A 115343-nucleotide genomic window follows, 5' to 3' on the forward strand; every position below is an offset into this window, starting at 1 on the left:
AAAAGATTCTTCGAGAAAATGATGAACTCGCCCGGGCTGTATCAGATCAGCAGGCCTTCATGCGTCAAGCAGGCTACAAACCGATTATCGAGTCCGGAAAAGAGCAGGCGAATCTGTTTTATGAATACGAAGATGAGCGTTTTTTAATTGAAAAAGATAACGGCCGATTTGTCATCAAAGAGCTTGATCTAGGATGGACGATGGATGAACTTCATACACATATGGAAGAACATCCAGAGCGTTTCAGCAACAATGTTGTAACGAGACCGTTAATGCAGGAATTTCTCATTCCGACTTTAGCATTTATTGCAGGGCCTGGAGAAATCAACTATTGGGGCGAGCTCAAACAGGCTTTTGCGGTGATGGGCTTCAAAATGCCTCCTGTCATGCCAAGGCTGAACATTACGATACTTGAGCGGCATATTGAGAAAAAACTGGCTGAACGGAATATCTCGTTACAAGACGCGATTGAGCACGGAACGGAGAATCAAAGAGAGACATACTTCGAGCGCCAGATTCCGGAAGAGTTTACGGCGGTGATGGATCAGGCGAAAAGCCAAATTGAAGCGATTCACAAAACGGTCCGGCAGGAGGCGTTAAAGGTTGATCAAAGCATGGAACCTTTACTCCTGAAAAATGCCGCTTTTATTCAGGATCAGCTTCAATTCTTAGAGCGCACGGTGACAAAGCGAATTGAAGAAAAAGAAGGCTACGTCTTGAAGGATTATGAAAGAATTCAAAATAGCATTAAGCCGCTTCTTGCGCCGCAAGAACGGATTTGGAATATCATGTATTATTTGAACAGGTACGGTCCAAAATTCTTCACGACATTCAAGAATCTGCCATTTTCTTTTCAAAATCAACATCAAGTTGTCAAACTTTGAAATAAAGTTTTAAAGAACCCTGAATAGTTCAGGGTTTTTTTTTATGGGTAAACAGTGTAAAATGAAGTTGTGGAGCGAAGTGGTGAATAGTGGTGAGTTAAGGAGAGAAAGTGGGGCAAGAGATCATGTTTATGGGGGAATATCAGCATACCATCGATGCGAAAGGCCGCATGATCGTACCCGCTAAATTCAGAGAAGGCCTAGGTGAGCAATTTGTGCTGACTAGAGGACTTGACCAATGTCTCTTCGGCTACCCTATGCACGAATGGAAACAAATTGAAGAAAAACTAAAAGCTCTTCCTCTCACAAAGAAAGATGCCCGCGCGTTTACCCGTTTCTTCTTTTCAGGGGCGACTGAATGCGAACTGGACAAGCAAGGCAGGGTAAATATCGCATCATCTCTATTGAATTACGCCAAACTGGAAAAAGAATGTGTTGTTATCGGGGTTTCTAATCGAATTGAATTGTGGAGTAAAGTAATTTGGGAACAATACACAGAAGAGCAAGAAGATTCATTTGCTGAAATTGCTGAAAACATGATTGGGTTTGATATATAATGATTCTTCGTGTATAACACTCTAAAAACAATTTCAATTCATCCTGATAAAAGGTGGGACCGACACAATATGTTTCAACACAAGACAGTACTTCTTCGTGAAACCGTAGACGGACTTAATATTAAACCAGACGGTACATATGTAGACTGCACACTCGGCGGAGCTGGGCATAGTACATACTTATTGCAGCAGTTATCCGAGAAGGGGCGTTTAATCGCTTTTGACCAAGATGATACGGCATTACAGCATGCTAAAGAAATGTTGTCCGATTATAAAGGACAGCTCATTCTGATTAAAAGCAATTTCAGGTATTTAAAAGAATGTTTGAATGAACAAGGCATTACAGAAGTAGACGGTATTTTATTTGATTTAGGGGTGTCCTCTCCGCAGCTGGATACACCGGAGCGCGGATTCAGTTACCATCATGACGCACCGTTGGACATGAGGATGGACCAGTCGGCTACGCTTTCGGCGAAAGAAGTCGTTAATGAGTGGCGCTATGAGGATCTCGTCCGTATTTTCTTTAAATACGGAGAAGAGAAGTTCAGTAAACAGATCGCCAGAAAAATTGAGGAGGCAAGAATGAAGTCTCCTATTCAAACTACGGGCCAACTGGTCGATCTAATAAAAGACGCGATTCCCGCTCCAGCGAGAAGGAGCGGCGGACATCCCGCTAAACGCGTGTTTCAGGCAATCAGAATTGCCGTAAACGATGAACTTAGGGTGTTTGAAGAAGCTTTGGAGCAGGCAATTGAGGTTTTGAAGCCAGGGGGCAGGGTATCGGTCATTACCTTCCACTCGTTAGAAGACAGAATTTGCAAAACCACTTTTAAAGAAAAGTCGTCGCTTCCGGAACTTCCTCCGGGGCTTCCTGTTATACCGGAAGAGTTTGAACCGGAGCTGAAGCTCATCACACGAAAACCGATTACGGCATCTCAAGAAGAGCTTGAAGAGAACAACCGGGCTCGTTCTGCCAAGCTTCGGATTGCTGAAAAAAGAAAATAACGAAACGCGAACGCAAAATTAAAAGGAGGTCATCAGCCTATGAGCAATTTAGCTTACCAACCAGAGAAACAGCAGCGGCATGCGATCAGTCCTGAGAAAAAAGTGATTGTCAAGAAAAGGGCTTCCATTACTCTCGGAGAAAAAGTGCTTCTTGTCCTCTTTGCTGCGGCGGTGCTCAGCGTATCGCTTTTGATCGTATCGAAGGCGTATGCGGCATATCAAACCAATATTGAGGTTCAAAAGCTTGAGGAGCAAATTTCATCCGAAAATAAGCAAATTGGTGACCTCGAAAAAAGCGTTGCTGATTTAAGCAAACCGCAGCGCATTATGGACATTGCGAAAAAGAACGGCTTGAATTTAAAAGATAAAAAAGTGAAAAACATACAGGAATGATTCAAATGCCAAAAAAGAATAAATTTATGAATAGAGGAGCAGCGATTCTAAGTATTTGTTTCGCTCTCTTTTTCTTTGTCATCCTAGGGAGAATGGCATATATTCAAATAACCGGAAAAGCGAATGGTGAAGTGCTTGCGACAAAAGCGACAGAGCAGCATGAAAAGAAACGGACCATCGAAGCGAGCCGCGGCTCGATTTTAGACCGAAAAGGAAAAGTCATTGCCGAGGACACAGCGACGTATAAATTGATTGCGATTCTCGATAAAAAAATGACCACCGATGTCAAGCATCCTCAGCATGTTGTGAACAAAGAAAAAACGGCAGAAGCATTGTCTAAAGTGATAAACTTGGACAAGGCCGACATCCTTGATATCTTAAATAAAGATGCAAAACAAGTCGAGTTTGGCTCAGCTGGCCGGGATATTACGTATTCACAAAAGCAAAAAATTGAAAAAATGAAACTCCCGGGCATTTCATTTTTGCGGGATACTAAACGCTACTATCCAAATGGTATTTTCGCATCCAATTTAATCGGCTATGCAGAGGTTGATCAAGACACAAATGAAATTTCCGGCGCGATGGGGTTAGAAAAAGTGCTGGATAAGTATTTGAAGGAGCGGGACGGATATGTGACATATGAAAGCGACAAATCCGGCTGGGAGCTCCCGAACAGCAAAAATAAAATTACAGCGCCAAAAAATGGTGACAATGTATATTTAACCATTGACCAGAAAATTCAAACCTTTTTGGAAGACAGCATGACAAAAGTGGCGCAAAAGTATAATCCGAAAAAAATCATGGCCGCAGTCGTCGATCCGAAAACGGGCAAAGTCCTTGCTATGGGACAGCGCCCAAGCTTTGATCCGAACAAGCGTGATGTGACAAACTACTATAATGATTTGATTTCATATGCGTATGAACCCGGATCCACGATGAAGATCTTCACACTCGCTGCTGCAATGCAGGAAAATGTGTTTAATGCGAACGAACAATATAAGTCAGGGACCTATAAAGTTGGCGGCGGAATAGTATATGACCATAACAGAGGTGTAGGTTGGGGCCCTATATCTTTCAAAGACGGAGTACTTAGATCCTCTAACGTAGCTTTTGCCAAATTAGCCAATGAAAAGTTGGGGTTTGATCGTTATAATGAATATTTGCATAAATTTGGTTTTTATCAAAAGACAGGAATCGATCTGCCGGGAGAAGCATCAAGTAAAATGAACTTTAAGTATGATTACGATAAAGCTTCAACTGCATACGGTCAAGCATCCGCAGTCACCCCGATTCAGCAGCTAGAAGCTGCGACTGCCGTCGCAAATGATGGCAAAATGATGAAGCCTTATGTCATTGATCATATTGTTGATCCTGATACGAAGAAAACTGTTTATCAAAATAAACCGGAATCTGCAGGAACACCGATCTCTGCCAGTACAGCTAAAAACGTGCGTAATATCCTAGGAGATGTCGTTTCATCAGACATTGGAACCGGACGCCCTTATAAAATTGAGGGATTTGACGTGGCTGGGAAAACAGGTACAGCACAAATTGCAGGAACAAATGGTTATTTAAAGGGGCGGGATAACTATATTTTTTCATTTATGGGAATGGCTCCTAAAGATAATCCGGAGCTGTTGATCTATGTTGCGGTACAACAACCGCAATTAGAGGATGATGAAACCGGTTCAGAACCAGTATCAGAAATCTTCAACCCGACAATGAAAAACAGCCTGCACTACCTAAACATAGAGCCAACTGAAAAATCTGACTCAGATAAGGAAGAAACAAAAGCGCAGACAATGCCTGATTTAACAGATCAAACGGTAGCTGCTGCTCAAAAGAAAGCAAAAGAGGAGAATCTCACACCAATTGTCATCGGCAGTGATGTCGCTGTAAAAGAACAGTATCCGAAAGCGGATGAGGAAGTTCTCACCAATCAAAAGGTCTTCCTGAAAACGGGCGGCAAAATCAAAATGCCTGATATGACAGGCTGGTCGAGAAGAGAGGTTCTGCAGTACGGCGAGCTCGCGGGAATTCATATTGAAGTAAGCGGACAAGGCTACGCTGTCAGCCAAAGTGTTAAGAAAGACAAAGAAATCAAAGACAAAACCGTAATCAAGGTTAAGTTTAAAAATCCTGATTAAAAAGAAAGCCTGCGTTATGCAGGCTTTCTTTTTTTATGCCTTCAGAGGAGCATCGTTCTACCTGTCCAATTTCAGGCATAAAATGAAACAAGCCTAAATAAGGAGTGAACGGTCTCTTGCGCGTCTCGAATGTAACGGTTAGAAAACGTTTATTATTTGTTTTGCTTTTTGGCGTGATCGTGTTTCTGATCATTGATACAAGGCTGGGGTATGTTCAGTTTGTGATGGGCGAAAAACTGACTTCGCTGGCGAAAGATTCATGGAGTCGGAATTTGCCGTTTGAGCCGGAGAGAGGCGAAATACTGGATCGAAATGGTGTGAAGCTCGCAACAAATAAAAGTGCGCCGACCGTATTCGTCGTGCCGCGCCAAGTTCAGAATCCGATGAAAACGAGCAAGCAGCTTGCGGCGGTGCTCAACATGTCAGAAGAAAAAGTATATAAACATGTGACTAAAAAAGCGTCAATCGAAAAGATCACTCCTGAAGGGAGAAAAATTTCAAATGAGAAGGCGAAAGAAATCAAAGCGCTTGATTTAAAAGGTGTGTATGTTGCGGAGGACAGTATCCGTCATTACCCGTTCGGCAGCTTTTTATCTCATGTGCTTGGATTTGCAGGAATTGACAACCAAGGACTCCTTGGATTGGAAGCCTATTACGACGATGATTTAAAAGGGGAAAAAGGTTCTGTTAAGTTTTATACAGATGCCAAGGGTAAAAAAATGCCTGATGAAGCAGATGACTATACGCCGCCTAAGGATGGGCTTGATATGAAGCTGACGGTTGATTCAAAGGTTCAGACGATAATGGAAAGAGAGCTTGATAACGCTGAGGCCAAATATCATCCGGACGGCATGATTGCCGTAGCCATGAATCCGAAAAACGGAGAAATTTTGGGAATGTCTAGCAGGCCTGACTTCGACCCTGCTGATTACCAATCTGTTGATCCGTCCGTCTACAATCGAAATCTGCCAGTATGGAGCACGTATGAACCGGGATCTACCTTTAAAATTATTACACTTGCAGCAGCCCTTGAAGAGCAAAAAGTAAATTTGAAACGGGATCAATTTTATGATAAAGGGCATGCGGAAGTGGACGGAGCGAGACTGCGGTGCTGGAAAAGAGGCGGGCACGGGCTGCAGACGTATCTGGAAGTTGTGCAGAACTCCTGCAACCCGGGGTTTGTTGAATTGGGCGAGCGCTTAGGAAAGGAAAAGCTTTTCAAATATATCAAAGACTTTGGTTTTGGACAAAAAACGGGGATTGATCTCCAAGGCGAGGGAACAGGCATCTTATTCCCGCTTGAGAGAGTGGGCCCGGTGGAGCAAGCAACTACGGCTTTCGGACAGGGAGTATCCGTCACGCCGATTCAGCAGGTTGCAGCAGTATCCGCCGCTGTAAACGGAGGAACGCTCTACACACCTTATATTGCAAAGGAATGGATCGATCCTGTTACGAAGAAAACGGTCAAAAAACAATCACCAATCGCAAAGAAACAAGTCATTTCTGAGGAAACATCCAAACAAATCCGCTATGCTCTAGAAAGCGTCGTCGCAGAAGGCACCGGCCGCAATGCATTTGTAGAAGGATATCGTGTCGGAGGTAAAACGGGAACTGCGCAAAAAGTTAAAGATGGAAAATACCTTGAAAACAACCATATTGTATCATTTATCGGTTTCGCGCCAGCTGATGATCCGAGTCTAGTCGTCTACGTTGCGGTGGATAACCCGAAAGGCACGATTCAGTTTGGCGGAACGGTTGCAGCGCCTATTGTCGGGAGTATTATGAGAGACAGCCTGCCGGAACTTGGTGTGAAGCCCCGGAAAAACCAAATCGAGAAAAAATACCAATGGAACGACACAAAAACAATAGAAGTTCCGAATGTTGTAGGGATGTCTGTCTCAGATCTTGAGTCACTATTGGTGAATCTCAATGTGGATGCTTCCGGGAAAGGGAGCAAAATCGTTAAACAATCGCCAGCTGCCGGAACGAAAGTAAAAGAAGGCTCAAAGATACGCGTGTATTTGACTGAAGAAGATGAAAAGGAGGCAGCCGATTGATTCGGGCTGCCTATTCTTTTATTGCAGAAAAAATGCTGATATCTTTCAAGATTAGCTGGATGTATCCTTTTATTTACGCTAAAATATGAACTGTATGCTTAAAATCATTACCACATCATTTGATGTGACTTCAATGATAAAAAGAACGAATTAGAATGTTGAGAGGTTTGATACGATGAAACTTACAAAGCTGCTTACATACTTAACAACCGAACCTTCTGTAAACGACTCACAAGACCCTGAAATAACTTCAATTGAGATGGACTCCAGAGAAGTAAAGAAAGGGAGTCTTTTTGTATGTGTAAAAGGGTATACGGTGGATGGCCACGATTTTGCGCAAAAAGCAGTAGAAAACGGCGCAGCGGCTATTGTGGCAGAAAGAGAGGTCGATGTGAATGTTCCTGTTATTATTGTCCGGCAGTCACTTCGCGCGCTCAGCGTTTTGTCTGATGCGTTTTACGGACAGCCGACGAAGAAGCTTCAGCTGATTGGCATAACAGGGACAAACGGCAAAACATCAACGACCCACATGGTTGATGAGATTCTGAAAAAAGCGGGAAAACGCACAGGCTTGATCGGTACAATGTACATGAAAATCGGAGACGAAACACTTCCTGTTAAAAACACGACTCCGGAAAGCGTCACGCTGCAGAAAACGTTTAAGAAAATGAATGACAAGCACGTTGACACTGCAATCATGGAGGTTTCTTCCCACGCTTTGTCTTTAGGACGCGTCCATGGCTGTGATTATGATATTGCCGTGTTTACGAATTTAACACAGGACCATCTGGACTATCATAAAACGATGGATGAGTACCGGCATGCAAAAAGCTTGCTCTTTTCCCAACTTGGCGGGGCTTTCAACCATGAACATCCAAAGCGTGCCGTCCTGAATGCTGACGATGAGGCGAGCGCTTATTTTGAAAAGGTAACAGCTGCGCATATCTCTACATACGGAATTAAAAACAATGCTGATGTGATGGCGAAGAACATCCGTATCACTGCACAGGGCACAAGCTTTGAACTCGTGACAAACAAAGGCACGAAGCACATCACGATGTCTCTCGTCGGACAATTTAATGTGTATAACGTGCTGGCCGCTGTTGCGACATGTATTGCAGCAGGCATACCGTTTGAAATCATCACTGAGGCTGTTGAAGAATTGCATGGTGTAAGAGGCCGTTTTGAATTGGTCAATCAGCAGCAGGAGTTTCCTGTCATTGTAGACTACGCGCACACACCGGACAGCCTTGAAAATGTGCTGGAGACATGCAGAGATATGACGGAAGGAAAGCTATTTGTCGTTGTCGGCTGCGGAGGAGACAGAGATAAGACGAAGCGCCCGAAAATGGCTAAAATTGCTGTGGAGCTGGCTGACGAGCCGATTTTCACGTCAGATAACCCGAGAAGCGAAGATCCTCGCGCGATTTTAAGAGATATGGAAGCCGGAGTAGAGAACGCATACTATCACAGTATTGCAAACCGCGAGCAGGCGATCTTTTTCGCAATTGCCAATGCCAAAAAAGGCGACGTTGTCCTCATTGCCGGAAAAGGACATGAAACCTATCAGCAGATCGGAAATGAAACTTTCGATTTTGATGATGCTGAAGTAGCGGCGAGAGCCATTGTTGAACTCAATAAGAATAAGACGAATTCATAGGAAAGAGATGTTACTGAATAATGGAGCTTGAAAAGATTTTTCATATGGAAAAAAATCATGAATATGATAACTACGTATGTCGTTTGAAAGAAACAGGAGGAGAAAAGGACAATGCTTGAGCAAGTCATTCTGTTTACAATTTTAATGGGGTTTTTAATTAGTGTTCTGCTCTCTCCGATTCTTATTCCGTTTTTAAGAAGATTAAAATTCGGCCAGAGTATTAGAGAAGAAGGACCGAAATCACATCAGAAAAAATCAGGGACACCGACAATGGGCGGGGTCATGATCATACTTTCTATCATAGTGACAACAATTGTTATGACACAGAAGTTTTCAGAAATAAGCCCCGAAATGGTGCTGCTTCTGTTTGTTACGCTAGGCTACGGTTTGCTTGGCTTTTTAGATGATTACATCAAGGTTGTCATGAAGCGCAATCTTGGGTTGACATCAAAGCAAAAGCTGATCGGACAAATTATTATTGCAGTTGTATTTTACGCTGTGTATCATTACTACAATTTTGCGACGGATATTCGCATTCCTGGAACTGACTTATCATTTGATCTTGGCTGGGCTTACTTTATCCTTGTGCTCTTTATGCTTGTCGGCGGATCAAACGCAGTTAACCTGACTGACGGCCTTGACGGGTTATTATCCGGTACTGCGGCGATTGCCTTTGGCGCCTTTGCCATTCTGGCATGGAATCAATCTCAATATGACGTAGCGATTTTCTCAGTTGCCGTTGTCGGTGCAGTTCTGGGCTTCCTTGTATTTAATGCTCATCCGGCCAAAGTTTTTATGGGAGATACGGGATCGCTTGCATTGGGAGGAGCCATCGTTACCATTGCCATTTTAACGAAATTAGAGATCCTGCTGGTTATCATCGGCGGTGTATTCGTTATCGAGACATTATCCGTTATTTTGCAGGTCATCAGCTTTAAAACGACAGGTAAACGAATCTTTAAAATGAGTCCGCTTCATCACCATTATGAGCTTGTCGGCTGGTCTGAATGGAGAGTAGTCGTGACGTTTTGGACTGCGGGACTTTTGCTTGCCGTTTTAGGAATTTACATCGAGGTGTGGTTATAAGTGGAAAATGATCAATTTTTACAGAAACAGCATTTTTTAATTCTTGGGCTTGCGAAAAGCGGATATGCGGCGGCCTCCATTCTTCATGAAAAAGGCATTTATGTTGCAGTCAATGATCAAAAGCCTTTTGAAGAAAATGAACCGGCACAAAAGCTTTCTGAAAAAGGAATCGAAGTTGTTTGCGGAGAGCATCCAGTTTCTCTGTTTGATCAGCATCAAATCACGATTCTGATCAAAAACCCGGGAATTCCTTATGAAAATATTATGGTTCAGGAAGCGGAGAAACGAGGCATTCCGGTTTGGACGGAAATTGAGCTCGCTTACTACCTGACCAGCGCCAAGTTTATCGGGATTACCGGATCGAACGGTAAAACGACCACGACAACGCTAATTTACGAAATGCTCAAAGCTGACTCGCAAAAAGCACTGATTGCCGGAAACATCGGCACAGTCGCAAGTGAGGTTGCCTATCATGCTGATGGAGATGAATGGATCGTTACTGAACTGTCTTCGTTTCAGCTGATGGGAACACACGCTTTCAGACCGGAAATCAGCCTGATTTTAAATGTATTTGACGCCCATCTGGATTATCACCATACGCGCGAAAACTATGAAAAAGCGAAACAGAAAGTGTACCTTCATCAGACTGCTTCAGATAAAGCTATTGTCAACCAGGATGATGAAACCGTCGTGCGTCTTGCTGAAGCCGGAAAAGCCGAAATCGTCCCATTTTCAGTCAGCAAAACGCTTGAACAGGGCGCATATGTAAAAGACAGTATGATTATGTTTAACGGCGAAGCCATTCTTCCTCTGGAAGAGGTTGTGCTGCCCGGTGCTCATAACCTGGAGAACATTTTAGCAGCTATTGCAGTTGCGAAAACGGCAGGAGCATCCAATGAGGCGGTTAAAAAGGTGCTGACAAGCTTTACTGGTGTGAAGCACCGCCTCCAATATGTCACAACTGTGAATGGCCGCAAATTTTATAACGACAGTAAAGCAACAAACATTCTGGCGACAAGCAAGGCGCTTTCAGCTTTTGATAAGCCGGTTATTCTGCTTGCGGGCGGACTGGATCGCGGAAATGGTTTTGATGACTTGAAACCTTATATGAAGCATGTCAAAGCAGTGCTTACATTTGGCCAGACGGCGCCAAAACTCGAGAAACTCGGCAATGAACTGGGAATACAACATGTCAAACGTGTCGATAATGTTGAACAAGCAGTATCTGCGGCGTTTGCGCTCTCAAATGAAGGAGATGTCATCCTGCTGTCACCCGCGTGTGCGAGCTGGGATCAATTCAAAACATTTGAAGAACGCGGTGACATGTTTATAGATGCCGTGCATATGCTTAAGTAAGGGCTTGTCTTGAAGTAAATCGGCAGCCCTAATGACTTTAAGCTTGGGGTGTCGATTGCTTTGACTACTAAAAAAACATCGCCTGATTTGTTATTGGTCATCATTACGTTATTATTATTAACAATCGGATTAATTATGGTGTACAGTGCGAGTGCGGTATGGGCGGATTATAAATTTGACGACTCATTCTTTTTCGCGAAACGGCAGCTTTTGTTTGCGGGAATCGGCGTCATTGCTATGTTTTTTATCATGAATGTTGATTATTGGACTTGGAGGACCTGGTCCAAATTGCTGATGGTTATCTGCTTTTTCCTTCTGGTGCTTGTTTTGATACCGGGCGTCGGAATGGTGCGGAACGGTTCAAGAAGCTGGATCGGAGTCGGAGCATTCAGCATACAGCCTTCAGAGTTTATGAAGCTTGCGATGATTGCATTCCTTGCTAAATTTCTCTCTGAAAAACAAAAAAACATCACATCGTTCAGACGGGGGTTCGTCCCCGCACTTGGCATCGTGTTTTCAGCATTTTTGATTATCATGTGCCAGCCTGACCTCGGAACGGGGACAGTAATGGTCGGAACTTGTATTGTCATGATTTTTGTAGCCGGCGCGCGGATCGCCCATTTCGTCTTTCTCGGGCTGATCGGCCTCAGCGGATTTGTCGGGCTCGTACTATCGGCTCCATATCGAATTAAACGGATTACCTCATACTTAAATCCATGGGAAGATCCGCTCGGAAGCGGATTTCAGATCATTCAATCGCTTTATGCAGTGGGGCCCGGCGGGTTGTTCGGAATGGGGCTCGGACAAAGCAGACAGAAGTTCTTTTATCTGCCTGAGCCGCAAACAGACTTTATTTTCGCCATCTTGTCAGAGGAGCTGGGTTTTATCGGGGGAACACTTATTTTGCTCCTCTTCAGCGTCCTGCTGTGGAGAGGAATCAGAATTGCGCTTGGTGCCCCTGATCTGTACGGAAGCTTTGTCGCAGTCGGCATTATTTCAATGATTGCCATTCAAGTCATGATAAATATCGGCGTAGTCACGGGCCTGATTCCTGTAACAGGCATCACGCTCCCGTTTTTGAGCTACGGAGGCTCTTCATTGACTCTAATGCTGATGGCAGTTGGTGTGCTGCTGAATGTAAGCCGCTATTCGAGGTATTAACGAATGTATGTCCAAGCTTCCTTTCTAACATGAAGCTTGGAAACAATTGATGCGATAACCCTGTCCAACAAAACAGGGTTATCGTTATGTTATAGAGAAACTTAGACTGGGGGAAAAGAAATGCGAATTGCAATAAGCGGAGGCGGTACAGGGGGACATATTTATCCTGCGCTTGCTTTTATTAAAGAAGTGCAAAGACGTCATCCTAATGTGGAATTTTTATATATTGGAACAGAAAACGGGCTGGAGAAAAAAATTGTTGAGCGGGAGAATATACCGTTTCGTTCAATTGAAATTACAGGATTTAAAAGAAAATTGTCATTTGAAAATGTCAAGACTGTGATGCGTTTTCTGAAGGGCGTCAAAAAGAGTAAATCGTATTTAGCGGAATTTAAGCCCGATGCCGTAATTGGAACGGGCGGTTATGTATGCGGGCCGGTTGTCTATGCCGCTGCGAAAATGGGAATTCCGACTATTGTCCATGAACAAAACAGCCTGCCGGGCATCACGAATAAGTTTCTTTCAAAATATGTTAATAAAGTAGCGATTTGTTTTGAAGAAGCGAAATCACATTTTCCTAGCGAGAAAGTTGTATTTACGGGAAACCCGAGAGCCTCTGAAGTCGTCTCAATAAAGACGGGACGATCAATGGCTGAATTTGGGCTTTCTGAAGAGAAAAAAACGGTCTTAATTTTCGGTGGAAGCCGAGGCGCTGCACCGATTAACCGCGCTGTCATTGACATGCAGGATGCGCTGAAAACAAGAGACTATCAAGTGCTGTATATCACCGGCGAAGTTCACTATGAAAAAGTAATGAATGAGCTGAAAAGCAAGGGTGCCGCTGATAATATGGTCACAAAGCCGTTTCTTCATCAAATGCCTGAGTATTTAAAGGCCATTGATGTCATTGTGGCCAGAGCCGGTGCGACAACGATTGCGGAAATTACTGCTCTCGGAATCCCAAGTGTTCTGATCCCGAGTCCATATGTGACAGCGAATCACCAAGAGGTCAATGCGAGATCTCTTGGCCAGCATGATGCGGCGATTGTACTGAAAGAAACAGAGCTCAGCGGGGAGAAGCTGATTGAAGCGCTAGACCGGATTGTACTGAATGAGCAAACGTTAAAGGAAATGAGCGAACGAACAAAGTCACTCGGTGTTCCTGACGCGGCTGCCCGTTTATACAGCGTACTCGAGGAATTAAAAAAATAGTAGAAAAGCAAATGGAATGCGGAGGTTTACGATGGAGAAAGTGATACAGGAATTAAAAGAACGCGAAGTCGGCAAGGTTCTTGCAAATGAACCGCTCGCGAATCATACAACGATGAAAATCGGCGGACCTGCGGATGTATTGGTCATTCCAAGTAGTGTAGATGCTGTTAAAGACATCATGGACGTGATTAAAAAATATGATGTGAAGTGGACAGTCATCGGCCGCGGATCAAATCTTCTTGTTTTAGATGAAGGAATTAGAGGCGTAGTAATCAAGCTGGGTGCGGGTCTTGACCACTTGGAGCTTGAAGGGGAGCAAGTAACAGTCGGAGGCGGTTATTCAGTGGTCCGCCTTGCTACATCATTGAGCAAAAAAGGCCTGTCCGGTTTGGAATTTGCTGCCGGCATTCCAGGATCAGTCGGCGGAGCGGTTTATATGAATGCCGGCGCTCACGGTTCTGATATGAGCGAGATCCTCGTCAAAGCGCATATTTTGTTTGAAGACGGAACGATTGAGTGGCTGACAAATAAGCAGATGGATTTCAGCTACAGGACATCTGTACTGCAAAAGAAACGCCCGGGCGTTTGCCTTGAAGCTGTTTTGCAGCTGGAGCAGAAGGATAAGGAATCAATCGTTCAGCAAATGCAAAGCAATAAAGACTATAGAAAAAATACACAGCCGTATTCAAGCCCTTGTGCGGGAAGCATATTCAGAAATCCGCTTCCGAATCATGCCGGGAACCTTGTAGAAAAAGCAGGCTTGAAAGGATATCAAATCGGCGGTGCAAAGATATCGGAGATGCACGGAAACTTCATCGTCAATGCGGGGGGAGCATCAGCAAAAGATGTGCTTGATCTCATTGACCATGTGAAAAAGACAATCCGTGAAAAATACGAGATTGATATGCACACAGAGGTTGAAATCATCGGTGGAAATCGCTGATTCAAGTTCTGACTGAAGCTGTTCATATGATATACTGTAAGCAAACGACAAACGGCATCATAGTATGCCGTTTGTTTTGGAATAGACAGACTTTTAACAGCTGTTTCATTTGAATGAGGTGAACAGGCAATGAACCCGGGTCAAGACCGAGAAAAAATCGTTAACATTGAAGAGCGGATCCCTAAAATTAAAGAGCAGAGGAAACAAAAGGCAAACCGCCGTCTCATTTCATTTATTATGCTCTTTTTTATTATGGTGCTGATCATTGTGTACCTGCAAACACCAATCAGTAAAGTATCAACAATCTCTGTTACAGGGAATGAAAATGTATCAAAAAAGGAAATTATCGACCTTTCCGATATTAACAGCGGAGATACTGAGTTTTGGAGTTTGGACAAGCAAAAAACAGAAAAGAAGATTCAGCAAAATAAATTAGTGAAAAAAGCGGAGATCAGCAAATCGCTTCCTAATAAAATCAACATTGCAATCGAAGAATATAAAGCGATTGCTTATTTAGAAAAAGACGATGTGTATTATGAAGTGCTTGAAAACGGCTCAGTTCTGCCAAACGAAGTAACGCCGGATGATGCCGGACCGATTTTAGTGAATTGGACAAACGCGAAGAAGCGGTCTCAAATGGCCAAGCAGCTTGATGCGTTGTCAAATTCGTTAAAACAGTCGATTTCAGAAATTTATTATACGCCTGTAAAAATGGATGAAAACCGTATTAAGTTGTACATGAACGACGGTTATGTTGTCACTGCATCTATTAAAACGTTTGCCGACCGAATGAAGACGTATCCTTCTATCATTTCTCAGCTAAGCAGCAATAAAAAAGGAATCATTCATTTAGAAGTTGCCACCTATTTTGAAGAGTTTGGGAAAAACGATAAAGCTGCTAAAAAGGAAGATGAAAATTGAGGGGCAAATCAGCAGTCCTTCTTTCCTTGATTATGCTTATCGCAGGCTTTTTGATTTCATTTTCTTTTCAAATGACAAAAGAAAACAACAAAAGCGCGGCTGAGACGGAAGAGTGGAAAAAAGAATATGCGCTGAGAGATGAACTTCTGAAACAAGAGAAAGAAAATAAGAAGCTTGAAAAAGAATTATATCAAAAGCAAAACAAAGTCCGCCAGGCGGAAAATAAGCTGAAGAAAGAGAAGACGGAATACTATAATGTCCTCGAAGATACAGAAAAATACAGGATGTATATTGGGGAAGTCGGTGTGCAGGGAGAAGGCGTTGAGGTGACATTGGAAGATGCGTCATACATACCGGAAGGGGAGAATGTGAATAGTTACATCGTTCACGAAAGCCATATCTTCCAAGTAGTAAACGAACTGTATATCTCAGGAGCGGCAGCTGTCGCCGTTAATGGACAGCGTTTGACGCATGATTCGTATATCAAATGCAATGGTCCTGTGGTAACGGTAGACGGGGTGCAGCATCCCGCTCCGTTTACGGTATCCGCTATTGGAGATCCGGATGTCCTGCTGCCCTCGTTAAATATCGCAGGAGGCCTAATTGATCAGCTGTCAATGGATCATATTTCTGTGTCGGCAGAAAAAGAGAAAAACGTACAAATGAAACCGATTCTGAAAACGAAGGAATGACTGAAAAAGCGGGTGAAATAGATTGAAAATAAAGCGTTCCTTCATAAGCATCAGTGTGCTTATGGTCATCTTCGGCCTGATGATATCTGTTCAGTTTAATTCGTTAAAGCACCCCAAAGTCCGGGATACAAGAGATATGTGGGATATTAGGGAAGAGCTGACATCAGAGCAGAAGAAGCAGGAAAAGCTGCTGGCTGAAATAAACAAATATGACAAACTGCTGAATAGCTATTCGCAAACGAAAGAAATGACAAAAGAAACCGCGCTAAATAATACCTTGCAATCCTTAAAAAAAACAGCCGGCATGACCGATATAACAGGTAGCGGAATTGTCATTACGATTTCCCCGCTTTTTTCTGAAAGCTTAACAGGAGAGCCGGTCGAAAATCCGCCTCCGGATTTGCTGAAAAAGCTGATTAATGAACTCAACTCCTACGGTGCAGAGCATATCTCGATTAACGAGCGAAGAGTTGTGAATCATACAGTCATCAGAGATATAAACGGCACTACAAAAATAGACGGATACGCCCTTGACGATTATCCTTTAACAGTAAAAGTGCTTGCCAAAGATCCGGACATGTTACACAGCAGAGTGAAGGGGTCAGGCCTTGAGGATCTTTTTGCATCTGAAAATTTAGCATTAAAAGCCGGTAAATCTGAAAGCAAACTAACATTAAAAGCATATGACAGACCACTGGACGTACAACAGCTGAAACTGCTTAAAGACTGAAAAGGAGGAGAATTGTCATGTGGCTGCCCGTGTTGGGACTGGTGCTCGGAATAGCGATTGGACTAATGACAAACTTAACGATACCGAGTGAATACTCAAACTATTTATCGCTTGCGGTGCTTGCCGCACTTGATACATTAATCGGCGGAATCAGGGCGCATTTACAAGGTACATATGATGAAATGGTATTTGTTTCCGGTTTCTTTTTTAATATTATATTGGCAATAAGTTTAGCTTTTCTGGGAGTCCATCTTGGTGTAGACTTGTATTTAGCAGGTATATTCGCATTTGGAGTCAGATTATTTCAGAATATAGCCGTTATCAGAAGAAATCTACTAACAAAGTGGACTCTTTCTAAAAAAAATAAAAAAAATGTGATATAAAAGAGGATATACATAGGATATAACGAATATTTTCAATAAACATAAAATGTGAAAAGCACATAAAAATATTCTGTTGTTATTTTTTGTTACACACTTGTAAAGCCACATTCATTGTATTGTTGTTCCGCAAATAATAGAATAGAAATGATCGAAATGTGAGGAGGTGCCATAGAATGAACAACAATGAACTTTACGTCAGTCTTGACATCGGTACGTCCAATACAAAAGTGATCGTCGGAGAAATGACAGATGATTCCCTTAATATTATCGGTGTGGGAAATGTACCGTCTGAAGGGTTGAAAAAAGGCTCAATCGTTGATATAGATGAGACCGTTCATTCTATAAGAAAAGCGTTTGACCAAGCTGAAAGAATGGTAGGTTTTCCGCTTAGAAAAGCTATTGTCGGCGTTAATGGAAATTATATCAATATTCAAGATACAAACGGTGTTGTAGCAGTTTCCAGTGAAAATAAAGAAATTCAGGTTGAAGATGTACGCCGTGTCATGGAGGCGGCACAGGTTGTTTCAGTACCGCACGAACAGCTGATTGTTGACGTCATTCCTAAACAGTTTATCGTAGATGGAAGAGATGAAATCACCGACCCGAAAAAAATGCTGGGTGTGCGTTTAGAAGTAGAGGGCACCTTGATCACCGGTTCAAAAACAATCTTACATAACTTACTCCGCTGCGTTGAAAGAGCTGGTATTGAAATAACTGATATTTGCCTTCAGCCGCTGGCAGCCGGTTCTGCTGCATTATCAAAGGACGAGAAAAACCTTGGTGTGGCTCTCATTGATATAGGGGGAGGGTCAACAACCATTGCCGTATTCCAGAACGGACATCTCACTTCTACCCGTGTCATTCCTCTCGGAGGCGAAAATATCACCAAAGATATCTCCATCGGATTGAGAACGTCAACAGAAGAAGCAGAACGCGTGAAAAAGCAATTTGGACATGCCTACTATGACGAAGCCTCGGAAGATGAAATATTTGAGGTAACCGTTATAGGCACCAATCAAAAACAAACATTTACACAGCAAGAAGCAGCGAATATCATTGAAGCGAGAGTAGAAGAAATTCTTGAAATTGTTTCAGAAGAGCTTCGCAGTATGGGAATTACCGATCTGCCGGGAGGCTTCGTGCTGACAGGAGGACAAGCAGCTATGCCGGGTGTCATGTCTTTGGCACAGGATGTGCTGCAAAACAATGTCAGAGTGGCAAGCCCGAATTATATCGGTGTAAGAGATCCTCAATATATGACGGGAGTGGGCCTGATCCAATTCGCCTGCCGGAATGCAAGAATCCAAGGCAGAAAAATAGGCTTTAAGATGCCTGAAGAAGCGATACAGGAAATCGCAGTCTCATCATCTGAGGAACAAGAGCAGCATCATCACCAAAATGAGGTGCAGCAGCGGCCAAAAGGAAAACAAAAAACACAAGCCGAACATAATAAACAGAGCAAAATGAAAAAACTATTAAGCATGTTTTGGGAATAGATAGATAGTCATTCGGCAGATTAGGAGGATTTAGCATGTTGGAGTTCGAAACAAACATAGACGGCTTAGCATCAATTAAAGTAATCGGAGTAGGAGGCGGCGGTAACAACGCCGTTAACCGAATGATTGAAAATGAAGTGCAAGGAGTAGAGTATATCGCGGTAAACACGGACGCTCAAGCTCTTAACCTGTCAAAAGCAGAAGTGAAAATGCAAATCGGCGCAAAGCTGACTAGAGGATTGGGAGCAGGTGCGAATCCAGAAGTCGGGAAAAAAGCCGCTGAAGAAAGCAAAGAGCAGATTGAAGAAGCACTTAAAGGTGCTGACATGGTATTCGTGACAGCTGGTATGGGCGGCGGAACAGGAACAGGTGCCGCACCGGTTATCGCACAAATCGCGAAAGACTTAGGCGCATTAACTGTCGGCGTTGTGACAAGACCGTTTACCTTCGAAGGACGCAAAAGACAGCTTCAGGCTGCAGGCGGAATCTCGGCAATGAAAGAAGCGGTGGATACACTGATCGTGATCCCGAACGACCGTATCCTTGAAATAGTTGATAAAAACACACCGATGCTTGAAGCATTCCGTGAAGCGGATAACGTACTTCGCCAAGGGGTTCAAGGTATTTCTGACTTGATTGCTACACCTGGTCTTATCAACCTTGACTTTGCTGATGTGAAAACAATCATGTCAAACAAAGGATCTGCTTTGATGGGTATCGGTATTGCTACTGGGGAAAATCGCGCGGCAGAGGCAGCAAAAAAAGCAATTTCCAGCCCGCTTCTTGAAGCGGCCATTGACGGTGCACAAGGCGTCCTCATGAACATCACTGGAGGAACAAACCTCAGCCTATATGAGGTTCAGGAAGCAGCAGACATTGTCGCTTCGGCGTCTGATCAAGACGTAAACATGATTTTCGGATCTGTTATTAATGAAAATCTAAAAGATGAGATTGTGGTGACAGTGATTGCAACCGGCTTTATCGAACAAGAGAAGGACGTGACGAAGCCTCAGCGTCCAAGCTTAAATCAAAGCATCAAAACACACAATCAAAGTGTTCCGAAGCGTGAGCAAAAACGTGAGGAGCCTCAGCAGCAGAACACAGTAAGCCGTCATACTTCACAGCCGGCTGATGATACGCTTGACATCCCGACATTCTTAAGAAACCGTAATAAACGCGGCTAATGTAAAGGACAAAATCGTTTTCGATTTTGTCCTTTTTTGTTTTTCTCTTCACACTTTCCTTCTTATAAGGTCTTTTTCCCTATTGTTTCCTTCTCTTAGTAATAAAACAGATAATTAGACCTATTTATTTTTGTGACATTTTTATCATTTTCATATATATGGAAATTGAATGACATGAAACGACAATATCTGTAATTCAGATTGTCTACAGTTAATATACAGCGATGTTCTGACAAACCATTCATTATTAAAAGGAGGGACGACACTTTTTTTAAAAAGCATGTTGAAAAAGGGGGATGAAAATGAAGAAAAAAACGAAAAACAGACTCATCAGCTCTGTTTTAAGTACAGTTGTCATCAGTTCACTGCTGTTTCCGGGAGCAGCCGGGGCAAGCAGTAAAGTCACCTCACCTTCTGTTAAAAAGGAGCTTCAATCTGCGGAATCCATTCAAAACAAGATTTCGAGTTCATTAAAGAAAAGCTTTAAAAAGAAAGAAAAAACGACTTTTCTGATTAAATTTAAAGATCAGGCTAACACAGAAAAAGCGGCAAAAGCTGCTGTTAAAAAAGCGAAATCGAAGAAGCTGTCTGCCGCTAAGACGGAATATCAAAAGCGTTCTGCTGTTGTGTCATCTTTAAAAGTCACAGCCGATGAATCCCAGCAAGATGTCCTAAAATACTTGAACACCCAGAAAGATAAAGGAAATGCAGACCAAATTCATTCTTATTATGTGGTGAACGGGATTGCTGTTCATGCCTCAAAAGAGGTTATGGAAAAAGTGGCGCAGTTTCCCGAAGTGGAAAAGGTGCTTTCTAATGAGAAACGGCAGCTTTTTAAGTCATCCTCCCCATTTAATATGAAAAAAGTACAGAAAGCTATTAAAGCAACTGACGGTGTGGAATGGAATGTAGACCAAATCGATGCCCCAAAAGCTTGGGCACTTGGATATGATGGAACTGGCACGGTTGTTGCGTCCATTGATACCGGGGTGGAATGGAATCATCCGGCATTAAAAGAGAAATATCGCGGATATAATCCGGAAAATCCTAATGAGCCTGAAAATGAAATGAACTGGTATGATGCCGTAGCAGGCGAGGCAAGCCCTTATGATGATTTGGCTCATGGAACCCATGTGACAGGCACGATGGTGGGCTCTGAACCTGATGGAACAAATCAAATCGGTGTAGCGCCTGGCGCAAAATGGATTGCTGTTAAAGCGTTCTCTGAAGATGGCGGTACTGATGCTGACATTTTGGAAGCTGGTGAATGGGTTTTAGCACCAAAGGACGCGGAAGGAAATCCCCACCCGGAAATGGCTCCTGATGTTGTCAATAACTCATGGGGAGGGGGCTCTGGACTTGATGAATGGTACAGAGACATGGTCAATGCCTGGCGTGCGGCCGATATTTTCCCTGAGTTTTCAGCGGGGAATACGGATCTCTTTATTCCCGGCGGGCCTGGTTCTATCGCAAATCCGGCAAACTATCCGGAATCGTTTGCAACTGGAGCGACTGATATCAATAAAAAGCTCGCTGACTTTTCTCTTCAAGGGCCATCTCCATATGATGAAATAAAGCCGGAAATATCTGCACCGGGCGTAAATATTCGTTCATCCGTTCCCGGTCAGACATATGAGGATGGATGGGACGGCACATCAATGGCAGGGCCGCATGTATCCGCTGTTGCTGCACTGCTAAAACAGGCGAATGCCTCACTTTCTGTTGATGAGATGGAGGATATATTAACCAGCACGGCTGAACCGCTCACGGATTCAACATTTCCTGATTCACCGAATAACGGATATGGCCATGGTCTGGTGAATGCTTTTGATGCTGTATCCGCTGTTACAGATGGTTTAGGGAAAGCAGAAGGTCAAGTTTCTGTAGAGGGGGATGACCAAGAGCCTCCTGTCTATCAGCATGAGAAAGTAACTGAAGCTTATGAAGGTGGCAGCCTGCCACTGACTTTGACAGCTGAAGACAATGTGAGTGTGACATCTGTAAAGCTGTCCTACAAGCTTGATCAAGGTGAATGGACGGAAATAACGGCTAAACGAATCAGCGGTGATCATCTAAAAGGAACGTATCAAGCAGAGATCCCAGACATAAAAGGAACTAAACTAAGCTATAAGTGGATAATTCACGATTTTGGCGGTCATCTCGTTTCATCTGACGTATACGATGTAACAGTGAAACCAAGCATCACGGCGGGATATAAGCAGGACTTTGAAACTGCACCCGGCGGCTGGGTTGCGAGCGGAACAAATAATAACTGGGAATGGGGAGTTCCGTCAACTGGTCCAAATACAGCAGCATCCGGAGAAAAAGTATATGGAACGAATTTGACAGGAAATTATGCCAACTCAGCAAACATGAACCTTGTTATGCCTCCTATTAAAGCACCTGATTCAGGAAGTCTGTTCCTTCAATTTAAAAGCTGGCACAATTTAGAGGATGATTTTGATTACGGCTACGTTTTTGTTCTTCCGGAAGGTGAAAAGAATTGGGAGCAGGCTGGTGTATATAACGGAAAGACATCAAGCTGGACGGATGAAGAAATTGATTTATCGGCTTATAAAGGCCAAAACATTCAAGTGATGTTTAACCTTCAATCTGATGAAAGCATTGCAAAAGAGGGCTGGTATATTGATGATGTAGTGCTTTCTGACAAATCAGCCGGAAAAACAGTCAAAAAGAATAAGCTGGGCGTCGAAAAGCCGTCTGGAAAACAAAAGAAAAAGTCAGTAAATCCGAAAAAGGCTAAGCCATCTGCAAACACAGCGGTAAAACATCAGAACAAGGCTATACAGCCTCAAGTTTTGCCGCTCAGGGCACAAGTCAGTGTAGTGGAAACAGGAAAATCAACATATTCAGATCAATCCACAGGGCAGTACACGCTGAAGCACAAAGCGGGAGACTATACGCTTATGGCAGAAGCATATGGTTATCAGTCGAAAACACAAAAAGTATCTTTAATGACGGATCAGACGACACAAGCTAATTTTACGTTAGAAGAGATGAAGAAGGGCACATTAAAAGGCACGGTCATCAATAAAACGACAGGAGAGCCGGTAAAAGGCGCTTCCGTTTATGTTGTAGAGGATGCTGCGGTGGAACCGGCTATGACAAACGACAAAGGTGAATATACGCTGGAGGCCTATGAAGGCGCTTATACGATTAAAGTCGCTGCACCGGGTTATTACAGTGATGAATTTTCCGTTGAGTTAAAAGGTGATGTTACAAAAGAAACTGCATTGAAGCCTTTCGTCGGTTATCCGGGTGAAATTGCATATGATGACGGAACGGCGGAGAATGCCAATTCCTATTTTGCGGCTGGTAACGGATGGGCGGTCAAAATGACGCTCGCTGACGGCAAGGACAAAGGCATGCTTACAGGAGGGCTGTTCAGATTCTGGGATACAGAGTTCCCTGATCCCGGCGGCACAGAGTTTAAGGTTGAGGTATACGATGCTACAGGAAAAGACGGAGCACCGGGCAAGAAAATTGCAGGGCCATTTAACGCGGAAGCTCTTCGCAATGGCGAGTGGACTAAGGTAGATCTCAGTTCAAAAGGGATTATGGTCGATAGAGACTTTTATCTCGTGTATATCCAGTCGAAACCTGATCCGTATTCACCTGGATTGGCAATGGATGAAACCGGCCAGAATTCCGGCCGCAACTGGCAGTATATAGATGGAAAATGGCAGCCAGGTGACAAAGCGGACGGCAACTATATGATTCGCGCATTAGTTGATTACGAAGCTGCTGTACCTGAGATTATTTCACCGACAGACAAGTCATACACAAATAAGGAGAACGTCACTGTAAAAGGAAACGCTTCACCTGGTACAACGGTACACATTTATAATGATGAGAAAGAAGCAGGAGAAACAAAAACTGCCGCGGACGGCACGTTCCAGACAGGCATCACACTCAGCAAGGGTGAAAATAAGCTGACGGCAACTGCATCAACAGATAACGGAACAACGGATGCCTCCATCCCGATCACGGTCACGCTTGATCAAGAAAAGCCTGAATTAACACTGGACAATCCAAAGGATGGCGAGAAAACAAATAAAGAAACGCTGACTGTCAAAGGGGCTGTATCCGATGACAATCTGAAAGACGTCAAGGTGAATGGCAAAAAAGCAACAATAACTGATGGTTCATACTCAGCCCGTATTCTTTTGGAGAATGGAAGCAATGAAATCAAGGTGATTGCTACAGACTTAGCAGGCAACAAAACAACGAAAAAGGCTGTCATTGATGTCAATTTTGACAAGCCTGTCATTTCCGGCTTAATTCCGGGAGAGGATAAAAACTTAAAAGCCGGTGAATCTGTGAAAATCGCTTTCTCAAGCGCTGAGGATTTAGATGCAACGTTTATCATTCGTATGCCGCTGACCAATGCAAGAGCGAGTGTGCAAAATGCCACCGAACTCCCGTTAAGAGAAATTTCTCCGGGAAGATATGAAGGCTATTGGACAGCCACTTCTTCTATTAAAGCAAAAGGAGCAAAAGTAGAAGTGATCGTCCGAGATGATTATGGAAATGAAACAAGAAAAACTGCGAATGGAAAACTTAATATCAACACAGAAAATTAAGTGGAAAAAAGCTGCCGTCATTGGCAGCTTTTTTTATATCCTCTCATTATACTTCCTCGACAAATTAAGCAGATTTCCCTGAAAAATTGTATTTTCCTCTCAACATTAATTGACAGACTTTCCCACAGAGCTTGCTTTATACTTATGAAGCAAGAAGGGGAACAGCGTGAGGCAAGAAAGAAAGGAGTCAGATGTGAAAATCTATTTAGATGTCATTTGGCTGTTAAACTTTTGTTTTGATGCACTTTTGCTTTTGCTCACGGCATTTATTTTAAAACGGCATGTAAAAAAAAGAAGACTGGTAGGCGGAGCGTTCATCGGTTCCAGTATTGTCCTTTTGATGTTTACTCCTTTTTCGCCGATTGTTGAACATCCGGCTGGGAAGCTAGCTTTTTCAGTTGTAATTGTGGTGGTGACATTTGGCTTTAAAAGATTTCGGTTTTTCTTTCAAAATTTGTTTTCCTTTTATTTTGCCACTTTTTTAATGGGGGGAGGAATTATCGGGGCCCATTCTTTGCTGCAGTCAAATTCTATTGTTCAAAACGGTGTTATGATTACCAATCAAACAGGGTTTGGAGACCCGATCAGCTGGTTGTTTATTGTTGGAGGCTTTCCAGTATTATGGTTTTTTTCTAAAAGAAGAATTGAAGATATTGAAACAAAAAACATTCAATATGATGAACGAGTCAGCGTGCAGGCAGATTTGGGCAGCCAAACACTTCATGTCAGAGGCCTGATTGATTCCGGTAATCAGCTGTACGATCCTCTTACAAAAACACCGGTAATGATCATTTACATTGATAAACTGGAGCCGATTTTCGGAACAGCCGAAACGATGATCATTCGAAACACAGACCCATTGGAAGCCATCGAACAGCTCGATGATTCCTTTCGCTTTTTAGATAAAATGAGGTTGATTCCATACAGGGGAGTTGGTCAGCAAAATCAATTTTTATTATGCGTTAAACCGGATCACGTAACGATTATGACAAAAGAAGAAATGATTTCTGCAGATAAATGTTTAATCGGCATCAGCACAACAAAGCTGTCGGCAGATGGAGAGTTTGACGCGATTATTCATCCGAAAATGCTTTCGGGCAAGGCTGTCAAACACGTTTCATAATGTTCGCAAATGTCCGTTACTTATCATACTCAAACGGCGTGACATTTAGAAGGGAGAGGAAGATGAAAAAACTGAAATTACGGTTGACGCACCTCTGGTATAAGCTGCTGATGAAACTTGGGCTGAAAAGTGATGAAGTCTATTACATAGGCGGGAGTGAAGCCCTGCCGCCTCCATTATCTAAAGATGAGGAGCAGGTTTTGTTAATGAAGCTCCCAAACGGCGATCAGGCGGCGCGCGCCATTCTAATTGAACGCAATTTGCGTCTGGTCGTATATATCGCCCGTAAATTTGAAAATACGGGAATTAATATAGAGGATTTAATCAGCATCGGTACCATCGGTCTAATCAAAGCTGTGAATACATTCAATCCAGAAAAGAAAATCAAGCTTGCTACCTATGCCTCTCGGTGTATAGAAAATGAAATCCTGATGTATTTAAGAAGAAATAACAAAATCCGTTCAGAGGTTTCCTTTGATGAACCGCTTAATATTGATTGGGACGGCAATGAGCTTTTGCTTTCTGATGTGCTCGGCACTGACGATGACATCATCACTAAAGACATAGAAGCTAACGTCGATAAAAAGCTTTTGAAAAAAGCGCTTGAACAGCTTAATGAGAGAGAAAAACAAATCATGGAGCTGCGGTTTGGGCTTGTCGGTGAAGAAGAAAAAACCCAAAAGGATGTAGCGGATATGATGGGGATTTCTCAGTCTTATATTTCGCGGCTTGAGAAAAGAATTATAAAAAGGTTGAGAAAAGAGTTCAACAAAATGGTGTAAAAAATTTTATGGTTAAAACCCCTTGATTTTACAGGGATTTCCTGATTTCGACGGTTTTTCGGTCTGAGTGCAGTGCATATTTTTCCCACCCAAGGAGATACTTAACGTTGTACAGCAGCTCCTGTAGGGAGGGAAAAAAGTGTCGAGAAATAAAGTCGAAATCTGCGGGGTGGATACCTCCAAATTACCAGTACTCAAGAATGAAGAGATGAGAAAGCTGTTTAGGCAGCTGCAGGATGAAGGCGATGATTCAGCAAGAGAAAAGCTTGTAAACGGGAACTTGCGTCTTGTCTTAAGTGTCATTCAACGATTTAATAACAGAGGGGAGTATGTTGATGACTTATTTCAAGTTGGCTGCATCGGACTAATGAAATCCATTGATAATTTTGACCTAAGCCACAATGTTAAGTTTTCAACATACGCTGTACCTATGATTATCGGAGAGATCCGCAGGTATTTACGCGATAATAACCCGATCCGTGTCTCAAGATCACTCCGGGACATCGCTTACAAGGCGCTTCAGGTAAGAGAGCGGTTAATCAGTGAGACAAGCAAGGAGCCGACTGCAGAAGACATCGCAAAAGTTCTTGAAGTACCGCATGAGGAAATTGTATTTGCGCTTGATGCCATCCAGGATCCGGTTTCTCTATTTGAACCGATCTATAACGACGGCGGAGACCCGATCTATGTGATGGACCAAATCAGTGATGAGCGTAACACAGATTCACAATGGATTGAAGAGCTGGCTTTAAAAGAGGGCATGAGAAGGCTGAACGATAGGGAAAAAATGATTTTGAGAAAGCGATTCTTCCAAGGGAAAACCCAAATGGAAGTCGCCGAGGAAATCGGAATTTCTCAAGCGCAGGTGTCCAGACTTGAAAAAGCGGCTATCAAACAAATGAATAAAAATATTCATCAATAATGAAAAGCCTTTAAAACGATGTTGTTTTAAAGGCTTTTCTATTGATTACGGATGGTTTACGTTTTGGAAAAAGTAAGGTATCCTAGTTCGTACAAAGTTTTATGAAAATTGGAACAATTATAAAAGGCAATAAAGAGGAGGACCACGATGATTTTGCAGCTTGACAATGTCTCACTAAAACGGAATGGGAAATGGATACTGAGAGATATTCATTGGAAGGTGGAAGAAAAGGAAAATTGGGTGCTTTACGGCCTAAATGGCGCCGGGAAGACAGCGCTGTTAAATATGCTTTGCTCATATTATTTTCCAACATCAGGCGAGATGCAGGTGCTCGGCCATGAATTTGGCAAAACAGAGCTTGGGGAAAAGCTCAGACGTAAAATTGGACTCGTCTCAGCAGCTCTTCAGCAAAAATTGTATCCGGCAGATTCAGCCTTTGAAATTGCTTTGAGCGGAGCTTACGCTTCGATTGGGTTATATGAAACGCCAAGTAAGGAAACCAGGGAAAAAGCGATAGGTTTGTTAGAGGACTTGGGAGCAATTGAATATGCCGATCGCCGCTATGAAACCCTTTCTCAAGGGGAAAAACAAAGAGCATTGATTGCTAGAGCACTAATGGCCGATCCGGAGCTGCTGATACTGGATGAACCAGTCACAGGACTGGATTTTATTGCCCGGGAAAAGCTGTTAGATACGATTACATACATTGCAAACAAAGAAAATGCACCATCTATCCTTTATGTGACTCATCATGCTGAAGAAATTTTGCCTGTCTTTGATAAAGCCCTTTTATTAAAACAGGGAGAGGTCTTTGGATCCGGAGAAATAAAGGAAATGCTTACTGATCAAATACTTTCCGCTTTTTTTGATACGCCAATCCATGTATTATGGAATCAGGATCGGCCGTTTTTAACAAGAGCTGAGCCGATAACGAATGCCTGACAAACATATATAGATTCATCCTAGGGGTGCTTTGCGAAGCTGAGAGAGACTTTGTCTCAACCCTTTTGACCTGATCTGGATCATGCCAGCGGAGGGAAGCGGTGAAAAGCGGAGTACATCGGACTCCGTTTGTTTTTATTAAGCCGTTTCATCACATTTGAAACGGCTTTTTTGATTTTAAAGAATAGGAGCGGATTTACATTGGATCAACAAATAGACTCTTTGCTCAAAAAAGTGGAAGAACAAAAGGAGGAGCTTATTCAGCTTGCTAAAACACTGATTTCTTATCAAACACCCGCTCCGCCTGCAAGAAATACAGAGGGCATTCAGTCATGGATTGCGGGTTTTTTAAATGAATTGGGATTCTCGATCGACAAATGGGATGTGTACCCTGGAGATCCCAATGTTGTAGGGAAGCTAAAGGGAACAGATTCAGCAGATTATTATAGCCTGATTATCAATGGTCATGTAGATGTGGCAGAGGTAAAAGAGGATGAAGAATGGGAGCACAATCCGTTTCATCCAATTGAAAAAAACGGTCTCTTAATCGGGCGAGGCGCTTCCGATATGAAGGGCGGAATGGCTTGTGTGCTGTTTGCTGTCAAATTCATTCGTGAAGCCGGCATTGAGCTTCCCGGTGATCTGATTCTGCAATCGGTTATTGGGGAGGAAGTTGGAGAAGCCGGCACACTTGAATGCTGCAAGAGGGGCTACCACGCTGATTTTGCAATTGTCGCGGATACGAGCGATATGCATATTCAAGGCCAAGGCGGTGTTATTACAGGCTGGATCGAAATCAAAAGCAGTCAAACATTTCATGATGGAACGAGACGGAATATGATTCACGCAGGCGGAGGAACATTCGGAGCAAGCGCAATTGAAAAAATGGCAAAAGTCATTGCGGGGCTCGGTGAACTTGAGCGCCACTGGTCCATTATGAAAAGTTATCCCGGTTTTAAACCAGGCACAAATACGATTAACCCGGCAGTTATAGAAGGCGGCAGACATGCGGCTTTTATAGCGGACGAATGCCGGCTGTGGATCACAGTCCATTTTTATCCGAATGAAACCCATGACCAAGTGGCAGCGGAAATAGAAGATTACGTCAATCGGCTGAGTGACAGTGATATTTGGCTTAGGGAAAACCGCCCTGTATTCAAGTGGGGAGGCTCATCCATGATAGAAGACAGAGGAGAAATTTTTCCGGCATTGGAAGTTGACCCTGGCCACCCAGGCGTCTTAGCGCTAACTGCCTCTCATGAGAAAGTGAAACGGGAGTGTCCAATTATTGACGTTTCTCAATCAGTTACAGATGGCGGATGGCTGTATGATGCCGGTATTCCATGCGTAATATACGGTCCTGGAGATCTGCACAATGCACACTCTGTGAACGAGAAGGTATCGATTGAGCAGCTAGTAGAGTATACAAAAATTATACTCGATTTTATCATCAGCTGGTGCAGCCGGAAAAAAGAACAATGACATGAAAATTTCTTCTTGCTGACAAGGTTCAGCCTGCCCGTTCATATACTTGAACAAAAGGACGGAAAAAGGACGTGATGGAATGATCAGCATTTCAGAATTTCAGGTAAAGGATGTCGTCAATGTCTCAAACGGAAAAAAGCTGGGGAGTATTGGTGATATTGATATCAATGTGACCACTGGTAAAATTCAGGCGATCATACTAGGAGGAAATGGGAAAGTTCTCGGATTTTTTGGAAAAGAAGAGGAATTGGTCATTCCATGGCGAAATATTGTAAAAATCGGGGAAGATGTAATCTTGGTCCGATTAAGTGAACCACATGCATAAACCTGCTTGTCTGCCGCAAATTGGCAAATGCCGGAAGTCTCGATTCTTCCGGCACATTTCATTTAGAAATATGCAAATCGGCGCTCAACGAATGCAGTAAGATGTGGTAAAATAAGTGGGAAATTCCGCTTTTTTAAATGTTTGTCGAAAGGTTGGATCATCATGAATACATATCACCCATTCAGTCTTACCACACCCTCGACACTCATGATACAAGACTGGGCTCAAACGAATCAAAACAACAAAGAGGTCATTGCCGGATTTACGACAAAAAACGGCGGTGTCAGCCAAAAGCCTTTTGAATCGTTAAATACAGGATTGCACGTTCATGACAAAGATGCAGATGTAGTTAAAAATCGTGAATATATTGCCGATATGTTTAATACTGATTTGCAGTCTTGGGTATTCGCTGATCAGACACATGATAATCGCGTTCAGAAAGTGACGCAGAGGGATAGGGGAAAAGGCGCCCGTGAGTATCACACGGCTCTAAAAGCAACGGACGGGCTCTATGCAAATGAAAAAAATGTATTTTTAGCATTATGCTTTGCTGATTGTGTGCCTCTTTTCTTTTATGATCCGGTTAAGTCGCTTGTCGGAGTCGCCCATGCCGGGTGGAAAGGCACCGTCAAACAGATTGGCAGAGAAATGGTGAAGCAATGGACTGAGAAGGAAGGTTCAAATCCCTCAGATATTTACGCTGTTATTGGCCCGTCTATCAGCGGAGCATGCTATACGGTAGACGACCGCGTCATGGATGCTGTCCGCGCATTGCCGGTTTCAGCAGACCTTGCCGTTAATCAGACGGCAAAGGCACAATATCAGCTTGATCTGAAAGAGCTGAACCGTCTTATACTGATGGACAGCGGTTTGGCAAGTGAACAAATTTCTGTCAGCAGTTTATGCACGGAAAGCGAGCCGTCTCTTTTCTATTCTCACCGCCGCGATCAGGGGAAAACTGGACGGATGATGTCCTTTATCGGAATGAAGGAGGCATAAAAGATCTTGCGTGTTGTTGATAATTTACGACATATAAACGAACGAATAAACGAAGCATGTAACAGATCGGGCCGCAGCTCCGATGAAGTTACGGTTATTGCAGTCACTAAATATGTATCGCCTGAAAGAGCACAGGAGGCAGTAGATGCTGGCATCACCTGCCTCGGAGAGAATCGGGATGCGGAACTGCTCCGCAAACAGGAATTGATGAAAGGGAATCCGGAATGGCATTTTATCGGCAGTCTGCAATCAAGAAAAGCAAAATCTGTCGTCAATGCGGTTTCCTATATCCATTCCCTAGACCGGCTCTCATTAGCGAAAGAAATTGAAAAACGGGCTGAAGGTACTGTACGATGCTTTGTGCAGGTCAATACCTCTCTTGAGCCTTCTAAACACGGCATGAAAAAAGAAGAAGTCATTCCATTCATACAGGAGCTTTCCGGTTTCGAACATATCCTTGTTGCCGGGCTGATGACAATGGCTCCGCTGACTGATGATCAAGATCAGATCAGAAGCTGTTTCAGGTCGCTGAGAGAACTCCGTGACCAGGTTCAGAAGCTGAACCAGCCGAATGCTCCGTGTACTGAACTGTCGATGGGCATGTCAAATGATTTTGAAATTGCAATTGAAGAAGGAGCTACTTATATTAGAATCGGCTCATCGTTAGTCGGAAATGAAACAGGGGGTGTACAGCAATGAGTATGAAAAATAAACTGAAAAACTTTTTCTCAATGGAAGATGAAGAATACGAATATGAATATATTGAGACAGAGCGGGAATCTCATGAGGAGCATGAGCAAAAAGAAAAGCCGGCTTATACGGGGAATAAACCTGCGGGCAAACAGAATGTAGTGAGCTTGCAAAGTGTTCAGAAATCCTCTAAAGTGGTGTTGAGTGAGCCGCGCGTTTATGCGGAGGCGCAGGAAATAGCCGACCATTTGAAGAACCGGCGGGCAGTTGTCGTCAATCTTCAGCGGATACAGCATGACCAGGCGAAGCGGATTGTTGACTTTTTAAGCGGAACCGTTTATGCCATCGGCGGCGATATTCAAAGAATCGGCTCAGATATTTTCCTCTGCACGCCTGACAACGTAGATGTATCAGGCACAATTTCTGAGCTCATATCTGAAGACGAACATCAGAGGTGGTAAAGCGAGATGATCCTTTATCAAGTTTTTTCGGTTTTAAGCTTATTAATTACAATATACTCATTTGCCCTGATCATATATATTTTTATGTCATGGGTGCCGAGTACGAGGGAAACAGCAGTCGGGCGTTTTTTGGCTTCGATTTGTGAACCATATCTCGAACCATTCAGAAAAATCATCCCTCCGATTGCAATGCTGGATATTTCACCAATCGTAGCAATACTTGTGCTTCGGTTTGCGACAACCGGCTTGTGGGGACTTTATCGCATGATTGCGTTTTAATGTGACAGTTTGATAGGGGCTTGGCAGCAGCCAAGCCTCTTTACATAGAAGGGAAAGACGATGAGCGATATATATCAGCACTTCAGAAAAGACGAGCGGGCCTTTATTGATCAGGCGCTCGAATGGAAAAGAATTGTCCAGGAGCAGTACCGGATGAAGCTGACCGACTTTTTAGACCCCCGAGAGCAGGTCATCCTCTCTGCTGTTACGGGACAGGCTGACGTCGGGCTTGCTTTTTCCGGCGGCTATGACAGAGCGGAGCGAAAACGGGCGATTCTGTATCCAGAGTACATTACTCCGGAAGAATCGGATTTTGAATTGCAGGCGTTTAACGTCCGTTATGCTGACAAGTTTGTCTCAGTAGATCATCGTTCTCTGCTTGGTGCATTAATGGGCATAGGATTAAAGCGGCAAAAATTCGGTGACATCGTGTTTTCTGAGACAGCAGTGCAATTGATTGTCTCAGCCGATACCGCTGATTTTGTGGCTGCACAGCTGACCCAAGCAGGCAAAGCGGCGGTTAGCCTAGAGAAAATCGACTTGTCAGACCTTAACATTCCAGCAGTTGATGTCGAAATAAGAGATAACACGGTTTCTTCTTTAAGGCTTGACGCCGTCTGTGCCTCTATGAGCAGGCAATCCCGCCAGAAATCACAGACGCTTGTGAAAAACGGCCTTGTGAAAGTGAACTGGAAGGTGGTTGAAGATCCTTCATACATAGTCGCGGAAGGGGACATGCTGTCAATCAGAGGTTTTGGCCGGTGCAGCTTAACAAAAATCGAAGGGAAAACCAAAAAAGACAAATGGAGAGTTACGTTTGAACGACAAAAATAGTCGGTTTTTCAGTTTTTTTCTCCATCTGTGCGAAATTTGTTTTATAATGTGAACTAGATAACCGTACTGAAATGTAAAAATGGAGGTGGCATCATGCCATTAACGCCAAATGATATTCACAACAAGACGTTTACAAAAAGTTTTCGCGGATATGATGAAGATGAAGTAAATGAATTCCTAGCCCAAGTCAGAAAAGATTACGAAATTGTTCTCCGCAAGAAAACTGAGCTTGAAGCGAAAGTCAATGAGCTTGATGAAAGAATCGGACACTTTGCCAATATTGAGGAAACATTGAATAAATCAATTTTAGTTGCTCAAGAAGCGGCTGAAGACGTAAAACGCAATTCTCAAAAAGAGGCAAAGCTGATTGTTCGGGAAGCGGAGAAAAACGCTGATCGCATTATCAACGAATCGTTATCAAAATCAAGAAAAATTGCAATGGAAATTGAAGAGCTGAAAAAACAGTCTAAAGTGTTCAGAACACGTTTCCAAATGCTGATTGAAGCTCAGCTTGATCTTCTGAAAAATGACGATTGGGATCATCTCCTTGAGTATGAAGTCGACGCTGTATTTGAGGAAAAGGAATAAATTCTCTGATTATCTTGACATTTTCTTAGCTTGTCGAATATAATACGTTCATAAATTCAGATGAAAAAACGGTTGAAAGGGACAGTCATGTTTCCTTCAGGCCTTCATAGCGACCCGGAGATGGTGAGAGTCCGGGATGGCCGGAATCATGTAGATCAGCCCTTTAGTTTCCTTGCTGAACTCACAGTAGGTTAGGACGTTCATCACGTTACGATGCTCAAGAGGAAAAAGTGTATGCTTGCTTTTTCTAAAAGGGTGGTACCGCGAGATAAGCTTTCTCGTCCCTTATGGGATGAGAGGGCTTTTTTTATTTTCTGAAAAAATGCAGTGGAGGAATGAAAATGGATTTTAAAGACACGCTCTTAATGCCGAAAACAGATTTCCCGATGCGTGGAAATTTGCCAAACCGTGAGCCTGACATTCAAAAAAAATGGGAGGAAGAGGATATCTACCGTCTTGTTCAGGAACGGACGAAAGACCGCCCGAAATTTGTTTTACATGACGGACCTCCGTATGCAAACGGCGACATCCATATGGGCCATGCGCTTAATAAGATTTTGAAAGATTTCATTGTCCGCTATAAATCAATGAGCGGCTACAACGCACCGTATGTGCCGGGCTGGGATACACACGGATTGCCAATTGAAACAGCTCTGACAAAAAACAAAAAAGTCAACCGCAAAGAAATGTCAGTAGCGGAATTCCGCAAACTGTGCGAAGAGTACGCTTGGAAGCAAATCGAGGGACAGCGTGAGCAATTCAAACGTCTTGGTGTCCGCGGTGACTGGGAAAACCCATATGTGACATTAAAACCGGAATACGAAGCGCAGCAAATCCGCGTATTTGGTGAAATGGCAAAACGAGGCTACATTTACAAAGGCCTTAAACCGGTTAACTGGTCACCTTCAAGTGAGTCTGCTCTGGCTGAAGCCGAGATCGAATATCAAGACAAACGTTCAGCATCTATTTACGTCGCTTTTGGTGTAAAAGACGGAAAAGGCGTTCTTGAAAACGGCGAGCGCATCATCATTTGGACAACAACGCCTTGGACAATTCCGGCGAACCTCGGAATCTCAGTGCACCCTGATCTTGAGTACAGCGTGATTGCAGTAGGTGAAGACCGCTTTGTCGTAGCAAGTGCCTTAGTCGAAAATGTTGCATCGGCATGCGGATTTGATCAGTATGAAGTGACAAGAACGGTCAAAGGGAAAGACCTTGAGAACATTATCGCTGAACACCCGCTATATGGCAGAGACTCTCTCGTTATGCTTGGTGAACACGTAACAACTGATGCCGGAACAGGCTGTGTTCATACAGCGCCAGGACATGGGGAAGATGACTTTATCATCGGCCAAAAATACGGTTTAGATGTGCTTTGCCCGGTCGATGAAAAAGGTGTAATGACAAGCGAAGCTCCTGGCTTTGAAGGCATGTTCTATGATGATGCAAACAAAGCGATCACACAGCAGCTCGATGAAAAAGGCGCACTTGTGAAGCTTGAATTCATTACTCACTCTTATCCGCATGATTGGAGAACAAAAAAACCAACCATTTTCAGAGCGACAGCGCAATGGTTTGCGTCTATTAAAGATTTCAGATCAGACCTGCTGGATGCCATTAAAGAAACCAAATGGGTTCCTGAATGGGGCGAGCAGCGTTTGCACAACATGGTTCGGGACCGCGGAGACTGGTGTATTTCCAGACAGCGTGCGTGGGGTGTGCCGATTCCGGTATTTTACGCTGAAAACGGAGAACCGATTATTACAGATGAAACCATTGAACATGTTTCTGAATTGTTCAGACAGCACGGATCAAACATTTGGTTTGAAAAAGAAGCAAAGGATCTTCTTCCGGAAGGCTTTACGCATCCTGGCAGCCCGAACGGCACATTTACAAAAGAACAGGATATCATGGATGTTTGGTTTGATTCAGGCTCTTCACATCAAGCAGTGCTTGAAGAACGTGAAGACCTCGTTCGCCCGGCTGATTTATACCTAGAGGGATCTGACCAATATCGCGGCTGGTTTAACTCTTCTCTTTCTACAGCAGTAGCCGTAACAGGGAAAGCGCCGTATAAAGGTGTGCTCAGCCATGGGTTCGCACTGGATGGAGAAGGACGCAAGATGAGTAAATCAATCGGTAACGTTGTTGTTCCGGCTAAAGTCATGAAACAGCTTGGTGCCGACATCTTAAGATTATGGGTATCTTCAGTGGATTATCAGGCGGACGTTCGCGTGTCTGACGCCATTCTAAAGCAGGTTGCGGAAGTATATCGTAAAATCCGCAACACGTTCCGTTTCCTTCACGGCAACCTTTTCGATTTTGATCCAAAAACAAATGCGGTGGCTGTCGAAGATCTTCGTGAAGTGGATCAGTATATGCTGATTAAGCTGAACAAGCTGATTGATAAAGTGAAAAAAGCGTATGATGAGTACGAATTTGCGGTTGTGTATCACAGCATTCATAATTTCTGCACAATCGAATTGAGCTCATTCTACCTTGATTTTGCAAAAGATATTGTCTACATCGAGCATGCGGATCATCCGGATAGACGCAGCATGCAGACAGTATTCTACGAAACGCTTCTTGCATTAGTGAAGCTTTCAGCGCCTATCCTTCCACATACGGCAGACGAATTGTGGTCTCATTTAACATTTGTTGAAGAGCAGAGCGTTCAGCTGACCGATATGCCGGAAACAATCGCGGTTCCAAACAGTGAAGCGACTGAAGAAAAATTTGACCGCTTTATGGCTCTTCGTGATGACGTGTTAAAAGCATTAGAAACTGCGCGAAATGAAAAAATTATCGGTAAATCTTTGGAAGCAAACCTGAAATTGTATCCAAACAAAGAAAACAAGGAGCTCTTGGCTTCCATAAAAGAAAACCTTTCTCAGCTGTTTATTGTGTCTGAACTGACAATCAGCGAAGAAAATGAAGCGCCGAACGATGCGCAAAGCTTTGCGACAGGTAAAATCGCTGTCGAGAAAGCGGAAGGCGAAATGTGTGAGAGATCTCGTGTGATTTCAAAAGATGTAGGGGCAAATCCGAAATATCCTACACTTTCATTACGCAACGCTGAAATCGTTGAAAAATACTATCAAAAATAATGCAAAAGAGCCCGACGTAAAAGCCGGGCTTTTTTTGTGCCAAGAGTGACATCCTTTAGAACGACAGGAAAAATCTTATGGGCTTTAGATCATCATTCACAGGCAACAATAAAGATACTACGTTAAGAGCAGGAGTTGTGAAGAATGAATGATCAACTGACCGCAATTTATACGGAACTTCTTCTGATGAAAGAAGAATTACAGTCGAGATTATTTGAGTATTCTTGCTTTCAGGTTTCTACAAGCCCGCAAGCAGCAATCAATCAAAAACAAAAAGCAACTCTGATCTACCATATTAAAGAAGAGCTTCAAGACGTTCTCCTTGCATTGTCCAAAATCGAAAACGGCACATTCGGATACTGTGAAGAAACCGGGGCTCCCATTCCTCTTGCAAAGCTGGCAGTGCTGCCGACGGCCCGAACAGCAAACGATTTTCTTTATTCTGTCCAATTTGAGAAAAAAACGCTTCCGATATGGAAATCAACGGATATCGAATATGGTCAGGCACTGTATGAATAACAGTGTCTGGCCGGTTAATATGCCTGATATTTCTTTACTCCAGTGCTTTTTATTGATAAAATGCATAATGGATTAAAGTAACCGTAAACTGGAGGAACGTTTGTGCTGTATTATATGATTGCACTACTTATTATTGCAGCCGATCAATTGACAAAATGGCTAGTTGTTAAGAACATGGAACTTGGCCAAAGCATTCCGATCATTGATCAGGTATTCTATATCACCTCCCATCGCAATACGGGTGCTGCTTGGGGGATATTAGCGGGGCAAATGTGGTTTTTCTACCTCATAACAACCGCTGTTATTATTGGTATTGTTTATTACATACAGCGTTATACAAAAGGACAAAGGCTTCTTGGCGTTGCCCTCGGACTTATGCTTGGCGGTGCCATCGGCAACTTTATCGATCGGGCTGTCAGACAGGAAGTTGTGGATTTTATCCATGTTATTATTGTCAATTACAATTACCCGATATTTAACATCGCGGACTCTTCACTATGTGTCGGCGTAATGCTTTTATTTATACAAATGCTGTTGGACAGCGGGAAAAAGAAAAAGGAGCAATAGCATGAATCAAATTGATATAACCGCTTCAGAAGAACAAAAAAGTGAGCGGATTGATAAATTTTTGGCATCAACTGAGAATGATTGGTCAAGAACCCAGGTTCAGCAATGGGTAAAAGACGGACAGGTTGTCGTGAACGGAAGCGCGGTGAAAGCGAATTATAAAATTCAGCCGGGTGATCAAGTGACCGTCACTGTACCCGAACCGGAAGCGCTCGACGTCTTGGCAGAGCCTATGGATCTGGATATTTATTATGAGGACCAGGATGTGCTGGTCGTCAACAAACCTCGCGGAATGGTTGTTCACCCAGCACCCGGGCATCTTACGGGCACACTTGTAAACGGCCTTATGGCTCATTGCACAGACCTTTCCGGTATAAATGGCGTGATGCGTCCGGGTATTGTTCACAGAATCGATAAGGACACGTCCGGGTTATTAATGGTGGCGAAAAATGATATGGCACACGAGTCACTCGTAAACCAATTGGTCAACAAAACGGTCACCCGAAAATATACGGCCGTTGTCCACGGGCTTATTTCTCACGATGACGGAACAATTGATGCGCCGATCGGACGAGATAAGAAAGACCGTCAAAGCATGACTGTGACACGTGATGGCAAAAACGCTGTCACTCATTTTCATGTACTAGAGCGTTTTCAGGATTTTACGTTAGTGGAATGCCAGCTTGAAACAGGGAGAACCCATCAAATTCGTGTTCATATGAAATATATCGGATTCCCATTAGCAGGCGATCCGAAATACGGCCCAAGAAAAACAATCGACTTTAATGGCCAAGCGCTTCACGCAGGAGTTTTAGGTTTTGACCATCCGCGAACAGGAGAATATGTCGAATTTGAAGCGCCGCTTCCTGAGGATATGGCAGAATTAATCGAAAACCTCAGAAAAAACGGTTGACAGCGTGTTTCTTTTCTGAAATAATAAACGAAGCTGAATAGATTCTTTAAAACAGTCCAGAGAGGCTGAGAAGGATAACGGATAGACGGGATGCGTGTACAGGCGCGTACCTTGTCCTAAAACCCCTCTATGCTCTGGCAGGAGGGGTTTTTTCTTCTATATGAACTGTGAGGTGTCACACATTGAATCAAAAAGCTGTCATTCTCGACGAACAGGCAATCAGACGGGCGCTGACCAGGATTGCTCACGAAATGATCGAACGCAATAAAGGAATGAATAACTGCATTCTTGTCGGCATTAAGACAAGAGGGATTTACCTGGCAAAACGCCTTGCGGAACGCATTGAACAGATTGAGGGAAATCCTGTTACAGTCGGTGAAATTGATATTACTCTTTACAGAGACGATCTTTCTAAAAAAACGAGCAACGATGAACCGCTTGTAAAAGGTGCAGATATTCCGGTAGATATCACAGATCAAAAAGTCATTCTCGTTGATGATGTCCTGTATACCGGAAGAACAGTCAGAGCAGGTATGGATGCGCTTGTTGATGTAGGCAGACCTTCCTCCATTCAGCTTGCAGTGCTTGTGGACAGAGGACACCGGGAGCTGCCGATCCGAGCGGATTATATCGGAAAAAACATCCCGACATCAAAGTCAGAAAAGGTTATGGTTCAGCTTGATGAGGTAGACCAAAACGATCTCGTCGCCATTTATGAAAACGAATAATAGATCACCTTTTTAAGGGCAATCCAGAGAGGTTGCAAAGAGGTGCACAACAAAGGCCCAAAAAGCATTCGGCAGGTCTTTGTATGCCTCTTTGCGTAAAAAAGCAAAGAGGTTTTTTTATACAGTCATTGAGTCATCCTAAAAATGAAAGTCAACAATCAGGGGGAAATCATCATGAGTAAGAAAAAAGTAAATTTAGGGGTCAGGGATGTCCCGACACCTTTCTCTTGGGTTTCATTCAGCCTTCAGCATTTGTTTGCCATGTTTGGCTCAACCATTTTGGTTCCGAAGCTCGTCGGAATGAGTCCTGCTGTGGCGTTGGTGACAAGCGGCATCGGAACACTGGCGTACCTTCTTATTACCAAAGGACAAATTCCGGCGTATCTCGGTTCATCCTTCGCCTTTATTTCTCCGATCATTCTGGTAAAAGCGACCGGCGGGCCGGGAGCGGCAATGGTTGGAGCGTTTCTTGCAGGGCTGGTGTACGGGCTGATTGCCTTATTGATTAGGCAGCTTGGAACAGGATGGCTGATGAAGATTCTCCCGCCTGTAGTCGTAGGGCCTGTTATTATCGTCATCGGGCTGGGACTGGCAAGCACTGCAGTAAATATGGCGATGTATGCTGATCCGAACGCGAGTGAGTTGGTCTACAGCTTAAAGCACTTTAGTGTCGCAGGAGTTACGCTGGCAATCACGATTATTTGTGCGATTTTCTTACGAGGATTTTTAAGCCTGATTCCGGTTCTGATCGGAATCATCGGCGGATACCTGTTTGCCCTTACTCAAGGGATTGTCAACTTCCAGCCGGTGCTTGACGCGAAATGGTTTGCAGTGCCTGAATTTATCATTCCGTTCAAAGATTATTCACCGTCAGTTACACTCGGCATCGCAGCCGCAATGGTTCCTGTCGCATTTGTCACAATGTCAGAGCATATCGGCCACCAAATGGTGCTGAGTAAGGTTGTTGGACAAGATTTCATTAAAAAGCCGGGATTGCATCGCTCCATTATGGGTGACAGCGTGGCGACAATTGTTGCTTCTCTGATCGGCGGCCCTCCGACGACTACTTACGGAGAAAACATTGGCGTGCTGGCCATCACAAGAGTATTCAGCGTCTTTGTCATCGGGGGCGCGGCAGTGATTGCCCTTTGCTTCGGCTTTATCGGCAAAATTTCAGCGCTGATCAGTTCAGTGCCGTCAGCGGTCATGGGAGGCGTCTCCTTCCTGCTGTTCGGAATCATTGCTTCAAGCGGCCTGAGAATGCTGATTGACAACAAAATTGATTATGAAAACAACAGAAACCTCATTATTACATCAGTTATCCTTGTCATCGGTGTAGGAGGCGCTTTTATCCAAGTATCTCAGGGCGGATTCCAAGTGTCAGGAATGGCGCTTGCCGCAATTGTCGGTGTCATCTTAAACCTGATTCTTCCGCAGGCGAAGGAAGAGCAGGCAGACACATCTGAACAACATCATATCTAAAACCTTTTAATGAAAGTCCAGAGAGGCTTGGAAGGGTTATGAAGAGAAGGAAGCTTCAATGCTGCCCTCTATTTAACCATACCCCGAGTCTATCTTAGACCCGGGGTTTTTTTCAGCCTTAAGTTGAAAAGAGAGGGGAAAGAACATGAAGCATTTAACGACGATGAGTGAACTCAGCACTGAGGAAATCAAAGATTTGCTTCAAACAGCACAAGACCTCAAAAACGGAAAAACAGACAATCAGCTTACAGGAAAGTTTGCAGCAAACCTGTTTTTCGAACCGAGCACGAGAACGCGGTTCAGCTTTGAGGTCGCAGAAAAAAAGCTGGGCATGAATGTGCTTAACCTTGATGGAACAAGCACAAGCGTGCAAAAAGGCGAAACCTTATATGACACGATCCGGACGCTCGAATCAATCGGTGTGGACGTCTGCGTCATCAGGCACAGTGAGGATGAGTATTATGAAGAGCTTGTCAGCCAGGTGAACATTCCGATTCTGAATGCGGGAGACGGGTGCGGCCAGCATCCAACACAATCACTGCTTGATTTAATGACGATTTATGAAGAGTTCAATACGTTCAAAGGGCTTACCATCTCCATTCACGGCGACATCAAGCATAGCAGAGTGGCAAGGTCAAATGCGGAAGTGTTGACAAGATTGGGGGCCCGGGTCCTATTTTCCGGCCCTTCGGAATGGCAGGATGAAGAAAATACATTCGGCACGTATGTCTCAATGGATGAAGCAGTTGAGTCTTCCGATGTTGTCATGCTGCTGCGCATTCAAAATGAACGACATCAGTCAGCTGTCAGCCATGAAGGCTATTTAAACAAATACGGCTTGACCGTAGAACGGGCTGAGCGTATGAAGCGGCATGCGATCATCATGCATCCTGCTCCGGTAAACAGAGGAGTGGAGATTGATGACAGCTTAGTAGAAAGCGAAAAATCAAGAATCTTCAAGCAAATGCAAAATGGCGTATTTATCAGAATGGCAGTGATACAGCGTGCCTTACAAACCAATGTGAAAAGAGGAGAAGCAGCGTATGTCATATCTCATTAAAAACGGCTGGATACTAAACGAAAATGGTGAAAAAACAGAAGCGGATATCCGAGTGACTGGAGAAACCATCACCGCAATCGGCAAGCTTGATGCAAAGGATAATGAAACGGTAATTGATGCAAAAGGTTTGCTCGTTTCACCTGGGTTTGTTGATCTCCACGTGCATTTCAGAGAGCCGGGCGGAGAGAAAAAAGAAACTATTGAAACCGGGGCAAAAGCAGCGGCACGCGGCGGCTATACTACAGTAGCAGCAATGCCGAATACGCGGCCGGTTCCTGATACAAAGGAGCAGATGGAATGGGTGCAAAACAGAATTAAAGAAACATCATGCGTAAGAGTTCTTCCATATGCATCCATTACGATCAGACAAATCGGCGATGAAATGACAAACTTTGAAGCGTTAAAAGAAGCCGGGGCATTTGCTTTTACAGATGACGGCGTTGGTATACAGACAGCAGGAATGATGTATGAAGCGATGAAACGGGCAGCCGCAATTGACAAAGCGATTGTTGCACATTGCGAGGACAACTCCTTAATTTACGGAGGGAGCGTACATGAGGGGACATTCTCCAAAGCGAACGGGCTAAACGGCATTCCTTCTGTGTGTGAATCGGTTCATATTGCTCGCGATGTGCTGCTGGCTGAGGCGGCAAACTGCCATTATCATGTATGCCATATCAGCACGAAAGAATCTGTCAGAGTTGTACGCGATGCGAAAAAAGCGGGAATCAGAGTGACAGCAGAAGTGTCGCCGCATCATTTGCTGCTTTGTGATGAGGACATTCCGGGGCTGGACACAAACTATAAAATGAATCCTCCGCTCCGCAGTGCAGAAGACAGAGCTGCTTTAATTGAAGGTCTTTTAGACGGAACAATTGATTTTATCGCAACAGACCATGCACCGCATACGGAAGAAGAGAAAAACACAGAAATGAAACTGGCGCCATTCGGAATTGTCGGCTTAGAAACAGCATTCCCGCTTCTTTACACACACTTTGTCAAAAATGGCAGCTGGTCACTGAAGCAGCTGATTGACTACATGACAATCAAGCCATGCGAAGCGTTCGGTCTCCCATATGGAACATTACAAACGGGACAAGTTGCTGACATTACATTAATTGATTTAGAAAAAGAAGCAGTTATAGACAAAGAGACATTTTTATCAAAAGGAAAAAATACACCATTCAACGGCATCAACTGCACCGGCTGGCCGGTCGCTACAATTGCGGCAGGGAAGCTTGCTTATGAAGAGGGGAGACTTGTCAAATGAAGAGACGATTAGTACTGGAAAACGGAGCGGTATTCGAGGGAGAAGCCTTCGGAAGCTTAGAACACAACATGGGAGAAGTCGTTTTTAATACTGGGATGACAGGCTATCAGGAAATTTTATCTGATCCTTCTTACTGCGGACAGATCGTAACTTTAACATACCCGCTTATCGGAAATTACGGCATTAACCGTGATGATTTTGAATCTATTACCCCTTTTGTCAAAGGGCTGATCATCAAAGAATTATGTGAGCTGCCTTCCAACTGGCGTTCAGCATACACCTTAGACGAGTATTTAAAAATGAAAAACATTCCCGGACTCCAGGGGATTGATACAAGGAAGCTGACAAGAATGATCCGCACGGCAGGCGCGCTAAAAGGAACATTCGCTTCATCTGATGAAGATATCGAAGCAGTGCTGAAAAGACTGAACGAAACGGAATTGCCAAGAAATCAAGTATCCCAAGTATCAGCAAAAACAGCATATCCGAGCCCGGGAAGAGGCAAACGCATTGTCTTGGTTGACTTCGGCATGAAACACGGGATTCTAAGAGAGCTGAACAAACGGAAATGTGACGTCATCGTTGTGCCTTACAACATTACAGCGGAAGAGGTGCTTCAGCTGAAACCGGACGGTATCATGCTTTCTAACGGACCTGGAGACCCGAAGGATGTGCCTGAAGCGATTGAAATGATTAAAGGTGTTCTTGGAAAAGTGCCATTATTCGGAATATGTCTCGGCCACCAATTATTCGCGCTGGCGTGCGGGGCGAATACTGAAAAAATGAAATTCGGCCACAGGGGCTCAAACCACCCGGTAAAAGAGCTGGCTACAGGAAAAGTTGCCTTAACATCTCAAAACCATGGATATACAGTTTCGTCTATCAGTAAAACAGAACTGGAAGTGACGCATATCGCAATTAACGACGATACGATTGAAGGGCTGAAGCATAAAACATTGCCGGCATTTACGGTTCAATATCATCCCGAAGCCTCACCTGGTCCTGAGGATGCCAACCATCTATTTGACAGATTCATCGAAATGATCGAAACAACAGAGAAAGAAGGGGAAGCGGTATGCCAAAACGCGTAGACATTAACAAAATTTTAGTAATCGGATCTGGACCGATCATCATCGGCCAAGCAGCAGAATTTGACTATGCGGGAACACAAGCCTGTCTTGCTTTGAAAGAAGAAGGCTATGAAGTCATCCTTGTCAACTCAAACCCTGCCACGATCATGACAGATACAGAAATGGCTGACCGGGTTTATATCGAACCGCTCACACCTGAATTCCTGACACGAATCATCAGAAAAGAGCGCCCAGATGCCATTCTTCCTACACTCGGAGGCCAAACCGGTTTGAATCTTGCGGTTGAGCTTTCTGAAAGAGGCGTTTTGGCAGAATGCGGCGTCGAAGTGCTTGGCACAAAACTGTCTGCGATTCAGCAAGCTGAAGACCGTGACTTGTTCAGAACATTAATGAATGAACTGAATGAACCGGTGCCTGAAAGTGAGATTATTCACTCCCTCGAAGAAGCAGAAAAATTCGTCAGTCAAATTGGATTCCCTGTCATTGTCCGCCCGGCATATACATTAGGCGGAACAGGCGGAGGCATCTGCTCGAATGAGACAGAGTTAAAAGAAATCGTTGAGAACGGCTTGAAATTAAGCCCGGTACACCAATGTCTTCTTGAAAAAAGCATCGCCGGCTATAAAGAAATCGAGTATGAAGTCATGAGAGACAGCCAGGATCACGCCATTGTCGTTTGTAACATGGAAAACATTGATCCAGTTGGAATCCATACTGGAGATAGTATTGTTGTCGCGCCGAGCCAAACGCTCAGCGATCGCGAGTATCAGCTCTTGCGGAATGTATCGTTAAAACTGATTCGCGCGCTTGGGATCGAAGGCGGATGTAACGTCCAGCTCGCCTTAGATCCAGACAGCTTCCAATATTACATTATTGAAGTAAATCCGCGTGTCAGCCGTTCATCTGCTCTTGCATCAAAAGCAACGGGATACCCGATAGCAAAGCTCGCTGCTAAAATTGCAGTCGGACTTTCATTAGATGAAATGATGAACCCGGTGACAGGAAAAACATATGCAGCATTTGAACCTGCTCTTGACTATGTCGTATCCAAAATTCCGCGCTGGCCGTTTGATAAATTTGAATCAGCAAACAGAAAGCTTGGCACGCAAATGAAAGCGACAGGTGAGGTCATGGCAATCGGCCGCACGCTTGAAGAGTCATTGCTGAAGGCAGTGCGTTCGCTGGAAGCGGATGTGTATCATCTTGAATTGAAGGACGCCGCTGACATTTCAGATGAGCTTCTTGAAAAGCGAATTAAAAAGGCCGGTGATGAACGCTTATTCTACTTAGCTGAAGCGTACAGAAGAGGCTACACGGTAGAAGACCTCCATGAATTTTCCGCTATCGATGTCTTCTTCTTGCATAAGCTGTTCGGAATCGTACAGTTTGAAAAAGAATTGAAGGCCAATGCGGGCAATACGGATGTGCTGAGACGGGCAAAAGAACTCGGCTTCTCTGATCAGTACATTAGCCGCGAGTGGAAAATGAAAGAATCTGAGCTTTACAGCTTGAGAAAACAAGCGGGGATTGCGCCGGTATTCAAAATGGTAGATACGTGCGCGGCGGAATTCGAGTCAGAAACGCCATACTTCTATAGCACATACGAAGAAGAAAATGAATCTGTCGTTACAGATAAGAAAAGTGTGATGGTGCTTGGTTCGGGTCCGATTCGAATCGGTCAGGGTGTCGAGTTCGACTATGCGACGGTTCACTCTGTATGGGCAATTAAACAAGCAGGCTATGAAGCCATTATTGTCAACAACAACCCGGAAACCGTTTCAACAGACTTCAGCATCTCAGACAAGCTGTATTTTGAACCGCTTACGATTGAAGATGTTATGCACATCATTGACCTTGAACAGCCAATGGGCGTCGTCGTACAGTTCGGCGGACAAACTGCGATTAACCTTGCTGACGAGCTTTCTGCACGCGGAGTGAAAATCCTTGGAACTTCATTAGAAGATTTAGACCGTGCAGAAGACCGGGATAAATTTGAACAAGCGCTTGGAGAACTTGGTGTTCCTCAGCCGCTTGGCAAAACAGCGACATCAGTTGATCAGGCGGTAAGCATCGCGAGTGATATCGGTTACCCGGTATTGGTACGCCCTTCCTATGTACTTGGCGGCCGGGCGATGGAGATTGTGTATCATGAAGAAGAGCTGCTTCATTACATGAAAAACGCAGTTAAAATCAATCCACAGCACCCTGTATTAATTGACAGATACTTGACAGGAAAAGAAATTGAAGTCGATGCAGTATCGGATGGTGAAACAGTCGTCATTCCGGGAATTATGGAGCACATTGAACGTGCGGGCGTTCACTCCGGAGACTCAATCGCTGTTTATCCGCCTCAGTCTCTCACAGAGGACATTAAGAAAAAAATTGAACAATACACGATCGCATTGGCTAAAGGGCTGAATATTGTCGGTTTGCTCAATATTCAATTCGTCTTGTCGCAAGGCGAGGTGTACGTGCTCGAAGTGAATCCGAGATCAAGCAGAACCGTACCGTTCTTAAGCAAAATTACGGGTATCCCAATGGCAAATCTCGCAACAAAAATCATTCTTGGTCAAAAGCTGGCTGCGTTTGGCTATACAGAGGGCCTTCAGCCTGAACAGCAAGGTGTATTTGTAAAAGCGCCGGTCTTCTCCTTTGCCAAGCTGAGAAGAGTGGACATTACGTTAGGGCCTGAAATGAAATCAACAGGTGAAGTCATGGGGAAAGATTCGACACTTGAAAAGGCGCTCTACAAAGCCTTGATTGCTTCAGGTATTCAAATCCCGAACTACGGTTCCGTGCTTTTAACAGTAGCTGATAAGGACAAAGAAGAAGGGCTTGCCATTGCTAAGCGGTTCCACGCGATCGGCTACAACATTTTAGCGACGGAAGGAACGGCAGGCTACCTGAAAGAAGCTTCCATTCCAGCGAAGGTCGTCGGAAAAATCGGTCAGGATGGCCCAAACTTGCTTGACGTCATCAGAAACGGAGAAGCGCAGTTTGTCATCAATACGCTGACAAAAGGAAAGCAGCCGGCAAGAGACGGTTTTAGAATCAGACGTGAATCAGTAGAAAATGGTGTTGCCTGCCTAACATCTTTAGATACGGCAGAGGCGATATTGCGAGTGCTGGAAAGCATGACATTCCGTGCTGATCAAATGCCGGCAGTCAACACAAATCAGGAGGCGGCAGTCACTATATGAAAAAAGCGTATTTGACAGTATGTTCTAACCAGCAAATTGCAGACCGGGTGTTTCAAATGGTTCTGAAAGGGGAGCTTGTCCAAGGGTTTACAACCCCGGGACAGTTCCTTCATCTTAAAGTGAGCGAAGCGGTTACACCTCTTTTGAGAAGACCGATCAGCATCGCAGACGTCAACTTTGAAAAAAATGAAGTCACCATCATTTATCGGGTAGATGGGGAAGGGACAAGACTCTTGTCACTAAAGCAGCAGGGAGAACTTGTGGATGTCCTCGGGCCTTTGGGAAATGGCTTTCCTGTTAATGAAGTTCAACCCGGAAAGACGGCTTTGCTGGTAGGAGGCGGAGTAGGTGTGCCGCCTCTCCAAGAGCTGTCGAAGCGCTTGAATGAAAAAGGGGTAAATGTCATCCACGTTTTAGGATTTCAATCGGCAAAGGATGTTTTTTACGAGGAAGAATGCCGGCAGTACGGAGACACGTATGTGGCAACAGCTGACGGAAGCTACGGGGAAACCGGATTTGTCACAGACGTGATTAAACGGAAAAATCTAGCGTTTGATATCCTCCTCAGCTGCGGGCCGACACCGATGCTCAAGGCGTTAAAACAGGAATATGCCCATAAAGAAGTATATCTGTCCATGGAGGAACGAATGGGCTGCGGAATCGGCGCATGCTTCGCGTGTGTGTGCCATACAAACGAAAGTGAGACATCCTATGTAAAAGTATGTCTCGACGGGCCTGTATTTAAAGCTCAGGAGGTGGCGCTGTAATGCTAGAGGTGAAATTGCCGGGACTTGATTTGAAAAACCCAATCATTCCTGCATCAGGCTGCTTCGGGTTTGGAAAAGAATTTTCACGTTTTTATGATTTGTCTTGTCTTGGAGCCATCATGATTAAGGCTACGACAAAGGAGCCGCGCTTTGGGAATCCGACGCCGCGGGTAGCTGAGACTGGTGCTGGAATGCTCAATGCGATCGGTCTCCAAAATCCGGGGCTGGATAGCGTGTTGCATAATGAGCTGCCGTGGCTTGAGCAGTTTGATACGCCGATCATTGCCAATGTCGCAGGTTCTCAAGTCGAGGATTATGTTGAAGTCGCAGAGCATATTAGCAAAGCGCCTAATGTTCATGCTCTTGAATTGAATATTTCCTGCCCGAATGTGAAAACAGGCGGAATCGCTTTTGGCACGAATCCTGAAATGGCTGCTGATTTGACAAAAGCGGTGAAAGAGGTTTCGAATGTACCCGTTTATGTGAAGCTTTCTCCAAACGTGGCCAATATCACAGAAATTGCATTAGCGATCGAGGAAGCGGGAGCGGACGGTCTTACGATGATCAACACACTAATTGGCATGAGACTCGATTTAAAAACCGGCAAACCGATATTAGCGAATAAAACAGGGGGACTTTCAGGCCCTGCTGTGAAGCCGGTTGCCATTCGCATGGTGTATGAAGTCAGCCAGATGGTCAACATCCCGATTATTGGAATGGGAGGCGTGCAAACGGCTGAAGATGCCCTGGAATTTCTTCTCGCGGGAGCAAGCGCAGTCGCTGTCGGAACAGCAAATTTTGTGAATCCTTTTGCATGTCCAGAGATTATTGAACAGCTCCCATCTGTTTTGCGCCAATACGGCTATCAATCAATTGAAGAATGCATCGGAAGGAGCTGGAATCATGAAAAACAACCTGCCCATCATCGCGCTTGATTTTGCATCAGCTGAAGAAACACTCGCGTTCTTAGCTCCTTTTCAGCAAGAACCGTTATTTGTAAAGGTTGGAATGGAGCTTTTTTATCAAGAAGGGCCATCGATCGTGAAACAATTAAAAGAAAGAAACTGCGAGCTGTTTTTAGATCTCAAGCTTCATGACATCCCGACTACTGTAAACAAAGCGATGAAGCGCCTTGCCAGTCTTGGAGTAGACCTCGTCAATGTTCATGCGGCCGGGGGCAAAAAAATGATGCAGGCAGCTCTCGAAGGCTTAGAAGAAGGTACGCCGGCCGGAAAAAAACGTCCGTCACTTATCGCGGTAACCCAGTTGACAAGCACATCTGAACAAATCATGAAAGATGAACTGCTGATCGAAAAATCTCTGATTGATACGGTTGTGCACTACAGCAAACAGGCGGAAGAAAGCGGACTGGATGGAGTGGTCTGCTCTGTTCATGAAGCAAAAGCCATTTACCAAGCGGTGTCGCCTTCATTTCTGACTGTCACTCCGGGGATCAGAATGTCAGAGGACGCTGCGAATGACCAAGTCCGCGTGGCGACACCTGCCATTGCAAGAGAGAAAGGTTCATCTGCGATAGTGGTAGGACGCTCGATTACAAAAGCGGAAGACCCGGTAAAAGCCTATAAGGCTGTCAGACTTGAATGGGAGGGAATCAAATCTTGAAACAAATCATCGCAAAACATCTATTAGACATCGAAGCTGTATTTTTACGCCCGAACGAGCCGTTCACATGGGCAAGCGGCATTTTATCACCAATCTACTGTGACAACCGCCTTACGCTATCTTTCCCAGAGGTCAGAAACGATGTCGCCTTAGGTATCAGCAAGCTTGTCAAAGAGCATTTTCCTGAAGCTGAAATGATTGCGGGAACAGCAACTGCCGGTATTCCTCATGCTGCTCTTGCGGCTGACCGTTTGAATCTTCCGATGTGTTATGTGAGGAGTAAGCCGAAGGCGCACGGAAAAGGCAATCAGATTGAGGGAGCTGTGCAAGAAGGGCAAAAAACAGTCGTCATTGAAGACTTAATCTCCACAGGAGGCAGCGTGCTTGAAGCTTGTGCAGCTCTACAAGCGGCCGGCTGTGAAGTGCTTGGTGTCGTCTCAATCTTTACGTACGGACTTCCTAAAGCGGAGGAAGCCTTCGCAAAGGCAGAACTGCCATACTACTCATTAACTGATTATGATACGCTCACAGAGGTCGCGCTTGAAAACGGAAATATTCATTCAGATGATCTAAAAAAGCTGCAAACATGGAAACAAAATCCCGAGTCAAAAGATTGGTTTAAAAAATAAAAAATAAATTCAAATGATGTAAAGAGGCTTCAAAGCCTTGCTGTACTTGAAAACAGGCTATGAGGCCTGTTTTTTTATTAATCCTATAAAAAAAGTCGGGTTGACTTATGTTAGAATTGTGCTAAAATTTACTACAAATCTAAAAACTTATCAAGAGCGGCTGAGGGACTGGACCTATGAAGCCCGGCAACCTGCATAGTTTGTAAGGTGCTACTTCCAGCAAAATGAATTCCATTTTGAAAGATAAGGGCTGCATGCTGTTCCTGTCTTTCTTTCCGCCGGATTGAAAGTTTTTTATTTTAAGAGGTAAAAAGGCTGTCTGTATATCAGCAGCCGCGAATCACATTACATGGGAAAAGACAACCGGCAGAAAGCTACTGTTTGTTTGTCTCCGAAAGGAGGAAAGAAGAAATGTTAACGTATGATAATTGGGAAGAACCAACGATTACATTTCCGGAAGACGATCCTTATAAAGGAGCGCTGTCAGTTTTAAAATGGGCATACGGCCATTACGGCGATCAGCTTGTTTATGCCTGCAGTTTCGGAATTGAGGGAATCGTTCTGATTGACTTAATTTATAAAGTGAAAAAAGACGCAGAGATTGTGTTTCTTGATACAGGACTTCATTTTAAAGAAACCTATGAAACAATTGAACGAGTGAAAGAGCGTTATCCGGGTCTTAATATCATCCTGAAAAAACCAGATCTCACCCTTGAGGAACAAGCCGAAGAACATGGTGACAAACTGTGGGAAAGAGAGCCGAATCAGTGCTGCTATCTTAGAAAGGTCGTTCCTTTAAGAGAGGCGCTTTCAGGACATCCAGCCTGGCTTTCCGGCCTGCGCCGTGATCAAGGGCCAAGCCGTGCCAATACGAATTTCTTAAACAAAGATGAAAAATTCAAGTCAGTAAAAGTTTGCCCGCTTATCCATTGGACTTGGAAAGACATTTGGAGATACACATCCCGGAATGAACTGGACTACAATCCGCTTCATGACCAAGGATATCCAAGTATTGGCTGTGCGCCTTGCACTGCTCCCGCTTTTACAGCAGAGGATTTGCGCTCAGGCAGATGGAATGGTATGGCGAAAACAGAATGCGGACTGCATGAATAAGGAGCTGCAAAATGGAATTAGCCGCTATTTTATTTAGCTTGTTTTTCGCGATGAATATTGGTGCAAGCGGCGCTGCAGCTTCGATGGGGGTTGCTTACGGCTCCGGAGCCATCAAAAAGAAAACCTACGCTTTGATCCTATGCGCAGTCGGTGTCTTTGCCGGGGCGGTCATTGGCGGAGGCGAGGTTGTAAAAACAATCAGCTCCGGCATTATTCCTGAGCAGACGATTACACTGACGATTGTTTGCATCATTATTGGAGCTGCTGCACTGTCGCTCTTTACTGCTAATCTGCTCGGCATTCCTTTGTCGACAAGTGAAGTAACAGTCGGCGCGGTTGTCGGCGTGGGAGTGGCTTATAAAGTATTGTTTGTGAACAATCTTCTGATCATTGTGTCATTTTGGGTTTTTGTCCCGCTGTTCGCTTTCGGCTTCACCTATTTCGTATCTAAGCTGTTTCGTTATTTTAAGATTGAAGTAAAATCTTCTAAAAAGCAAAAAATCCTTGGCATTGTTTTGTTAGTTGCCGGATTTTTCGAAGCATTCTCTGCCGGCATGAATAACGTGGCGAATGCTGTTGGCCCGTTAGTAGCTGCCGGTGTGCTTGATGTCGGAAAAGGAACCTTGTATGGAGGAGCTTTTGTTGCTATTGGCGCACTGTTATTAGGCCGGCGTGTGCTAGAAACAAACGGGAAGAAAATTACGAGATTCTCCAAAGGGGAAGGCATTCTCTTATCCGGTACAGGAGCGGGACTGGTGATCATCAGTTCTGTATTTGGGATGCCGGTGCCCTTGGCGCAAGTCACGTCATCGTCTATTATCGGAATAGGCATGGCAAAAAACGGTCCGAACGTGTTCCATAAACAAGTTGTTCAAACGATGCTGAAGGTATGGATCGTATCGCCGTTTTTATCTTTATCGATTTCTTATATGCTTGTATCCTTGTTTTTAAAAGCAGATTATTATTCGATCTTTATCATGGTAAGTGTGCTTTTAGCGGCGGGCGGTGCCGTCAGCCTGACAAAGGCCATTCGTAAAGAGAGACGCTCAGTCCACGAACAAGGCGGGGGAATCTAATCATTAATCTGAGTAATTTTATAAGTTAACTAGGAGGAGATGGATATTATGAGCTTAGCACCACACGGAGGAACATTAGTAAACAGAGTAGATGAATCATATGATGTGAGCGGCATTCAAAAAGAAATTGAACTTGATTTAATTTCTTTCGCGGATTTGGAATTGATCGGTATCGGTGCATACAGCCCGATTGAAGGTTTCTTTAATGAAAAAGATTACGTATCTGTAGTCGAAAACATGCGTCTTTCTTCCGGCGTTGTCTGGTCTCTTCCAATCACGCTTCCGGTCGATGCGCAAAAAGCGGCGGAACTGTCACTTGGTGAAACGGTAAAGTTAACGTATGAAGGAGAAACATACGGCGTTATCCAAATCGAAGACCTGTACGTGCCTGACAAACAAAAAGAAGCTGTCAATGTGTACAAAACAGATGAACAGGAGCATCCTGGTGTTAAAAAGCTGTTCAGTCGCGGCAATACATATGTCGGCGGACCGATTACGTTGATTAAAAAAGCTTCAAAACAGTTCCCTGAATTTACATTTGAACCGTCAGAAACGAGACGCCAGTTTGCGGAAAAAGGCTGGGAAACCATTGTCGGTTTCCAAACAAGAAACCCTGTTCACAGAGCGCATGAATACATTCAAAAAACGGCTCTTGAAACAGTAGACGGCTTGTTCTTGAATCCGTTAGTAGGTGAAACAAAATCTGATGACATTCCAGCTGATGTACGGATGGAAAGCTACCAAGTGCTTCTTGATCATTATTACCCGAAAGATCGCGTTTTCCTTGGTGTCTTTTTAGCGGCGATGCGTTATGCAGGCCCGAGAGAAGCAATTTTCCACGCGCTTGTCAGAAAGAACTACGGCTGCACACATTTCATCGTCGGCCGTGATCATGCAGGTGTAGGCGACTATTACGGAACATACGAAGCACAGGAGCTGTTTGACACATTTAAACCTGAAGAACTCGGAATTACACCGCTGAAATTTGAGCACAGCTTCTTCTGTAAAAAATGCGGAAATATGGGAACAGCGAAAACATGCCCTCATGGCAGAGAGCATCACGTCATTTTATCAGGCACTAAGGTAAGAGGTATGCTGAGAGACGGTGTGCTGCCGCCTGCTGAATTCAGTCGAAAAGAAGTCGTAGAAGTGTTAATCAAAGGGATGAAGAAAAAAGAAGAAGTAGGCGTATCTTAAGGAGGACTGGCAGTGACAAATCGCGATATTGTATGGCATGAAGCCTCTATCACAAAAGAAGAGTACCAGCAAAAAAACAAGCATAAAAGCTCCATTCTCTGGCTGACAGGGTTAAGCGGCTCAGGCAAATCAACGATTGCCAACGCCGCTGCGAGAGAATTGTTTGAGCAAGGCTACCAAGTGATTGTGCTTGACGGGGATAATATCCGTCACGGCTTAAATAAGGATCTTGGTTTTTCTGATGAAGACCGAAAAGAAAACATCCGCCGAATCGGAGAGGTGGCAAAGCTTTTTGTTCAGCAGGGAACCATTGTGATTACTGCTTTTATCTCTCCTTTCCGCGAGGACAGGCAACAGGTTCGCGAGCTTGTGGAAGCGGGCGAATTTAATGAAGTCTACATTAAATGCGACCTTGATATTTGTGAACAAAGAGATCCGAAAGGGCTTTACAAAAAAGCAAGAAACGGCGAGATTCCGTTTTTTACAGGAATTGATTCTCCTTATGAAGAACCGGAAGCGCCAGAGCTCGTTCTTGATTCAGGACAGCATGACCGTGAAGCGTGTAAAAATCAGCTGATCGAGTTTGTTAAACAAAAATTGAGCTGAATATGATCTGCTGCGTTCTTCTCAGATGCCGGAATGCAAGCGAGAACATCATCACAGCGAATGCTCTGGAAGAACTCGAATAGATCGGGGGAAATACGATGGGGAAAGTATATATTGTAGGAGCGGGTCCCGGTGACCCTGATCTGCTGACAATTAAAGCGCTGAAAGCCATTGAAAAAGCTGATGTCATCTTATATGACAGATTAGTAAATAAAGAGATTTTACAATATGCCAAAGAGCAAGCAGACCTGATCTACTGCGGGAAGCTTCCGGATTTTCATACGATGAAGCAAGAAACCATCAATCGGTTTCTTGTAAAGTATGCGCAAAAAGGGAAAACCGTTGTCAGACTGAAAGGCGGAGACCCTTTTGTGTTCGGCAGAGGAGGGGAAGAAGCGGAATGCCTCTCTGAAAATGGAATTCCGTTTGAAATCATCCCCGGCATTACGTCTGGAATCGCGGCAGCCGCTTATGCCGGGATTCCTGTTACTCATCGGGAGGCGGGCTCTAACGTCGCTTTTGTAACGGGTCATTATAAAAAAGAAGAAGATTTTGAGGAAAAGTGGAAAGCGCTGGCTACAGGAATTGATACACTTGTCATCTATATGGGTATCAAAAACGTGCAGCAGATTGAAAGAAAACTCCTTGAAAACGGCCGGGACGGTTCTACGCCGGCAGCCTTTATTCATTGGGGAACAACGGACAAGCAAAAATCTGTTTTTTGTACAGTTGACACCCTTTCAGAAACGGTGATAAAAGAAAACATTACAAATCCGAGTTTAATTGTCATTGGAAATGTTGTAAATTATCACTATAAGCTGGAATGGTTTGAATCTGAACTGAAAAAACAAGATTTAAGCGAGGCGTTGTAAAAATGAAACAAGCAATTTTATATGTCGGCCACGGCAGCCGGGTCAAAAAAGCACAGCAAGAAGCCGCAGCCTTTTTGGAAGGATGCAAGGCCCACATCTCTGTGCCAGTACAAGAAATCAGCTTTTTAGAGCTTCAGGAGCCGGCAATTGAGACAGGATTTGAAGCATGTGTGAAGCAAGGCGCCACTCATATCGCAGTGGTGCCTCTGCTTCTTTTAACAGCTGCGCATGCAAAACATGATATTCCAGAAGAAATTGCCCGTGTTGCATCCCGATATCCGTCAGTCCGCATTTCATACGGAAAGCCGATCGGGATTGACGAAGAAGTAGTCAAGGCTGTATATCACCGAATGAAAGACATAGGTGTTCCATATGAAAATGCCAGAGTGGTACTCATCGGAAGGGGAAGTTCAGATCCAGATGTCAAAAGAGACGTAACCGGTATTGCTAATCTTCTTCAGGAAATGATTCCAGTCAAGGAAGTCATTCCGTGCTTTTTGACAGCATGCGGCCCTAATTACAAAGAGGTTTTTTCAGAACTTAAAAAAGATGACGGCACAACAACCTTTATCGTTCCATATTTGCTCTTTACGGGTATGCTGATGAATGAAATCGAACGAGAGGTTCAGAAATTAAAAGCTCATAATCCGAACGTCTACCTCTCTTCCTATATCGGTTTTCATCCTCATGTGAAAAACGCATTTTTGAACCGTGTGAGAGAAACTGCGGCAAATTCTGAGGGACAATTTGATTTTGATGGAGGTTCATATGCTTCCGCTGCACATTAGCCTGGAAAAGAAGAAGGTTGTGATTGCGGGGGGCGGCAGCATCGCTCTCAGAAGGCTGAAAACGGTGATTTCTGAGGGAGCTGATATAACGCTCGTCAGTCCGGATGTGGAACCGGAAATCAAGCAAATGGCAGAAGAGCGGCGTATCAAATGGGAAAAACGGACAATTGAAAAAGAAGATTATCTCAATGCTTTCTTAATTATTGCTGCGACGGATAATGCGGCAGTGAACAAAGAAATTGCCCAATCCGCAACGCCTTTTCAGCTTGTCAATTGTGTCAGTGACGCTGAGCTTGGCAATGTATATATGCCGAAAATCGTAAAAAGAGGGCATGTCACTGTGTCTGTTTCTACAAGCGGAGCCAGTCCAAAGCACACGAAAGAGCTTGCTGAAAACGTGGATAAGCTGATTGACGGCGATTTTGTTGCTGAAGTGAACAGGCTTTATCAGGTGAGAAGAAAGAAATAAGCCAGAGCATACAAATGCTCTGGCTTTTCTTTATGCGGCTCAGCTTTTTTTGAGCTTGATGACAGTATCAGCATCAGGCGTGACAAAGACGGTATGCTGGCTGTCATAGGTGACGAAACCGGGTTTCGCGCCGTTTGGTTTTTTGACATGCCTGATTTTTGTATAATCTACAGGCACTGAACTTGAATCTTTAGCTTTTGAAAAATAAGCTGCAATTGTCGCGGCTTCCATGATTGTTTGCTCATCCGGTTCGCTGCTTCTGATCACAACGTGGGAGCCGGGAATGTCCTTCGTGTGAAGCCAGATATCGTCTCTAGCCGCCGCTCTGGTCGTTAAATATTCATTTTGGCGATTGTTCTTACCCACTAAAATTGTCAGGCCTGAGGTGGATTCATATGTTTCTAACACCGGATTGTGCGGTTTTTGCTTTTTCTGGCCTTTTTGCTGCTTAGGGCGCAAATATTTGCCCTCAACAAGCTCTTCCCTGATTTCGCTGATATCCCGGGGAGAAGCGGACGAAAGCTGCTGAATCAGCTGATCAAAATATTCGATCTCTTCCTGTGCCAGCCTGATTTGCTCCTCGACAACTGCGACCGAATTTTTCGCTTTCTGATACTTCGTGAAATAGGCCTGTGCGTTTTCAGAAGGCGTTTTGTTTGGATTTAAAGGAATCGTGATTGTCGGGCTTTCTTCATCATAATAATTGATAACCTCAGCCTGTTTATCACCTTTTTTCAGCATATATAAATTAGCGGTTAAAAGCTCTCCGTAAAGCTGAAACTCCTTCGCGTTTTCAGAATACTCCAGGGTTTTCTCTAATTTTTTGATTTTGTTGGCATTCTTCTTCCGTTCGTTCACAACAAAACGCTCAAGATCCTGAGCCTGTTGCTTGACCCGGTCTCGTTCAGCTTTTCCGAAATAAAAACGGTCGAGCAGTTCGCTTAATGAATCAAAACGGCGCGCTTCGCCCTTTAGATGAGTCAGCCCCAGTAAATAAAAATATTCCTTTCCGTTTACAGTCGTAATGTTGGGAATGAAACGGTGCTCTTTCACTTCGGCAAACAGTGCCAGCAACGCTTTTGGCAGTGTGACTTTGTTGGCAAGGCCTGCTCTGTGAACCGCTTCTTTGGCGAAAAGCGGAGACACGCCTGAAAAGTGGTCGACAATTTGTTTATCAAGCCTTCCTTCTTGAAAGCTGAGGTGACGCAAAATATCATCTTCTGACGCCTCAAGAGGCGATATTTTGTCCTGAGCAGGCGGAAGCTTATAATCTTGGCCGGGCAGTACTGTACGGTAGCTGTTCATTGACGGTGATAAATGCTTAAGTCCGTCGATAATCACATTTTCTGCTGCGTCAGTCAAAATGATATTGCTGTGACGGCCCATAATTTCTACATAAAGCTTTCGTACGGTTTCATCGCCAATTTCGTTTCGGCTTTTGATATGAAAAATCATAATGCGGTCTAAGCCCGCTTGTTCAATTTTCTCAATGAATCCGCCTTCGATATGCTTTCTCAGCAACATGCAAAACATTGGCGGTTCGCTTGGATTTTCATAAGCTTGTGCCGTGATATGCACCCGTGAATAGCTCGGATGTGCCGATAATAATAGTTTTTGGTTTTTTCCCTTGGCACGGATGTGGAAAATCACATCGTGCTTATATGGCTGATGGACTTTTGTAATTCGTCCGCCCATTATTTTCTCGTTAAGTTCGTGTGTCATTCCGTATGTAAACATGCCATCAAACGACATATGCAATACACCCTCTCATTCTTCCTGCATTCGATAATTATAGCATGAAATGGGACGAGTCAGAATAAGCATGCTTATAGAGTGATATCTCTATATGAGAGCAGGGGAGTGGACGAGCGGAATGAAGTTTCATGAAATGGGACAAACAGATTTACTAGAGGCAACCAATACGTCCATGAAACAAGGATTAACAGAAAAAGAGGTAAAAAAACGCCTTGACAAGCATGGACCAAACGAGCTGCAAGAAGGGAAAAAAACTTCAGCGCTTCTCTTGTTTTTCGCGCAGTTCAAAGATTTTATGGTGCTTGTGCTTCTGGCGGCAACGTTAATCTCAGGATTTCTTGGTGAATATGTAGATGCGGTTGCGATTATTGCGATTGTGTTTGTGAATGGCATACTCGGTTTCTTTCAAGAAAGGCGTGCTGAGCAATCTCTTCAGGCTTTAAAAGAGCTTTCAACACCGCACGTCATGGCACTCAGGGAAGGAAGCTGGACAAAGATTCCTTCTAAGGAACTGGTGCCGGGTGATATTGTGAAATTTACGAGCGGGGACAGAATTGGCGCAGACGTTCGAATTGTTGAAGCGAGAAGCCTTGAAATAGAAGAATCAGCGCTGACCGGGGAATCAATCCCGGTTGTGAAGCATGCTGATAAATTGAAAAAACCGGATGTTTCACTTGGCGATATTACCAATATGGCATTTATGGGAACGATTGTGACTCGCGGCAGCGGTGTCGGGGTTGTCGTCGGGACAGGAATGAATACGGCTATGGGGAAAATTGCCGACATGCTTGAATCGGCAGGGACATTGTCAACCCCGCTGCAAAGAAGACTGGAGCAGCTCGGGAAGATTTTGATTGTTGTTGCATTGCTTCTGACCGTACTTGTCGTTGCTGTCGGTGTTATTCAGGGTCATGATCTGTACAGTATGTTTTTAGCAGGTGTCTCGTTAGCGGTAGCCGCTATTCCGGAGGGGCTGCCGGCGATTGTGACAGTGGCGCTTTCGCTTGGTGTACAGCGGATGATTAAACAAAAATCCATTGTTAGAAAGCTTCCTGCTGTTGAAACGCTTGGGTGTGCGTCTATCATTTGTTCAGATAAAACAGGGACGATGACCCAAAACAAAATGACGGTGACACATGTCTGGTCCGGAGGGAAAACATGGAGAGTGGCAGGGGCCGGCTATGAACCGAAAGGAAGCTTCACACTGAACGAAAAAGAGATCAGTGTCAATGAACATAGGCCGCTTCAGCAGATGCTTCTGTTCGGAGCGCTTTGTAACAACTCCAATATTGAGAAAAGAGACGGCGAATATGTGCTTGACGGAGATCCGACAGAGGGAGCGCTGCTCACCGCGGCAAGAAAAGGCGGTTTTTCAAAGGAGTTTGTTGAATCAAACTACCGGGTGATCGAAGAATTTCCGTTTGATTCTGCACGGAAAATGATGTCTGTCATCGTAGAGGATCAAGACAGAAAGCGCTATATCATTACAAAAGGTGCACCGGATGTACTGATGCAGCGATCTTCCCGTATTTATTATGATGGCTCAGCGGCTCTTTTTTCAAATGAAAGAAAAGCAGAAACAGAGGCGGTATTAAGACATTTGGCATCACAGGCGCTCAGAACGATAGCGGTCGCCTACAGGCCGATAAAAGCAGGCGAAACACCGTCAATGGAGCAGGCGGAAAAAGATCTGACCATGCTTGGCCTTTCAGGTATCATTGATCCCCCGCGGCCGGAAGTCAGACAGGCGATAAAAGAATGCCGTGAAGCAGGAATTAAGACCGTTATGATAACAGGTGATCATGTAGAAACCGCTAAAGCGATAGCGAAAGACTTGCGCCTCCTTCCGAAAAGCGGCAAAATCATGGACGGCAAGATGCTGAATGAACTTTCTCAAGAAGAGCTTTCTCATGTGGTGGAGGATGTGTATGTATTTGCCCGCGTTTCCCCTGAACATAAACTAAAAATCGTAAAAGCCTATCAGGAGAACGGGCATATTGTGGCGATGACGGGAGACGGCGTCAATGATGCTCCTGCCATTAAACAAGCTGATATCGGCGTCTCTATGGGCATTACCGGGACAGATGTGGCCAAAGAAGCATCATCTCTTGTTCTCGTGGATGATAATTTTGCGACGATTAAATCAGCGATAAAAGAAGGCAGGAACATCTACGAAAATATCAGGAAGTTTATCAGATACCTGTTGGCGTCTAACGTCGGAGAAATCCTTGTCATGCTGTTTGCGATGCTGCTCGCCCTTCCTTTACCGCTCGTTCCGATTCAGATTTTGTGGGTCAACTTGGTGACGGACGGGTTGCCGGCAATGGCGCTCGGCATGGATCAGCCGGAAGGAGACGTCATGAAGCGCAAGCCCCGTCATCCGAAAGAAGGGGTATTTGCCCGCAAGCTAGGATGGAAGGTCGTTTCCAGAGGATTTTTAATCGGAGTTGCCACTATTTTAGCGTTTATCATTGTGTACCACCGCAATCCGGAAAACTTGGCTTATGCCCAGACGATCGCGTTTGCCACATTGGTGCTCGCTCAGCTTATTCACGTGTTTGACTGCCGCAGCGAAACTTCTGTTTTCTCTAGAAATCCGTTTCAAAACCTGTATTTAATCGGCGCGGTATTGTCATCTATTTTGCTGATGCTTGTAGTAATCTACTATCCGCCGCTTCAGCCGATTTTCCATACTGTAGCCATCACGCCGGGGGACTGGATGCTCGTCATCGGTATGTCCGCCATCCCTACTTTTTTGCTGGCGGGGTCACTTTTAACAAGAAAAAAATAAATTCATATGATATAATCTTAGGGGTAATAGCGTGTCTATTGCCCTTTTATTATGAGAACAGGGAAGAATTGGGTGTTTTAAAATGATACGAAGTATGACAGGCTTCGGCAGTGCAAGCAAAACACAAGACGATCTCTCTGTAAGCGTTGAACTTAAATCTGTGAACTACAGATTTAAAGAAGTGAACGCTCGTTTGCCAAGGCCTTTGCTATATTTTGAAGATAAGCTGAAACAGACCATTCTGCAGCATATTCAGCGCGGAAGAATTGAGCTTTTCGTATCCGTTGACAGCGATATGCTTGTTGAGAAAAGGCTTGAAATTGATTGGCCGCTGCTCGATGAGTTTGTCGCAGCCGCGAGAGATATGAAGAAGCGGTATCAATTGTCTGCAGAGCCCGATGTAATGGATTTCTTTAAGCTTGATCATGTCGTCCAGGTTCATGAAGAACAGACGCAAAATGACAAGCTGGAGGCGTTGATCATCGATGCTGCAGAAGAAGCGGTAAAAGGTCTCTGTGAAATGCGTGAAAAAGAGGGGCTGCTCTTAGCGAAAGACTGCCTGATGCATATTGATCAGCTTGAAGAGCTGGTGAGAGAAACTGAATTGCTGGCTGCAGATGTCGTATCTCGTTACCGGGAACGGCTGTACGCCAGAATCAAAGAATGGACTGAAGACGTATTAGACGAGAGCCGGCTTGTAACAGAATGCGCTATTTTTGCAGACCGCTCTGATATCACTGAAGAGATTACAAGGCTGAAGAGCCACTTCGCCCAGTTTCGTGATATATTAGCTAGTGGCGGAGCTGTCGGGCGCAAACTCGACTTTCTTGTTCAGGAGCTCAATCGGGAAGCAAATACGATCGGCTCAAAAGCAAATGATCATCAGATCACAAAGCTTGTCGTTGAAATGAAAAGTTCTATTGAAAAAATAAAAGAACAAGTGCAAAATATAGAATAGTGACTGTGCGTATTGTTTACAGACGGTCTTACTAGGCTAAACTAGAGACGTCTATTTTACAGGGGGAACGTAGAAGATGACGATTAAACTGATTAATATCGGATTTGGCAATATCATCTCCGCCAATCGGATGATTTCGATTGTCAGCCCGGAGTCTGCGCCAATCAAACGGATGATTCAGGATGCAAGAGACCGCGGAATGCTAATTGACGCTACATACGGACGAAGAACCCGTGCAGTTGTCGTCATGGATAGTGATCACATTATCTTATCTGCCGTCCAGCCTGAGACAGTTGCACACAGACTTTCTGTTAAAGAAGAAATTATGGATGAAGGGCAGGGGTAATTGCCGCATGAAAGAAAGAGGGTTATTAATCGTTCTCTCAGGTCCCTCAGGAGTTGGTAAAGGAACGGTTCGACAAGCGATCTTTTCGCAGGAAGACACAAAATTTGAATATTCGATTTCAGTAACCACAAGAAGTCCAAGAGAGGGCGAAGTGAACGGAATCGATTATTTTTTCAAAACAAGAGACGAATTCGAGCAAATGATTGCGGACAACAAGCTGCTTGAATGGGCAGAGTATGTCGGCAATTATTACGGCACGCCAGTCGATTATGTTGAACAGACGCTTCAAGATGGAAAAGACGTCTTTTTAGAAATTGAAGTTCAAGGGGCTCTTCAAGTGAGAAATGCTTTCCCGGAAGGCCTATTTATTTTCCTTGCGCCTCCAAGCCTTTCTGAACTGAAAAACAGAATCGTGACACGAGGCACAGAAACAGACGCTCTGATTGAAAATCGAATGAAAGCCGCAAAAGCTGAGATCGAAATGATGGATGCTTATGACTATGTCGTTGAAAACGATAATGTCGAAACGGCTTGCGATAAAATCAAAGCAATCGTTCTTGCTGAACATTTGAAGCGTGAACGCGTTGCACCAAGATATAAGAAAATGCTGGAGGTTGAATAATCAATGTTAGATCCGTCAATTGATTCTTTAATGAATAAATTAGATTCAAAATATACGCTGGTGACTGTTTCTGCGAGACGCGCACGTGAAATGCAAATCAAAAAAGACCAAATGATTGAACATACGATTTCACACAAATATGTAGGCAAAGCTTTAGAAGAAATTGATGCAGGCCTGCTTTCGTTTGAAAAGGAAGACCGCGAATAGTAGCACAAGTAGCAACCTATATCATGTAGGTTGTTATTTTTTTCCGTGCGATTTTGTAAAGTGCAGAGGGGGAGAATTCATTGCTTAACAATCGAAATGTGTTACTTTGCGTGAGCGGAGGCATCGCTGTTTATAAAGCCTGTGCATTAACGAGCAAGCTGGTTCAGGCAGGAGCAAATGTCAAAGTGATTATGACTGAATCCGCTTGCCGATTCGTTTCACCGCTGACATTTCAGGCATTGAGCCGCCACGAAGTCTATACAGATACATTTAAAGAACAAAATCCAAGCGTCATTTCTCATATTGATGCCGCAGACTGGGCCGACTTGATTATCGTAGCGCCGGCTACGGCTAATGTGATTGGAAAACTGGCAAACGGCATCGCTGATGATATGCTGACGACAACATTGTTGGCAGCAACGGCTCCCGTTTGGATCGCGCCGGCGATGAACGTTCATATGTATGACCACCCGGCAGTCAAACGAAACATTTCTGTTCTTTATCAGGACGGTTATCGTTTTATTGAGCCAAGTGAGGGCTATTTAGCATGCGGTTACGTAGGAAAAGGCAGATTGGAAGAGCCGGAAAACATCGTAAAGCTGGCCGAAAAACATTTTGCTGAAGAAACATCCGCTCTTTTAGAAGGCAAGCATGTGGTCATTACAGCCGGCCCAACGCGGGAAGCGGTTGATCCTGTCCGGTTTTTCACCAATAAATCGACGGGCAAAATGGGCTACGCACTAGCGGAGGCTGCTGTTCAGCTCGGCGCACGGGTAACCTTAATTTCTGGGCCTGTTTCACTTGATCAGCCTAAAGGCCTTGCTGAGTTTATCCCTGTTCAATCGGCTGCGGATATGCGCGAAGCTGTGCTCTCTGTGTATGACGCAAGCGATATAGTCATTAAAACAGCTGCAGTAGCCGATTTTACGCCGAAAACAGTATTTGACCATAAAATGAAAAAACAAGACGGCGGCATGACCTTAGAACTGAAAAGAACAGTCGATATTCTGAAAGAATTGGGCGAGAAAAAGAAAGAGCAGATTTTGGTCGGATTTGCCGCCGAAACACAAGACATTGAACACTATGCACGTAAAAAGCTCGCCGCTAAAAACCTTGATTTGATTGTGGCAAATGATGTGAAAGCAAATGGGGCCGGTTTTGGTGCTGATACGAATATCGTGACAATTTTTTTCAAAGACGGGCATAAACGCGAACTCCCGATTATGTCTAAGCTCGATGTTTCTTTTGAAATCCTTCAGGAGATCGCAGCCCTCTCAAAACAAACCGGAGAGCGCTCATGAATTTTGCAGAAGTCATCGTTGATGTCAGCACCAAAAATATAGACAGGCCTTTTGATTATAAAATCCCAGACCATCTCAAGGGCATGATCAAAACGGGGATGCGGGTCATTGTTCCGTTTGGCCCCCGTAAGATTCAAGGGTTTGTGACAGCAGTCAAAGAAGCATCTGACCTATCGGGAAAATCTGTCAAGGAAGTAGAGGATTTATTAGATCTTACACCTGTTCTGACAGAGGAGCTTATGGATCTGTCATCATGGCTGTCAGACAAAACGCTGTCTTTTAAAATAACGGCGCTTCAAGCAATGCTGCCTGCCGCCTTAAAGGCGAAATATGAAAAAGAATTAAAAATTGCACGCGGCGCCGATCTTCCGCCGCAAGTGGAACGGCTGTTTTCTGAAACAAAGACGCTGTTGTATTCAGATATACCCGATCATGAGACGCTGAAACTGATTCAAAGGCATGTTCAAAAAGGGGACATTGACGTGACGTATAAAGTCGCGCAAAAAACCAATAAAAAAATGGTCAGGCATATTCAGGCAAATGCGAGTAAAGAAGAGCTTGCTAAGCAGGCTGAGGGATTGTCCCGCCAAGCAGCAAAACAGCAGGCGATTCTTCACTTTCTCATCTCTGAGCCGGAAGGTGTGAAAATTCCTGCGGCGGAATTGTGCAAAAAAACGGACACGAGCTCTGCAACCATCAAAACCCTTATCCAAAAAGGGCTTTTGAAGGAAAGCTATGAAGAGGTTTACAGAGATCCCTATCAGGACAAAATGTTCAAAAAAACAAAGCCCCTGCCGCTGACAGACGAACAGAGGGCTGCCTTCGAGCCCATACGCGAGACATTGGACAGCGATGAGCATAAAGTGTTCCTCCTTCACGGCGTGACAGGAAGCGGAAAAACGGAAATTTATCTGCAATCAATTGAAAAAGTACTGGCGAAAGGAAAAGAAGCCATCGTCCTCGTACCGGAAATATCGCTGACGCCGCAAATGGTCAACCGCTTCAAGGGCCGCTTCGGCTCCCAGGTGGCAGTCATGCACAGCGGTTTATCCACAGGAGAAAAATATGACGAGTGGCGTAAAATCCACCGGAAGGAAGTACGGCTTGTCGTCGGTGCCAGGTCCGCCATTTTTGCTCCGTTTGAAAATCTCGGAATGATAATCATCGATGAAGAGCACGAGTCTTCATATAAACAGGAAGAAATGCCGCGCTATCATGCGAAAGAGGTGGCAATCAAGCGGGCTGAGCATCACAGCTGCCCGGTTGTATTAGGGAGTGCTACGCCGACATTAGAGTCGTATGCAAGAGCGCAAAAGGGCGTATACGAGCTTCTTTCACTGAAGCACCGTGTTAACCATCGGGTGATGCCTGAGGTTTCGCTTGTCGATATGAGAGAGGAGCTTAGAAACGGCAATCGCTCGATGTTTTCAGTTGAATTGATGGAAAAGCTTGAAGAAACGATTGCCAAGGGTGAGCAGGCGGTGCTGTTTTTAAATAAGAGGGGCTATTCTTCCTTTGTGATGTGCAGGGATTGCGGCTATGTCCCGCAATGCCCGCACTGCGACATTTCCATGACGTATCATCGTTACGGCCAAAGGCTGAAATGCCATTATTGCGGACATGAAGAGCCTGTTCCGCACACTTGTCCTGAATGCGCAAGCGAGCATATTCGCTTTTTCGGAACGGGAACACAGCGAGTGGAGGAAGAGCTGACAAAAGTGCTGCCAAGTGCGAGAGTGATTCGGATGGATGTTGACACGACATCACGAAAAGGCGCCCATGAAAAATTACTGTCAGCTTTCGGAGAAGGAAAAGCGGATATTCTTCTCGGAACGCAAATGATCGCGAAAGGGCTTGATTTTCCGAATGTCACGCTTGTCGGAGTGTTAAGTGCTGATACAACACTTCATATTCCTGATTTCAGATCGGCTGAAAAAACATTTCAGCTGTTAACGCAAGTCAGCGGCCGGGCAGGCAGGCATGAAAAGCCCGGCCATGTCATCATTCAAACGTATACACCGTCTCATTACAGTATCCAGCTGACGAAAACACACGATTATGAAACGTTCTATCAGCATGAAATGGCGCACAGGAGAGAGCAATCCTATCCGCCATACTACTATTTGGCTCTTGTGACTGTTTCTCATGAGGAAGTGGCGAAAGCAGCGGTTACAGCTGAAAAGATCGCTCATTTTTTGAAAGCAAACTGCGGAGCTGACACGAAAATTCTCGGACCAAGCGCGTCGCCGATAGCCAGGATCAAAGATAGATATCGCTATCAATGCGTGATAAAATACAAACAGGAAACCCAGTTATCCGCTTTATTGAAGAAGATACTGGAACATTATAAACGCGAAATTGAACAAAAACATGTAATGATTTCAATTGATATGAATCCTTATATGATGATGTAAGATCTCACGTCTTGGAGGGTAACAAATTGGCAGTAAAAAAGGTCGTCACACATCCTGCGGAGGTTTTGGAAACACCTGCGGAAACCGTGACTGTTTTTGATAAAAAGCTAAAAAAACTGCTTGATGATATGTACGACACCATGCTTGAAATGGATGGTGTCGGACTGGCAGCGCCGCAAATCGGCATTTTAAAAAGAGCGGCCGTTGTAGACATCGGGGATGACAGAGGGAGAATTGATCTCGTTAATCCTGAAATTTTAGAAAAAAGCGGCGAGCAAACCGGAATTGAAGGATGCTTGAGCTTTCCTGGCGTCTATGGTGATGTCACACGTGCCGATTATGTCAAAGTGCGTGCGTTTAACCGTCAGGGAAAACCATTCATTCTGGAAGCGCGAGGCTTTTTAGCAAGAGCCGTGCAGCATGAAATGGACCACTTAGACGGTGTGCTGTTTACATCTAAAATAAGTAAATACTATACAGAAGATGAACTAGCGGATATGGAAGGATGATTTGATGACGAGAATCGTATTTATGGGAACGCCGGATTTTTCAGTTCCTGTTTTAAGAACCCTGATTGAGGACGGATATGAAGTAGTGGGGGTCGTCACACAGCCGGACCGTCCGAAGGGCAGAAAAAAAGTACTGACACCTCCTCCGGTCAAGGAAGAGGCATTGCGTCACGGCATCCCGGTTCTTCAGCCGGAAAAAGTCAGATTGACAGAAGAAATTGAGAAAGTGCTGGCATTAAAGCCTGACCTGATTGTAACGGCGGCATTCGGACAAATTTTGCCTAAGGAGCTTCTCGACAGTCCAAAATACGGCTGCATTAACGTTCACGCATCCCTTTTGCCGGAACTGCGCGGCGGTGCTCCGATCCATTATTCCATTCTGCAGGGAAAGAAGAAAACCGGGGTTACCATTATGTATATGGTAGAAAAATTGGATGCGGGCGATATGATCTCAAAAGTGGAAGTGGACATTGAAGAAACCGACAATGTCGGAACACTGCACGATAAATTAAGCGCGGCTGGCGCGAAGCTGTTGTCTGAAACGGTTCCAAACGTCATTGCCGGCAGCATATCACCTGAAAAGCAGGATGAAGAGAAAGCGACATACGCGCCTAACATTAAAAGAGAGCAAGAGCTGCTCGATTGGTCCAGAACGGGCGAAGAGCTTTACAACCAGGTCCGCGGCTTAAATCCATGGCCTGTTGCTTATACGACGCTAAACGGACAAAACTTGAAAATATGGGCGTCGAAAAAAATACCGGCACCAACAACAGCTGAGCCCGGCACAGTCGTTGCGGTTGAAAAGGAAGGGATTATCGTTGCCACAGGTAACGAGACGGCTCTGTTATTAACCGAACTCCAGCCGGCCGGCAAAAAACGCATGAAAGGCGAAGACTTTGTGCGAGGCGCTCATGTTGAAGCCGGTGATGTGTTAGGAGTAAACAATGAAAAAAACTAGTGTTCGTGACATCGCCCTTGAGGCGCTGATCAAATTAGAACAAAACCAGGCATACAGCAACCTGCTGCTGAAATCGGTCATTAAATCAAATGAACTGAGTGATCAGGACAGAGGGCTTTTGACTGAACTTGTCTATGGTACATTACAAAATAAGATCGCGCTTGATTATATGCTTAAACCGTTTATCAATAAGCCTCAAAAGGTAAAGCCGTGGGTGATTCAGCTTCTTCGCCTATCCTTATATCAAATGGAGTATTTAGAGAAGATTCCAGACAGGGCAGCCATCCATGAAGCGGTTGAGATTGCTAAAATCCGCGGACACAAAGGCATTGCTTCATTTGTCAACGGCGTGCTCCGTTCTATTCAGCGCGAAGGTGTTCCATCCTTTGACGCGATCGAAGATCCTGTACGCCGGCTGGCGACAGAAACAAGCCATCCGGAGTGGCTTGTGAAAGAGTGGGCGGATGCGTATGGATTTGAAGCTGCGGAAAAGATTTGCCGCATCCATCTCATTCCGCCGAAACAGACGTTGCGTGTCAATCAAATGAAAGCAGACAGAGCTGAGCTGCTTGACCAAATGGCTGCTGAGGGAATCGAAGTTGAAAAAGGCGACCTCGCTGAAGATGCTGTGAAGCTCTTAAAGGGAACAATTGCCGGAACTCATTTCTTCCAAAACGGCGAAGTTTCCATCCAGGATGAGAGCTCCATGCTCGTCGCCCGCGCCCTTGACCCTAAGCCTGATGAAACAGTGCTTGACGCGTGTGCGGCGCCTGGCGGAAAGTCAGCTCATATCGCAGAATTAATGAAGAACAAGGGGAGCGTTACGTCGCTTGATCTTCACAAACATAAAGTGAAGCTGATCAAAGAAGCGGCAGACCGGCTTGGCCTGACAATCATTCATGCGGAAACAATGGATGCTAGAAAAGCGGGGGAAACGTTTGAAAACGAACAGTTTGACCGAATATTGGTCGATGCCCCGTGCTCAGGTTTCGGTGTTATCAGAAGAAAGCCGGACATGAAATACACGAAAAAACCTGACGACAGCGCCCGTCTAGCTGAAATCCAGCTGTCGATCTTGAGGGAAATCGCACCATTAGTAAAAAAAGGTGGCACTCTTGTCTACAGTACGTGTACAATGGACCGGACAGAAAATGATGAAGTAATACATGCGTTTATACAAGAACATCCTGATTTTGAACCCGATTTGTCTCTTGAAAAGCGGCTGCCTGAAAAGGTGAGACCCTTTGTTCGGGATGGAAGGCTTCAAATCCTTCCTCATTATTTCGGAACAGATGGTTTCTTTATTTGCAGCATGAGAAAGAAGGGATAAGCAATGGCAGAACTTAATAAAACAAAAGTAAGAAAAGAATTGCGGACAGAGCGTCCGTCTATTTATTCTTTTGAATTAGACGAAATTAAACAATGGCTGACAGACAACGGAGAGAAACCGTTCCGTGCGGCTCAGATCTTTGAATGGCTATATGAAAAACGCGTATCTTCTTTTGAAGAAATGACAAACCTCTCAAAGGATCTGCGTGAGAAATTAAACACTCACTTTGTGTTAACAACACTGAAAACGGCTGTTAAACAAACCTCTCAAGACGGTACGATGAAGTTTTTGTTTGAGCTTCATGACGGTTATACCATCGAAACCGTTTTAATGAGACACGAGTATGGCAATTCTGTATGTGTAACGACACAAGTCGGCTGCCGTATTGGCTGCACATTTTGCGCGTCAACGCTTGGAGGCTTAAAACGAAACCTTGAAGCGGGGGAAATTGTCGCTCAAGTAGTCAAAGTGCAAAAAGCTCTTGATGAAACGGATGAACGCGTCAGCTCTGTCGTGATCATGGGAATCGGTGAACCTTTTGATAACTTTAACGAAATGCTCGCTTTCTTGAAAATCATTAACCATGACAAGGGCCTGAATATCGGTGCTCGCCATATTACGGTCTCTACGAGTGGAATCATCCCGAAAATTTACGAATTTGCTGATCAGCAAATGCAGATTAACTTTGCAATTTCTCTGCACGCGCCGAACACAGAAATCAGAAGCCGTTTGATGCCGATTAACAGAGCATATAAACTGCCTGATCTAATGGAAGCCGTTAAATATTATATTAATAAAACAGGACGCCGTATCAGCTTTGAATACGGGCTGTTCGGAGGCGTAAACGACCAGGTGGAACACGCCGAAGAGCTTGCCGACTTGCTGGAAGGAGTCAAATGCCACGTGAACTTGATTCCGGTAAACTACGTGCCTGAACGGGACTATGTGCGCACACCGCGTGATCAGATTTTTGCTTTTGAAAAAACGCTGAAATCCCGCGGAGTAAATGTCACAATCCGAAGAGAGCAAGGACATGACATTGACGCAGCCTGCGGTCAGCTTCGCGCGAAGGAGCGTCAAGACGAGACGAGGTGATGAGGGTTGTTAACAGCCTTAAAAACAGATACAGGAAAAATCCGCCAGCATAATGAAGATGACGCGGGGATATTCAAGGGGAAAGATGAATTTATATTAGCGGTTGTCGCTGATGGCATGGGCGGCCATCTTGCTGGAGATGTTGCGAGCAAGATGGCTGTGAAAGCCATGGGGGAGAAATGGAATGAAGCAGAGACGATTCCAACTGCGCCCTCGGAATGTGAAAAATGGCTCATTGAACAGATTCTTTCGGTAAACAGCAAAATATACGATCACGCTCAAGCCCACGAAGAATGCCAAGGCATGGGGACGACGATTGTATGTGCGCTTTTTACGGGGAAAACGGTTTCTGTTGCCCATATCGGAGACAGCAGATGCTATTTGCTTCAGGACGATGATTTCGTTCAAGTGACAGAAGACCATTCGCTTGTAAATGAACTGGTTCGCACTGGAGAGATCTCCAGAGAAGACGCTGAACATCATCCGCGAAAAAATGTGTTGACGAAGGCGCTTGGAACAGACCAGTCAGTCAGCATTGACACCCGTTCTTTTGATATAGAACCCGGAGACAAACTGCTTCTATGTTCTGACGGACTGACGAATAAAGTGGAAGGCACTGAATTAAAAGACATCCTGCAAAGCGATTCAGCTCCTCAGGAAAAAGTAAACCTGCTTGTGGACAAAGCCAACCAGAATGGCGGAGAAGACAACATAACAGCAGTTTTGCTTGAGCTTGCTTTACATGTTGAAGAGGGTGAAGATCAGTGCTAATCGGCAAGCGGATCAGCGGGCGTTACCAAATTCTCCGCGTTATAGGCGGCGGGGGAATGGCCAACGTGTATTTAGCTGAGGATATCATTCTAGACCGTGAAGTCGCAATTAAAATCCTGCGGTTTGACTATGCAAATGACAATGAATTTATCAGACGTTTCCGCAGAGAAGCCCAATCCGCATCAAGCCTCGATCACCCGAATATTGTCAGCATTTACGATTTGGGCGAGGAAGATGATATTTATTATATTGTCATGGAATACGTTGAAGGCATGACGCTTAAAGAATACATAACAGCAAATGGGCCGCTTCACCCTAAAGAAGCTCTGAACATCATGGAGCAAATTGTCTCAGCCATCGCTCATGCCCATCAAAACCAGATTGTTCACAGAGACATCAAACCGCATAACATTTTGATTGATCATATGGGAAATATCAAAGTAACGGATTTTGGAATTGCGACGGCACTAAGTTCGACCACAATCACCCATACCAATTCAGTTCTGGGCTCGGTCCATTACTTATCACCTGAACAGGCCCGGGGCGGCTTAGCCACAAAAAAATCGGATATTTATGCGCTTGGAATCGTTCTATTTGAGCTTTTAACCGGCCGTATTCCGTTTGATGGAGAGTCAGCAGTCAGCATCGCCTTGAAGCATCTTCAAGCGGAAACTCCTTCGGCAAAAAGGTGGAATCCATCGGTCCCCCAAAGCGTTGAAAACATCATACTCAAGGCAACTGCCAAAGATCCTTTTCATCGCTACGAAACGGCTGAAGACATGGAAGCAGACATAAAAACAGCTTTTGATGCCGACAGACTCAATGAAAAGAGATTTACGATTCAAGAAGATGAAGAAATGACAAAAGCGATACCTATCATTAAAGATGAAGAACTTGCTAAAGCTGCTGGCGAAAAAGAAGCTGAAGTGACAACCGCACAAGAAAACAAAACAAAGAAGAACGGCAAAAGAAAAAAGTGGCCGTGGGTTTTGCTCACGATATGCCTCGTTTTTATCACAGCTGGAATTCTTGCTGTCACTGTTTTTCCGTCGCTTTTCATGCCTAAGGATGTCAAAATACCTGATGTCTCCGGAATGGAATACGAAAAAGCCGCAGGGCTCTTGGAAAAAGAAGGTTTACAGGTTGATTCCGAGGTGTTGGAAATCTCAGATGAAAAAATTGAAGAGGGCCTGATGGTAAAAACGGATCCTAAAGCGGATACCACAGTCAAAGAAGGCGCCACGGTCACCCTTTATAAGAGCACCGGAAAAGCAAAAACGGAGATCGGTGATGTGACAGGCCAAACGGTCGACCAGGCAAAAAAAGCGTTGAAGGACCAAGGGTTTAAACATGTAACGGTAAATGAAGTGAATGACGAGAAAAATGCGGGCACTGTCATTGACCAAAATCCTTCAGCAGGGACTGAGCTTGTCCCGAGTGAAGATCAAGTCAAACTTACAGTCAGTATCGGACCCGAAGACATTACGCTTAGAGACTTGAAAACCTACAGTAAAGAAGCAGCGTCTGGATATCTGGAAGACAACGGATTGAAGCTTGTAGAAAAAGAAGCATACTCAGATGATGTTCCAGAAGGACAGGTTGTCAAACAAAAACCAGCAGCAGGTACGGCAGTAAAGCCGGGAAACGAAGTTGAAGTGACATTCTCTCTCGGACCAGAGAAAAAACCTGCGAAAACAGTGAAAGAAAAGGTCAAGATCCCCTACGAACCAGAAAATGAAGGGGACGAGCTTCAAGTGCAAATCGCGGTTGACGATGCAGATCACAGCATCTCTGACACTTACGAAGAATTTAAGATAAAAGAGCCGACTGAACGAACGATCGAACTAAAGATTGAACCCGGCCAAAAAGGGTACTATCAAGTAATGGTAAACAATAAAGTTGTCAGCTACAAAACCATTGAGTATCCGAAAGATGAATAACAAGGAGGGAAAATATGCCTGAGGGCAAAATTATTAAGGCGCTAAGCGGCTTTTACTATGTACTGGATGAATCAGAGGATTCAGATAAAGTAATACAATGCAGAGGAAGAGGCATTTTCAGAAAAAACAAAATTACCCCTCTTGTCGGTGATTATGTTGTGTATCAAGCTGAAAATGACAAAGAAGGATATTTAATGGAAATTAAAGAAAGAACCAACGAGCTTATCAGGCCGCCAATTTGCAACGTTGATCAAGCGGTCCTTGTTTTCTCAGCGGTTCAGCCTTCTTTCAGCACGGCATTGCTCGACCGCTTCCTGGTTCTCGTTGAGGCCAATGATATTCAGCCGATTATATGCATTACTAAAATGGATCTGATTGAAGATCAAGATACAGAAGAAACGATACAAGCCTATGCAGAGGACTATCGGAATATTGGTTATGACGTATACCTTACCTCCTCTAAGGACCAAGACAGTTTAGCGGACATCATCCCGCATTTTCAGGATAAAACAACGGTATTTGCCGGTCAGTCCGGTGTTGGGAAATCCTCGCTTCTCAACGCGATCAGTCCGGAGCTTGGATTAAGAACAAACGAGATTTCCGAGCATCTGGGCCGCGGGAAACACACAACCCGCCACGTTGAGCTGATTCACACGTCCGGAGGTTTGGTTGCAGATACACCGGGATTCAGCTCGCTTGAATTTACAGACATTGAGGAAGAAGAGCTGGGCTACACCTTCCCTGATATCAGAGAAAAAAGTTCTTCATGCAAATTTAGAGGCTGTTTACATCTGAAAGAGCCGAAATGTGCGGTGAAACAAGCTGTTGAAGACGGGGAATTAAAGCAGTATCGCTATGACCATTATGTTGAATTTATGACGGAGATAAAAGACAGAAAGCCGAGGTATTAGCATAATGATAAAGGTTGCACCATCTATTCTTTCCGCTGATTTTGCCGTTTTAGGCAATGAGATTAAAGATGTAGAAAAAGGCGGAGCCGATTGTATTCATATTGATGTTATGGACGGCCATTTTGTCCCGAATATCACAATCGGTCCGCTGATTGTAGAAGCAGTCCGGCCGGTAACGGATCTGCCGCTTGATGTCCATTTAATGATAGAAGAGCCGGATCGTTATATCCCGGCTTTTGCGAAAGCAGGCGCAGATATCCTGTCTGTGCATGCTGAGGCATGTCCGCACCTGCACCGTACCATCCAGCTCATTAAAGAGCAAGGAGTGAAGGCCGGAGTAGTTCTAAACCCGCATACCCCTGTACAAGTCATCGAGCATGTTTTCGACGATCTCGATCTTGTTCTTTTAATGACGGTGAACCCGGGCTTCGGCGGGCAGAAATTTATTCATTCAGTCCTTCCTAAGATAAAAGAGGTTAAGCGAATGGCGGATGAAAAAGGAAAAAAAGATCTGTTAATTGAAGTAGACGGCGGCGTCAACAAAGAAACCGCTCCGCTCGTCATTGAAGCGGGCGCAAATTTACTCGTTGCCGGTTCAGCTGTTTATGGCCAGTCTGACCGCAAAAAAGCAATTTCTGAAATCAGAGGAAGTAAATAAGCAGCTTTAGAAAAGAGCTGGGCATACAATAGCCTAAGCTCTTTTTCCTGTATGCAGAGAAAGGAATCAGAGATGAAAACAATTAATATCGTTGCGGGAGGCCCGAAAAATCTCATTCCCGATCTAACCGGCTATACGGAGGAACACACGCTTTGGATCGGTGTTGACAAAGGCACCGTCACTCTCTTAGATGCAGGGATCATACCTGTTGAAGCCTTCGGAGATTTTGACAGCATAACCGAGCAAGAACGCCGGCGAATAGAAAAAGCCGCTCCCGCCCTTCATGTGTATCAAGCAGAAAAAGATCAAACAGATTTAGACCTCGCCCTTGATTGGGCGCTGGAAAAGCAGCCGGATATTATTCAGATTTTCGGGATTACAGGCGGCAGAGCTGATCATTTTTTAGGAAACATTCAGCTTCTGTATAGAGGTGTAAAAACGAACATAAAAATTAGGCTGATAGACAAACAAAATCATATTCAAATGTTCCCTCCTGGTGAATATGATATTGAGAAGGATGAAAATAAGCGATATATCTCCTTCATACCGTTTTCCGAAGACATACATGAGCTGACCCTGACCGGTTTTAAATATCCTCTAAATAATTGTCATATTACGCTCGGTTCAACACTATGTATTAGTAACGAACTCATTCATTCACGAGGTACTTTTTCGTTTGCAAAAGGCATATTAATAATGATAAGAAGCACGGATTAAGCATGTGCTTTCATTCAATTGCTGAAAACAATGAACAAGGCGGTTACGGGACGTTATAGGAGGGGACAAAAATGAAATTTTACACCATTAAATTGCCGAAGTTTTTAGGAGGAATTGTCCGGGCGATGCTGGGCTCATTTAGAAAAGATTAATGCCCAGGGGTTCAAAGCCCTCTTTCACCACATAAAAACGCCTGCCACATATCGGGGCAGGCGTTCATTTTGTTATACACGCTCAACTTTACCGGATTTCAAAGCTCGAGCAGATACATATACTTTTTTAGGTTTTCCGTTCACAAGGATACGAACCTTTTGAAGATTCGCGCCCCAAGTGCGCTTAGAAGCGTTCATTGCGTGAGAACGGTTATTCCCAGCTGTTGTTTTTTTACCTGTGATAACGCATTTACGTGCCATTTGTTTCCCTCCTCACTTGCACAAAACATCTACTTTTTAACATTCATATAATCTTAGATGCTTTCGATATGGATACTTTAAATAATTTACCACAGCTAAAAAACGTTTGCAACTATTGTTTCATCATCTTTCAAGAAAATTCACTTGACATCTTGCGGAAACAGCAGCGCTATAGTATATGTAGAGGTACGGCCAGCGATTATTGCCTGGTCTTTTCATAATGGAAACCATATAGTAGAATAGCTGTAACTCTATGCATTCGAAGGAGGAACTAGTGTGTCCATTGAATTAAGAACGAAGTACGGACAGATTGATATATCTAATGAGGTCATCGCGATGGTTGCAGGAGGCGCGGCGGTTGACTGTTACGGCATTGTCGGCATGGCCTCTAAAAACCAGATTAAAGACGGACTGACTGAAATCCTTCGGAAAGAGAATTTCAGCAGGGGTGTCCAAGTTCGCCAAGAAGGAGAACAGATACATATCGACATGTATATCATTGTCAGCTACGGCACGAAAATTTCTGAAGTGGCACATAATGTCCAAACAAAAGTAAAGTACACAGTAAATCAAACCATCGGACTGGCAGTGGACTCTGTCAATATTTATGTCCAAGGCGTACGAGTGACGAACCCGTAGTTAGGAGGAGTAGGATTGTCTATCAGAACATTAAACGGCAGAACCTTTGCCGAGATGATTCTTGCGGGAGCGCAGAATCTGTCTCAAAACGCCAGTGCAGTTGATGCACTGAACGTGTTTCCGGTGCCGGACGGTGATACGGGAACAAATATGAACCTGTCGATGACTTCCGGAGCAAGAGAAGTTGAACAAATGGATACGGATGATATCGGGAAGGTGGGCTCCGCGTTATCTAAAGGGCTGCTCATGGGAGCACGCGGAAATTCAGGAGTTATCCTATCCCAATTGTTCCGCGGATTTAGCAAAAACATTGAAACGAAAAAAGAAATTAATGCACTTGAGTTTGCCGCTGCGCTGCAAGCAGGTGTAGACATGGCGTATAAAGCTGTCATGAAACCTGTAGAGGGCACCATTTTAACAGTTGCAAAAGACGCTGCAAAAAAAGCAATGATCTTAGCAGAAAAAGAAACCGATATCACTGCGCTGATGACTGCAGTGACAGAAGAAGCAGAGGCGTCTTTAAACCGCACCCCTGAATTGCTACCTGTCCTAAAGGAAGTAGGAGTTGTCGATAGCGGGGGCAAAGGCCTGCTCTGTGTGTATGAAGGTTTCCTTGCTTCATTAAAAGGTGAAACTGTACCTCAGAAAGCAGTTCTTCCGTCACTTGACGACATGGTCAGCGCAGAGCATCACAAGAGCGCGCAAAGCATGATGAATACCGAAGATATTGAATTTGGATTCTGTACCGAAGTGATGGTTAGGCTTGATCAGACAAAAAGAGAGTTCGACGAAGGCACGTTCAGGCAAGACCTCAGCCAGTTCGGAGATTCTCTGCTTGTGATTGCGGATGAATCGCTGGCGAAGGTTCATATTCATGCTGAAGAGCCGGGAAACGTGTTAAACTACGCCCAGCATTACGGTGAATTGATCAAAATAAAAATAGAAAATATGAGAGAACAGCATACCTCTATCATCAGTCAAGAAAGCAAACCTGCAGACAACGAAACACCGCCGGCAAAACAGCCGTATGGCATTGTGACTGTAGCGATGGGAGAAGGAATTTCAGACCTATTCAAAAGCATTGGCGCTTCTGTTGTGATTGAAGGCGGCCAGACCATGAACCCAAGCACTGAGGATATTGTTGATGCCGTGAAGTCTGTAAATGCAGATACGGTATTTATCCTGCCTAACAACTCCAACATTATCATGGCTGCTAACCAAGCGGCCAGCGTAGTGGATGAACAGGTTTTTGTCATTCCTGCTAAAACGGTTCCGCAAGGGATGTCAGCTCTGCTGGCTTTTAACCCGGATCAAGAAGCTGAAGCGAACGAGGCCAATATGCTAAGCGCCATTCAGCAAGTAAAAAGCGGACAGGTGACGTTCTCAGTCAGAGATACTCATATTGACGGTAAAGACATTAAAAAAGGCGACTTTATGGGCATTCTGAATGGAACGATTATCGGCACTTCTGAAAATCAGCTGTCAGCCGCGAAAATGCTGCTGTCAGAAATGATCGGAGAAGATGATGAAATCGTGACCATTCTATATGGTGAGGATGCGTCTCAGGAAGAAGCTGAGCAGCTTGAAGCGTTCCTCGGTGAAAAGTACGAGGAGATTGAGGTTGAGATCCACAATGGGAAACAGCCTCTGTATTCGTATATAGTTTCAGCAGAATAGAAGGGCAATTTGCCCTTCTATTCTTATGTCTGCTTTTAAGTGCGGCAGCGCTGTAACGCGCCCGCTTGCCATTTTATATCTGATCAATTAGTCTAGAAGCAAAGCGCTAATAAGCTCTGGTTCATAAGGAGGAATAGCATGAAATACAGAAGCGTTTTTGATATTATCGGCCCGGTTATGATCGGTCCGTCCAGCTCTCATACAGCGGGAGCTGCTAGAATCGGGAGAGTGGCCAGAAGTTTATTTGGCAGAGAGCCTGAGCGCATCATTGTATCTTTTTACGGCTCGTTTGCGGAAACGTATAAGGGCCACGGCACAGATGTCGCGATTATCGGCGGATTGCTTGATTTTGATACATTCGATGAACGGATTAAAACCGCTATACAAATTGCAGAAGCTAAAGGAATTGATATAGAGTTTCGGGTAGAAGACGCAGTCCCGGTCCATCCGAACACAGCAAAAATCACCATTTCTGATGAAAAGGGTGAGCTGGAACTGACGGGTATTTCGATTGGCGGAGGAAAGATTGAAATCACAGAATTGAATGGTTTTGAGCTCCGGCTGTCAGGAAATCATCCGGCCATATTAGTTGTTCATAATGACAAGTTTGGCACAATTGCCGGTGTTGCCAATGTTCTGGCGAAATTTTCAATTAACGTAGGACATATGGAAGTAGCCCGGAAAGATATCGGCCAGCTTGCGCTGATGACAATAGAGGTCGATCAAAATATTGACGACCACATTCTCGACGAGCTGTCGAAGCTGCCGAATATTATTCAAGTGACAAAGATTGCTGACTAGCGAAAAGGGTCAGGAGGAGCCAGTTATGTTTCGTAATGTAAAAGAATTAATTGAGATTACTAAAGAAAAACAAATATTGATCTCTGATGTGATGATAGCTCAAGAGATGGAAGTAACAGAAAAAACAAAAGAGGACATTTTTCAGCAGATGGATCATAACCTGTCTGTTATGGAAGCGGCGGTTCAGAAAGGACTCGAGGGAGTTACGAGCCAAACGGGCTTAACAGGCGGAGATGCCGTTAAATTGCAGGCCTATATTCGATCAGGAAAAAGCCTGTCTGGCCCGCTGATTTTAGATGCTGTATCGAAAGCCGTTGCAACAAATGAAGTAAATGCAGCCATGGGAACCATCTGTGCGACACCGACTGCAGGTTCTGCCGGTGTGGTGCCCGGTACGTTATTTGCTGTAAAAGAAAAGCTGAATCCAACAAGAGAACAAATGATCCGCTTTTTGTTTACAGCCGGGGCTTTCGGATTTGTCGTGGCTAATAACGCAAGCATTTCCGGCGCCGCCGGAGGATGTCAGGCAGAGGTTGGATCAGCTTCAGGCATGGCGGCTGCGGCCATTGTTGAAATGGCAGGAGGAACACCCGAACAAAGCGCGGAAGCCATGGCCATTACATTAAAAAATATGCTAGGCCTCGTGTGCGACCCTGTTGCAGGGCTTGTTGAGGTGCCTTGCGTGAAACGGAATGCGATGGGCGCGTCAAATGCGATGATTGCCGCTGATATGGCATTGGCGGGCATTACAAGCCGTATTCCATGTGATGAGGTTATCGATGCCATGTATAAAATAGGCCAAACGATGCCAACTGCACTTAGAGAAACAGGCCAGGGCGGTTTAGCGGCAACACCGACAGGAAGAGAATTAGAGAAAAAAATTTTCGGAGGAGCGCTAGGTTCACGTGAAACAACATCAGCAAACTAGTATAGCTAACATTAAGGGTATTGGGCCGGAAACAGAAAAAACATTACACGAACTCGGTATTTATGACATTTCTGATCTTCTGAATTATTTCCCTTATCGCTATGATGACTACGAGCTGAGGGATTTAGAAGAAGTAAAGCATGATGAAAGAGTCACAGTCGAAGGAAAGGTTCATTCAGAGCCTTCTCTTACCTATTACGGAAAAAAACGAAACAGGCTGACATTCAGGCTTCTGGTCGGCCACTATTTAATTACAGCCGTATGTTTTAACCGGCCTTATTTGAAGAAGCAGCTTTCGCTCGGCTCTGTTGTGACGGTTTCAGGTAAATGGGACAAGCACCGCCAAACCATCTCTGTTCAGGAGTTGAAAAACGGGCCGCATCAAGAAGACAAAAGCATTGAACCAGTGTATTCTGTGAAAGAAAATGTTACCGTCAAAATGATGAGGCGCTTTATTCAGCAGGCGCTGACCCAATATGCAGACTCACTTCCTGATCCTCTTCCGGAAAAGCTAAGAAAAAGCTATAAACTGCCTGACTATTATCAAGCGTTAAAAGCAATGCACCAGCCTGAAACAAGGGAAGCATTAAAGCTTGCCAGACGGCGGTTTGTTTATGAAGAATTTTTGTTGTTTCAGTTGAAAATGCAGGCGTTCCGAAAGGCGGAAAGAGAGCAGACACAAGGGATACGGCAGCGTTTTTCAAACGAAGAACTCATGAGATTTATCAAAAGCCTCCCGTTTCCCCTCACAAACGCCCAGTCACGCGTTCTTCGCGAAATAACAGCAGACATGTCTTCTCCATACAGAATGAACCGTCTTCTTCAAGGGGACGTTGGATCAGGAAAAACGGCAGTCGCCGCCATTGCACTGTATGCCGCGATCCTATCCGGATACCAAGGAGCGCTCATGGTGCCGACAGAAATTCTGGCCGAGCAGCATGCTGATTCGCTCGTTTCGCTATTTGAAAAATGGGACGTCAGCGTTGCTCTTTTGACAAGCTCTGTTAAAGGGAAGCGGCGAAAAGAACTGCTTGAGCGTCTTGCGGCGGGTGAGATTGATATTCTTGTAGGAACCCACGCTTTAATCCAAGACGAGGTGGAGTTTAAGTCGCTGAGTCTCGTTATTACTGATGAACAGCACAGATTTGGAGTTGAGCAGCGCAAAAAGCTTCGGAACAAAGGGCAGGATCCCGATGTTCTCTTTATGACAGCCACTCCAATCCCAAGAACATTAGCGATCACAGTGTTCGGTGAAATGGATGTATCTGTCATTGATGAGATGCCGGCTGGACGAAAGCGAATTGAAACCTATTGGGTAAAACATGACATGCTGGATCGTATTTTGGCATTTGTCGAAAAAGAATTAAAGCAAGGCAGACAGGCTTATATCATCTGTCCGCTGATTGAAGAATCAGACAAGCTTGATGTGCAAAACGCCATTGACGTATACAATATGCTTTCTGATATTTTTCAGGGGAAATGGAATGTCGGCCTTATGCACGGAAAGCTGCATTCCGATGAAAAAGACCAGGTCATGAGAGAATTCAGCGCAAATCACTGTCAAATTCTCGTATCAACCACTGTTGTGGAGGTTGGCGTGAATGTTCCGAATGCAACGATTATGGTGATTTATGACGCCGACCGTTTCGGGCTATCACAGCTTCACCAGCTGCGCGGCCGTGTTGGACGGGGTGAGCATCAATCTTTCTGTATTCTGATGGCTGATCCAAAATCAGAAACAGGGAAAGAACGGATGAGGATCATGTCGGAGACCAATGACGGTTTCGAGCTGTCTGAAAAGGATCTGGAACTGAGAGGCCCCGGTGATTTCTTCGGAAAAAAACAAAGCGGAATGCCGGAATTTAAAGTGGCGGACATGGTTCATGATTACAGAGCGCTTGAAACGGCAAGGCAGGATGCTGCGAATCTTGTGGCTTCTGACGCGTTTTGGAAGGAGCCGGAATACGCTGTGTTAAGAGATGAATTGCTGAAGAGCGGAGTAATGGACGGGGAAAAATTAAGCTGAGTATCAGAAGTTTTTGGTGTTCAGCCAGAAACAATCGTTGCATTCCAATCTATGAAATTATATACTACTATTAGTACCTAGTCTTAATTGTCCGGATGGTGTTTAGATATGAGAAGAAATAAGAGAGAACGCCAGGAATTACTTCAGCAGACGATTCAAGCAACCCCCTTTATTACAGATGAAGAATTAGCGGGTAAATTCGGGGTGAGCATCCAGACGATACGTTTGGACCGCTTAGAGCTTTCCATACCTGAACTGAGAGAAAGAATTAAGAACGTAGCAGAGAAAACACTTGAGGACGAAGTGAAGTCCCTGTCACTTGATGAAGTTATCGGAGAAATTATTGACCTTGAGCTGGATGATCAGGCGATATCCATTTTAGAAATAAAACAGGAGCACGTGTTCAGCCGGAATCAGATTGCGAGAGGACACCATTTATTTGCACAGGCGAATTCTTTGGCCGTTGCAGTCATTGATGACGAGCTGGCGCTGACTGCAAGTGCAGACATCCGCTTTACAAGACAGGTAAAGCAGGGTGAACGTGTCGTAGCAAAAGCGAAAGTGACGGCTGTCGAAAAAGAAAAAGGAAGAACGGTTGTCGAAGTGAACAGCTACGTTGGCGAAGAAATTGTTTTTTCTGGACGCTTTGACATGTATCGTTCAAAACATTCATAAAGGTGGAGCATGCATGAGAATAGCTGTAGATGCAATGGGAGGAGACCACGCTCCCAAAGCTGTTATTGACGGAGTTATAAAAGGTATAGAGGCATTTGATGATCTCCATATCACACTTGTCGGTGACAAAACAACGATTGAATCACATTTAACAACTACATCAGATCGCATCACGGTGCTGCACGCAGATGAAGTGATTGAGCCTACGGATGAACCTGTCCGTGCCGTGCGAAGAAAAAAGAACTCATCTATGGTTCTTATGGCGCAGGAGGTTGCGGAAAACAGAGCTGACGCCTGCATTTCAGCAGGAAATACCGGTGCATTAATGACAGCCGGTCTCTTTATTGTCGGAAGAATTAAAGGAATTGACCGTCCGGCGCTTGCCCCGACACTTCCGACTGTTTCGGGAGACGGATTTCTTCTCCTTGATGTCGGCGCCAATGTTGATGCCAAACCGGAGCACCTCGTTCAATATGCCATCATGGGTTCTGTTTATTCTCAGCAAGTGCGCGGTGTCACTTCACCGAGAGTCGGACTTTTAAATGTCGGAACAGAAGATAAAAAAGGAAACGAACTGACGAAGCAGACGTTTCAAATTTTAAAAGAAACAGCAAACATCAATTTTATCGGAAACGTGGAAGCGCGAGACCTTTTAGATGATGTGGCGGACGTTGTAGTAACAGACGGCTTTACCGGGAATGTTACACTCAAAACGCTGGAAGGCTCTGCGTTGTCTATTTTTAAAATGATGAGAGACGTAATGACGTCTACTTTGACATCCAAGCTTGCAGCAGCTGTGCTGAAGCCAAAATTGAAAGAAATGAAAATGAAAATGGAGTATTCGAATTATGGCGGAGCAAGTCTTTTTGGCTTAAAAGCGCCTGTGATCAAGGCGCACGGCTCTTCAGATTCAAATGCTGTATTCCATGCGATTCGGCAAGCAAGAGAGATGGTCAGCCAAAATGTGGCTGCGCTCATTCAGGAAGAAGTGAAAGAAGAAAAAACAGATGAGTAGTCTGGAGGTTTTTACATCATGAGTAAGATTGCATTTTTATTCCCGGGTCAGGGATCACAATTTATCGGCATGGGAAAAGAGCTTTATGAGCAGGTGCCTGCTGCAAAGCGTCTGTTTGATGAAGCCGATGAAACGTTAGAAACAAAACTCAGCTCGCTTATTTTTGAGGGGGCTGCTGAAGAATTAACACTTACATACAATGCGCAGCCTGCTTTGCTTACGACAAGCATCGCTGTTCTTGAGAAATTTAAAGAATCTGGCATTACACCTGATTTCACAGCAGGACACAGCCTTGGTGAATATTCTGCACTGGTTGCGGCTGGCGCTCTGTCTTTCAAAGATGCTGTTTATACCGTCAGAAAGCGCGGAGAGTTTATGAATGAAGCGGTGCCGGCTGGCGAAGGAGCAATGGCTGCGATTCTCGGCATGGATGCTGAAGCATTAAAGCAAGTAACCGATAAAGTCACAGAGGAAGGCAACCTTGTACAGCTTGCGAATCTCAACTGTCCTGGCCAAATCGTCATTTCCGGAACAGCTAAAGGGGTTGAGCTTGCATCTGAACTGGCAAAAGAGAACGGAGCAAAACGCGCAATTCCGCTTGAAGTAAGCGGTCCGTTCCATTCCGAACTGATGAAACCGGCTGCTGAAAAGCTGAAAGAGGTATTGGACGCCTGTGACATAAAAGACGCTGACGTTCCGGTCATCTCAAATGTTTCTGCTGACGTGATGACTGAAAAAGCAGATATCAAAGAAAAACTTATTGAGCAGCTTTACTCTCCGGTTCGTTTTGAGGAAAGCATTAACAAGCTGATCGCAGAGGGTGTTACGACTTTTATTGAAATCGGTCCCGGAAAAGTGCTTTCAGGCCTTGTGAAAAAAGTAAATAGACGGTTAAAAACAATTGCTGTATCAGATCCGGAAACGATCGAGCTGGCAATTCAAACGCTTAAGGAGGAGAATGATAATGCTTAATGATAAAACGGCTATTGTCACGGGCGCATCCCGCGGAATCGGCCGCTCAATCGCCCTTGATCTGGCAAAAAGCGGAGCAAATGTTGTCGTGAACTACTCCGGCAATGAAGCGAAAGCAAATGAAGTGGTAGATGAAATCAAATCAATGGGCAGAAAAGCAATTGCTGTAAAAGCGGATGTATCAAATCCCGAAGATGTACAAAACATGATAAAAGAAACATTGTCTGTTTTTTCTACGATTGACATTCTGGTTAATAATGCGGGAATTACAAGAGACAATCTCATCATGAGAATGAAAGAAGACGAATGGGATGACGTTATTAACATTAACCTGAAGGGTGTTTTCAACTGCACAAAAGCTGTTACAAGACAAATGATGAAACAGCGTTCAGGCCGCATTATTAACGTATCGTCTATCGTCGGCGTCAGCGGAAACCCTGGACAGGCCAACTACGTGGCTGCAAAAGCCGGCGTCATCGGTTTAACCAAGTCTTCTGCTAAAGAGCTCGCCAGCCGAAATATTACGGTAAACGCAATAGCGCCAGGATTTATCTCAACTGATATGACAGATAAACTTGCAAAAGACGTTCAAGACGAAATGCTGAAACAAATTCCGCTCGCGCGCTTTGGTGAACCTAGCGATGTCAGCAGTGTTGTCACGTTCCTAGCTTCAGAGGGAGCCCGTTATATGACAGGCCAAACGCTTCATATTGACGGCGGAATGGTGATGTAAGTTTTTTCTCGAAAATTTCATCATAGTTTCTCTAGTTTTTTAAAAACGAATCCACTATAATACTTGAGGGGAGGTGAATTGCTATGGCAGACACATTAGAGCGTGTAACGAAAATCATCGTAGATCGCCTTGGCGTTGATGAAGCAGACGTCAAACTTGAAGCTTCTTTCAAGGAAGACTTAGGTGCTGATTCCCTAGATGTAGTTGAGCTTGTTATGGAACTTGAAGACGAGTTTGATATGGAGATTTCTGACGAAGATGCTGAAAAGATTGCAACAGTCGGCGACGCTGTGAACTACATACAAAACCAGCAATAAGCTGATGCTAAAAGTCCCGCCGAAACGCGGGGCTTTAGCCCTTTATTCGTGCAGTTATTACAGCATGCCGCTTTTACGCGCGCTGTATCCGGTTTAGTCAGAGAAGCGCGGTGAACCTGATGTGCCTATGGAGGTTACTATGTCAAAACACTCACATTATAAAGATAAAAAAAAGTTCTATAAAAAAGTAGAACAATTTAAAGAGTTTCAAGAACGGATTTCGGTTCACTTTCAAAATGAAAAGCTTTTGTATCAAGCATTTACACATTCATCTTATGTGAATGAGCATCGGAAAAAGCCGTATGAAGATAATGAAAGGCTTGAATTTTTAGGTGACGCTGTTTTGGAACTGACGATCTCCAGATTCTTATTTGCCAAATACCCGGCTATGAGTGAAGGAGATTTGACGAAATTGAGAGCCGCAATTGTTTGCGAACCGTCTCTCGTTTCATTGGCTCACGAGCTGTCATTCGGCGATCTTGTCCTGTTGGGTAAAGGCGAGGAAATGACAGGCGGAAGAAAGCGTCCTGCTCTATTGGCGGATGTTTTTGAGGCATTTATCGGAGCCTTGTACCTTGACCAAGGATTAGAGCCGGTCGAAAGTTTCTTAAAAGTTTATGTGTTCCCTAAAATTAACGATGGTGCTTTTTCTCATGTGATGGATTTCAAAAGCCAGCTGCAGGAATACGTGCAGCGGGACGGCAAAGGCTCTCTGGAGTATAAAATCTCCAACGAAAAAGGACCTGCGCACAACCGTGAATTTGAAGCCATCGTATCTCTAAAAGGTGAACCACTCGGAGTCGGAAACGGCCGTTCAAAGAAAGAAGCCGAACAGCACGCTGCTCAGGAAGCTTTAGCTAAATTGCAAAAACACCATACGAAACAATAAAATCCCCCTTATGACTCAGGGGGATTTCAGTATGTATGCCGTCTTATTTCACCAATGTTTATGATAGAATTGAAATACTTATTACATAAGGAGGATCGCTATGTTCCTCAAACGTTTAGACGTTATAGGATTTAAATCATTTGCAGAACGGATTTCCGTAGACTTCGTTAAAGGCGTGACAGCAGTTGTCGGGCCGAACGGAAGCGGAAAAAGCAACATCACGGATGCCATTCGCTGGGTTCTCGGCGAACAATCGGCACGCTCTCTTCGCGGCGGAAAAATGGAGGACATTATTTTTGCCGGGAGTGATTCTAGAAAGCGATTAAATCTAGCTGAAGTTACGCTTACTCTTGATAATGATGATCATTTCTTGCCAATTGACTTCCACGAGGTGAGTGTCACAAGACGTGTGTACAGATCAGGTGAGAGTGAGTTTCTGATTAACAATCAGCCATGCCGCTTGAAAGATATTATTGATTTATTTATGGATTCTGGCCTTGGTAAAGAAGCATTTTCTATTATCAGCCAAGGGAAAGTGGAAGAGATCCTGAGCAGCAAAGCGGAGGATCGCCGCAGTATCTTTGAAGAAGCGGCCGGGGTGCTTAAATATAAAACGAGAAAGAAAAAAGCAGAAAATAAACTGTTTGAGACACAGGACAATCTAAATCGGGTAGAAGATATATTACATGAGCTTGAAGGACAGGTTGAACCTCTTAAAATTCAAGCTTCAATAGCGAAAGACTACCTTGAGAAAAAGAAAGAGCTGGAGCATGTTGAAATTGCGCTGACTGCCTATGATATCGAAGAGCTGCATGGTAAATGGTCGACTCTTAAAGAGAAAGTGCAGATGGCAAAAGAAGAAGAGCTTGCTGAATCGTCTGCTATTTCTGCGAAAGAAGCAAAGATTGAGGATACAAGGGACAAAATACAAGCGCTTGATGAGTCAGTAGATGAGCTCCAGCAAGTTTTACTGGTAACTAGTGAGGAGCTGGAAAAGCTTGAAGGCCGTAAAGAAGTCCTGAAAGAACGAAAGAAAAACGCTGTGCAAAACCAAGAACAGCTTGAAGAAGCCATCGTTCAGTTCCAGCAAAAAGAAACGGTTCTGAAAGAAGAGCTTTCGAAGCAGGAAGCTGTCTTCGAAACGCTTCAGGCTGAGGTGAAGCAGTTAAGGGCGCAAGTAAAAGAAAAACAGCAGGCTCTCAGTCTTCACAATGAAAATGTCGAAGAGAAAATCGAGCAGCTGAAAAGTGATTATTTTGAGCTGTTAAACAGCCAGGCTTCGATACGCAACGAACTCCAGCTTCTTGATGACCAGATGTCCCAATCCGCTGTCACATTGCAGAGACTCGCGGACAACAATGAAAAGCACCTGCAGGAACGGCGTGATATTTCTGCGCGTAAAGCCGCATGTGAAACGGAATTTGCCCGAATTGAGCAGGAGATTCACAGTCAAGTCGGTGCATATCGTGATATGCAGACAAAATATGAGCAGAAAAAGCGCCAATACGAAAAAAATGAATCCGCTCTGTATCAGGCATACCAATACGTTCAGCAAGCGAGATCAAAAAAGGACATGCTTGAGACGATGCAGGGAGATTTTTCCGGCTTTTATCAAGGTGTTAAAGAGGTGCTGAAAGCAAAAGAGCGCCTTGGTGGAATTCGCGGAGCGGTTCTTGAGCTGATTTCTACAGAACAGAAGTATGAAACGGCCATTGAAATAGCGCTCGGCGCTTCTGCTCAGCATGTCGTGACCGACGATGAACAATCTGCCCGAAAAGCGATTCAATATTTAAAGCAGAATTCCTTCGGCCGGGCGACGTTTCTGCCTCTTTCTGTTATTAGAGACCGCCAGCTTCAAAGCCGTGACGCGGAAACAGCCGCCCGGCATTCATCATTTCTCGGGGTTGCCAGTGAACTTGTCACATTTGATCCTGCGTATCGAAGCGTCATCCAGAATCTTCTTGGAACCGTTCTGATCACAGAGGACTTAAAGGGTGCAAACGAGCTTGCGAAGCTTCTCGGGCACCGGTACCGCATCGTAACCCTTGAGGGAGATGTTGTGAACCCCGGTGGTTCAATGACGGGCGGCGCGGTTAAAAAGAAAAATAACTCCCTCCTTGGAAGAAGCCGGGAGCTAGAAGATGTGACGAAACGGCTCGCTGAAATGGAAGAGAAAACAGCACTGCTTGAACAAGAGGTCAAAACCCTTAAGCAATCCATTCAGGATATGGAGAAAAAACTGGCTGACTTAAGAGAAACCGGGGAAGGCTTAAGGTTAAAGCAGCAGGATGTGAAAGGCCAGCTGTACGAACTTCAAGTTGCCGAGAAAAATATCAATACCCATTTAGAGCTCTATGACCAAGAAAAATCTGCTCTGTCAGAAAGCGATGAGGAGAAAAAAGCGCGCAAACGCAAGCTTGAAGAAGAGCTCTCTGCCGTATCTGAAAAGATGAAACAGCTTGAAGAGGACATAGACAAACTGACAAAACAAAAACAAACGCAATCCTCAACGAAAGAGTCTCTCTCCAACGAGCTGACTGAGCTGAAGATCGCTGCGGCCAAAAAAGAGCAGGCTTGCAAGGGGGAAGAGGACAACCTTGCCAGATTAAAGAAAGAGCTCACTGAAACAGAGCTTGCGTTAAAAGAAGCAAAAGAAGACTTAAGCTTCTTAACGTCAGAGATGTCATCTAGCACCAGCGGCGAAGAAAAGCTGGAAGAAGCAGCAAAACATAAATTGAATGACAAAACGAAAACGATCGAACTGATTGCATTAAGGCGCGATCAGCGCATCAAGCTTCAGCATGGGCTTGATACGTATGAGCGTGAGCTGAAAGAAATGAAACGCCTGTATAAACAAAAAACAACGCTCTTAAAAGACGAAGAAGTCAAACTCGGACGAATGGAAGTCGAGCTTGATAATTTACTCCAATACTTACGGGAGGAATACAGCTTGTCCTTTGAGGGGGCAAAAGAGAAATATCAGCTTGAAACTGATCCAGAGGAAGCCAGAAAGCGCGTGAAGCTGATCAAACTCGCAATTGAAGAGCTGGGTACCGTGAACCTCGGAAGCATAGATGAGTTTGAGAGGGTCAACGAACGGTACAAGTTTCTGTCGGAACAAAAAGAAGATTTAACAGAAGCGAAAAATACCCTGTTCCAAGTGATTGAAGAAATGGATGAAGAAATGACGAAGCGCTTTAACGACACATTCGTCCAAATCCGCTCACACTTTGATCAAGTTTTCCGCTCCTTATTCGGAGGAGGGCGAGCTGAACTGAGGCTCACCGATCCTAACGATCTGCTTCATTCAGGAGTCGAGATTATCGCTCAGCCGCCGGGGAAAAAGCTGCAAAACTTAAACCTCCTGTCAGGCGGAGAGCGTGCGCTTACTGCTATAGCGCTCTTATTCTCAATCCTAAAGGTTCGTCCAGTGCCGTTTTGCGTCCTTGACGAAGTAGAGGCTGCGCTCGACGAAGCGAATGTGTTCCGGTTTGCGCAGTATTTAAAAAAATACAGCAGTGATACCCAGTTTATTGTGATTACCCACAGAAAAGGAACGATGGAGGAAGCGGATGTGCTTTATGGCGTAACCATGCAGGAATCCGGTGTTTCCAAGGTAATCTCCGTTAAGCTGGAAGAAACAAAAGAATACGTTCAGTAACGAGGAAAGAGGTTAAAAGATGAGCTTTTTTAAAAAATTAAAAGAGAAAATCACAAAACAGACAGATTCCGTATCTGAAAAGTTTAAGGATGGCCTTGAAAAAACAAGAAACTCCTTTCAAAACAAAGTGAATGATCTTGTATCCCGTTACCGTAAAGTGGATGAGGATTTCTTCGAAGAGCTTGAAGAGGTTCTTATCAGCGCGGATGTCGGTTTTACAACCGTTATGGAATTAATAGATGAGCTGAAAAAAGAAGTCAAACGCAGAAATATTCAAGATCCAAAGGAAGTCCAGTCAGTGATTTCTGAGAAACTGGTCGAGATTTATAACAGCGGAGATGAGCAAATTTCAGAACTGAACATCCAGGATGGGCGTTTAAACGTAATCCTTCTGGTAGGTGTAAACGGCGTCGGGAAAACAACAACGATCGGAAAGCTTGCTCATAAAATGAAACAAGAAGGAAAATCTGTCGTACTTGCCGCCGGAGACACTTTCAGAGCGGGAGCCATTGAACAGCTGGAAGTATGGGGAGAGCGTACAGGAGTGCCTGTCATTAAGCAGACGGCCGGAAGCGATCCGGCGGCTGTCATCTACGATGCTGTTCATGCTGCGAAAGCAAGAAATGCCGATGTATTAATTTGTGATACGGCAGGGCGTCTCCAAAACAAAGTAAATCTCATGAAAGAGCTTGAAAAAGTGAAACGTGTTATCGAAAGAGAAGTTCCTGAAGCTCCGCATGAGGTGCTGCTTGCCCTTGATGCCACGACCGGCCAAAATGCAATGGCTCAGGCAAAAGAATTCTCTAAAGCAACAAATGTTACCGGCATTGCTTTAACGAAGCTTGACGGTACGGCAAAAGGCGGTATCGTCCTTGCGATTCGCAACGAACTTCACATCCCGGTTAAACTAGTCGGTTTAGGAGAAAAAGTTGATGACCTTCAGGAATTTGATCCAGAATCCTATGTGTACGGACTCTTTTCAGATTTAGTGGAAAAAGCCGACGATTAAGAAAAAGGCCCCAACATCTTGGGGCCTTTTCTTTTTTATCTTCTTACTTGATAGGCGAAATGATAAAGGCTGTTATCAGTGGATACCAGTCTTGACTCACCAGAAAAAACTCTGAATGGGATGATGTCATAGTAATGAACGGAAACAGATGTGTAATACGTGTAATACCCAGCGGCTGGCCCCAAATACATTGGAACCTCAAATGTTCCGTTTGCATCAGTCGTTCCTGAAGCAGTTTGTGTTGTGTTTCCGACCTTCGTGTCTGCTTCAAATCTTACGGGTGCGTTTGGCACTGGCTGTCCGTTTTGGTCGAGTAATTTGCCGCTTACTGTAATATTGTACTTGACTCGCCAATATTGACCTTGTCCGTAATTGATTTTACCGTATACCCCTCCATCTGTGCTGATATTTGTGATTGAGGCCTTATAAGGTGCCTCAGCAGCGTCTGCTTGCTGTGCCGGGAAACCTATTGTAAACAGGGCTGCCAGACATAACATAAACAATAAACCGATTTTTTTCATAAAAATCCTCCTTTAAATAGGGTTCATATACAATATAGGAATAAATTGGATGATATTTAGCGTATTTTGGAAAAAGTTAATCGCCGCTTTGACAAGATAAAAACTTGACAGTGTCATTAAAACCGTGTAAACTAAGTTATCGTAAAGGGATTTGACTTAACAAAGGGGAGAGCTCAAATGTCACTCGAAAAGACAACGAGAATGAATTATCTGTTTGATTTTTATCAGTCGTTGTTGACGTCAAAACAGAAGAGCTATATGTCGCTTTATTATTTGGACGATTTCTCCCTAGGCGAAATAGCCGAAGAATATGAGGTTTCAAGACAAGCTGTTTATGATAACATCAAACGAACAGAAGCGATGCTTGAACAATATGAAGAAAAGCTGCTCCTTTTGAAAAAGTTTCAGGAGCGTAAAGAGATGTTTAATAAGCTGAAGGAGCTTGCTTCCGGTTCAAAAGAAGAGGAAGAAATTACAGCTCTGATTGAAGCGCTTGAGAAATTAGATTAGGAGGCGGCAAACTATGGCATTTGAAGGATTAGCCGACCGACTGCAGCAGACGATTTCTAAAATCCGCGGAAAAGGGAAAGTCAGCGAACAAGATGTAAAAGATATGATGCGTGAGGTTCGCCTTGCGCTGCTTGAGGCTGACGTTAACTTTAAAGTAGTCAAAGATTTTGTCAAAAAAGTAAGTGAACGCGCTGTAGGCCAAGACGTCATGAAAAGTCTGACGCCCGGCCAGCAGGTCATTAAAGTTGTTAAAGAGGAACTGACTGAGCTGATGGGCGGCGAAGAGAGCAAAATCGCCGTCGCAAAAAGGCCACCGACTGTTATTATGATGGTCGGTCTCCAAGGTGCCGGTAAAACGACAACAAGCGGTAAGCTTGCGAATCTGCTGCGCAAAAAGCATAATCGCAAACCGATGCTGGTTGCTGCTGATATTTACCGCCCAGCCGCAATTAAGCAGCTGGAAACACTCGGCAAACAGCTTGATATGCCTGTTTTCTCTCTTGGCGATCAGGTCAGTCCTGTAGAAATAGCTAAACAGGCTATTGAGAAAGCCAAGGAAGAACATTATGACTATGTCATTTTGGATACGGCAGGCCGCTTGCATATCGACCATGAACTGATGGATGAACTGACCAACGTCAAAGAAATCGCGAATCCGGAAGAAATCTTCCTGGTTGTCGATTCCATGACCGGTCAGGACGCTGTGAATGTTGCCAAAAGCTTTAATGAACAGCTCGGTTTAACCGGTGTTGTGTTAACGAAGCTGGATGGAGACACACGCGGCGGGGCTGCGCTTTCTATTCGCGCTGTCACAAACACGCCAATTAAGTTCGCAGGTTTGGGCGAAAAGCTTGATGCGTTAGAGCCGTTCCACCCTGAACGCATGGCATCAAGGATTCTCGGCATGGGCGACGTGCTGACATTGATTGAAAAAGCACAGGCCAGCGTTGATGAAGACAAAGCCAAAGAGCTGGAACAAAAAATGAGAACGATGAGCTTCACATTGGACGATTTTCTGGAGCAGCTCGGGCAAGTCAGAAACATGGGGCCGCTTGATGAGCTTCTGCAAATGATGCCGGGTGCAGGTAAAATGAAAGGCCTGAAAAACATCCAAGTTGATGAAAAACAGCTGAATCATGTGGAAGCAATCATTAAATCAATGACTGTTCTTGAAAAAGAACAGCCGGATATCATCAATGCCAGCCGGCGGAAGCGGATTGCAAAAGGAAGCGGGACATCCGTACAGGAAGTCAACCGTCTGCTTAAGCAGTTTGATGAAATGAAAAAAATGATGAAGCAGATGACAAACATGTCAAAAGGCAAGAAAAAAGGGTTTAAGCTACCTTTTATGTAATCGGTTATACATGATAAAACCGTTGTTAAGAAAAAACACTTTACAAACACTTTTATCATTGTTAATATACTATCTTGTTGAAATATTTTCGGAGGTGCTAGTAAAATGGCAGTAAAAATTCGTTTAAAACGTATGGGAGCAAAAAAATCTCCTTTCTATCGTATTGTTGTAGCAGATTCTCGTTCACCACGTGACGGCCGTTTCATCGAAACAGTCGGAACTTACAACCCGGTTGCAAAACCAGCGGAAGTAAAAATTGACGAAGAGCTTGCTCTTAAATGGCTTCAAACTGGAGCGAAACCATCTGATACAGTTCGCAACTTGTTCTCTAGCCAAGGAATCATGGAAAAATTCCACAACGCTAAACAAGGCAAGTAATGACTGATCAACACTTGGAAGATTTGATTGTCCACATTGTGACGCCGCTTGTTGATCATCCAGATGACATTCGCGTCATAAGAGAAGAAACCGATCAAAAGATTGCGCTGCGCTTATCTGTCCATAAGTCAGATACCGGTAAAGTTATCGGAAAGCAAGGCCGGACTGCAAAAGCGATTCGAACAGCTGTATTTGCAGCTGGCGCACAGTCTTCTAAGAAAGTTCAATTTGAAATATTTGACTAAAAGGGAGAGGGCCGGCACCTCCCCTTTTTTTACACGCAAAAAAAGGGTAAACTGATAGAAGCTTAGGCAAAATAGAAAAGCCTGGGCGAGTAAAAGTTTTAAAAGCGGGGAGCTTGGTGCGATGCAAATTATTCACCGTGTAGCCGTTATGCAAGTCTTAACCGAGCGCAGCAAAGAAAAGCTTTTAGCTTCTTTTGCCGAAAAGAAACAAATGCTTGAACGAGAATGCAGCCAGCTCTATTTTCAGCTTAGAAAACATGAGAAAGAACAGCAAAACCCTGATATGATTGAACAATTTAAAAAGGCAATAGAAAAGCGAATAAATGATATAAAAATCATCGATTTTCAAATTGCTCAAGTACATACATTGCCGCTTGGCAGTGAGTTGAAAGAAAAGGAAGTCGATGCGCTGCTGACGATTGAAGCCGGGGATGACTGGCATGAGAAAACAGCAGCGAACACCATCGTCATAAAAGACGGAAAAGTAATTGAAATTCGCCAGAGGTGATCATATGACAAAGCGATGGTTTAATGTAGGCAAAATCGTAAATACCCACGGAATCAAAGGCGAAGTGCGGGTGATTTCAAAAACAGATTTTGCCGAAGAACGATACAAGCCGGGAAACACGCTGTATTTGTTTATGGACGGCCGTAACGAACCAGTGGAGGTAACGGTAAACACACATAGACTGCATAAGCAATTTCATCTCCTGCAGTTTAAAGAAAGACAAAACCTAAATGAAGTAGAAGAGCTGAAAAACGCAATCATTAAAGTTCCTGAAGAAGAATTAGGAGAGCTGAATGAGGGTGAATTTTATTTCCACGAAATTATTGGGTGTGAAGTATTTACTGAAGAAGGCGAACTCATCGGAAAGGTCAAAGAAATTTTGACGCCTGGAGCCAATGACGTTTGGGTCATCGGAAGAAAAGGAAAAAAAGACGCACTCATTCCTTACATTGAATCAGTGGTCAAACATATCGATGTCAGGGAAAAGAAAATTGAGATTGAACTCATGGAAGGGTTAATAGACGAATGAAAATCGACTTTTTGACGCTGTTTCCCGAAATGTTTGAAGGCGTGCTCGGCTCATCGATTCTTCAAAAAGCCCAGGAAAAAAATGCGGTGCAGTTTCAAGTCGTAAATTTCCGGGAGTACTCTGATAACAAGCACAATACTGTTGATGATTATCCTTATGGCGGCGGGGCAGGCATGGTTCTCAAGCCCCAGCCTGTTTTTGACGCGGTCGAGGACCTGACATCAAAGGCAGCCGCCGCTCCGCGTATTATCCTCGTATGCCCGCAAGGTGAGCGTTTTACCCAAAAAAAAGCCGAGCAATTAGCTAAGGAAGAGCATTTGCTGTTCATTTGCGGCCACTATGAAGGCTATGATGAACGCATTCGCGAGCACTTGGTAACGGATGAAATATCAATTGGCGACTTTGTTCTGACGGGCGGTGAGCTCCCTGCAATGATGATCGCAGACAGTGTGGTCAGACTGCTTCCGGGTGTACTGGGTAAAGAGGCTTCCCATATTGAGGATTCCTTCAGCACCGGACTTTTAGAGCACCCGCATTATACAAGACCGGCAGATTACAAAGGTTTAAAAGTGCCTGAAACACTCTTGTCAGGAAACCATGCAAAAATTGAAGAATGGCGGAATAAAGAATCGATCAGAAGGACCTACCTAAGACGTCCGGATCTGTTGAAAGACTACCCGCTTACAGAGCAGCAAAGAAAGTGGATTTCTGAATGGGAAAAAGAATAGATTTTATTGCATAGGCTATGAAATTGTGATAAGATACTACTTGTGGCTTAAGCGGGCTTATCCGCTGCAAGCTTGAAAACGATGTTCCGCTGTGCCGGTTTTTGTGGCCAAGAGCATCTGTTGGAAGGAGTTGAAAACGATGCAAAAACTAATTGAAGATATCACAAAAGAACAGCTTCGTACTGATCTTCCTGCGTTCCGTCCTGGTGACACTTTACGTGTACACGTTAAAGTTGTTGAGGGTAACCGTGAGCGTATCCAGATCTTTGAAGGTGTTGTGATTAAGCGTCGTGGTGGTGGAATCAGCGAAACGTTCACAGTTCGTAAGATTTCTTACGGTGTTGGCGTTGAACGTACTTTCCCAGTACACACACCAAAAATCGCGAAAATCGAAGTTGTACGTTACGGTAAAGTACGCCGTGCTAAACTTTACTATCTGCGTGAACTTCGCGGAAAAGCGGCTCGTATTAAAGAGATCAGACGATAATGATAACGAACGAAAAGAGCTTGTTACCTGTAACAAGCTCTTTTTTTATACAGAATTTGAAAATGCCGGACAGGCATCGTAAAATACATAAAGGACAACAATGAATCATGCATACTGAAGATAAAGGCGGTGTTCGTGTCACATGACAATTCAATGGTTCCCGGGCCATATGGCAAAAGCAAGAAGGGAAGTAACCGAAAAATTAAAATTAATCGATATCGTATATGAATTGGTAGATGCCAGAATTCCAATGTCATCAAGAAACCCAATGATTGAAGATATTCTAAAAAACAAGCCGCGAATTATGCTGTTAAACAAGGCTGACAAAGCAGATGCGGCAGTTACACAGCGGTGGAAAGAGCATTTTGAGAAGCAGGGGATTCGCTCTCTGTCTATTAATTCTGTAAATGGACAAGGGTTAAATCAAATTGTGCCTGCATCAAAAGAGATCCTCCAAGAAAAATTTGACCGGATGCGGGCGAAAGGTGTGAAGCCGAGAGCAATTCGCGCTTTGATTATCGGCATTCCAAACGTCGGAAAATCAACGCTCATCAACCGGCTTGCAAAGAAAAACATAGCAAAAACGGGAGACAGACCTGGTATTACGACTTCTCAACAGTGGGTCAAGGTTGGGAAAGAATTAGAGCTATTAGATACACCGGGAATTTTGTGGCCTAAATTTGAGGATGAGCTTGTCGGTTTGAGACTTGCAGTCACCGGGGCTATTAAAGACTCGATTATCAATTTGCAGGACGTGGCCGTGTTTGGTCTTCGTTTTCTCGAAGAACATTACCCAGAGCGGCTCAAGGAGCGTTATGACCTTGATGAGATCCCAGAGGACATTGCCGAGCTGTTTGATGCAATAGGTGAAAAGCGGGGCTGTCTCATGAGCGGTGGGCTCATTAACTATGATAAGACGACTGAAGTCATCATTCGCGATATTCGCACTGAAAAGTTCGGCAGGCTGTCATTTGAACAACCGACGATGTAAAGGCGCGCAGAAATGCGGGTCTTTATTTTTTCTTGGCTGAACCGATACATACAGTAAGGGAGAAGAGAAAGTGAATACATTAACCGTAAAGGACATTAAAGACCGTTTGCAGGAAGTGAAGGATGCACAAGACCCATTTATTGCCCAATGCGAAAACGACCCGAGAAAAAGCGTTCAAACGCTTGTAGAGCAATGGCTTAAAAAGCAAGCGAAAGAAAAAGCGCTGAAAGAACAATGGGTGAATATGACTTCCTATGAAAGGCTGGCAAGAAACAAGGGATTTCGCTTGATTGCAGGTGTTGACGAGGTCGGCCGGGGCCCATTGGCAGGACCAGTTGTCGCCAGCGCAGTCATCCTTCCAGAGGAATGTGAAATACTTGGGCTGACAGACTCCAAAAAGCTTTCAGAGAAAAAACGCGAGGAATATTACGAGCTTATTATGAAGGAAGCACTGGCGGTCGGGATAGGAATTGTAGAAGCTACTGTGATTGATGAGATCAATATATATGAAGCTTCAAAAATGGCAATGGTGAAAGCGATACAAGATTTGTCGACTACACCTGATTATTTGCTTGTTGACGCAATGACACTTCCCCTCGACACGGCTCAGGCGTCAATTATAAAAGGCGATGCCAAAAGCGTGTCTATTGCGGCAGGTGCGTGTATCGCAAAAGTGACGAGGGACCGAATGATGAGCGCTTATGCCGAAACGTATCCCATGTACGGCTTTGAAAAAAATAAAGGCTATGGGACAAAAGAACATTTGGAAGCTCTCGCTGCATACGGCCCAACTGAATTGCACCGCAAAACTTTCGCTCCTGTTCAATCTTTCAGATAAATCACCATGGACAAGGAGGCACCTTTTTAAAATGAACATACGAAATGATGTGCAAAAGGCGCTGCAGCACCTTTTCGGGCGTACAGCCGTCCCGCAGGAAACATCAAAAGTAAACGAAGCGCTAAACGGGGAGAAGCGTCTCCTCTTAGGAAAAGTGCTTCGTATACTAGGAGATCAGCATGCCCTGATCCAAGTCGGCAATCAAACTGTTCAGGGAAAACTTGAAACCCAGCTTCGTCCTCAGGCATACTATTGGTTTTCCTACGAAAAAAAAACGGCAGAGCAAACAGGCCGTCTTCAGGTCGTTCAAAGCTTTGATCAAAATCCTAAAACCATTCAGGATGCAGCTGGCAAGCTTTTAAATGCCATGTCAGTGAAGACGTCAAACGCAGCTCTCATGATGACAGGAGCGATGCTGAAGAGCAAAACACCCGTAACAGAAAATGATATCAAAACAGCTGTCCGCTGGATGGACACGCTGCCTTCGCAAGACACAAAAAAAGCAGTTGAAACGGTTCTCTTCGCTTTAAAGCGTGATCTTCCCATTCACTCCGAGATTTTGAATGGTGTTCACGCTGTGAGATCGCCTGTTCCGTTGCATCAGCACGTATCCCAGCTGCTACAGGCAATCGACCAAAACCCTCAGCAGAGCCAAATGATGTCAAAGCTAAAGGAAGCAGTTACGGTGCTTTTAAATAGTGAAATCGATGTCCATGCAGAACGGCTGATTGATAAGCTTATTTCTTTAACCGACAATACGAAAGCACCTTCTCCGACGAATACAGCTGGAAGCAGGGAGCTTAGCACACCAGCTGGCTCCCCCGGAAAAGCCAGCCCGCCGATTGCAAATCACACAGCAGAACAGGGAAGCATACAAGAAGAGCCTGTTAAAACAGCAGCAGACATTCCAATTAAAGAAGCCCGCCAGCTGCTGGTGAAGCTGACGGAATCTGCTGAAAAAAACAGTCTCCAAATTGTGAAAGAAGCAGCAAATTGGATTAAAGCGGCTGCTTCATCGGGTGATAGTAAGTCACTTGCAGCTTCAGCAGTTTTACAGGCGGCACAAGTCACAGACCAGGAAGCCGAAGTCTTTTTAAAGGCTGTTCAGCAGACAGCACCCCATTTTGCGGATAAGGCAGATGTTCTTTCTTTCTTATCCAAAGTGAAAACGGCAATCGGTGCAAGGGACGAGGTTGCGTTCATTAAAGCGTTTGAACAAGGAAGCGCAGTCACATCTGGCGAAATGCAATCCATCAAGCTGGCTCTTTCTGCCTTAAGAGCATCGCATGAGGTAGCCGAACCAGTCAAACAAGAAGCCGATCAGCTTTTTCATAAATTAAATGGCCAGCTTTTCATGCAGCAGGACCATCCATCATACAGCCAAATTGTAATGTCATTTCCGATGTTTTCGAAGTCAGGGGTTCAGGACATGACTGTTCTGTTTAAAGGAAAGAAAGAAGCGGATGGAAAGCTTGATCCTTCCCATTGCCGCCTTTTGTTTTTGCTGCAGCTTGATACACTAAAAGAAACCGTCGTTGATTGCTTGGTACAGCAAAAAGTCATGACCATTACAATAGAGACTGATTTCGAGCTGCAGGCTGCGATCGATCCGATGGTGCCCGCGCTTAAACAGGGGCTAAAGGAAATGGGGTACAGCCTTTCAGGGGTAAACGCTAAAAAAAGGGTTCACACCGAAGAAAAGGCTTCAATCGATCAATATATAACAAGTATCAGTGATCAGGAAGTGGATGTGAAAATATGAAAGAGCAGACACCGATCAGACAAGCTGTTGCTCTCCATTATGACGAACAAAAAGACAAGGCGCCGAGAGTGATTGCCACAGGAAAGGGCCATGTAGCTGACAACATTATCAAAGAAGCAAAAAAAGCAGGGGTCCCGATTCAAGAAGATCGGACCCTTGTCGAATTAATGCGCCATTTGACGGTAGATGATCAAATCCCTGAAGCTCTTTATGAAACGGTAGCCGAGATTTTTTCATTCATTTACAAATTGGACGAAAGCGTAAAAAACAAAAAATAGCTAAAATATTCCCCATCCTCCTTTGAAATTTATGTTTTTAATAAAGTAAAAGTTTGAATGTTTAGAAGGATTAAAAGATTTTGCATCGAACTGTAGACAATTCTTCCAGTATTATTATAGAATGAAAGCGCAGTCTATTTTAGTTTTGTTACATAAGTTAGGAGGATGGGAAATGAATATCCATGAGTACCAGGGAAAAGAAGTCCTCAGAAAATATGGGGTATCTGTTCCTGAAGGTAAAGTGGCTTTTACAGCAGAAGAAGCAGTTGAGAGTGCAAAGAGCTTATCCAGCTCGGTTTATGTCGTAAAGGCTCAAATTCATGCTGGCGGTCGAGGCAAAGCTGGTGGGGTAAAAATAGCAAAATCATTAGATGAAGTAAAAGCGTATGCCGAAGAACTATTAGGGAAGACCCTAGTTACACATCAGACGGGTCCGGACGGCCAAGTAATAAAACGCTTACTTATTGAAGAAGGCTGCGATATTAAAAAAGAATATTACGTGGGTCTTGTGCTTGACCGCGCCACTTCAAGAATCGTTCTGATGGCTTCTGAAGAAGGCGGAACGGAAATTGAAGAGGTTGCGGAGAAAACACCGGAAAAAATCAAAAAAGCTGTCATTGATCCGGCTGTTGGCCTTCAAGGCTATCAAGCCAGAGAAATTGCATTCGCTATTAATATTCCAAAAGAGCTCGTGGGAAAAGCTGCTAAATTTATGCTTGGACTATATAAAGCGTTTGTTGAGAAAGACTGCTCAATCGCCGAAATCAATCCGCTTGTTGTTACCGGCGACGGAAATGTGATGGCGCTTGATGCAAAATTGAATTTTGACAGCAATGCGTTGTACCGACAAAAGGACATTATGGAATACAGAGATTTGGATGAAGAAGATCCGAAAGAAATTGAAGCGTCCAAATATGATCTAAGCTACATTTCCCTTGATGGAAATATCGGCTGTATGGTAAACGGCGCGGGACTTGCAATGTCCACGATGGATATTATCAAGCATTATGGAGGAGAACCGGCCAACTTCCTTGATGTGGGCGGCGGTGCAACCGCGGAAAAAGTCACGGAAGCATTTAAAATCATTCTTTCTGATCAAAACGTTAAAGGGATTTTTGTCAACATTTTCGGCGGCATTATGAAATGTGATGTCATCGCAGAAGGGGTTGTTGAAGCGACTAGACAAGTTGGTTTGACATTGCCGCTTGTCGTCCGTCTTGAAGGCACAAACGTGGATCTAGGGAAGAAAATCCTTAGTGAATCAGGATTAAACATTACATCTGCGGAATCAATGGCTGACGGCGCGCAGAAAATCGTATCCTTAGTTTAAGAAAGAATGAAAGGCAGGGGACCAAATAATGAGTGTTTTCATTAATAAAGATACAAGAGTTATTGTGCAAGGGATTACAGGTTCTACCGCTTTATTTCATACGAAGCAGATGCTCGAATACGGCACAAATATCGTTGGCGGTGTAACACCTGGAAAAGGCGGAACAGAAGTGGAAGGTGTTCCTGTATTTAATACAGTTGCTGAAGCAGTTCAAACGACCGGCGCTAACGCGTCTGTTATATATGTGCCCGCACCGTTTGCAGCTGATGCGATTATGGAAGCGGTAGATGCGGAGCTTGATCTCGTGATTTGTATCACAGAACATATCCCGGTTTTGGATATGGTGAAGGTCAAACGCTTCATGGAAGGCAAGAAAACGAGACTGATAGGGCCGAACTGTCCTGGTGTCATTACGCCTGAAGAATGTAAAATCGGCATTATGCCCGGATACATCCATAAAAAGGGTCATGTAGGCGTTGTATCACGTTCAGGAACATTAACATACGAAGCGGTGCACCAGCTCTCAGAAGCGGGTGTAGGGCAATCTACAGCTGTTGGAATCGGCGGCGACCCTGTAAATGGAACAAACTTTATTGACGTTTTAAAAGCGTTTAACGAAGATCCTGACACTCACGCAGTCATCATGATTGGCGAAATCGGCGGTACTGCCGAAGAGGAAGCGGCAGAGTGGGTAAAAGCCAACATGACAAAACCGGTAGTCGGTTTTATCGGCGGTAAAACAGCACCTCCTGGAAAGCGCATGGGGCATGCAGGCGCCATTATTTCCGGCGGAAAAGGGACAGCTGATGAAAAAATCAAAACCCTTAATGCATGCGGAATCGAAGTTGCAGAGACACCTTCTGTCATGGGTGAAACCTTAATCAAGGTGCTGAAAGAGAAGAACTTGTTCGAAACTTGTAAAACGCATTAATAAAAAAGGGACAGCCGTCAAGGCTGTTCCTGCTTTTTCTAACAAAAGGAGGTCAATCTATTGGATCAGGCCGCTGCCTGCCTAACGATTTGCAGAATCAATCAATTATTATCCCCATCCCTTCTATTAAAATGGTGGAAAGCCGATCCGTCTATGTCGCTGACATCACCCGTGTTACAAACGGTTACTCGTGGTCAAATAAAAGCAGCTGCATTAAAAAACGAAATAGAACAACTTTATCCAAAGCTCCAGCGTGTACTTGCTGCTTATCGTGAGCAAGGCATCAACACCATCCCTATTTCTTCAAAGCAATATCCTTTCTGGCTTAAAAGCATTTATGATCCCCCCGCCGTACTGTTTGCAAAAGGTGATATGACTCTTCTTTCGAAAGGGAGAAAAATTGGAATTGTAGGGACAAGAAATCCAACAGCTTATGGGAAACAAGTTGTCAATCATCTTACAAAAGAGATCTGTCGTAAAGGTTGGGTGATTGTCAGCGGACTGGCGTCTGGGATAGACGGAATGTCCCATGCTGCAAGTATTAAGGCGAAGGGGCGGACAATTGGCGTCATTGCAGGCGGATTTCAGCACATTTATCCCCGAGAAAACCTTCAGTTAGCAGATCACATGGCTAAACACCATATCCTGCTGTCAGAGCACCCACCTGAAACTAAACCCCAAAAATGGCATTTCCCTATGAGAAACCGTATTATCAGCGGACTAAGTGAAGGCGTTATTGTCGTTCAGGGCAAAGAAAAAAGCGGTTCGCTGATTACTGCCTATCAAGCATTGGAACAAGGGAGAGAGGTATTTGCCGTACCCGGTTCATTATTTGACCCTTACGCCGGAGGTCCTATAAAACTGATCCAGCAGGGGGCTAAAGCCATATGGTCAGCAGAGGATATTTTCGAGGAACTTTCTGAGAGAAACGTTCAATATACGGAACCCTTTTGAATTATCGTTTGACAAACGGTATTGTAATATTTAATAATAGTGAGGATTTAAAGTTGCATATTGTTTTCTATTTAATTAATGACGTTCATGATAAAGAATGAAATGTTGAAAGCCAAATAAAGACAGCTGCAAGAATAAAATTGAAATATCTTGAAAAGAGAGAGAACACCTCTTGAGGGGGATGAAAATGTCTGATTATCTAGTCATCGTGGAATCGCCCGCTAAGGCGAAAACGATTGAACGTTACTTAGGTAAAAAATATAAAGTAAAAGCATCAATGGGACATGTCCGGGATCTTCCAAAAAGTCAAATGGGAGTTGACATAGAACAGAATTTTGAACCGAAATATATTACCATTCGAGGTAAAGGCCCGGTATTAAAAGAGCTGAAAACGGCTGCGAAAAAAGCCAAAAAAGTGTATCTCGCAGCCGACCCCGACAGAGAAGGGGAAGCGATTGCATGGCATTTGGCACACAGTCTTGATTTAGATCTCAACTCTGACTGCCGTGTGGTGTTTAACGAAATTACAAAAGACGCTATTAAGGAATCGTTTAAGCATCCCCGCATGATCAATATGGATTTAGTGGATGCACAGCAAGCGAGACGTATTTTAGACAGGCTTGTCGGATATAAAATCAGTCCGATCTTATGGAAAAAAGTCAAAAAAGGGCTTAGCGCAGGACGCGTGCAATCCGTTGCCCTCCGTTTGATTATTGACCGTGAAAAAGAGATTAACGACTTTAAGCCTGAGGAATATTGGACAATTGACGGTACGTTCTTAAAAGGTCAAGAAACCTTTGAAGCGAGCTTTTTCGGGAAAAACGGCAAAAAACTTCCTTTAAATAGTGAAGCTGATGTAAAAGAGATTCTTTCTCAGCTCAAAGGGAATCAATATGCAGTTGAAAAAGTAACCAAAAAGGAACGCAAACGTAATCCTGCTTTGCCTTTTACCACTTCTACCCTGCAGCAGGAAGCGGCTCGCAAGCTCAATTTCAGAGCGAAGAAAACGATGATGATTGCACAGCAATTATATGAAGGAATTGATTTAGGAAGAGAAGGAACGGTTGGTCTGATCACGTATATGAGAACGGATTCAACCCGTATTTCAAATACGGCTGTTGATGAAGCAGCTGCATTTATTGATCAGACATATGGAAAAGAGTTCCTAGGCGGAAAACGGAAGCCTGCGAAAAAGAATGAAAATGCCCAGGATGCCCACGAAGCAATTCGGCCGACATCAGTTCTTAGAAAACCAAGTGAATTAAAAGCAGTCCTCGGCAGAGACCAAATGAGACTGTATAAATTAATTTGGGAGCGTTTTGTTGCCAGCCAAATGGCACCGGCTGTTCTCGATACAATGAGTGTCGACCTGACAAACAACGGTTTGACATTTCGTGCAAATGGAAGTAAAGTCAAGTTTTCCGGGTTTATGAAGGTGTATGTTGAAGGAAAAGACGACCAAATGGAAGAAAAAGACCGGATGCTGCCTGACTTACAAGAAGGCGACACGGTATTATCAAAAGATATAGAACCTGAGCAGCATTTTACCCAGCCGCCTCCGCGATATACTGAGGCCCGGCTTGTTAAAACCCTTGAAGAACGCGGTATCGGCCGTCCATCCACATATGCTCCGACACTTGATACTATTCAGCGGCGCGGCTACGTGGCATTGGATAATAAACGTTTCGTTCCGACTGAATTAGGTCAGATCGTTCTTGACTTGATCATGGAGTTTTTCCCTGAGATCATTAACGTTGAGTTTACAGCTAAAATGGAGAGAGATCTTGATCATGTTGAAGAAGGAAATACCGAATGGGTCAAGATTATCGATAATTTCTACACCGATTTTGAAAAACGCGTCAAAAAAGCCGAATCGGAAATGAAGGAAGTTGAGATTGAACCAGAGTATGCTGGAGAGGATTGTGAATTGTGCAGTTCTCCAATGGTATATAAAATGGGACGGTACGGTAAATTCTTAGCTTGCTCCAACTTCCCTGACTGCCGGAACACGAAACCGATTGTGAAACAAATCGGTGTGAAGTGCCCGAGCTGCGGAGAAGGAAACATTGTTGAGCGAAAATCGAAAAAGAAACGGGTGTTTTACGGCTGTGACCGTTATCCGGACTGTGAATTCGTATCATGGGACAAACCAATTGAACGAAAATGCCCGAAATGCGGAAAAATGCTCGTCGAGAAAAAACTCAAAAAAGGCATACAAGTCCAATGCGTGGAATGCGATTATAAGGAAGAACCACAGAAGTAGCGGTGAGCAGGGTCTTGCTCACCTTCTTTGTGTGTTAAAAGAAGGCCTTGAATAATAAACTAGGAGATGTGAAAGATGAACCAACAAACAGTGAATGTAATCGGAGCCGGACTCGCAGGAAGTGAAGCGGCATGGCAGCTTGCCAAACGGGGGATTCAAGTCAAATTGTATGAAATGCGGCCAGTTAAACAAACGCCTGCGCACCATACAGATAAATTTGCAGAGCTTGTCTGCAGCAACTCTCTTCGCTCTAATACGCTTGCTAACGCTGTCGGTGTATTAAAGGAAGAAATGCGTGCGCTTGATTCAGCCATTATCGCGGCGGCTGACGAATGTTCGGTGCCTGCCGGGGGCGCTCTTGCAGTAGACCGTCATGAATTTGCCGCAAGTGTGACAAATCGGGTGAAAAATCATCCAAACGTAACCGTTATTAATGAAGAAGTGACTGAAATTCCTGAAGGCCCTACTATCATCGCAACGGGTCCGTTAACATCTGAATCGCTGTCTGCCCAGCTGAAGGAGCTGACTGGAGAGGACTATTTATATTTTTATGACGCAGCGGCGCCAATTGTAGAAAAAGACAGCCTTGATATGGATAAAGTGTACCTGAAATCCCGTTATGATAAAGGTGAAGCAGCATATTTGAACTGCCCGATGACAGAAGAAGAGTTTGACCGTTTTCATGAAGCATTAACATCAGCAGAAACAGTGCCGTTAAAAGAATTTGAAAAAGAGATTTTCTTTGAAGGCTGCATGCCGATTGAAGTCATGGCAAAACGGGGTAAGAAAACAATGCTTTTCGGTCCGATGAAACCGGTTGGTCTAGAGCATCCTGTTACAGGAAAACGCCCTTATGCCGTCGTTCAGCTCAGACAGGATGATGCTGCGGGAACACTTTATAATATTGTAGGATTCCAGACTCATTTAAAATGGGGAGACCAAAAGGAAGTTCTCAAGTTGATTCCAGGGCTTGAAAATGTAGAAATCGTCAGATATGGCGTGATGCACAGAAACACATTTATTAACTCTCCAAGCCTGTTAAAGCCGACTTATCAATTTAAAAACCGCAGTGATCTGTTCTTTGCAGGCCAAATGACGGGAGTAGAAGGATATGTGGAATCAGCTGCCTCAGGACTTGTAGCAGGCATTAATGCGGCGAAGCTTGTATTGGGAGAAGAGCTTGTGATCTTCCCTCAGGAAACAGCAATTGGCAGTATGGCACATTATATTACAACAACAAACCAGAAGAACTTCCAGCCGATGAATGCAAACTTTGGGCTTTTGAAAGAATTGCCAGTTAAAATTAAAAATAAAAAAGAACGAAATGAACAATACGCGAACCGTGCGATTGAAACAATTCAAACAATTTCGAAAACGATATAGGTATTGATTGCAACCTGAGCGCGATTTGTGATACCATTTAAAAGCCCTTCCTGGGGAGGTATTAGGCATGGAGAATGTTAAGAATTTCGTAAAGTTATTCGTTGAATATTTACAAATTGAAAAAAATTATTCACAATATACTATTGTGAATTATGTGGATTCAATTGAAGAATTCGAGACTTTCCTGCGCGTTCAAGGTATAAATGGATTTGAAGAAGCTGCATATCAAGATACTAGGATTTTTTTGACAGAAGCCTATGAAAAAGGTTTATCGAGAAGAACAATAAGCAAAAAGATATCTGCATTAAGAAGCTTTTATAAGTTTCTGATGCGGGAAAAGCTTATTGAAGAAAATCCGTTTCAGCTTGTTCATCTGCCAAAACAGGAGAAACGGATACCGAAGTTTCTATATCAAAAAGAGCTTGAGGAGCTGTTTGAAGTTTCAGATATAAGCCAGCCGGCCGGAATGAGGGATCAAGCGCTGTTAGAGCTGCTCTATGCCACCGGAATGAGGGTCAGTGAATGCTGTTCCATAACTATTAACGACGTTGATTTATTTATGGACACTGTGCTTGTTCACGGTAAAGGCAAGAAGCAGCGCTATATCCCCTTTGGGTCTTATGCCCGCGAAGCGTTGAAGGTATACATGAATAGCGGAAGACAGTGCTTGCTGATGAAGGCAAAAGAACCTCATGATCTATTATTCGTAAATCAAAGAGGCGGACCGCTTACAGCCCGTGGCATCAGACATATTTTAAGCGGGCTTGTTCAAAAAGCGTCAAGCACTTTACATATCCATCCGCATATGCTTCGACATACGTTCGCCACGCATCTGTTAAATGAAGGAGCGGATTTGAGAAGCGTTCAAGAACTGCTCGGGCATTCCAATCTGTCTTCTACACAGATATACACGCATGTTTCGAAGGAAATGTTGAGAAACACATATATGTCTCACCATCCAAGAGCATTTAAGAAAAATTAAAGGAGGCCCTTTATGTCATCTTTTCATGCGACCACAATATTTGCCGTACAGCATAAAGGACGAAGCGCTATGTCCGGAGACGGCCAAGTAACATTTGGTCAGGCTGTTGTCATGAAACACACGGCACGGAAAGTGAGAAAACTGTTTAACGGCAAAGTTCTTGCTGGCTTTGCGGGATCTGTTGCAGACGCTTTCACTTTATTCGAAAAGTTTGAAGCTAAGCTTGAAGAATATAACGGCAACTTAAAACGGGCGGCTGTTGAGCTTGCGAAGGAATGGCGCAGCGATAAAGTGCTAAGAAAGCTCGAAGCCATGCTGATTGTTATGAATCAGGATACTTTGCTTCTCGTATCGGGAACAGGCGAGGTGATCGAACCAGATGACGGCATTCTCGCGATTGGATCAGGAGGCAATTACGCTTTGGCAGCGGGAAGAGCACTGAAAAAGCATGCCGGTGAAAGCATGTCTGCAAGTGAGATTGCCAGAGCCGCGTTAGAAACAGCAGGCGAAATTTGTGTTTACACGAACGATCAAATCATACTGGAAGAGCTTGAATAGAAAGGACTTGAGGCGCATGGAAAAAAAACCGTTAACTCCTAGACAGATTGTAGATCGGTTAGACCAATATATTGTCGGTCAGCAAAATGCGAAAAAAGCTGTCGCCGTGGCATTAAGAAACCGCTATAGAAGAAGTCTTCTGGATGAAAAGCTGAAGGACGAGGTCGTTCCGAAAAACATTTTAATGATGGGTCCTACCGGCGTCGGGAAAACTGAAATTGCCAGACGAATCGCCAAGCTTTCAGGTGCGCCATTTATCAAAATTGAAGCTACTAAATTTACCGAAGTCGGCTATGTAGGCAGAGATGTTGAATCAATGGTCAGAGATCTTGTGGAGACTTCTGTTCGGCTTATCAAAGAAGAGAAAATGAATGAAGTAAAGGAACAGGCAGAAGAAAATGCAAACAAACGCATTGTTCGTCTGTTAGTTCCTGGAAAGAAAAAACAATCAGGCGTTAAAAATCCGTTTGAAATGTTTTTTGGAGGCAGCCAGCCGAATGGTGAAGATGAGGCGGAGAGCCAGGAAGAAGCAAACATCGAAGAAAAAAGAAAACGAATGGCACATCAGCTGGCTTTAGGAGAGCTCGAAGACTACTATGTAACAGTAGAAGTCGAAGAACAGCAGCCTTCTATGTTTGACATGCTGCAGGGCTCGGGTATGGAGCAGATGGGTATGAACATGCAGGATGCGCTGAGCGGATTAATGCCAAAGAAAAAGAAACGGCGCAAAATGACAGTCAGAGAAGCCAGAAAAGTCCTGACGAATGAAGAAGCAAGCAAACTCATCGATATGGATGAAGTCAGCCAGGAAGCTGTTCAGAGAGCAGAAGAGAGCGGGATTATCTTTATCGATGAGATTGATAAAATCGCAAAGAACGGCGGTGCATCTTCTTCTGCCGATGTTTCAAGAGAAGGCGTTCAGCGGGATATCCTGCCGATTGTTGAGGGCTCAACCGTTGTCACAAAATATGGTTCTGTAAAAACAGACCATGTATTATTTATTGCAGCAGGAGCGTTTCATATGGCCAAACCGTCTGATTTGATTCCTGAGCTGCAGGGGCGTTTCCCGATTCGTGTAGAACTGAACAAACTCACGGTAGACGACTTCGTGAGAATTTTGGTTGAGCCGGATAATGCGCTGCTGAAACAATATCAGGCATTATTGCAGACAGAAGGTATATCTCTTGAATTTTCTGACGAAGCTATTCATAAGATTGCTGAAGTTGCTTATCATGTGAACCAGGACACAGATAATATCGGTGCGAGACGCCTTCATACAATACTTGAACGCCTATTAGAAGATTTGTCGTTTGAAGCTCCAGATGTAACGATGGAAAAAATAACGATTACACCACAGTATGTCGAAGAAAAGCTCGGAACGATAGCCAAAAACAAAGATTTAAGTCAATTTATATTGTGAAAAATTTAATATGAGGAATGTTTAGGAGGATTATTTATCATGGCTTTATTACAAAAAACAAGAATTATTAACTCCATGCTGCAAGCTGCGGCAGGGAAACCGGTAAACTTCAAGGAAATGGCGGAGACGCTGCGGGATGTAATTGATTCCAATATTTTCGTTGTAAGCCGCAGAGGGAAACTCCTTGGGTATTCTATTAACCAGCAAATTGAAAATGATCGTATGAAAAAAATGCTTGAGGATCGTCAATTCCCTGAAGAATATACGAAAAATCTGTTTAATGTCCCTGAAACATCTTCTAACTTGGATATTAATAGTGAATATACTGCTTTCCCTGTTGAGAACAGAGACCTGTTCCAAGCTGGTTTAACAACAATTGTGCCGATCATCGGAGGCGGGGAAAGATTAGGAACACTTATTCTTTCACGTTTACAAGATCAATTCAATGACGATGACTTAATTCTAGCTGAATACGGCGCAACAGTTGTCGGAATGGAAATCCTAAGAGAAAAAGCAGAAGAAATTGAAGAGGAAGCAAGAAGCAAAGCTGTCGTACAAATGGCTATCAGCTCGCTTTCTTACAGTGAGCTTGAAGCAATTGAGCACATTTTTGAGGAGCTTGACGGAAACGAAGGTCTTCTTGTTGCAAGTAAAATTGCTGACCGTGTCGGCATTACCCGTTCTGTTATTGTGAACGCACTCAGAAAGCTGGAGAGCGCCGGTGTTATCGAGTCTAGATCATTAGGAATGAAAGGTACTTATATCAAGGTGCTAAACAACAAATTCCTAATTGAATTAGAAAATCTAAAATCTCATTAATCACAAAAAGAACCCTTTTTGAGGGTTCTTTTTTTATTTCAAATAAAGGAAATCAATAAGCTTTATTTCCTGGGTTGAAAGTCTTTCTATGTAATAATTTTAATAAATTTTGCATTTTTCTTCAAAAAGTTTCAAAAATGCCGAAAAGAAAGGAGAAAAAACAGAAATTCTGCTATTTTCAGGCTTATATCAAGGCGAGAAATGTAGTTCTAACAATCTAGGACTTTATACCTAGTTGCAAAATAGATAATTGTGAGGACATTTTTTTACACGAACTTCATAGACTTTATGCCTGTTATTTCTTACAATAAGCATATAGTTTTACAATTCTCGACAAGGATATTGAGGGTGAAAAAAACTGAAATGGAGGTAAGTGGATTTGAGCTTATTTTCTGGAACGATACAAAATCTTGAAAATGCCTTGAGCAGAGCGGATATTAAGCAAAAAGTCATAACTAATAATATCGCCAATATAGATACACCGAACTATAAGGCAAAAAAAGTTTCTTTCCAAAATTTATTAGATCAAGAATCCTCGCGTCTTGAAGCGATAAAAACAGACTATCGTCATGTTGATTTTTCTGATACTGATTCGAATTATTCAATTGTTGCGAGCGGAGATACATCGTATCAGCAAAATGGAAACAATGTTGATGTTGACAAAGAGATGACAGAATTGGCGCAAAATCAAATCAACTATCAAGCTTTGGTTGAAAGAATGAACGGTAAATTTAATTCGCTGAAGACCGTATTAACAGGAGGAAAATGATGACAGCTTTTCATAGTTTAAATGTTTCAGCATCGGCTTTAACAGCTCAGCGAGTCAGAATGGACGTTGTATCATCTAACTTAGCAAATATGGATACGACAAGAGCTAAGCAGGTGAATGGAGAGTGGGTGCCTTACAGAAGAAAAATGGTCTCCCTTCAGTCAAAAGGTGAATCGTTCTCTTCCATTCTCAATTCTCAAATGAGCGGAAGCGGTAGTGCTGGAAACGGTGTGAAGGTTTCAAAAATTACGGAGGATGATTCGGATTTTAATCTTGTCTACGATCCGACAGACCCTGATGCAAACGCTGATGGATATGTACAAAAGCCTAATGTTGATCCATTAAAGGAAATGGTTGATCTTGTCAGCAGCACCAGATCATATGAGGCGAATGTCACGGCGATGAATGCCACAAAGGGAATGCTGATGAAGGCGTTAGAAATCGGAAAGTAGGTGAATGAATGTGATTAATGCAATTTCTCCTTTTCAGGTTCAAAATACTCAAAACACTCAAAATGCAACAAATCAAGTAAACAATAGCCAAAAAACAGATTCTTCAAATCAAACAAGCTTTTCGGAGCTTTTAAAAAACTCTATTAGTTCGTTAAATGAGTCCCAAGTAGCTTCTGACAACATGACTAATGCCTTGGCTGCAGGAAAAGATGTAAATCTTGATGAGGTCATGATCGCTGCTCAAAAAGCTAGCATCTCTCTAACTGCAGCAACAGAGTTCCGCAATAAAGCTGTGGAAGCTTATCAGGAGATTATGAGAATGCAAATGTAGGGGGTCTGACGATTTAGAGAAAGAGTGGAATGACCGGGGGTTAACATGAATCGTACTCTAATGCAAATGAAAAACAAAACGAGTGAGTTTTGGAAAAATAGATCTAAATTACAAAAGATTTTAATGGTTAGTGCTTTAGCGGCAATTATTATTATTGGAATTATTATTAGTGTTTTTGCTTCAAATTCTAAAATGGCGCCGCTGTACAAAGATTTGTCTGCCGAAGAAGCAGGACAAATCAAAGAAGAATTGGATGCCAAAAAAGTGCCAAACGAACTTTCGAATGGCGGTACAGTGATTAGTGTTCCGGAGGATCAAGTTGATTCTTTGAAAGTGCAGATGGCTGCAGAAGGACTTCCTAAAACGGGATCAATTGATTATTCATTTTTTGGACAGAATGCCGGCTTTGGTTTGACAGACAATGAGTTTGATATGGTGAAAGTAAAAGCTACACAGACAGAACTGTCAAACTTGATCAATGAAATGGACGGTATTAAAAGTTCAAAAGTAATGATTAATCTCCCGAAAGACGCGGTGTTTGTCGGTGAAGAGCAATCTGCAGCATCTGCATCAATCGTTTTGCAGATTCAACCGGGTTATACACTTGATCAAAGCCAGATCAATGGATTATATCATCTGGTATCTAAAAGCGTGCCGAACCTAAAAGAAGATAACATCGTCATCATGGATCAAAATTCTACATACTACGACAAATCAGACAGTGATGCAGGGTCCTACGCGGATAGTTATTCTTCTCAGCAAGGAATTAAGTCTCAAGTTGAAAAAGACATTCAAAAACATGTACAGTCACTTCTTGGTACGATGATGGGCCAAGATAAAGTCGTTGTCTCCGTTACAGCAGACATTGATTTCACAAAAGAAAATCGGACAGAAGACATTGTCGAACCTGTGGATAAAGAAAACATGGAAGGCATTGCAGTCAGCGCTGAAAAGGTATCTGAAACATATCAGGACGACGGTGCAGCCAACGGCGGAACTGCTGGAACCGGTGAGGAAGATGTAACAAATTATAAGGCTGACGGTGAAAATACCGATAGCGGGAACTACGAAAAAAACAGCAACAAAATCAATTACGAGGTTAACCGAATTCATAAAGAAATCGCCGAAAGTCCTTATAAGGTCAGAGATTTAGGGATTCAAGTAATGGTAGAGCCGCCTGATGCCAAAAACACAGCGTCGCTATCAACTGAAAGACAGGATGATATACAAAAAATCCTTTCAACTGTAGTCAGAACATCTTTGGATAAAGATGAAACGCAAAACCAGAATTTATCTGATGCTGATATCAATAATAAGATTGTTGTCTCCGTTCAGCCATTCGACGGAAAAGTCAATTTGGATACAAATACGGAAAATTCCTCAGGTATCCCGCTGTGGGCATATATTGTAGGCGGTGTTTTAATCGCAGCGATCATTGTTCTGATCATTATGCTTATCAGAAAGAAACGGGCGCAAGAGGATGAATTTGAGGAATATGAGTATGAGGTTCCTCAAGAACCAATCAATTTGCCTGATATCAACGAAGAGGAAAATGAAACAGCGGAATCAGTCAGACGAAAACAGCTTGAAAAGATGGCGAAAGACAAGCCGGAAGATTTTGCAAAACTGCTGAGAAGCTGGCTGGCCGAGGATTAGGAGGAATTAGAAATGGCGAGACGTGATCAAGATAAGCTTACAGGAAAACAAAAAGCAGCCATTCTCATGATTTCCTTGGGGTTAGATGTGTCAGCTTCTGTCTATAAGCACTTAACCGATGAAGAAATTGAAAGGCTTACTCTGGAAATATCAGGTGTTCGAAGCGTCGATCATCAAAAAAAGGATGAAATCATAGAAGAATTTCATAATATAGCCATTGCGCAAGATTATATTTCTCAAGGCGGTTTAAGCTATGCAAGACAAGTTCTGGAAAAGGCGCTTGGGGAGGATAGGGCGGAGAACATTCTAAACAGGCTGACTTCTTCTTTGCAGGTTAAACCATTTGATTT

General features: G+C 44.1%; 111 protein-coding genes, 2 riboswitches and 1 other annotated feature (2 of these 114 only partly in view). Of the genes, 108 read left to right on the forward strand and 3 right to left on the reverse strand.

Annotation, left to right across the window (positions count from 1 at the left end; genetic code table 11):
• The 52 genes from bshC to sirC form a co-directional block, all read left to right on the forward strand.
• Positions 1-884, forward strand: partial view of a bacillithiol biosynthesis cysteine-adding enzyme BshC gene (gene bshC / locus NYE56_RS07710; RefSeq protein WP_268555252.1) — the 3' portion only. It extends 736 nt beyond the left edge of the window; 884 of the gene's 1620 nt are visible here — the last part of the coding sequence; its start codon lies beyond the left edge, outside the window; its stop codon occupies positions 882-884.
• 125 nt (positions 885-1009) lie between these two features.
• A complete protein-coding gene (gene mraZ / locus NYE56_RS07715) occupies positions 1010-1441 on the forward strand; it encodes a division/cell wall cluster transcriptional repressor MraZ (RefSeq protein WP_003221402.1) in 432 nt (143 codons plus the stop codon).
• Positions 1442-1510: 69 nt separating this feature from the next.
• On the forward strand, positions 1511-2446 hold the full coding sequence (gene rsmH, locus NYE56_RS07720; RefSeq protein ID WP_015383596.1) for a 16S rRNA (cytosine(1402)-N(4))-methyltransferase RsmH: 936 nt from the start codon (positions 1511-1513) through the stop codon (positions 2444-2446).
• Positions 2447-2485: 39 nt separating this feature from the next.
• Entirely contained in the window at positions 2486-2839 is a 354-nt protein-coding gene (gene ftsL, locus NYE56_RS07725; protein WP_003232200.1) for a cell division protein FtsL, read from the forward strand.
• 5 nt (positions 2840-2844) lie between these two features.
• Positions 2845-4986 (forward strand): penicillin-binding protein 2B, encoded by a 2142-nt coding sequence (gene pbpB, locus NYE56_RS07730; protein WP_445684724.1) that lies wholly within the window; start codon positions 2845-2847, stop codon positions 4984-4986.
• Positions 4987-5102: 116 nt separating this feature from the next.
• Positions 5103-7043 carry a stage V sporulation protein D gene (locus tag NYE56_RS07735; RefSeq protein WP_024572516.1) on the forward strand — a complete coding sequence of 647 codons (1941 nt, stop codon included), beginning with the start codon at positions 5103-5105 and terminating at the stop codon, positions 7041-7043.
• Between the two features lie 175 nt (positions 7044-7218).
• A complete protein-coding gene (locus NYE56_RS07740) occupies positions 7219-8703 on the forward strand; it encodes a UDP-N-acetylmuramoyl-L-alanyl-D-glutamate--2,6-diaminopimelate ligase (protein WP_268555250.1) in 1485 nt (494 codons plus the stop codon).
• A 111-nt stretch (positions 8704-8814) separates the two neighbouring features.
• Complete coding sequence (gene mraY, locus NYE56_RS07745) at positions 8815-9789, forward strand: phospho-N-acetylmuramoyl-pentapeptide-transferase (protein ID WP_072175964.1); 975 nt, start codon at positions 8815-8817, stop codon at positions 9787-9789.
• Positions 9790-11145, forward strand: a complete 1356-nt coding sequence (gene murD, locus NYE56_RS07750) for a UDP-N-acetylmuramoyl-L-alanine--D-glutamate ligase (RefSeq protein ID WP_268555249.1) — start codon at positions 9790-9792, stop codon at positions 11143-11145.
• 60 nt (positions 11146-11205) lie between these two features.
• Positions 11206-12306, forward strand: a complete 1101-nt coding sequence (gene spoVE, locus NYE56_RS07755) for a stage V sporulation protein E (protein ID WP_003244810.1) — start codon at positions 11206-11208, stop codon at positions 12304-12306.
• 120 nt (positions 12307-12426) lie between these two features.
• Positions 12427-13518, forward strand: coding sequence for an undecaprenyldiphospho-muramoylpentapeptide beta-N-acetylglucosaminyltransferase (gene murG / locus NYE56_RS07760; protein ID WP_014479726.1), 1092 nt, complete (start codon positions 12427-12429; stop codon positions 13516-13518).
• 31 nt (positions 13519-13549) lie between these two features.
• Complete coding sequence (gene murB / locus NYE56_RS07765; RefSeq protein WP_268555248.1) at positions 13550-14461, forward strand: UDP-N-acetylmuramate dehydrogenase; 912 nt, start codon at positions 13550-13552, stop codon at positions 14459-14461.
• A 129-nt stretch (positions 14462-14590) separates the two neighbouring features.
• Positions 14591-15382 carry a cell division protein DivIB gene (gene divIB, locus NYE56_RS07770; protein ID WP_003232178.1) on the forward strand — a complete coding sequence of 264 codons (792 nt, stop codon included), beginning with the start codon at positions 14591-14593 and terminating at the stop codon, positions 15380-15382.
• Entirely contained in the window at positions 15379-16074 is a 696-nt protein-coding gene (locus NYE56_RS07775) for a DUF881 domain-containing protein (protein ID WP_014476745.1), read from the forward strand. Before divIB ends, NYE56_RS07775 begins: the two co-directional genes overlap by 4 nt.
• A 22-nt stretch (positions 16075-16096) precedes the next feature.
• Positions 16097-16804, forward strand: coding sequence for a DUF881 domain-containing protein (locus tag NYE56_RS07780; protein WP_032725658.1), 708 nt, complete (start codon positions 16097-16099; stop codon positions 16802-16804).
• 17 nt (positions 16805-16821) lie between these two features.
• Positions 16822-17187: a small basic family protein gene (locus NYE56_RS07785; RefSeq protein ID WP_003238683.1), complete on the forward strand. Its 366-nt coding sequence runs from the start codon at positions 16822-16824 to the stop codon at positions 17185-17187.
• A gap of 173 nt (positions 17188-17360) precedes the next feature.
• Positions 17361-18683: a cell division protein FtsA gene (gene ftsA, locus NYE56_RS07790; protein ID WP_003232169.1), complete on the forward strand. Its 1323-nt coding sequence runs from the start codon at positions 17361-17363 to the stop codon at positions 18681-18683.
• Positions 18684-18718: 35 nt separating this feature from the next.
• Positions 18719-19867 carry a cell division protein FtsZ gene (gene ftsZ, locus NYE56_RS07795; protein ID WP_021479331.1) on the forward strand — a complete coding sequence of 383 codons (1149 nt, stop codon included), beginning with the start codon at positions 18719-18721 and terminating at the stop codon, positions 19865-19867.
• A 302-nt stretch (positions 19868-20169) separates the two neighbouring features.
• Positions 20170-24471, forward strand: coding sequence for a bacillopeptidase F (locus NYE56_RS07800; protein WP_341283684.1), 4302 nt, complete (start codon positions 20170-20172; stop codon positions 24469-24471).
• Positions 24472-24664: 193 nt separating this feature from the next.
• Positions 24665-25594: a sigma-E processing peptidase SpoIIGA gene (gene spoIIGA / locus NYE56_RS07805; RefSeq protein ID WP_341284388.1), complete on the forward strand. Its 930-nt coding sequence runs from the start codon at positions 24665-24667 to the stop codon at positions 25592-25594.
• A gap of 62 nt (positions 25595-25656) precedes the next feature.
• A complete protein-coding gene (sigE, locus tag NYE56_RS07810) occupies positions 25657-26376 on the forward strand; it encodes an RNA polymerase sporulation sigma factor SigE (RefSeq protein WP_003221446.1) in 720 nt (239 codons plus the stop codon).
• Positions 26377-26515: 139 nt separating this feature from the next.
• Complete coding sequence (sigG, locus tag NYE56_RS07815; protein WP_009967190.1) at positions 26516-27298, forward strand: RNA polymerase sporulation sigma factor SigG; 783 nt, start codon at positions 26516-26518, stop codon at positions 27296-27298.
• 147 nt (positions 27299-27445) lie between these two features.
• Complete coding sequence (locus NYE56_RS07820; protein ID WP_029317772.1) at positions 27446-28240, forward strand: ABC transporter ATP-binding protein; 795 nt, start codon at positions 27446-27448, stop codon at positions 28238-28240.
• 12 nt (positions 28241-28252) lie between these two features.
• Positions 28253-28354, forward strand: a riboswitch (TPP riboswitch).
• An 87-nt stretch (positions 28355-28441) separates the two neighbouring features.
• Positions 28442-29722 carry an N-formyl-4-amino-5-aminomethyl-2-methylpyrimidine deformylase gene (gene ylmB, locus NYE56_RS07825; RefSeq protein WP_341283685.1) on the forward strand — a complete coding sequence of 427 codons (1281 nt, stop codon included), beginning with the start codon at positions 28442-28444 and terminating at the stop codon, positions 29720-29722.
• 82 nt (positions 29723-29804) lie between these two features.
• Positions 29805-30050: a YlmC/YmxH family sporulation protein gene (locus NYE56_RS07830; protein ID WP_003232153.1), complete on the forward strand. Its 246-nt coding sequence runs from the start codon at positions 29805-29807 to the stop codon at positions 30048-30050.
• 162 nt (positions 30051-30212) lie between these two features.
• A complete protein-coding gene (pgeF, locus tag NYE56_RS07835; protein ID WP_341283686.1) occupies positions 30213-31049 on the forward strand; it encodes a peptidoglycan editing factor PgeF in 837 nt (278 codons plus the stop codon).
• A 6-nt stretch (positions 31050-31055) separates the two neighbouring features.
• Positions 31056-31748 carry a YggS family pyridoxal phosphate-dependent enzyme gene (locus tag NYE56_RS07840; protein ID WP_014479734.1) on the forward strand — a complete coding sequence of 231 codons (693 nt, stop codon included), beginning with the start codon at positions 31056-31058 and terminating at the stop codon, positions 31746-31748.
• Complete coding sequence (sepF, locus tag NYE56_RS07845) at positions 31745-32200, forward strand: cell division protein SepF (RefSeq protein WP_014476753.1); 456 nt, start codon at positions 31745-31747, stop codon at positions 32198-32200. Before NYE56_RS07840 ends, sepF begins: the two co-directional genes overlap by 4 nt.
• Before the next feature lie 6 nt (positions 32201-32206).
• The gene (locus NYE56_RS07850; protein ID WP_003221463.1) at positions 32207-32479 is read left to right on the forward strand and encodes a YggT family protein; all 273 of its coding nucleotides are present in this window, start codon (positions 32207-32209) and stop codon (positions 32477-32479) included.
• 60 nt (positions 32480-32539) lie between these two features.
• A complete protein-coding gene (locus NYE56_RS07855; protein WP_341283687.1) occupies positions 32540-33313 on the forward strand; it encodes a YlmH family RNA-binding protein in 774 nt (257 codons plus the stop codon).
• A 93-nt stretch (positions 33314-33406) separates the two neighbouring features.
• Entirely contained in the window at positions 33407-33901 is a 495-nt protein-coding gene (gene divIVA / locus NYE56_RS07860) for a septum site-determining protein DivIVA (protein WP_003221468.1), read from the forward strand.
• A 62-nt stretch (positions 33902-33963) separates the two neighbouring features.
• Positions 33964-34190: a binding site (T-box leader), on the forward strand.
• A 52-nt stretch (positions 34191-34242) separates the two neighbouring features.
• Positions 34243-37008: an isoleucine--tRNA ligase gene (gene ileS / locus NYE56_RS07865; protein ID WP_123373547.1), complete on the forward strand. Its 2766-nt coding sequence runs from the start codon at positions 34243-34245 to the stop codon at positions 37006-37008.
• Between the two features lie 144 nt (positions 37009-37152).
• Positions 37153-37527 carry a sporulation-related RNA polymerase-binding protein YlyA gene (gene ylyA / locus NYE56_RS07870; RefSeq protein WP_003245479.1) on the forward strand — a complete coding sequence of 125 codons (375 nt, stop codon included), beginning with the start codon at positions 37153-37155 and terminating at the stop codon, positions 37525-37527.
• Between the two features lie 102 nt (positions 37528-37629).
• A complete protein-coding gene (gene lspA, locus NYE56_RS07875; RefSeq protein WP_003245047.1) occupies positions 37630-38094 on the forward strand; it encodes a signal peptidase II in 465 nt (154 codons plus the stop codon).
• 1 nt (position 38095) lies between these two features.
• Positions 38096-39007 (forward strand): RluA family pseudouridine synthase, encoded by a 912-nt coding sequence (locus NYE56_RS07880; RefSeq protein ID WP_003245307.1) that lies wholly within the window; start codon positions 38096-38098, stop codon positions 39005-39007.
• A 182-nt stretch (positions 39008-39189) separates the two neighbouring features.
• Positions 39190-39735, forward strand: a complete 546-nt coding sequence (gene pyrR, locus NYE56_RS07885; RefSeq protein ID WP_003232127.1) for a bifunctional pyrimidine operon transcriptional regulator/uracil phosphoribosyltransferase — start codon at positions 39190-39192, stop codon at positions 39733-39735.
• Between the two features lie 174 nt (positions 39736-39909).
• The gene (pyrP, locus tag NYE56_RS07890) at positions 39910-41217 is read left to right on the forward strand and encodes a uracil permease PyrP (RefSeq protein ID WP_268555239.1); all 1308 of its coding nucleotides are present in this window, start codon (positions 39910-39912) and stop codon (positions 41215-41217) included.
• Between the two features lie 145 nt (positions 41218-41362).
• The gene (locus NYE56_RS07895; protein WP_268555238.1) at positions 41363-42277 is read left to right on the forward strand and encodes an aspartate carbamoyltransferase catalytic subunit; all 915 of its coding nucleotides are present in this window, start codon (positions 41363-41365) and stop codon (positions 42275-42277) included.
• A complete protein-coding gene (locus NYE56_RS07900; RefSeq protein ID WP_268555237.1) occupies positions 42261-43547 on the forward strand; it encodes a dihydroorotase in 1287 nt (428 codons plus the stop codon). The genes NYE56_RS07895 and NYE56_RS07900 overlap by 17 nt, the downstream gene beginning before the upstream one ends.
• The gene (locus tag NYE56_RS07905) at positions 43544-44638 is read left to right on the forward strand and encodes a carbamoyl phosphate synthase small subunit (protein ID WP_003232115.1); all 1095 of its coding nucleotides are present in this window, start codon (positions 43544-43546) and stop codon (positions 44636-44638) included. The genes NYE56_RS07900 and NYE56_RS07905 overlap by 4 nt, the downstream gene beginning before the upstream one ends.
• Positions 44623-47838 (forward strand): carbamoyl-phosphate synthase (glutamine-hydrolyzing) large subunit, encoded by a 3216-nt coding sequence (gene carB / locus NYE56_RS07910; RefSeq protein ID WP_032725667.1) that lies wholly within the window; start codon positions 44623-44625, stop codon positions 47836-47838. The genes NYE56_RS07905 and carB overlap by 16 nt, the downstream gene beginning before the upstream one ends.
• A complete protein-coding gene (pyrK, locus tag NYE56_RS07915) occupies positions 47835-48605 on the forward strand; it encodes a dihydroorotate oxidase B electron transfer subunit (protein WP_341283688.1) in 771 nt (256 codons plus the stop codon). The genes carB and pyrK overlap by 4 nt, the downstream gene beginning before the upstream one ends.
• The gene (locus tag NYE56_RS07920; RefSeq protein WP_103803460.1) at positions 48605-49540 is read left to right on the forward strand and encodes a dihydroorotate dehydrogenase; all 936 of its coding nucleotides are present in this window, start codon (positions 48605-48607) and stop codon (positions 49538-49540) included. Before pyrK ends, NYE56_RS07920 begins: the two co-directional genes overlap by 1 nt.
• Positions 49509-50228 carry an orotidine-5'-phosphate decarboxylase gene (gene pyrF, locus NYE56_RS07925; RefSeq protein ID WP_003232107.1) on the forward strand — a complete coding sequence of 240 codons (720 nt, stop codon included), beginning with the start codon at positions 49509-49511 and terminating at the stop codon, positions 50226-50228. Before NYE56_RS07920 ends, pyrF begins: the two co-directional genes overlap by 32 nt.
• Positions 50225-50857 carry an orotate phosphoribosyltransferase gene (gene pyrE / locus NYE56_RS07930; protein ID WP_341283689.1) on the forward strand — a complete coding sequence of 211 codons (633 nt, stop codon included), beginning with the start codon at positions 50225-50227 and terminating at the stop codon, positions 50855-50857. The genes pyrF and pyrE overlap by 4 nt, the downstream gene beginning before the upstream one ends.
• Before the next feature lie 144 nt (positions 50858-51001).
• Positions 51002-51107, forward strand: a riboswitch (SAM riboswitch).
• A gap of 161 nt (positions 51108-51268) precedes the next feature.
• On the forward strand, positions 51269-51970 hold the full coding sequence (locus tag NYE56_RS07935) for a phosphoadenylyl-sulfate reductase (protein WP_029317783.1): 702 nt from the start codon (positions 51269-51271) through the stop codon (positions 51968-51970).
• Between the two features lie 11 nt (positions 51971-51981).
• On the forward strand, positions 51982-53046 hold the full coding sequence (gene cysP, locus NYE56_RS07940; protein WP_268555233.1) for a sulfate permease: 1065 nt from the start codon (positions 51982-51984) through the stop codon (positions 53044-53046).
• A 48-nt stretch (positions 53047-53094) separates the two neighbouring features.
• Positions 53095-54243 (forward strand): sulfate adenylyltransferase, encoded by a 1149-nt coding sequence (gene sat, locus NYE56_RS07945; RefSeq protein WP_003245745.1) that lies wholly within the window; start codon positions 53095-53097, stop codon positions 54241-54243.
• A 12-nt stretch (positions 54244-54255) separates the two neighbouring features.
• A complete protein-coding gene (gene cysC / locus NYE56_RS07950) occupies positions 54256-54849 on the forward strand; it encodes an adenylyl-sulfate kinase (RefSeq protein ID WP_015252120.1) in 594 nt (197 codons plus the stop codon).
• Positions 54850-54947: 98 nt separating this feature from the next.
• A complete protein-coding gene (gene cobA, locus NYE56_RS07955; RefSeq protein WP_015715864.1) occupies positions 54948-55721 on the forward strand; it encodes a uroporphyrinogen-III C-methyltransferase in 774 nt (257 codons plus the stop codon).
• 2 nt (positions 55722-55723) lie between these two features.
• On the forward strand, positions 55724-56509 hold the full coding sequence (sirB, locus tag NYE56_RS07960; RefSeq protein ID WP_341283690.1) for a sirohydrochlorin chelatase: 786 nt from the start codon (positions 55724-55726) through the stop codon (positions 56507-56509).
• A complete protein-coding gene (gene sirC / locus NYE56_RS07965; protein ID WP_336154664.1) occupies positions 56490-56978 on the forward strand; it encodes a precorrin-2 dehydrogenase in 489 nt (162 codons plus the stop codon). Before sirB ends, sirC begins: the two co-directional genes overlap by 20 nt.
• Before the next feature lie 39 nt (positions 56979-57017).
• Here the strand turns inward: sirC and rqcH are convergent, their stop codons facing one another.
• A complete protein-coding gene (rqcH, locus tag NYE56_RS07970) occupies positions 57018-58730 on the reverse strand; it encodes a tRNA modification protein RqcH (protein WP_341283691.1) in 1713 nt (570 codons plus the stop codon).
• A 121-nt stretch (positions 58731-58851) separates the two neighbouring features.
• Between rqcH and NYE56_RS07975 the strand changes: the two genes are divergently transcribed.
• The 17 genes from NYE56_RS07975 (at position 58852) to spoVM (ending at position 76413) form a co-directional block, all read left to right on the forward strand.
• Positions 58852-61524: a calcium-translocating P-type ATPase, SERCA-type gene (locus NYE56_RS07975; RefSeq protein WP_341283692.1), complete on the forward strand. Its 2673-nt coding sequence runs from the start codon at positions 58852-58854 to the stop codon at positions 61522-61524.
• 82 nt (positions 61525-61606) lie between these two features.
• Entirely contained in the window at positions 61607-62482 is an 876-nt protein-coding gene (locus NYE56_RS07980; protein WP_009967215.1) for a YicC/YloC family endoribonuclease, read from the forward strand.
• A 76-nt stretch (positions 62483-62558) separates the two neighbouring features.
• A complete protein-coding gene (remA, locus tag NYE56_RS07985) occupies positions 62559-62828 on the forward strand; it encodes an extracellular matrix/biofilm regulator RemA (protein ID WP_003154355.1) in 270 nt (89 codons plus the stop codon).
• A gap of 7 nt (positions 62829-62835) precedes the next feature.
• Complete coding sequence (gmk, locus tag NYE56_RS07990; protein ID WP_341283693.1) at positions 62836-63450, forward strand: guanylate kinase; 615 nt, start codon at positions 62836-62838, stop codon at positions 63448-63450.
• Between the two features lie 3 nt (positions 63451-63453).
• A complete protein-coding gene (gene rpoZ, locus NYE56_RS07995; RefSeq protein WP_003221520.1) occupies positions 63454-63657 on the forward strand; it encodes a DNA-directed RNA polymerase subunit omega in 204 nt (67 codons plus the stop codon).
• Between the two features lie 80 nt (positions 63658-63737).
• Positions 63738-64958 carry a bifunctional phosphopantothenoylcysteine decarboxylase/phosphopantothenate--cysteine ligase CoaBC gene (gene coaBC, locus NYE56_RS08000; protein ID WP_341283694.1) on the forward strand — a complete coding sequence of 407 codons (1221 nt, stop codon included), beginning with the start codon at positions 63738-63740 and terminating at the stop codon, positions 64956-64958.
• The gene (gene priA / locus NYE56_RS08005) at positions 64955-67372 is read left to right on the forward strand and encodes a primosomal protein N' (protein WP_341283695.1); all 2418 of its coding nucleotides are present in this window, start codon (positions 64955-64957) and stop codon (positions 67370-67372) included. Before coaBC ends, priA begins: the two co-directional genes overlap by 4 nt.
• 26 nt (positions 67373-67398) lie before the next feature.
• Positions 67399-67881, forward strand: a complete 483-nt coding sequence (gene def, locus NYE56_RS08010; RefSeq protein ID WP_015383630.1) for a peptide deformylase — start codon at positions 67399-67401, stop codon at positions 67879-67881.
• 4 nt (positions 67882-67885) lie between these two features.
• Positions 67886-68839 carry a methionyl-tRNA formyltransferase gene (fmt, locus tag NYE56_RS08015; protein WP_268555228.1) on the forward strand — a complete coding sequence of 318 codons (954 nt, stop codon included), beginning with the start codon at positions 67886-67888 and terminating at the stop codon, positions 68837-68839.
• Positions 68826-70169 carry a 16S rRNA (cytosine(967)-C(5))-methyltransferase RsmB gene (rsmB, locus tag NYE56_RS08020; protein WP_015715870.1) on the forward strand — a complete coding sequence of 448 codons (1344 nt, stop codon included), beginning with the start codon at positions 68826-68828 and terminating at the stop codon, positions 70167-70169. Before fmt ends, rsmB begins: the two co-directional genes overlap by 14 nt.
• 3 nt (positions 70170-70172) lie before the next feature.
• The gene (gene rlmN, locus NYE56_RS08025) at positions 70173-71264 is read left to right on the forward strand and encodes a 23S rRNA (adenine(2503)-C(2))-methyltransferase RlmN (RefSeq protein WP_014476780.1); all 1092 of its coding nucleotides are present in this window, start codon (positions 70173-70175) and stop codon (positions 71262-71264) included.
• Between the two features lie 6 nt (positions 71265-71270).
• Positions 71271-72035 (forward strand): protein-serine/threonine phosphatase PrpC, encoded by a 765-nt coding sequence (prpC, locus tag NYE56_RS08030; protein ID WP_123373564.1) that lies wholly within the window; start codon positions 71271-71273, stop codon positions 72033-72035.
• On the forward strand, positions 72029-73975 hold the full coding sequence (gene prkC / locus NYE56_RS08035; RefSeq protein WP_015252109.1) for a serine/threonine protein kinase PrkC: 1947 nt from the start codon (positions 72029-72031) through the stop codon (positions 73973-73975). The genes prpC and prkC overlap by 7 nt, the downstream gene beginning before the upstream one ends.
• 14 nt (positions 73976-73989) lie before the next feature.
• Positions 73990-74886, forward strand: a complete 897-nt coding sequence (gene rsgA / locus NYE56_RS08040) for a ribosome small subunit-dependent GTPase A (RefSeq protein WP_123373565.1) — start codon at positions 73990-73992, stop codon at positions 74884-74886.
• 4 nt (positions 74887-74890) lie between these two features.
• Positions 74891-75544 carry a ribulose-phosphate 3-epimerase gene (gene rpe / locus NYE56_RS08045; protein WP_160243923.1) on the forward strand — a complete coding sequence of 218 codons (654 nt, stop codon included), beginning with the start codon at positions 74891-74893 and terminating at the stop codon, positions 75542-75544.
• Between the two features lie 72 nt (positions 75545-75616).
• Positions 75617-76261 carry a thiamine diphosphokinase gene (locus NYE56_RS08050; RefSeq protein WP_123373566.1) on the forward strand — a complete coding sequence of 215 codons (645 nt, stop codon included), beginning with the start codon at positions 75617-75619 and terminating at the stop codon, positions 76259-76261.
• 71 nt (positions 76262-76332) lie between these two features.
• Complete coding sequence (spoVM, locus tag NYE56_RS08055) at positions 76333-76413, forward strand: stage V sporulation protein SpoVM (protein ID WP_003221545.1); 81 nt, start codon at positions 76333-76335, stop codon at positions 76411-76413.
• Positions 76414-76485: 72 nt separating this feature from the next.
• On the opposite strand, the gene rpmB is transcribed toward spoVM, so the two are convergent.
• A complete protein-coding gene (rpmB, locus tag NYE56_RS08060; protein ID WP_003221548.1) occupies positions 76486-76674 on the reverse strand; it encodes a 50S ribosomal protein L28 in 189 nt (62 codons plus the stop codon).
• A gap of 276 nt (positions 76675-76950) precedes the next feature.
• Here rpmB and NYE56_RS08065 point away from each other — a divergent pair, with 276 nt between their 5' ends.
• From NYE56_RS08065 to ftsY, 13 genes are all read left to right on the forward strand, one after another.
• Positions 76951-77313 carry an Asp23/Gls24 family envelope stress response protein gene (locus NYE56_RS08065; protein ID WP_003232054.1) on the forward strand — a complete coding sequence of 121 codons (363 nt, stop codon included), beginning with the start codon at positions 76951-76953 and terminating at the stop codon, positions 77311-77313.
• 15 nt (positions 77314-77328) lie between these two features.
• On the forward strand, positions 77329-78990 hold the full coding sequence (locus NYE56_RS08070; RefSeq protein WP_341283696.1) for a DAK2 domain-containing protein: 1662 nt from the start codon (positions 77329-77331) through the stop codon (positions 78988-78990).
• 138 nt (positions 78991-79128) lie between these two features.
• Positions 79129-79791: an L-serine ammonia-lyase, iron-sulfur-dependent subunit beta gene (gene sdaAB / locus NYE56_RS08075; protein ID WP_003232050.1), complete on the forward strand. Its 663-nt coding sequence runs from the start codon at positions 79129-79131 to the stop codon at positions 79789-79791.
• Positions 79792-79816: 25 nt separating this feature from the next.
• On the forward strand, positions 79817-80719 hold the full coding sequence (gene sdaAA, locus NYE56_RS08080; RefSeq protein WP_003232049.1) for an L-serine ammonia-lyase, iron-sulfur-dependent, subunit alpha: 903 nt from the start codon (positions 79817-79819) through the stop codon (positions 80717-80719).
• Positions 80697-82745, forward strand: coding sequence for an ATP-dependent DNA helicase RecG (gene recG / locus NYE56_RS08085; RefSeq protein WP_341283697.1), 2049 nt, complete (start codon positions 80697-80699; stop codon positions 82743-82745). Before sdaAA ends, recG begins: the two co-directional genes overlap by 23 nt.
• Before the next feature lie 108 nt (positions 82746-82853).
• The gene (gene fapR, locus NYE56_RS08090) at positions 82854-83420 is read left to right on the forward strand and encodes a transcription factor FapR (protein WP_003232044.1); all 567 of its coding nucleotides are present in this window, start codon (positions 82854-82856) and stop codon (positions 83418-83420) included.
• Positions 83421-83433: 13 nt separating this feature from the next.
• Positions 83434-84435, forward strand: a complete 1002-nt coding sequence (gene plsX / locus NYE56_RS08095) for a phosphate acyltransferase PlsX (protein WP_003232041.1) — start codon at positions 83434-83436, stop codon at positions 84433-84435.
• 18 nt (positions 84436-84453) lie between these two features.
• Positions 84454-85407 (forward strand): ACP S-malonyltransferase, encoded by a 954-nt coding sequence (gene fabD, locus NYE56_RS08100; RefSeq protein ID WP_015383644.1) that lies wholly within the window; start codon positions 84454-84456, stop codon positions 85405-85407.
• The gene (gene fabG / locus NYE56_RS08105; protein ID WP_003232035.1) at positions 85400-86140 is read left to right on the forward strand and encodes a 3-oxoacyl-[acyl-carrier-protein] reductase; all 741 of its coding nucleotides are present in this window, start codon (positions 85400-85402) and stop codon (positions 86138-86140) included. Before fabD ends, fabG begins: the two co-directional genes overlap by 8 nt.
• A gap of 83 nt (positions 86141-86223) precedes the next feature.
• A complete protein-coding gene (acpP, locus tag NYE56_RS08110; RefSeq protein ID WP_003154310.1) occupies positions 86224-86457 on the forward strand; it encodes an acyl carrier protein in 234 nt (77 codons plus the stop codon).
• Positions 86458-86596: 139 nt separating this feature from the next.
• Positions 86597-87346 carry a ribonuclease III gene (gene rncS, locus NYE56_RS08115; protein ID WP_003232030.1) on the forward strand — a complete coding sequence of 250 codons (750 nt, stop codon included), beginning with the start codon at positions 86597-86599 and terminating at the stop codon, positions 87344-87346.
• A gap of 100 nt (positions 87347-87446) precedes the next feature.
• Positions 87447-91007 (forward strand): chromosome segregation protein SMC, encoded by a 3561-nt coding sequence (gene smc / locus NYE56_RS08120; RefSeq protein ID WP_335449272.1) that lies wholly within the window; start codon positions 87447-87449, stop codon positions 91005-91007.
• 19 nt (positions 91008-91026) lie between these two features.
• Positions 91027-92016 (forward strand): signal recognition particle-docking protein FtsY, encoded by a 990-nt coding sequence (gene ftsY, locus NYE56_RS08125; RefSeq protein ID WP_003232026.1) that lies wholly within the window; start codon positions 91027-91029, stop codon positions 92014-92016.
• Between the two features lie 35 nt (positions 92017-92051).
• Here ftsY and NYE56_RS08130 read toward each other — a convergent pair whose 3' ends face one another.
• On the reverse strand, positions 92052-92537 hold the full coding sequence (locus tag NYE56_RS08130) for an Ig-like domain-containing protein (protein WP_003245834.1): 486 nt from the start codon (positions 92535-92537) through the stop codon (positions 92052-92054).
• A gap of 177 nt (positions 92538-92714) precedes the next feature.
• On the opposite strand from NYE56_RS08130, the gene NYE56_RS08135 reads away from it, so the two are divergent.
• The 26 genes from NYE56_RS08135 to fliG all read left to right on the forward strand — a co-directional run.
• A complete protein-coding gene (locus NYE56_RS08135) occupies positions 92715-93047 on the forward strand; it encodes a putative DNA-binding protein (RefSeq protein ID WP_003238590.1) in 333 nt (110 codons plus the stop codon).
• 13 nt (positions 93048-93060) lie between these two features.
• Entirely contained in the window at positions 93061-94401 is a 1341-nt protein-coding gene (gene ffh, locus NYE56_RS08140; RefSeq protein ID WP_014113771.1) for a signal recognition particle protein, read from the forward strand.
• A 105-nt stretch (positions 94402-94506) separates the two neighbouring features.
• Positions 94507-94779, forward strand: coding sequence for a 30S ribosomal protein S16 (gene rpsP / locus NYE56_RS08145; protein ID WP_003220815.1), 273 nt, complete (start codon positions 94507-94509; stop codon positions 94777-94779).
• Positions 94779-95024 (forward strand): KH domain-containing protein, encoded by a 246-nt coding sequence (locus NYE56_RS08150; RefSeq protein ID WP_014476792.1) that lies wholly within the window; start codon positions 94779-94781, stop codon positions 95022-95024. The genes rpsP and NYE56_RS08150 overlap by 1 nt, the downstream gene beginning before the upstream one ends.
• Before the next feature lie 121 nt (positions 95025-95145).
• The gene (locus tag NYE56_RS08155; RefSeq protein ID WP_341283698.1) at positions 95146-95532 is read left to right on the forward strand and encodes a YlqD family protein; all 387 of its coding nucleotides are present in this window, start codon (positions 95146-95148) and stop codon (positions 95530-95532) included.
• 4 nt (positions 95533-95536) lie between these two features.
• Positions 95537-96061: a ribosome maturation factor RimM gene (gene rimM, locus NYE56_RS08160; protein ID WP_003232013.1), complete on the forward strand. Its 525-nt coding sequence runs from the start codon at positions 95537-95539 to the stop codon at positions 96059-96061.
• Positions 96058-96789 carry a tRNA (guanosine(37)-N1)-methyltransferase TrmD gene (gene trmD / locus NYE56_RS08165; RefSeq protein WP_014663952.1) on the forward strand — a complete coding sequence of 244 codons (732 nt, stop codon included), beginning with the start codon at positions 96058-96060 and terminating at the stop codon, positions 96787-96789. Before rimM ends, trmD begins: the two co-directional genes overlap by 4 nt.
• Positions 96790-96928: 139 nt before the next feature.
• The gene (gene rplS / locus NYE56_RS08170) at positions 96929-97276 is read left to right on the forward strand and encodes a 50S ribosomal protein L19 (protein ID WP_003220825.1); all 348 of its coding nucleotides are present in this window, start codon (positions 96929-96931) and stop codon (positions 97274-97276) included.
• Positions 97277-97418: 142 nt separating this feature from the next.
• Positions 97419-98267 carry a ribosome biogenesis GTPase YlqF gene (gene ylqF, locus NYE56_RS08175; protein ID WP_268555221.1) on the forward strand — a complete coding sequence of 283 codons (849 nt, stop codon included), beginning with the start codon at positions 97419-97421 and terminating at the stop codon, positions 98265-98267.
• 70 nt (positions 98268-98337) lie between these two features.
• Positions 98338-99105: a ribonuclease HII gene (gene rnhB / locus NYE56_RS08180; RefSeq protein WP_064671376.1), complete on the forward strand. Its 768-nt coding sequence runs from the start codon at positions 98338-98340 to the stop codon at positions 99103-99105.
• Positions 99106-99136: 31 nt separating this feature from the next.
• Positions 99137-100867: a hypothetical protein gene (locus tag NYE56_RS08185; RefSeq protein WP_341283699.1), complete on the forward strand. Its 1731-nt coding sequence runs from the start codon at positions 99137-99139 to the stop codon at positions 100865-100867.
• Positions 100864-101145, forward strand: a complete 282-nt coding sequence (locus NYE56_RS08190) for a FlhB-like flagellar biosynthesis protein (RefSeq protein WP_341283700.1) — start codon at positions 100864-100866, stop codon at positions 101143-101145. The genes NYE56_RS08185 and NYE56_RS08190 overlap by 4 nt, the downstream gene beginning before the upstream one ends.
• 172 nt (positions 101146-101317) lie before the next feature.
• Positions 101318-102475: an ADP-forming succinate--CoA ligase subunit beta gene (gene sucC, locus NYE56_RS08195; protein ID WP_014663957.1), complete on the forward strand. Its 1158-nt coding sequence runs from the start codon at positions 101318-101320 to the stop codon at positions 102473-102475.
• A gap of 28 nt (positions 102476-102503) precedes the next feature.
• Positions 102504-103406, forward strand: a complete 903-nt coding sequence (sucD, locus tag NYE56_RS08200; RefSeq protein WP_024572248.1) for a succinate--CoA ligase subunit alpha — start codon at positions 102504-102506, stop codon at positions 103404-103406.
• A gap of 60 nt (positions 103407-103466) precedes the next feature.
• On the forward strand, positions 103467-104360 hold the full coding sequence (dprA, locus tag NYE56_RS08205) for a DNA-processing protein DprA (RefSeq protein WP_268555218.1): 894 nt from the start codon (positions 103467-103469) through the stop codon (positions 104358-104360).
• 187 nt (positions 104361-104547) lie between these two features.
• Positions 104548-106623 carry a type I DNA topoisomerase gene (gene topA, locus NYE56_RS08210; protein ID WP_216999209.1) on the forward strand — a complete coding sequence of 692 codons (2076 nt, stop codon included), beginning with the start codon at positions 104548-104550 and terminating at the stop codon, positions 106621-106623.
• Between the two features lie 75 nt (positions 106624-106698).
• Positions 106699-108006, forward strand: coding sequence for an FADH(2)-oxidizing methylenetetrahydrofolate--tRNA-(uracil(54)-C(5))-methyltransferase TrmFO (trmFO, locus tag NYE56_RS08215; RefSeq protein ID WP_003244725.1), 1308 nt, complete (start codon positions 106699-106701; stop codon positions 108004-108006).
• Between the two features lie 67 nt (positions 108007-108073).
• Positions 108074-108988 carry a tyrosine recombinase XerC gene (gene xerC / locus NYE56_RS08220; protein ID WP_003231988.1) on the forward strand — a complete coding sequence of 305 codons (915 nt, stop codon included), beginning with the start codon at positions 108074-108076 and terminating at the stop codon, positions 108986-108988.
• Between the two features lie 12 nt (positions 108989-109000).
• Positions 109001-109546 carry an ATP-dependent protease subunit ClpQ gene (gene clpQ, locus NYE56_RS08225; protein WP_003238555.1) on the forward strand — a complete coding sequence of 182 codons (546 nt, stop codon included), beginning with the start codon at positions 109001-109003 and terminating at the stop codon, positions 109544-109546.
• 16 nt (positions 109547-109562) lie between these two features.
• The gene (gene hslU, locus NYE56_RS08230) at positions 109563-110966 is read left to right on the forward strand and encodes an HslU--HslV peptidase ATPase subunit (RefSeq protein ID WP_014476801.1); all 1404 of its coding nucleotides are present in this window, start codon (positions 109563-109565) and stop codon (positions 110964-110966) included.
• Positions 110967-111005: 39 nt separating this feature from the next.
• Complete coding sequence (gene codY, locus NYE56_RS08235) at positions 111006-111785, forward strand: GTP-sensing pleiotropic transcriptional regulator CodY (RefSeq protein ID WP_003220850.1); 780 nt, start codon at positions 111006-111008, stop codon at positions 111783-111785.
• A gap of 379 nt (positions 111786-112164) precedes the next feature.
• Complete coding sequence (gene flgB, locus NYE56_RS08240) at positions 112165-112554, forward strand: flagellar basal body rod protein FlgB (RefSeq protein ID WP_003245656.1); 390 nt, start codon at positions 112165-112167, stop codon at positions 112552-112554.
• Positions 112554-113006, forward strand: a complete 453-nt coding sequence (gene flgC, locus NYE56_RS08245) for a flagellar basal body rod protein FlgC (protein WP_024572493.1) — start codon at positions 112554-112556, stop codon at positions 113004-113006. The genes flgB and flgC overlap by 1 nt, the downstream gene beginning before the upstream one ends.
• Before the next feature lie 10 nt (positions 113007-113016).
• Positions 113017-113337 carry a flagellar hook-basal body complex protein FliE gene (gene fliE / locus NYE56_RS08250; protein ID WP_003238544.1) on the forward strand — a complete coding sequence of 107 codons (321 nt, stop codon included), beginning with the start codon at positions 113017-113019 and terminating at the stop codon, positions 113335-113337.
• Positions 113338-113382: 45 nt separating this feature from the next.
• Positions 113383-114993, forward strand: a complete 1611-nt coding sequence (gene fliF / locus NYE56_RS08255) for a flagellar basal-body MS-ring/collar protein FliF (protein WP_341283701.1) — start codon at positions 113383-113385, stop codon at positions 114991-114993.
• A 12-nt stretch (positions 114994-115005) separates the two neighbouring features.
• A protein-coding gene (fliG, locus tag NYE56_RS08260; protein ID WP_268549329.1) for a flagellar motor switch protein FliG crosses the window boundary here: on the forward strand, positions 115006-115343 show its 5' end (the start). The gene runs 679 nt beyond the window's last position; the window shows 338 of its 1017 coding nt (coding positions 1-338); the start codon lies at positions 115006-115008; its stop codon lies beyond the right edge, outside the window.

Origin of the sequence: Bacillus sp. FSL R5-0603 (assembly GCF_038050295.1) — a bacterium.
GTDB classification, from domain to species: domain Bacteria; phylum Bacillota; class Bacilli; order Bacillales; family Bacillaceae; genus Bacillus; species Bacillus subtilis.

Coding starts and splice junctions, on each gene's coding strand:
- rsmB (WP_015715870.1), top strand. CDS start 68,826: ATGAAAAAAACTAGTGTTCGTGACATCGCCCTTGAGGCGCTGATCAAA.
- rpoZ (WP_003221520.1), top strand. CDS start 63,454: ATGTTAGATCCGTCAATTGATTCTTTAATGAATAAATTAGATTCAAAA.
- rimM (WP_003232013.1), top strand. CDS start 95,537: ATGACAAAGCGATGGTTTAATGTAGGCAAAATCGTAAATACCCACGGA.
- NYE56_RS07935 (WP_029317783.1), top strand. CDS start 51,269: ATGTTAACGTATGATAATTGGGAAGAACCAACGATTACATTTCCGGAA.
- trmD (WP_014663952.1), top strand. CDS start 96,058: ATGAAAATCGACTTTTTGACGCTGTTTCCCGAAATGTTTGAAGGCGTG.
- rsgA (WP_123373565.1), top strand. CDS start 73,990: ATGCCTGAGGGCAAAATTATTAAGGCGCTAAGCGGCTTTTACTATGTA.
- NYE56_RS07980 (WP_009967215.1), top strand. CDS start 61,607: ATGATACGAAGTATGACAGGCTTCGGCAGTGCAAGCAAAACACAAGAC.
- mraY (WP_072175964.1), top strand. CDS start 8,815: ATGCTTGAGCAAGTCATTCTGTTTACAATTTTAATGGGGTTTTTAATT.
- NYE56_RS07830 (WP_003232153.1), top strand. CDS start 29,805: ATGATCAGCATTTCAGAATTTCAGGTAAAGGATGTCGTCAATGTCTCA.
- divIVA (WP_003221468.1), top strand. CDS start 33,407: ATGCCATTAACGCCAAATGATATTCACAACAAGACGTTTACAAAAAGT.
- murB (WP_268555248.1), top strand. CDS start 13,550: ATGGAGAAAGTGATACAGGAATTAAAAGAACGCGAAGTCGGCAAGGTT.
- sdaAA (WP_003232049.1), top strand. CDS start 79,817: ATGTTTCGTAATGTAAAAGAATTAATTGAGATTACTAAAGAAAAACAA.
- sucD (WP_024572248.1), top strand. CDS start 102,504: ATGAGTGTTTTCATTAATAAAGATACAAGAGTTATTGTGCAAGGGATT.
- ftsA (WP_003232169.1), top strand. CDS start 17,361: ATGAACAACAATGAACTTTACGTCAGTCTTGACATCGGTACGTCCAAT.
- pyrF (WP_003232107.1), top strand. CDS start 49,509: ATGAAAAACAACCTGCCCATCATCGCGCTTGATTTTGCATCAGCTGAA.
- rpe (WP_160243923.1), top strand. CDS start 74,891: ATGATAAAGGTTGCACCATCTATTCTTTCCGCTGATTTTGCCGTTTTA.
- ylyA (WP_003245479.1), top strand. CDS start 37,153: ATGAATGATCAACTGACCGCAATTTATACGGAACTTCTTCTGATGAAA.
- fabG (WP_003232035.1), top strand. CDS start 85,400: ATGCTTAATGATAAAACGGCTATTGTCACGGGCGCATCCCGCGGAATC.
- xerC (WP_003231988.1), top strand. CDS start 108,074: ATGGAGAATGTTAAGAATTTCGTAAAGTTATTCGTTGAATATTTACAA.
- sucC (WP_014663957.1), top strand. CDS start 101,318: ATGAATATCCATGAGTACCAGGGAAAAGAAGTCCTCAGAAAATATGGG.
- cobA (WP_015715864.1), top strand. CDS start 54,948: ATGGGGAAAGTATATATTGTAGGAGCGGGTCCCGGTGACCCTGATCTG.
- NYE56_RS07900 (WP_268555237.1), top strand. CDS start 42,261: ATGTCATATCTCATTAAAAACGGCTGGATACTAAACGAAAATGGTGAA.
- fapR (WP_003232044.1), top strand. CDS start 82,854: ATGAGAAGAAATAAGAGAGAACGCCAGGAATTACTTCAGCAGACGATT.
- NYE56_RS08155 (WP_341283698.1), top strand. CDS start 95,146: ATGCAAATTATTCACCGTGTAGCCGTTATGCAAGTCTTAACCGAGCGC.
- NYE56_RS07800 (WP_341283684.1), top strand. CDS start 20,170: ATGAAGAAAAAAACGAAAAACAGACTCATCAGCTCTGTTTTAAGTACA.
- carB (WP_032725667.1), top strand. CDS start 44,623: ATGCCAAAACGCGTAGACATTAACAAAATTTTAGTAATCGGATCTGGA.
- NYE56_RS07850 (WP_003221463.1), top strand. CDS start 32,207: ATGATCCTTTATCAAGTTTTTTCGGTTTTAAGCTTATTAATTACAATA.
- mraZ (WP_003221402.1), top strand. CDS start 1,010: ATGTTTATGGGGGAATATCAGCATACCATCGATGCGAAAGGCCGCATG.
- smc (WP_335449272.1), top strand. CDS start 87,447: ATGTTCCTCAAACGTTTAGACGTTATAGGATTTAAATCATTTGCAGAA.
- codY (WP_003220850.1), top strand. CDS start 111,006: ATGGCTTTATTACAAAAAACAAGAATTATTAACTCCATGCTGCAAGCT.
- NYE56_RS08050 (WP_123373566.1), top strand. CDS start 75,617: ATGAAAACAATTAATATCGTTGCGGGAGGCCCGAAAAATCTCATTCCC.
- rplS (WP_003220825.1), top strand. CDS start 96,929: ATGCAAAAACTAATTGAAGATATCACAAAAGAACAGCTTCGTACTGAT.
- sirC (WP_336154664.1), top strand. CDS start 56,490: ATGCTTCCGCTGCACATTAGCCTGGAAAAGAAGAAGGTTGTGATTGCG.
- spoVM (WP_003221545.1), top strand. CDS start 76,333: ATGAAATTTTACACCATTAAATTGCCGAAGTTTTTAGGAGGAATTGTC.
- flgC (WP_024572493.1), top strand. CDS start 112,554: ATGACAGCTTTTCATAGTTTAAATGTTTCAGCATCGGCTTTAACAGCT.
- sepF (WP_014476753.1), top strand. CDS start 31,745: ATGAGTATGAAAAATAAACTGAAAAACTTTTTCTCAATGGAAGATGAA.
- hslU (WP_014476801.1), top strand. CDS start 109,563: ATGGAAAAAAAACCGTTAACTCCTAGACAGATTGTAGATCGGTTAGAC.
- clpQ (WP_003238555.1), top strand. CDS start 109,001: ATGTCATCTTTTCATGCGACCACAATATTTGCCGTACAGCATAAAGGA.
- sigE (WP_003221446.1), top strand. CDS start 25,657: ATGAAAAAACTGAAATTACGGTTGACGCACCTCTGGTATAAGCTGCTG.
- NYE56_RS07785 (WP_003238683.1), top strand. CDS start 16,822: ATGTGGCTGCCCGTGTTGGGACTGGTGCTCGGAATAGCGATTGGACTA.
- pbpB (WP_445684724.1), top strand. CDS start 2,845: ATGCCAAAAAAGAATAAATTTATGAATAGAGGAGCAGCGATTCTAAGT.
- NYE56_RS08135 (WP_003238590.1), top strand. CDS start 92,715: ATGTCACTCGAAAAGACAACGAGAATGAATTATCTGTTTGATTTTTAT.
- rqcH (WP_341283691.1), bottom strand. CDS start 58,730: ATGTCGTTTGATGGCATGTTTACATACGGAATGACACACGAACTTAAC.
- NYE56_RS07975 (WP_341283692.1), top strand. CDS start 58,852: ATGAAGTTTCATGAAATGGGACAAACAGATTTACTAGAGGCAACCAAT.
- NYE56_RS07740 (WP_268555250.1), top strand. CDS start 7,219: ATGAAACTTACAAAGCTGCTTACATACTTAACAACCGAACCTTCTGTA.
- ftsY (WP_003232026.1), top strand. CDS start 91,027: ATGAGCTTTTTTAAAAAATTAAAAGAGAAAATCACAAAACAGACAGAT.
- gmk (WP_341283693.1), top strand. CDS start 62,836: ATGAAAGAAAGAGGGTTATTAATCGTTCTCTCAGGTCCCTCAGGAGTT.
- ftsZ (WP_021479331.1), top strand. CDS start 18,719: ATGTTGGAGTTCGAAACAAACATAGACGGCTTAGCATCAATTAAAGTA.
- divIB (WP_003232178.1), top strand. CDS start 14,591: ATGAACCCGGGTCAAGACCGAGAAAAAATCGTTAACATTGAAGAGCGG.
- cysP (WP_268555233.1), top strand. CDS start 51,982: ATGGAATTAGCCGCTATTTTATTTAGCTTGTTTTTCGCGATGAATATT.
- rlmN (WP_014476780.1), top strand. CDS start 70,173: ATGGCAGAACTTAATAAAACAAAAGTAAGAAAAGAATTGCGGACAGAG.
- trmFO (WP_003244725.1), top strand. CDS start 106,699: ATGAACCAACAAACAGTGAATGTAATCGGAGCCGGACTCGCAGGAAGT.
- rpmB (WP_003221548.1), bottom strand. CDS start 76,674: ATGGCACGTAAATGCGTTATCACAGGTAAAAAAACAACAGCTGGGAAT.
- fliF (WP_341283701.1), top strand. CDS start 113,383: ATGAATCGTACTCTAATGCAAATGAAAAACAAAACGAGTGAGTTTTGG.
- fabD (WP_015383644.1), top strand. CDS start 84,454: ATGAGTAAGATTGCATTTTTATTCCCGGGTCAGGGATCACAATTTATC.
- rsmH (WP_015383596.1), top strand. CDS start 1,511: ATGTTTCAACACAAGACAGTACTTCTTCGTGAAACCGTAGACGGACTT.
- NYE56_RS08190 (WP_341283700.1), top strand. CDS start 100,864: ATGAAAGAGCAGACACCGATCAGACAAGCTGTTGCTCTCCATTATGAC.
- priA (WP_341283695.1), top strand. CDS start 64,955: ATGAATTTTGCAGAAGTCATCGTTGATGTCAGCACCAAAAATATAGAC.
- rpsP (WP_003220815.1), top strand. CDS start 94,507: ATGGCAGTAAAAATTCGTTTAAAACGTATGGGAGCAAAAAAATCTCCT.
- acpP (WP_003154310.1), top strand. CDS start 86,224: ATGGCAGACACATTAGAGCGTGTAACGAAAATCATCGTAGATCGCCTT.
- sat (WP_003245745.1), top strand. CDS start 53,095: ATGAGCTTAGCACCACACGGAGGAACATTAGTAAACAGAGTAGATGAA.
- sdaAB (WP_003232050.1), top strand. CDS start 79,129: ATGAAATACAGAAGCGTTTTTGATATTATCGGCCCGGTTATGATCGGT.
- remA (WP_003154355.1), top strand. CDS start 62,559: ATGACGATTAAACTGATTAATATCGGATTTGGCAATATCATCTCCGCC.
- sirB (WP_341283690.1), top strand. CDS start 55,724: ATGAAACAAGCAATTTTATATGTCGGCCACGGCAGCCGGGTCAAAAAA.
- pgeF (WP_341283686.1), top strand. CDS start 30,213: ATGAATACATATCACCCATTCAGTCTTACCACACCCTCGACACTCATG.
- ylqF (WP_268555221.1), top strand. CDS start 97,419: ATGACAATTCAATGGTTCCCGGGCCATATGGCAAAAGCAAGAAGGGAA.
- pyrK (WP_341283688.1), top strand. CDS start 47,835: ATGAAAAAAGCGTATTTGACAGTATGTTCTAACCAGCAAATTGCAGAC.
- NYE56_RS07880 (WP_003245307.1), top strand. CDS start 38,096: ATGAATCAAATTGATATAACCGCTTCAGAAGAACAAAAAAGTGAGCGG.
- NYE56_RS07820 (WP_029317772.1), top strand. CDS start 27,446: ATGATTTTGCAGCTTGACAATGTCTCACTAAAACGGAATGGGAAATGG.
- NYE56_RS08185 (WP_341283699.1), top strand. CDS start 99,137: ATGAACATACGAAATGATGTGCAAAAGGCGCTGCAGCACCTTTTCGGG.
- pyrP (WP_268555239.1), top strand. CDS start 39,910: ATGAGTAAGAAAAAAGTAAATTTAGGGGTCAGGGATGTCCCGACACCT.
- ileS (WP_123373547.1), top strand. CDS start 34,243: ATGGATTTTAAAGACACGCTCTTAATGCCGAAAACAGATTTCCCGATG.
- murG (WP_014479726.1), top strand. CDS start 12,427: ATGCGAATTGCAATAAGCGGAGGCGGTACAGGGGGACATATTTATCCT.
- topA (WP_216999209.1), top strand. CDS start 104,548: ATGTCTGATTATCTAGTCATCGTGGAATCGCCCGCTAAGGCGAAAACG.
- NYE56_RS07905 (WP_003232115.1), top strand. CDS start 43,544: ATGAAGAGACGATTAGTACTGGAAAACGGAGCGGTATTCGAGGGAGAA.
- fmt (WP_268555228.1), top strand. CDS start 67,886: ATGACGAGAATCGTATTTATGGGAACGCCGGATTTTTCAGTTCCTGTT.
- NYE56_RS07895 (WP_268555238.1), top strand. CDS start 41,363: ATGAAGCATTTAACGACGATGAGTGAACTCAGCACTGAGGAAATCAAA.
- NYE56_RS07920 (WP_103803460.1), top strand. CDS start 48,605: ATGCTAGAGGTGAAATTGCCGGGACTTGATTTGAAAAACCCAATCATT.
- ffh (WP_014113771.1), top strand. CDS start 93,061: ATGGCATTTGAAGGATTAGCCGACCGACTGCAGCAGACGATTTCTAAA.
- plsX (WP_003232041.1), top strand. CDS start 83,434: ATGAGAATAGCTGTAGATGCAATGGGAGGAGACCACGCTCCCAAAGCT.
- ftsL (WP_003232200.1), top strand. CDS start 2,486: ATGAGCAATTTAGCTTACCAACCAGAGAAACAGCAGCGGCATGCGATC.
- rncS (WP_003232030.1), top strand. CDS start 86,597: ATGTCAAAACACTCACATTATAAAGATAAAAAAAAGTTCTATAAAAAA.
- NYE56_RS07855 (WP_341283687.1), top strand. CDS start 32,540: ATGAGCGATATATATCAGCACTTCAGAAAAGACGAGCGGGCCTTTATT.
- NYE56_RS08130 (WP_003245834.1), bottom strand. CDS start 92,537: ATGAAAAAAATCGGTTTATTGTTTATGTTATGTCTGGCAGCCCTGTTT.
- NYE56_RS08150 (WP_014476792.1), top strand. CDS start 94,779: ATGACTGATCAACACTTGGAAGATTTGATTGTCCACATTGTGACGCCG.